At 50.9% G+C, this 114,286-nt stretch carries 101 protein-coding genes, 4 pseudogenes, 1 riboswitch and 1 other annotated feature (1 of these 107 running past the window's edge); of the genes and pseudogenes, 47 read left to right on the forward strand and 58 right to left on the reverse strand.

Features of this window, described 5'->3' with window-relative positions; all coding sequences use genetic code 11:
* The 7 genes from OGY33_RS09435 to pduF form a co-directional block, all read right to left on the reverse strand.
* Positions 1 to 470 carry the 5' portion of a cobalt-precorrin-7 (C(5))-methyltransferase gene (locus OGY33_RS09435; protein WP_103014233.1) on the reverse strand. The gene continues 136 nt to the left of window position 1, outside the view, so the window shows 470 of its 606 coding nt (coding positions 1-470); it begins with the start codon at positions 468 to 470; the stop codon falls past the left edge of the window.
* Positions 464 to 1,600, reverse strand: a complete 1,137-nt coding sequence (gene cbiD, locus OGY33_RS09440; protein WP_048216005.1) for a cobalt-precorrin-5B (C(1))-methyltransferase CbiD — start codon at positions 1,598 to 1,600, stop codon at positions 464 to 466. Before cbiD ends, OGY33_RS09435 begins: the two co-directional genes overlap by 7 nt.
* A complete protein-coding gene (locus tag OGY33_RS09445) occupies positions 1,597 to 2,229 on the reverse strand; it encodes a cobalt-precorrin-8 methylmutase (RefSeq protein WP_008785140.1) in 633 nt (210 codons plus the stop codon). The genes cbiD and OGY33_RS09445 overlap by 4 nt, the downstream gene beginning before the upstream one ends.
* A 10-nt stretch (positions 2,230 to 2,239) precedes the next feature.
* Positions 2,240 to 3,199: an adenosylcobinamide-phosphate synthase CbiB gene (gene cbiB / locus OGY33_RS09450; protein ID WP_048216004.1), complete on the reverse strand. Its 960-nt coding sequence runs from the start codon at positions 3,197 to 3,199 to the stop codon at positions 2,240 to 2,242.
* Positions 3,196 to 4,575: a cobyrinic acid a,c-diamide synthase CobB gene (locus OGY33_RS09455; protein ID WP_191238347.1), complete on the reverse strand. Its 1,380-nt coding sequence runs from the start codon at positions 4,573 to 4,575 to the stop codon at positions 3,196 to 3,198. Before OGY33_RS09455 ends, cbiB begins: the two co-directional genes overlap by 4 nt.
* Before the next feature lie 88 nt (positions 4,576 to 4,663).
* A riboswitch (cobalamin riboswitch) is annotated at positions 4,664 to 4,838 on the reverse strand.
* 332 nt (positions 4,839 to 5,170) lie between these two features.
* Entirely contained in the window at positions 5,171 to 6,082 is a 912-nt protein-coding gene (gene pocR / locus OGY33_RS09460) for a transcriptional regulator PocR (protein WP_003834122.1), read from the reverse strand.
* Positions 6,083 to 6,285: 203 nt separating this feature from the next.
* Entirely contained in the window at positions 6,286 to 7,095 is an 810-nt protein-coding gene (gene pduF / locus OGY33_RS09465) for a propanediol diffusion facilitator PduF (protein WP_003030258.1), read from the reverse strand.
* A gap of 525 nt (positions 7,096 to 7,620) precedes the next feature.
* Here pduF and pduA point away from each other — a divergent pair.
* The 21 genes from pduA (at position 7,621) to OGY33_RS09570 (ending at position 24,381) form a co-directional block, all read left to right on the forward strand.
* Positions 7,621 to 7,902 carry a propanediol utilization microcompartment protein PduA gene (gene pduA / locus OGY33_RS09470; RefSeq protein WP_003030255.1) on the forward strand — a complete coding sequence of 94 codons (282 nt, stop codon included), beginning with the start codon at positions 7,621 to 7,623 and terminating at the stop codon, positions 7,900 to 7,902.
* Positions 7,902 to 8,714: a propanediol utilization microcompartment protein PduB gene (gene pduB / locus OGY33_RS09475; protein ID WP_003834129.1), complete on the forward strand. Its 813-nt coding sequence runs from the start codon at positions 7,902 to 7,904 to the stop codon at positions 8,712 to 8,714. Before pduA ends, pduB begins: the two co-directional genes overlap by 1 nt.
* A gap of 18 nt (positions 8,715 to 8,732) precedes the next feature.
* Positions 8,733 to 10,397 (forward strand): propanediol dehydratase large subunit PduC, encoded by a 1,665-nt coding sequence (gene pduC / locus OGY33_RS09480; RefSeq protein WP_003030249.1) that lies wholly within the window; start codon positions 8,733 to 8,735, stop codon positions 10,395 to 10,397.
* A gap of 10 nt (positions 10,398 to 10,407) precedes the next feature.
* Complete coding sequence (gene pduD / locus OGY33_RS09485) at positions 10,408 to 11,082, forward strand: propanediol dehydratase medium subunit PduD (RefSeq protein WP_003834131.1); 675 nt, start codon at positions 10,408 to 10,410, stop codon at positions 11,080 to 11,082.
* A 14-nt stretch (positions 11,083 to 11,096) separates the two neighbouring features.
* Positions 11,097 to 11,615 carry a propanediol dehydratase small subunit PduE gene (gene pduE, locus OGY33_RS09490; protein WP_003030243.1) on the forward strand — a complete coding sequence of 173 codons (519 nt, stop codon included), beginning with the start codon at positions 11,097 to 11,099 and terminating at the stop codon, positions 11,613 to 11,615.
* A gap of 15 nt (positions 11,616 to 11,630) precedes the next feature.
* The gene (locus OGY33_RS09495; RefSeq protein WP_191238346.1) at positions 11,631 to 13,463 is read left to right on the forward strand and encodes a diol dehydratase reactivase subunit alpha; all 1,833 of its coding nucleotides are present in this window, start codon (positions 11,631 to 11,633) and stop codon (positions 13,461 to 13,463) included.
* The gene (locus OGY33_RS09500; protein WP_003834139.1) at positions 13,453 to 13,803 is read left to right on the forward strand and encodes a glycerol dehydratase reactivase beta/small subunit family protein; all 351 of its coding nucleotides are present in this window, start codon (positions 13,453 to 13,455) and stop codon (positions 13,801 to 13,803) included. Before OGY33_RS09495 ends, OGY33_RS09500 begins: the two co-directional genes overlap by 11 nt.
* A 19-nt stretch (positions 13,804 to 13,822) precedes the next feature.
* Positions 13,823 to 14,098 (forward strand): propanediol utilization microcompartment protein PduJ, encoded by a 276-nt coding sequence (gene pduJ / locus OGY33_RS09505; protein ID WP_001057752.1) that lies wholly within the window; start codon positions 13,823 to 13,825, stop codon positions 14,096 to 14,098.
* Between the two features lie 24 nt (positions 14,099 to 14,122).
* A complete protein-coding gene (locus OGY33_RS09510) occupies positions 14,123 to 14,587 on the forward strand; it encodes a BMC domain-containing protein (RefSeq protein ID WP_032943897.1) in 465 nt (154 codons plus the stop codon).
* Positions 14,587 to 15,219, forward strand: coding sequence for a phosphate propanoyltransferase (locus OGY33_RS09515; RefSeq protein WP_191238345.1), 633 nt, complete (start codon positions 14,587 to 14,589; stop codon positions 15,217 to 15,219). The genes OGY33_RS09510 and OGY33_RS09515 overlap by 1 nt, the downstream gene beginning before the upstream one ends.
* Entirely contained in the window at positions 15,216 to 15,707 is a 492-nt protein-coding gene (gene pduM / locus OGY33_RS09520; protein ID WP_048215998.1) for a microcompartment protein PduM, read from the forward strand. The genes OGY33_RS09515 and pduM overlap by 4 nt, the downstream gene beginning before the upstream one ends.
* 3 nt (positions 15,708 to 15,710) lie before the next feature.
* Entirely contained in the window at positions 15,711 to 15,986 is a 276-nt protein-coding gene (locus OGY33_RS09525) for a EutN/CcmL family microcompartment protein (RefSeq protein ID WP_003030211.1), read from the forward strand.
* An 8-nt stretch (positions 15,987 to 15,994) separates the two neighbouring features.
* Positions 15,995 to 17,002 carry a two-domain cob(I)yrinic acid a,c-diamide adenosyltransferase PduO gene (gene pduO, locus OGY33_RS09530; protein WP_191238344.1) on the forward strand — a complete coding sequence of 336 codons (1,008 nt, stop codon included), beginning with the start codon at positions 15,995 to 15,997 and terminating at the stop codon, positions 17,000 to 17,002.
* Complete coding sequence (pduP, locus tag OGY33_RS09535; RefSeq protein WP_191238343.1) at positions 16,999 to 18,384, forward strand: CoA-acylating propionaldehyde dehydrogenase PduP; 1,386 nt, start codon at positions 16,999 to 17,001, stop codon at positions 18,382 to 18,384. The genes pduO and pduP overlap by 4 nt, the downstream gene beginning before the upstream one ends.
* Positions 18,385 to 18,394: 10 nt before the next feature.
* The gene (locus tag OGY33_RS09540; protein ID WP_103285496.1) at positions 18,395 to 19,507 is read left to right on the forward strand and encodes a 1-propanol dehydrogenase PduQ; all 1,113 of its coding nucleotides are present in this window, start codon (positions 18,395 to 18,397) and stop codon (positions 19,505 to 19,507) included.
* Entirely contained in the window at positions 19,504 to 20,859 is a 1,356-nt protein-coding gene (gene pduS, locus OGY33_RS09545; RefSeq protein ID WP_191238342.1) for a cobalamin reductase PduS, read from the forward strand. The genes OGY33_RS09540 and pduS overlap by 4 nt, the downstream gene beginning before the upstream one ends.
* A gap of 2 nt (positions 20,860 to 20,861) precedes the next feature.
* Positions 20,862 to 21,416, forward strand: a complete 555-nt coding sequence (gene pduT / locus OGY33_RS09550; protein WP_191238341.1) for a propanediol utilization microcompartment protein PduT — start codon at positions 20,862 to 20,864, stop codon at positions 21,414 to 21,416.
* Positions 21,416 to 21,766 (forward strand): propanediol utilization microcompartment protein PduU, encoded by a 351-nt coding sequence (pduU, locus tag OGY33_RS09555; protein WP_008785151.1) that lies wholly within the window; start codon positions 21,416 to 21,418, stop codon positions 21,764 to 21,766. Before pduT ends, pduU begins: the two co-directional genes overlap by 1 nt.
* Before the next feature lie 4 nt (positions 21,767 to 21,770).
* Positions 21,771 to 22,223 carry a propanediol utilization protein PduV gene (gene pduV, locus OGY33_RS09560; RefSeq protein WP_008785152.1) on the forward strand — a complete coding sequence of 151 codons (453 nt, stop codon included), beginning with the start codon at positions 21,771 to 21,773 and terminating at the stop codon, positions 22,221 to 22,223.
* Positions 22,208 to 23,422 (forward strand): acetate/propionate family kinase, encoded by a 1,215-nt coding sequence (locus OGY33_RS09565; RefSeq protein ID WP_008785153.1) that lies wholly within the window; start codon positions 22,208 to 22,210, stop codon positions 23,420 to 23,422. Before pduV ends, OGY33_RS09565 begins: the two co-directional genes overlap by 16 nt.
* A gap of 92 nt (positions 23,423 to 23,514) precedes the next feature.
* Positions 23,515 to 24,381: a GHMP family kinase ATP-binding protein gene (locus tag OGY33_RS09570; RefSeq protein ID WP_003834174.1), complete on the forward strand. Its 867-nt coding sequence runs from the start codon at positions 23,515 to 23,517 to the stop codon at positions 24,379 to 24,381.
* Between the two features lie 40 nt (positions 24,382 to 24,421).
* Here the strand turns inward: OGY33_RS09570 and OGY33_RS09575 are convergent, their stop codons facing one another.
* From OGY33_RS09575 to phsA, 7 genes are all read right to left on the reverse strand, one after another.
* A complete protein-coding gene (locus OGY33_RS09575) occupies positions 24,422 to 24,757 on the reverse strand; it encodes a DUF496 family protein (RefSeq protein ID WP_003834176.1) in 336 nt (111 codons plus the stop codon).
* A gap of 238 nt (positions 24,758 to 24,995) precedes the next feature.
* The gene (locus OGY33_RS09580) at positions 24,996 to 26,054 is read right to left on the reverse strand and encodes an FUSC family protein (protein ID WP_191238340.1); all 1,059 of its coding nucleotides are present in this window, start codon (positions 26,052 to 26,054) and stop codon (positions 24,996 to 24,998) included.
* A gap of 107 nt (positions 26,055 to 26,161) precedes the next feature.
* Positions 26,162 to 26,629, reverse strand: a complete 468-nt coding sequence (gene sbmC / locus OGY33_RS09585; protein WP_008785156.1) for a DNA gyrase inhibitor SbmC — start codon at positions 26,627 to 26,629, stop codon at positions 26,162 to 26,164.
* Positions 26,630 to 26,752: 123 nt separating this feature from the next.
* Positions 26,753 to 27,925, reverse strand: a complete 1,173-nt coding sequence (gene dacD / locus OGY33_RS09590; RefSeq protein WP_048235085.1) for a serine-type D-Ala-D-Ala carboxypeptidase DacD — start codon at positions 27,923 to 27,925, stop codon at positions 26,753 to 26,755.
* A 139-nt stretch (positions 27,926 to 28,064) separates the two neighbouring features.
* Positions 28,065 to 28,832 (reverse strand): thiosulfate reductase cytochrome B subunit, encoded by a 768-nt coding sequence (gene phsC, locus OGY33_RS09595; protein WP_191238339.1) that lies wholly within the window; start codon positions 28,830 to 28,832, stop codon positions 28,065 to 28,067.
* Positions 28,829 to 29,407 carry a thiosulfate reductase electron transport protein PhsB gene (gene phsB, locus OGY33_RS09600; protein ID WP_048215988.1) on the reverse strand — a complete coding sequence of 193 codons (579 nt, stop codon included), beginning with the start codon at positions 29,405 to 29,407 and terminating at the stop codon, positions 28,829 to 28,831. The genes phsC and phsB overlap by 4 nt, the downstream gene beginning before the upstream one ends.
* Before the next feature lie 14 nt (positions 29,408 to 29,421).
* Positions 29,422 to 31,695, reverse strand: coding sequence for a thiosulfate reductase PhsA (phsA, locus tag OGY33_RS09605; protein ID WP_191238338.1), 2,274 nt, complete (start codon positions 31,693 to 31,695; stop codon positions 29,422 to 29,424).
* Positions 31,696 to 32,095: 400 nt separating this feature from the next.
* Here phsA and sbcB point away from each other — a divergent pair, with 400 nt between their 5' ends.
* The gene (gene sbcB / locus OGY33_RS09610; protein ID WP_191238337.1) at positions 32,096 to 33,520 is read left to right on the forward strand and encodes an exodeoxyribonuclease I; all 1,425 of its coding nucleotides are present in this window, start codon (positions 32,096 to 32,098) and stop codon (positions 33,518 to 33,520) included.
* A 59-nt stretch (positions 33,521 to 33,579) separates the two neighbouring features.
* Here sbcB and plaP read toward each other — a convergent pair whose 3' ends face one another.
* The 4 genes and pseudogenes from plaP to OGY33_RS09625 form a co-directional block, all read right to left on the reverse strand.
* The gene (gene plaP / locus OGY33_RS09615; RefSeq protein WP_003834188.1) at positions 33,580 to 34,941 is read right to left on the reverse strand and encodes a putrescine/proton symporter PlaP; all 1,362 of its coding nucleotides are present in this window, start codon (positions 34,939 to 34,941) and stop codon (positions 33,580 to 33,582) included.
* Positions 34,931 to 34,993, reverse strand: coding sequence for a membrane protein YoeI (gene yoeI, locus OGY33_RS24465; protein WP_099045591.1), 63 nt, complete (start codon positions 34,991 to 34,993; stop codon positions 34,931 to 34,933). Before yoeI ends, plaP begins: the two co-directional genes overlap by 11 nt.
* A 162-nt stretch (positions 34,994 to 35,155) precedes the next feature.
* Positions 35,156 to 36,140: pseudogene (locus tag OGY33_RS09620) on the reverse strand (LysR substrate-binding domain-containing protein).
* A 41-nt stretch (positions 36,141 to 36,181) separates the two neighbouring features.
* Positions 36,182 to 37,006: an SDR family oxidoreductase gene (locus OGY33_RS09625; protein ID WP_003834190.1), complete on the reverse strand. Its 825-nt coding sequence runs from the start codon at positions 37,004 to 37,006 to the stop codon at positions 36,182 to 36,184.
* Between the two features lie 174 nt (positions 37,007 to 37,180).
* On the opposite strand from OGY33_RS09625, the gene hisL reads away from it, so the two are divergent.
* The 9 genes from hisL to hisIE all read left to right on the forward strand — a co-directional run bounded on the left by hisL (position 37,181) and on the right by hisIE (position 44,533).
* On the forward strand, positions 37,181 to 37,228 hold the full coding sequence (gene hisL / locus OGY33_RS09630; protein ID WP_100250077.1) for a his operon leader peptide: 48 nt from the start codon (positions 37,181 to 37,183) through the stop codon (positions 37,226 to 37,228).
* Positions 37,204 to 37,326 (forward strand) — a sequence feature (His leader region). It overlaps the preceding gene by 25 nt.
* Positions 37,327 to 37,371: 45 nt before the next feature.
* Complete coding sequence (gene hisG, locus OGY33_RS09635; RefSeq protein WP_003834191.1) at positions 37,372 to 38,271, forward strand: ATP phosphoribosyltransferase; 900 nt, start codon at positions 37,372 to 37,374, stop codon at positions 38,269 to 38,271.
* Positions 38,272 to 38,398: 127 nt separating this feature from the next.
* Entirely contained in the window at positions 38,399 to 39,703 is a 1,305-nt protein-coding gene (hisD, locus tag OGY33_RS09640) for a histidinol dehydrogenase (protein ID WP_137377217.1), read from the forward strand.
* On the forward strand, positions 39,700 to 40,779 hold the full coding sequence (hisC, locus tag OGY33_RS09645) for a histidinol-phosphate transaminase (RefSeq protein ID WP_191238336.1): 1,080 nt from the start codon (positions 39,700 to 39,702) through the stop codon (positions 40,777 to 40,779). The genes hisD and hisC overlap by 4 nt, the downstream gene beginning before the upstream one ends.
* Complete coding sequence (gene hisB / locus OGY33_RS09650; RefSeq protein ID WP_000080054.1) at positions 40,776 to 41,843, forward strand: bifunctional histidinol-phosphatase/imidazoleglycerol-phosphate dehydratase HisB; 1,068 nt, start codon at positions 40,776 to 40,778, stop codon at positions 41,841 to 41,843. The genes hisC and hisB overlap by 4 nt, the downstream gene beginning before the upstream one ends.
* The gene (hisH, locus tag OGY33_RS09655) at positions 41,843 to 42,433 is read left to right on the forward strand and encodes an imidazole glycerol phosphate synthase subunit HisH (protein ID WP_008785165.1); all 591 of its coding nucleotides are present in this window, start codon (positions 41,843 to 41,845) and stop codon (positions 42,431 to 42,433) included. Before hisB ends, hisH begins: the two co-directional genes overlap by 1 nt.
* Positions 42,433 to 43,170: a 1-(5-phosphoribosyl)-5-[(5-phosphoribosylamino)methylideneamino]imidazole-4-carboxamide isomerase gene (gene hisA / locus OGY33_RS09660; RefSeq protein ID WP_191238335.1), complete on the forward strand. Its 738-nt coding sequence runs from the start codon at positions 42,433 to 42,435 to the stop codon at positions 43,168 to 43,170. Before hisH ends, hisA begins: the two co-directional genes overlap by 1 nt.
* A complete protein-coding gene (gene hisF, locus OGY33_RS09665; protein ID WP_191238334.1) occupies positions 43,152 to 43,928 on the forward strand; it encodes an imidazole glycerol phosphate synthase subunit HisF in 777 nt (258 codons plus the stop codon). The genes hisA and hisF overlap by 19 nt, the downstream gene beginning before the upstream one ends.
* Complete coding sequence (gene hisIE, locus OGY33_RS09670) at positions 43,922 to 44,533, forward strand: bifunctional phosphoribosyl-AMP cyclohydrolase/phosphoribosyl-ATP diphosphatase HisIE (RefSeq protein ID WP_000956425.1); 612 nt, start codon at positions 43,922 to 43,924, stop codon at positions 44,531 to 44,533. Before hisF ends, hisIE begins: the two co-directional genes overlap by 7 nt.
* Before the next feature lie 55 nt (positions 44,534 to 44,588).
* On the opposite strand, the gene wzzB is transcribed toward hisIE, so the two are convergent.
* On the reverse strand, positions 44,589 to 45,572 hold the full coding sequence (gene wzzB / locus OGY33_RS09675) for an LPS O-antigen chain length determinant protein WzzB (protein ID WP_191238333.1): 984 nt from the start codon (positions 45,570 to 45,572) through the stop codon (positions 44,589 to 44,591).
* 399 nt (positions 45,573 to 45,971) lie between these two features.
* Between wzzB and OGY33_RS09680 the strand changes: the two genes are divergently transcribed.
* Positions 45,972 to 46,976 carry an NAD-dependent epimerase gene (locus OGY33_RS09680; RefSeq protein WP_191238332.1) on the forward strand — a complete coding sequence of 335 codons (1,005 nt, stop codon included), beginning with the start codon at positions 45,972 to 45,974 and terminating at the stop codon, positions 46,974 to 46,976.
* A gap of 59 nt (positions 46,977 to 47,035) precedes the next feature.
* Here OGY33_RS09680 and ugd read toward each other — a convergent pair whose 3' ends face one another.
* The 31 genes and pseudogenes from ugd to OGY33_RS09835 all read right to left on the reverse strand — a co-directional run bounded on the left by ugd (position 47,036) and on the right by OGY33_RS09835 (position 82,708).
* A complete protein-coding gene (gene ugd / locus OGY33_RS09685) occupies positions 47,036 to 48,202 on the reverse strand; it encodes a UDP-glucose 6-dehydrogenase (protein WP_191238331.1) in 1,167 nt (388 codons plus the stop codon).
* Positions 48,203 to 48,400: 198 nt separating this feature from the next.
* Positions 48,401 to 49,807, reverse strand: coding sequence for an NADP-dependent phosphogluconate dehydrogenase (gene gnd / locus OGY33_RS09690; protein ID WP_003030112.1), 1,407 nt, complete (start codon positions 49,805 to 49,807; stop codon positions 48,401 to 48,403).
* Positions 49,808 to 49,928: 121 nt separating this feature from the next.
* Positions 49,929 to 50,937: pseudogene (galE, locus tag OGY33_RS09695) on the reverse strand (UDP-glucose 4-epimerase GalE).
* Between the two features lie 103 nt (positions 50,938 to 51,040).
* Positions 51,041 to 52,117: a glycosyltransferase gene (locus OGY33_RS09700; RefSeq protein ID WP_191238330.1), complete on the reverse strand. Its 1,077-nt coding sequence runs from the start codon at positions 52,115 to 52,117 to the stop codon at positions 51,041 to 51,043.
* Positions 52,095 to 53,228 carry a glycosyltransferase gene (locus OGY33_RS09705; protein ID WP_353622499.1) on the reverse strand — a complete coding sequence of 378 codons (1,134 nt, stop codon included), beginning with the start codon at positions 53,226 to 53,228 and terminating at the stop codon, positions 52,095 to 52,097. Before OGY33_RS09705 ends, OGY33_RS09700 begins: the two co-directional genes overlap by 23 nt.
* Complete coding sequence (locus tag OGY33_RS09710; protein ID WP_191238329.1) at positions 53,207 to 54,289, reverse strand: glycosyltransferase family 4 protein; 1,083 nt, start codon at positions 54,287 to 54,289, stop codon at positions 53,207 to 53,209. The genes OGY33_RS09705 and OGY33_RS09710 overlap by 22 nt, the downstream gene beginning before the upstream one ends.
* A gap of 11 nt (positions 54,290 to 54,300) precedes the next feature.
* Positions 54,301 to 55,368, reverse strand: a complete 1,068-nt coding sequence (locus OGY33_RS09715; protein WP_191238328.1) for an EpsG family protein — start codon at positions 55,366 to 55,368, stop codon at positions 54,301 to 54,303.
* Positions 55,369 to 55,480: 112 nt separating this feature from the next.
* Positions 55,481 to 56,290 (reverse strand): glycosyltransferase family 2 protein, encoded by an 810-nt coding sequence (locus OGY33_RS09720; RefSeq protein WP_191238327.1) that lies wholly within the window; start codon positions 56,288 to 56,290, stop codon positions 55,481 to 55,483.
* Positions 56,283 to 57,539, reverse strand: coding sequence for an oligosaccharide flippase family protein (locus tag OGY33_RS09725; protein ID WP_191227041.1), 1,257 nt, complete (start codon positions 57,537 to 57,539; stop codon positions 56,283 to 56,285). The genes OGY33_RS09720 and OGY33_RS09725 overlap by 8 nt, the downstream gene beginning before the upstream one ends.
* A gap of 395 nt (positions 57,540 to 57,934) precedes the next feature.
* Complete coding sequence (gene galF, locus OGY33_RS09730; RefSeq protein WP_191238326.1) at positions 57,935 to 58,828, reverse strand: UTP--glucose-1-phosphate uridylyltransferase GalF; 894 nt, start codon at positions 58,826 to 58,828, stop codon at positions 57,935 to 57,937.
* A gap of 237 nt (positions 58,829 to 59,065) precedes the next feature.
* Positions 59,066 to 60,061 (reverse strand): SDR family oxidoreductase, encoded by a 996-nt coding sequence (locus OGY33_RS09735; protein ID WP_048215967.1) that lies wholly within the window; start codon positions 60,059 to 60,061, stop codon positions 59,066 to 59,068.
* Positions 60,062 to 60,209: 148 nt separating this feature from the next.
* Positions 60,210 to 61,604, reverse strand: coding sequence for a colanic acid biosynthesis protein WcaM (wcaM, locus tag OGY33_RS09740; RefSeq protein WP_191238325.1), 1,395 nt, complete (start codon positions 61,602 to 61,604; stop codon positions 60,210 to 60,212).
* A gap of 11 nt (positions 61,605 to 61,615) precedes the next feature.
* Positions 61,616 to 62,836 (reverse strand): colanic acid biosynthesis glycosyltransferase WcaL, encoded by a 1,221-nt coding sequence (gene wcaL / locus OGY33_RS09745; RefSeq protein WP_191238324.1) that lies wholly within the window; start codon positions 62,834 to 62,836, stop codon positions 61,616 to 61,618.
* Positions 62,833 to 64,113: a colanic acid biosynthesis pyruvyl transferase WcaK gene (wcaK, locus tag OGY33_RS09750; RefSeq protein ID WP_079934505.1), complete on the reverse strand. Its 1,281-nt coding sequence runs from the start codon at positions 64,111 to 64,113 to the stop codon at positions 62,833 to 62,835. Before wcaK ends, wcaL begins: the two co-directional genes overlap by 4 nt.
* Before the next feature lie 23 nt (positions 64,114 to 64,136).
* Positions 64,137 to 65,615: a colanic acid undecaprenyl disphosphate flippase WzxC gene (gene wzxC, locus OGY33_RS09755; RefSeq protein WP_048215963.1), complete on the reverse strand. Its 1,479-nt coding sequence runs from the start codon at positions 65,613 to 65,615 to the stop codon at positions 64,137 to 64,139.
* 1 nt (position 65,616) lies between these two features.
* Entirely contained in the window at positions 65,617 to 67,011 is a 1,395-nt protein-coding gene (gene wcaJ / locus OGY33_RS09760) for an undecaprenyl-phosphate glucose phosphotransferase (RefSeq protein WP_008785190.1), read from the reverse strand.
* A 54-nt stretch (positions 67,012 to 67,065) separates the two neighbouring features.
* Positions 67,066 to 68,436 (reverse strand): colanic acid biosynthesis phosphomannomutase CpsG, encoded by a 1,371-nt coding sequence (cpsG, locus tag OGY33_RS09765; protein WP_191238323.1) that lies wholly within the window; start codon positions 68,434 to 68,436, stop codon positions 67,066 to 67,068.
* Positions 68,437 to 68,571: 135 nt separating this feature from the next.
* The gene (gene cpsB / locus OGY33_RS09770; RefSeq protein WP_008785192.1) at positions 68,572 to 70,008 is read right to left on the reverse strand and encodes a mannose-1-phosphate guanyltransferase; all 1,437 of its coding nucleotides are present in this window, start codon (positions 70,006 to 70,008) and stop codon (positions 68,572 to 68,574) included.
* Complete coding sequence (gene wcaI / locus OGY33_RS09775) at positions 70,008 to 71,234, reverse strand: colanic acid biosynthesis fucosyltransferase WcaI (protein ID WP_191238322.1); 1,227 nt, start codon at positions 71,232 to 71,234, stop codon at positions 70,008 to 70,010. Before wcaI ends, cpsB begins: the two co-directional genes overlap by 1 nt.
* Positions 71,231 to 71,710 carry a GDP-mannose mannosyl hydrolase gene (locus tag OGY33_RS09780; RefSeq protein WP_191238321.1) on the reverse strand — a complete coding sequence of 160 codons (480 nt, stop codon included), beginning with the start codon at positions 71,708 to 71,710 and terminating at the stop codon, positions 71,231 to 71,233. The genes wcaI and OGY33_RS09780 overlap by 4 nt, the downstream gene beginning before the upstream one ends.
* Positions 71,711 to 71,712: 2 nt before the next feature.
* Positions 71,713 to 72,678 (reverse strand): GDP-L-fucose synthase, encoded by a 966-nt coding sequence (fcl, locus tag OGY33_RS09785; RefSeq protein ID WP_191238320.1) that lies wholly within the window; start codon positions 72,676 to 72,678, stop codon positions 71,713 to 71,715.
* 2 nt (positions 72,679 to 72,680) lie between these two features.
* Positions 72,681 to 73,802 (reverse strand): GDP-mannose 4,6-dehydratase, encoded by a 1,122-nt coding sequence (gene gmd / locus OGY33_RS09790; RefSeq protein ID WP_136392123.1) that lies wholly within the window; start codon positions 73,800 to 73,802, stop codon positions 72,681 to 72,683.
* Positions 73,803 to 73,826: 24 nt separating this feature from the next.
* On the reverse strand, positions 73,827 to 74,381 hold the full coding sequence (gene wcaF / locus OGY33_RS09795) for a colanic acid biosynthesis acetyltransferase WcaF (RefSeq protein WP_001153539.1): 555 nt from the start codon (positions 74,379 to 74,381) through the stop codon (positions 73,827 to 73,829).
* A 9-nt stretch (positions 74,382 to 74,390) separates the two neighbouring features.
* Complete coding sequence (gene wcaE, locus OGY33_RS09800; protein ID WP_191238319.1) at positions 74,391 to 75,137, reverse strand: colanic acid biosynthesis glycosyltransferase WcaE; 747 nt, start codon at positions 75,135 to 75,137, stop codon at positions 74,391 to 74,393.
* Positions 75,138 to 75,142: 5 nt separating this feature from the next.
* Positions 75,143 to 76,360, reverse strand: coding sequence for a colanic acid polymerase WcaD (gene wcaD, locus OGY33_RS09805; RefSeq protein WP_060683572.1), 1,218 nt, complete (start codon positions 76,358 to 76,360; stop codon positions 75,143 to 75,145).
* Complete coding sequence (gene wcaC / locus OGY33_RS09810; protein WP_191238318.1) at positions 76,335 to 77,552, reverse strand: colanic acid biosynthesis glycosyltransferase WcaC; 1,218 nt, start codon at positions 77,550 to 77,552, stop codon at positions 76,335 to 76,337. Before wcaC ends, wcaD begins: the two co-directional genes overlap by 26 nt.
* A complete protein-coding gene (gene wcaB / locus OGY33_RS09815; protein ID WP_032943932.1) occupies positions 77,549 to 78,037 on the reverse strand; it encodes a colanic acid biosynthesis acetyltransferase WcaB in 489 nt (162 codons plus the stop codon). The genes wcaC and wcaB overlap by 4 nt, the downstream gene beginning before the upstream one ends.
* Before the next feature lie 2 nt (positions 78,038 to 78,039).
* Positions 78,040 to 78,882 carry a colanic acid biosynthesis glycosyltransferase WcaA gene (gene wcaA, locus OGY33_RS09820; protein ID WP_000206145.1) on the reverse strand — a complete coding sequence of 281 codons (843 nt, stop codon included), beginning with the start codon at positions 78,880 to 78,882 and terminating at the stop codon, positions 78,040 to 78,042.
* A 72-nt stretch (positions 78,883 to 78,954) separates the two neighbouring features.
* Positions 78,955 to 81,117, reverse strand: a complete 2,163-nt coding sequence (gene wzc, locus OGY33_RS09825; RefSeq protein WP_191238317.1) for a tyrosine-protein kinase Wzc — start codon at positions 81,115 to 81,117, stop codon at positions 78,955 to 78,957.
* Positions 81,114 to 81,563: a low molecular weight protein-tyrosine-phosphatase Wzb gene (wzb, locus tag OGY33_RS09830; protein WP_032949610.1), complete on the reverse strand. Its 450-nt coding sequence runs from the start codon at positions 81,561 to 81,563 to the stop codon at positions 81,114 to 81,116. The genes wzc and wzb overlap by 4 nt, the downstream gene beginning before the upstream one ends.
* Positions 81,564 to 81,568: 5 nt before the next feature.
* The gene (locus OGY33_RS09835) at positions 81,569 to 82,708 is read right to left on the reverse strand and encodes a polysaccharide export protein (RefSeq protein WP_003834266.1); all 1,140 of its coding nucleotides are present in this window, start codon (positions 82,706 to 82,708) and stop codon (positions 81,569 to 81,571) included.
* 655 nt (positions 82,709 to 83,363) lie between these two features.
* Between OGY33_RS09835 and OGY33_RS09840 the strand changes: the two genes are divergently transcribed.
* On the forward strand, positions 83,364 to 84,947 hold the full coding sequence (locus OGY33_RS09840) for a TerC family protein (RefSeq protein WP_032941964.1): 1,584 nt from the start codon (positions 83,364 to 83,366) through the stop codon (positions 84,945 to 84,947).
* A gap of 44 nt (positions 84,948 to 84,991) precedes the next feature.
* Here the strand turns inward: OGY33_RS09840 and asmA are convergent, their stop codons facing one another.
* The 3 genes from asmA to udk form a co-directional block, all read right to left on the reverse strand.
* Positions 84,992 to 86,845 (reverse strand): outer membrane assembly protein AsmA, encoded by a 1,854-nt coding sequence (asmA, locus tag OGY33_RS09845; protein ID WP_048215954.1) that lies wholly within the window; start codon positions 86,843 to 86,845, stop codon positions 84,992 to 84,994.
* 26 nt (positions 86,846 to 86,871) lie between these two features.
* On the reverse strand, positions 86,872 to 87,453 hold the full coding sequence (dcd, locus tag OGY33_RS09850; protein WP_003834269.1) for a dCTP deaminase: 582 nt from the start codon (positions 87,451 to 87,453) through the stop codon (positions 86,872 to 86,874).
* A gap of 91 nt (positions 87,454 to 87,544) precedes the next feature.
* Positions 87,545 to 88,186 carry a uridine kinase gene (gene udk / locus OGY33_RS09855; RefSeq protein ID WP_286571543.1) on the reverse strand — a complete coding sequence of 214 codons (642 nt, stop codon included), beginning with the start codon at positions 88,184 to 88,186 and terminating at the stop codon, positions 87,545 to 87,547.
* Positions 88,187 to 88,501: 315 nt separating this feature from the next.
* On the opposite strand from udk, the gene OGY33_RS09860 reads away from it, so the two are divergent.
* Positions 88,502 to 91,831, forward strand: coding sequence for a diguanylate cyclase (locus OGY33_RS09860; protein ID WP_191238316.1), 3,330 nt, complete (start codon positions 88,502 to 88,504; stop codon positions 91,829 to 91,831).
* Here the strand turns inward: OGY33_RS09860 and alkA are convergent.
* A complete protein-coding gene (gene alkA / locus OGY33_RS09865; protein ID WP_191238315.1) occupies positions 91,799 to 92,668 on the reverse strand; it encodes a DNA-3-methyladenine glycosylase 2 in 870 nt (289 codons plus the stop codon). The two genes, OGY33_RS09860 and alkA, sit on opposite strands and share 33 nt — an antisense overlap.
* Before the next feature lie 136 nt (positions 92,669 to 92,804).
* On the opposite strand from alkA, the gene yegD reads away from it, so the two are divergent.
* Positions 92,805 to 94,157 (forward strand): molecular chaperone, encoded by a 1,353-nt coding sequence (yegD, locus tag OGY33_RS09870; RefSeq protein ID WP_032943940.1) that lies wholly within the window; start codon positions 92,805 to 92,807, stop codon positions 94,155 to 94,157.
* A 99-nt stretch (positions 94,158 to 94,256) separates the two neighbouring features.
* On the opposite strand, the gene OGY33_RS09875 is transcribed toward yegD, so the two are convergent.
* The gene (locus OGY33_RS09875) at positions 94,257 to 94,316 is read right to left on the reverse strand and encodes a type I toxin-antitoxin system Ibs family toxin (protein WP_106672390.1); all 60 of its coding nucleotides are present in this window, start codon (positions 94,314 to 94,316) and stop codon (positions 94,257 to 94,259) included.
* A gap of 279 nt (positions 94,317 to 94,595) precedes the next feature.
* Between OGY33_RS09875 and OGY33_RS09880 the strand changes: the two genes are divergently transcribed.
* The 8 genes from OGY33_RS09880 (at position 94,596) to trhP (ending at position 107,566) form a co-directional block, all read left to right on the forward strand.
* Positions 94,596 to 95,843 carry an MdtA/MuxA family multidrug efflux RND transporter periplasmic adaptor subunit gene (locus OGY33_RS09880; RefSeq protein ID WP_191238314.1) on the forward strand — a complete coding sequence of 416 codons (1,248 nt, stop codon included), beginning with the start codon at positions 94,596 to 94,598 and terminating at the stop codon, positions 95,841 to 95,843.
* The gene (locus tag OGY33_RS09885) at positions 95,843 to 98,965 is read left to right on the forward strand and encodes an MdtB/MuxB family multidrug efflux RND transporter permease subunit (RefSeq protein ID WP_191238313.1); all 3,123 of its coding nucleotides are present in this window, start codon (positions 95,843 to 95,845) and stop codon (positions 98,963 to 98,965) included. Before OGY33_RS09880 ends, OGY33_RS09885 begins: the two co-directional genes overlap by 1 nt.
* On the forward strand, positions 98,966 to 102,046 hold the full coding sequence (gene mdtC / locus OGY33_RS09890) for a multidrug efflux RND transporter permease subunit MdtC (RefSeq protein ID WP_191227027.1): 3,081 nt from the start codon (positions 98,966 to 98,968) through the stop codon (positions 102,044 to 102,046). It begins immediately after the preceding gene.
* Positions 102,043 to 103,455 carry an MFS transporter gene (locus OGY33_RS09895; RefSeq protein WP_003834276.1) on the forward strand — a complete coding sequence of 471 codons (1,413 nt, stop codon included), beginning with the start codon at positions 102,043 to 102,045 and terminating at the stop codon, positions 103,453 to 103,455. Before mdtC ends, OGY33_RS09895 begins: the two co-directional genes overlap by 4 nt.
* Entirely contained in the window at positions 103,455 to 104,858 is a 1,404-nt protein-coding gene (baeS, locus tag OGY33_RS09900) for an envelope stress sensor histidine kinase BaeS (protein WP_003834277.1), read from the forward strand. Before OGY33_RS09895 ends, baeS begins: the two co-directional genes overlap by 1 nt.
* Complete coding sequence (baeR, locus tag OGY33_RS09905) at positions 104,855 to 105,577, forward strand: envelope stress response regulator BaeR (protein ID WP_032943946.1); 723 nt, start codon at positions 104,855 to 104,857, stop codon at positions 105,575 to 105,577. Before baeS ends, baeR begins: the two co-directional genes overlap by 4 nt.
* 135 nt (positions 105,578 to 105,712) lie before the next feature.
* Positions 105,713 to 106,045, forward strand: a complete 333-nt coding sequence (locus OGY33_RS09910; RefSeq protein WP_048224506.1) for a YegP family protein — start codon at positions 105,713 to 105,715, stop codon at positions 106,043 to 106,045.
* 159 nt (positions 106,046 to 106,204) lie between these two features.
* Positions 106,205 to 107,566, forward strand: a complete 1,362-nt coding sequence (gene trhP / locus OGY33_RS09915) for a prephenate-dependent tRNA uridine(34) hydroxylase TrhP (protein WP_191238312.1) — start codon at positions 106,205 to 106,207, stop codon at positions 107,564 to 107,566.
* Positions 107,567 to 107,836: 270 nt separating this feature from the next.
* Here trhP and OGY33_RS09920 read toward each other — a convergent pair whose 3' ends face one another.
* The 3 genes and pseudogenes from OGY33_RS09920 to OGY33_RS09930 all read right to left on the reverse strand — a co-directional run.
* A complete protein-coding gene (locus tag OGY33_RS09920) occupies positions 107,837 to 108,058 on the reverse strand; it encodes a DNA-binding transcriptional regulator (RefSeq protein ID WP_016153611.1) in 222 nt (73 codons plus the stop codon).
* A 75-nt stretch (positions 108,059 to 108,133) separates the two neighbouring features.
* A complete protein-coding gene (locus tag OGY33_RS09925; protein ID WP_191238311.1) occupies positions 108,134 to 109,303 on the reverse strand; it encodes a phage late control D family protein in 1,170 nt (389 codons plus the stop codon).
* Positions 109,300 to 109,464 (reverse strand): annotated as a pseudogene (locus tag OGY33_RS09930) (phage tail protein); the annotation flags it as partial. The pseudogene OGY33_RS09930 and the gene OGY33_RS09925, both read right to left, overlap by 4 nt.
* On the opposite strand from OGY33_RS09930, the pseudogene OGY33_RS09935 reads away from it, so the two are divergent.
* From OGY33_RS09935 to OGY33_RS09950, 4 genes and pseudogenes are all read left to right on the forward strand, one after another.
* Positions 109,462 to 111,066 (forward strand): annotated as a pseudogene (locus OGY33_RS09935) (terminase large subunit domain-containing protein); the annotation flags it as partial. The pseudogenes OGY33_RS09930 and OGY33_RS09935 overlap by 3 nt on opposite strands.
* A 1-nt stretch (position 111,067) precedes the next feature.
* Positions 111,068 to 112,084, forward strand: coding sequence for a phage portal protein (locus tag OGY33_RS09940; protein WP_191238310.1), 1,017 nt, complete (start codon positions 111,068 to 111,070; stop codon positions 112,082 to 112,084).
* Between the two features lie 403 nt (positions 112,085 to 112,487).
* Positions 112,488 to 113,060, forward strand: a complete 573-nt coding sequence (locus OGY33_RS09945; RefSeq protein ID WP_191238309.1) for a hypothetical protein — start codon at positions 112,488 to 112,490, stop codon at positions 113,058 to 113,060.
* 60 nt (positions 113,061 to 113,120) lie between these two features.
* Positions 113,121 to 114,268 (forward strand): IS3 family transposase gene (locus tag OGY33_RS09950; RefSeq protein WP_191238548.1). Its coding sequence is split into 2 segments (ribosomal slippage): positions 113,121 to 113,358 and positions 113,358 to 114,268, totalling 1,149 coding nucleotides; the frame shifts between segments, so codons are not numbered across the junction.
* The last annotated feature ends 18 nt before the right edge of the window (positions 114,269 to 114,286 follow it).

Consider the following 114,286-nt stretch of genomic DNA (forward strand, 5'->3'; position numbering starts at 1 on the left):
GCAATGAGCTGCTGCGCGATTTCACGCGGGCCACACAGCGCATCAGTCACCATCGCCACCTTGTTATGTCGCGCCAGCTCATCAAAACAGACGCTGCGGCCATGGCTACTGGTCAGCCACATATCGTTCATATCAATACCGGACTGCGCGCACAGGTACTGCACCGCACTAATGCCGGGAATAATCCGCACATTCTCAATACCAAAATGCGCCACCATGCGCGTCCCGATGCCGTAAAACAGGGGATCGCCAGACGCCAGTACCACAACATGCTTCTCCTGGTGCGCGCTAATCCAGCTCAGGAGTTCCGGGATATTGGCGCCAAGAGCAAACTGTTCACCGGCAAAATCCGGGAATTGCTGCAAATGCCGCTTTCCACCGACCAGAACATCCGCCGTCGCGACCGCTTCTCGTGCGGCAGGCGTCATCAAATGCAAACCGGCGGGGCCCATCCCTACAACGGTTAACATTGCATCTCCTCAGCAATTTCTGCGACCGGACGATTACTTCCAAGAACCTGATTATCAAAAGAAAACATGATGGCATCGCAGGTCGGTGGATTTTTGGTAAAGCGCAATGTTTGCAGGACACGCATACAAATGCGCTGAGCCAGATGGTCATAAATGTGCTGGAAACCGTACGCCTCGATATGTTCCATCGCCGCTTCGGTGGTATCGCACTCGCTGACCAACGTCAGCAGTTCCAGCGGTGCGCCAAGTAGCGCGAGGTGAGCCACCAGCGTTTCCATGCGGGCATCGGCAATATGGCTATGAGTGTGGAAGATCCCCGCCGCGATTTTGATGAGCTTACCGGGGTGCCCCACCAGTACGATTTGTCGGAACCCCAGACGTACGGCTTCTTCAATCATGTAACCGACAAAGTTGCTCATGGTGACCACAACCTGGGTGTCGATACCCATCTGCTCGCGCACAAAACGCTCGCCGTGGTTTCCCGGCACCAGTACAACACGCTCCAGCCCTGCCGCCCGCTTAATTTCCAGCTCAAGCGACAGTGAACGCTTCCAGCTCTCTTCTGACATCGGCGTGACAATACCCGTGGTGCCGATAATCGAAATGCCGCCAAGAATGCCAAGGCGAGAGTTGTAGGTTTTTTGCGCCCGTTCTTCGCCTTCTGGCGCGAAGATTTCAATCTGCGCCCCACGATTTGGGCCAATCGCTTCGCGGACGGCAGATTCAATGGTCTGGCGAGGTGTACGGTTAATCGCCGAACTGCCCACCGGCAGGCCAATCCCTTTGCGGGTTACCGTACCGACCCCTTCACCGCCCTGTAAGGCAATCACGCCACTATCGTCTAACGTCACACGGGCAAAAATCAGCATGCCGTGGGTGGCGTCCACATCATCTCCACCGTCTTTGCGGATGGCCGCTATTGCCTGCTGCCCTTCGATATGCGGTGACTCCACGTTCAGGCACAGCGTCACCCCGGAAGGCGTCACGATGGAAACCTGATGGATGAGGTGTTGGCGCAATACCATCAACGCGGCAACTTTTGCCGCCGCCGTGGCGCACGATCCCGTGGTATACCCTTTACGCAGCGCTTTACCGTTGTGCCACACCGGCGTATCGAAGGCCTCGCTCATCGCGCCCCCTGCATGTGATAAAGCATGGCGTTGACGATAGCGGCGGCGACATTGCTTCCCCCTTTGCGGCCTAACGCTGCAATGGCGGGCAAATTGCTTTGGGTCAGGGCATCTTTCGACTCTTCAGCACCAACGAATCCGACCGGTACACCCACCACACCGCTGACGGCAACATCATGCTCAAGCAGGCGGAACAGCGCAGTCGGCGCGTTGCCAAAGACAAACAGCTTTTCCCCCTCTTCCTTCACCGCAATGTCGACTGCCGCCATGGACCGGGTAATACCCTGCTCTTTTGCCGTACGCACAACCCGCGGGTCGCTGATGTAGCAGCGGCATTCACCGCCGAATTTTGCCAGAAGCGTTTTATTGATCCCGGAAAGCGCCATCGTGGTATCGGTATAAATCACGCTCGAACGGCTAAGCGCCGCACAAAACTGCTCCAGCACATCACTGGAAAACCACAGAATGTCCAGCCAGTCGAAATCTGCCGTCGTGTGAATAACCCGCTTGATAATGGCTTCATGTAACGGACTGGCAAACTGATAGTCCGGACGGGTTTCACGGATGATCTCGCCAATAATGTCGAAACTTTTGGCTTCAATCGCCTGGGGTTGCTGGATGTATTGCATTATGTTGTCCTCAGGCTACACCGACCCACAGCCACCGCAGCGCAATAAACAGCGCCAGTGCCAGCGTCGATGCCACCCACATCAGTCGAATCGTATGGGAAATGTCGTCTACCGAAATGTCACGTTGAGCATCACCGATCCACGGTTTCTCAACGCGCTCGCCAAAGTAGTCATTAGGACCACCCAGCCGAATGCCTAATGCCCCGGCTACGGATGCCTCTGACCATGCACAGTTTGGGCTGCTGTGGTTGTAGCGATCGCGCCAGCCAATCTGTAAAGCTCGCGAGCCGTCTTTACGACATAAAAATGCCGCCACGCCCAGCAACAGCCAGCTCAGTCTTGCAGGAATAAAGTTCGCGACATCGTCCAGACGCGCGCTGACCATACCAATAGCGCGGTATTTTTCATGTTTGTAGCCCACCATGGAGTCAAGGGTGTTTACCGCTTTGTAGGCCATCGCCAGGGGCGCACCGCCGAGGAGGAGAAAGAACAACGGCGCGATAATGCCGTCTACGGTGTTTTCAGCCACGGTTTCCACCACCGCGCGATTGATCTGCTGCGGTTGCAGCTGTGAGGTATCACGCCCCACAATCCATGACAATTTCTCCCGACTCTGAGCAAGGTCACCGGCACGTAGAGGACGTTCGACATCCTGCGCGGCCTTTGCCAGGCAGCGCCCGGCCAGCACGGTAAAGATCATCCATACCTCTACCACCCACCCCAACCAGGGATGAATAGATTCTGCCAGTGCCAGCACGCCCCAGGACACCGCCCAGGTCAGACCAACCACCACAATCCACATCACCGCGCCGCCGATGCGCAGCGCACGGTCGCTATGGCAATAACGCCGAATAACTCGCTGCACGGCAGAAATCAGATTGCCAATCCAGCGCACCGGATGCGGCCAGTTCTGCGGATCGCCGATGATAAAATCAAGCAGCCAGGCAACACACCACGCAAGGATCGTCATAGCGCACTCCTCGCAGCTGCCAGCCAATGGTTAAGCATCTGCGGACGTTGAGCAAAATGAACGTGTAGATAGCTGGCGAAGGTGTTTCCGACCTGCCAGCCGCCGGACCAGGCTTGCAGCGTTTTACCATCGCGCACTTTGCGACAGTTCATTACCGCTGGCGTTTCAGGGGTAAAATCGGAGTAGTGGAATTCATGTCCGCGCAGCACTTCGCCTTCTGCAGCTAACAATGTTTGCTGCGCGGCCTGCGCTTCGCAGTAGCCAAATCGGGTCAGACGTTTCCCCATTTTGCTGTGGCCGGGAATGATATCCGCCATCAGCCAGGTATCGCCGTTGCTGTCCTCAAGCGAACTGCCGAGATACATCAGCCCGCCGCACTCTGCATAAATCGCGACGCCACGTTGATGTGCCTCTCGCAGTTGATTCAGCATCGAGACATTGCGAGCCAGCGCCGCAGCGTGTAGCTCAGGATATCCTCCACCTAACCAGATCATCTGACAGTCCGGCAAACAGGTGTCGTGCAACGGGCTAAAACGAACAATATTTAGCCCCGTACGTTCCAGCAGCGTAATGTTATCCGGGTAGTAGAAGTTGAAGGCTTCGTCATCGGCAATGGCAACCGTTAGCCCTGCTCCGGCGTCTGCGGCAGGCAGCGCGGGCCATTCGCCAGCAGGAGGATTGGTTGACTGGCTTAGTGTCAGCAGCGCGTCGATATCAAGGGTTTGCTCCAGCATCGCGGCAAAAGCCTGCCACGGTTGCTGATTGATAACCGACTCACGTGCGGTTACTAAACCCAGATGACGTTCGGGAAGGGCAACGCCCTCCATACGGGGTACGTAGCCCAAGACGGGTACATCGCAGTAACGTTCGATTGCGACTTTCAGTAACTGGTAATGCGTTTCGCTGTTAACCCGATTAACAATAACGCCGGCGATGTTCAGGGTGGGATCAAAATGCTGAAAACCCATTACCGTTGCGGCGATTGAAGTGGAAACGGCTTTGCCATCAACCAGTAAGATGACCGGACAGCCTAACTGTTTAGCCATCGCGGCGGTGCTGCAGTAGTTTGGATCGGTACCATAGCCGTCATACAGCCCCATCACACCTTCAATAACGGCGATATCCGCATGTTGCATCTGCTCGTTGAATAGAGCGTTCAGCGTGGGGACGGGAAGCATGAAGCTATCAAGATTGCGGGAAGCGGTACCGCATACCGCTGTATGCCAGCCGGTATCAAGGTAATCAGGACCCACTTTGCAAGGTTGGACGCGCAAACCGCGTTTTTTCAACAAGCTCAACAAGCCCAGCGTCACCGTGGTTTTACCACAGCCGCTTCCGGTACCTGCAAGAACAAATGCGTGAAAATTGGCCGCCATACCCTGATCCTGTTCAGGGTGGTAGGGGTGTAGAGATACCCAGTCTCTCGACTGTATGCATCTGAACCACCCACTTCCCACCGAAGTTGTTGGTAGTCACTGACAGGCAGGTCTTCTGGCTTAGCGTCATCCTCACCCGTCCTTCCCAATCTTGCGATCAGTGGTCCATACGGGGTCGTCAGCATCACAGCAGCGGGGGCTGCGGGGGATTCTCACCCCCTTCCCTACCACAAATGTGGCAAACCTGTCAGTTCAAGAGCCTGGTTAATTAAGCTCTCTGTTATGAGGTAAATTCACGACCTCATGACAATAATTCAATTTAATATCTTTCCGAGTTCATTCAGCCAATTTTCTGGCCTTAACCCACTTATTCACACGTTCACTTTTTGAATGAAAGTATCAGCTAAGAATAAAGAAAATCATTCACACAGACACTGTATCTCATCACAAAAATAAAAACTGGTGCAGTTTATCCCTCTAATACCATTATTTTGTTGCGCTATGACAATTTATTGACTGCTGTTGTCACATTTCATTTTATAATGACTAACATAGCGCCCGATATCAAAAATCGGCAATAGCAAAATATTGCTATTTAAGCGGATTCACCGCGTGAAATGACATTTATTTGCTGGCGAAATGCCTGCGGCGTAACCTGATAGGTCTGGCGGAAAACTTTGCAAAAATAACTTGTTTGCGAAAAGCCTAAATTACGCGCAATGCTGGCTATACTCCAGTCACTGTGACAAAGCAGCTCTTTGGCACTGGCCATTCTTTGCTGGTTTACCCATGCGTTAAAACCAATACCCTGATATTTTTTGAACAATTTGCTGAAATAGTACGGGCTAAGGAAAACATGAGAGGCAACATCTTCCAGACGCAGATCGTCTGATAAATGTGCATCAATATAACGCAGGGCTTTTTTCATTTTACTGTCATGAGGGTTGGTACTACGGTTAGCGCGTACCGGCTCTGACTGCTGCGGGTTATCTTTGATAACAACAAAATTAAGTTGTTTCTTAAGGCAATTTTCGACGATGAGCTTGAGTAAATCCGCTGAAGCAATGACTCGAGAATAGTCCATTTCAGGTACATTACGGAACTCGTTGACCAGTTCGGGATCGGCTTGCCAGCGGTCATCGACGTTCAGAATATCAACGAGGCCAACATCGTTACTTAAGCGTACTTGTCCACAAAGCACAAATCCTACCAGGTGTCCCGCGATGACCAGCGGAATTGAGAAATCGGTAAGTCCGGCATGGCAGCGATAAATGCAGGGTTGATCGGATTTAGAGGCTTCCAACCCTCCACAGCGGTCGCTCATACGACAACGCGTACTATGCTGAGGATGCTGGCGCATCAACTGGCAAAAAGGAGTGAAATTAAAAAGCTCAGAAATTTCATCACCGTGAATATTGACAACCACAACAGCCAGACTGGTGGCCTGTGCAAAATCCTGTGCGATTTTATTAATGAGTTCTGAGTTCAGGGCACTCGCAGAAATCATGATAAAACCTCTCAGTTAATTTATTGTTATAAATAAAACATATTATTCACACATTCATTTTCATCTCGCGATCCAGCGCTCTGATGAAAGTCAGCATTGAACATAACAAAAGTCTCCCATTGTTGGGAGACTTTTTAAGCCGTTCAGGAAACCGGATCACGAAAACAGTTTTTACCTTTCAATAATAAACATCTTTCGTGAAGCTAGCTCTCGTTTTCCTCCAACTTACACGAATTACACGGTAAATTTTTGCCAATAAAATAACGATAAATTGCTGCGCCCGCACAGGCGCCGATGATGGGAGCCACAATCGGCACAATGAAATATGGGATATCACGCCCCCCGGTCATCGCAACATCACCCCACCCGGCCATCCAGGCAAACAATTTAGGACCAAAATCACGTGCCGGGTTCATCGCAAAACCGGTAAGTGGACCGGTTGATGCGCCGATAACAGCAACCAGAATACCAATCAGCAGTGGTGCTAACGGGCCTTTGGGAACACCGTTACCGTCATCCGTTAGCGCCATAATCATCCCCATCAGAATGGAGGTAATCACCACTTCGACCAGTGCGGCCTGCCAGACACTCAGTGCGGCGGCAGGATACGTACTAAAAATGCTGGCAAGTTGCAGGCTTTCCAGACTACCGCGTACCATTTGATGGGCTGATTCATACTCAATAAATAAGCTGCCGTACAACAAATAGGCCAGCATAGCGCCACCAAAGGCCCCCGCTATCTGAGCGACAGAATAAGGTAGTACCTTACGACCCGGAAAACAGGCAAACAACCAAAGTGCGATGGTAATAGCAGGATTGAGATGGGCCCCAGAAATCCCGGCTGTCAGGTAAACTGCAAGCGAGATCCCCAAGCCCCATATGATGCAGATCTCCCACAATCCCAAACTGGCACCCGCGACCTTCAGGGCGCTCAGGCACCCAATACCAAAAAACAAAAATAGTCCGGTACCCAAAAACTCAGCAATACATTGCGCTCTTAGTGAATCGTTCATTGTGACACCTTCTAAGCAGAGTTCGTGTCTTTACCAGCGGACTCCTTGCTGGCAGGAAGATTACTTCAAGGCTTACTATAAAAATCTGTATCGGCAAATTGTTGGCAATCTGCAAGCGACATGCCCTTAAAAATCGTGTTGTGATAGCAAATTCTTGCTATCACCTTTATTAAAGCAGGCGGTAAAACGAGGATTTACCCTATTAAAAGTACATTTTCAAAATAATAAAATATTGCGAACAGCAGAATTCCATTTTCAAACGATCATCACAATTTCATTTTTCTCGCATAGCAAATGATATTTAAACTGTCACTCGGAAAAGTGTAAATATGGAATTAACATAACCAAATAGTCACATTACCTAAACTAAAAATAACCAACAAAAACAAATTGTTATAATGATATATGGCAATTTTATCTCACCATAACCCCACTATTTTTTCACTCTTACTTTCAACTCAGCCATTCTTTTTCCTCGCTTCTTTTTATAGTCATGAAAATCGGGACAACCCAGGCGAGGTCTTTATGCAACAAGAAGCGTTAGGAATGGTAGAAACCAAAGGCTTAACTGCAGCCATAGAGGCCGCAGATGCAATGGTGAAGTCAGCCAATGTAATGCTGGTCGGCTACGAAAAAATTGGTTCGGGGCTGGTAACAGTCATTGTCCGTGGCGATGTCGGCGCAGTCAAAGCAGCAACAGATGCAGGTGCCGCCGCAGCCCGTAATGTGGGAGAAGTGAAAGCCGTACACGTCATCCCACGCCCGCATACCGATGTAGAAAAAATCTTACCGAAGGGAATTAGCTAATGAGCAGCAATGAGCTGGTTGAACAGATCATGGCGCAGGTGATTGCTCGCGTGGCAACGCCGGAACAGCAGGCTATCCCTGAAAATAATCCTCCAACACGAGAAACGGCTATGGCAGAGAAAAGCTGCAGTTTAACGGAGTTTGTCGGTACCGCGATTGGCGACACCGTCGGTCTGGTAATCGCCAACGTAGACAGCGCCCTACTGGACGCAATGAAACTTGAAAAACGGTATCGCTCCATTGGCATCCTTGGTGCCCGTACTGGCGCTGGCCCGCACATCATGGCCGCCGATGAAGCGGTAAAAGCCACCAATACTGAAGTCGTCAGTATTGAGTTACCACGTGATACCAAAGGCGGCGCAGGTCATGGCTCGCTGATTATCCTTGGTGGCAACGATGTTTCCGACGTGAAACGTGGCATTGAAGTCGCACTGAAAGAACTTGATCGCACCTTTGGCGATGTTTATGCCAACGAAGCCGGTCACATCGAAATGCAGTACACCGCACGCGCCAGCTACGCGCTGGAAAAAGCCTTTGGCGCACCGATTGGCCGTGCCTGTGGCGTTATCGTCGGCGCGCCAGCATCCGTTGGTGTCCTGATGGCCGATACGGCCCTGAAATCCGCCAACGTGGAAGTTGTGGCCTACAGCTCCCCTGCTCATGGCACCAGCTTCAGTAACGAAGCCATTCTGGTTATTTCGGGTGACTCTGGCGCTGTTCGTCAGGCCGTTATCTCCGCCCGTGAAATCGGTAAAACCGTACTCGGGACCCTCGGCTCAGAGCCGAAAAACGATCGTCCGTCCTACATCTGATATCAGTGAGGCTGATTCATGAGATCGAAAAGATTTGAAGCACTGGCGAAGCGCCCTGTGAATCAGGATGGTTTCGTTAAGGAGTGGATCGAAGAAGGCTTCATTGCGATGGAAAGCCCGAACGACCCCAAACCGTCGATTAAAATCGTCAACGGTACAGTCACTGAACTGGACGGTAAATCCGCCAGTGAATTTGACTTAATCGACCATTTCATTGCCCGCTATGGCATTAACCTGGCGCGCGCTGAAGAGGTCATGGCGATGGACTCGGTCAAACTGGCCAATATGCTTTGCGACCCTAACGTAAAGCGCAAAGACATAGTGCCGCTGACCACCGCAATGACGCCGGCAAAAATTGTCGAAGTGGTGTCCCATATGAACGTCGTTGAGATGATGATGGCGATGCAGAAAATGCGCGCTCGTCGTACACCCTCTCAACAAGCGCACGTCACAAACGTCAAAGATAACCCGGTGCAGATTGCCGCTGATGCCGCTGAAGGCGCATGGCGCGGGTTTGACGAACAGGAAACAACCGTTGCCGTTGCGCGTTATGCGCCATTTAACGCCATTGCGCTGTTAGTCGGCTCACAGGTTGGACGCCCAGGCGTATTAACCCAGTGCTCGCTGGAAGAAGCTACCGAACTTAAACTCGGCATGCTAGGCCACACCTGCTACGCGGAAACCATCTCCGTCTATGGTACTGAACCCGTCTTTACCGACGGCGATGACACGCCATGGTCGAAAGGCTTCCTCGCCTCGTCCTATGCTTCCCGTGGTCTGAAAATGCGCTTTACCTCCGGCTCTGGCTCAGAAGTTCAGATGGGTTACGCCGAAGGCAAATCGATGCTTTATCTGGAAGCCCGCTGCATTTACATCACCAAAGCTGCGGGCGTACAGGGCCTGCAAAACGGTTCAGTAAGCTGCATCGGTGTCCCTTCCGCCGTGCCGTCAGGCATTCGTGCAGTGTTGGCTGAAAACCTGATTTGTTCCTCTCTGGATCTGGAATGCGCCTCCAGCAACGACCAAACCTTTACCCACTCGGATATGCGTCGTACTGCTCGTCTGCTGATGCAGTTCCTGCCGGGTACTGACTTCATTTCTTCTGGTTATTCCGCGGTGCCGAACTACGACAACATGTTTGCGGGTTCGAACGAAGATGCTGAAGATTTTGACGACTACAACGTTCTCCAGCGTGACCTGAAAGTAGACGGTGGTCTGCGCCCGGTTCGGGAAGAAGACGTTATCGCCATTCGTAACAAAGCGGCACGTGCGCTGCAGGCCGTCTTTGCCGGGATGGGATTACCACCAATCACTGATGAAGAAGTGGAAGCTGCGACTTACGCCCACGGTTCGAAAGATATGCCGGAACGTAACATCGTTGAAGACATCAAGTTTGCACAAGAGATCATCAATAAAAACCGTAACGGTCTGGAAGTGGTGAAAGCCCTAGCTCAGGGCGGATTTACCGATGTCGCTCAGGACATGCTCAACATCCAGAAAGCCAAGTTAACCGGGGATTACCTGCATACCTCCGCCATTATCGTTGGCGACGGACAGGTGCTATCCGCTGTCAATGATGTTAACGACTATGCCGGTCCGGCAACAGGTTATCGCCTGCAAGGCGAACGCTGGGAAGAGATCAAAAACATCCCTGGCGCACTTGATCCCAACGAGCTTGGCTAAGGGGTGAAAAATGGAAATTAATGAAAAACTGCTGCGCCAGATAATTGAAGATGTGTTGTCTGAAATGCAGACCAGCGACAAACCCGTCTCTTTCCGCGCATCTACAGCGGCAAGCGCACCTCAGGCTGCGGCGACACAGGGAGACAGCTTTCTGACCGAGATTGGTGAAGCCAAACAAGGCCAGCAACAGGACGAAGTGATTATTGCCGTAGGGCCGGCGTTCGGGCTCTCGCAAACCGTCAATATCGTAGGGATCCCGCATAAGAATATCTTGCGCGAAGTGATTGCCGGTATTGAAGAAGAAGGCATTAAAGCGCGCGTTATCCGCTGCTTTAAATCCTCCGATGTGGCGTTTGTCGCCGTTGAGGGGAACCGTCTGAGCGGTTCCGGGATCTCTATCGGCATCCAGTCAAAAGGTACCACGGTTATCCACCAGCAGGGGTTACCGCCGCTTTCAAACCTGGAGCTGTTCCCTCAGGCACCGCTTCTGACGCTGGAAACCTATCGTCAGATCGGTAAAAACGCCGCGCGTTATGCCAAGCGTGAATCTCCGCAACCGGTCCCTACTTTGAATGACCAGATGGCCCGTCCTAAGTACCAGGCCAAATCAGCCATTCTGCACATTAAAGAGACCAAATACGTTGTGACAGGCAAAAACCCGCAGGAACTGCGCGTGGCGCTTTGATAAAGGATACCTCCATGAATACCGACGCAATTGAATCGATGGTTCGGGATGTGTTGAGCCGGATGAACAGCCTGCAAGGCGAGTCCGCGACTCCGCCCGCGGCGAGTTCATCAGCACATACCGCGAAAGTCACGGATTACCCTCTCGCGAATAAACATCCTGAGTGGGTAAAAACTGCGACCAACAAAACGCTGGACGACTTCACGCTTGAAAATGTTCTGAGCAACAAAGTGACCGCGCAGGACATGCGCATCACCCCTGAAACACTGCGCCTGCAGGCGGAAATTGCCAAAGATGCCGGACGTGACAGGCTGGCGATGAACTTCGAGCGCGCAGCCGAGCTAACCGCTGTTCCTGACGATCGCATTCTTGAGATCTACAACGCGCTGCGCCCGTACCGCTCAACAAAAGATGAGCTGATGGCTATCGCCGACGATCTCGAAAATCGTTATCAGGCAAAAATCTGTGCAGCTTTCGTTCGTGAAGCGGCAGCGCTGTACGTTGAGCGTAAAAAACTCAAAGGCGACGACTAACTCAGGGACAGGATCATGCGATATATAGCTGGCATTGACATAGGCAACTCATCAACGGAAGTCGCTCTGGCTACTCTGGATGAGTCTGGCGTGCTGAGCATCACCGGCAGCGCGCTGGCAGAAACCACCGGAATTAAGGGCACATTACGTAATGTGTTTGGCATTCAGGAGGCCCTTACGCTGGCGGCAAAAAACGCCGGTATCAATGTCAGCGATATTTCGCTCATCCGTATTAACGAAGCCACCCCGGTCATTGGCGACGTGGCGATGGAAACAATAACCGAAACCATCATCACTGAATCCACCATGATCGGCCATAACCCTAAAACACCGGGCGGCGTCGGGTTAGGCGTGGGCGTCACTATTACGCCGGAAGACCTTCTCAGTCGCCCGGCGGATACGCCCTATATTCTGGTGGTGTCATCGGCATTTGATTTCGCCGATGTCGCTACGATGATTAATGCCTCCGTCCGAGCTGGATACCAGTTAACTGGCGTTATTTTGCAGCAGGACGATGGCGTGTTGGTCAGCAATCGTCTGACTCACCCCCTGCCCATCGTCGATGAAGTCCTTCATATCGACCGCATCCCGTTGGGGATGCTGGCTGCCATTGAGGTCGCTGTACCAGGAAAGGTCATTGAAACCCTTTCTAACCCCTACGGCATTGCAACTGTCTTTGGCCTCAATGCCGATGAGACTAAAAACATTGTTCCGATGGCACGGGCGCTGATCGGCAACCGTTCAGCCGTGGTGGTGAAAACGCCGTCAGGTGATGTGAAAGCGCGAGCGATTCCTGCCGGAAATCTGGAGCTACAGTCTCAGGGTCGTACCGTACGGGTCGACGTTGCCGCGGGCGCCGAAGCGATTATGAAAGAGGTTGGTGAATGCCCAAAACTGGATAACGTTACCGGAGAAGCTGGCACCAATATTGGCGGCATGCTGGAGCATGTGCGCCAGACGATGGCTGAATTAACCAACAAACCCAGTCATGAAATTTTTATTCAGGATCTGCTGGCGGTCGATACCTCGGTTCCCGTCAGTGTGACGGGTGGACTTGCCGGTGAGTTCTCGCTGGAGCAGGCTGTCGGCATAGCCTCCATGGTGAAATCAGACCGCCTGCAAATGGCGATGATTGCCCAGGAGATCAAGCAAAAGTTCAACATTGACGTCCAGGTTGGCGGGGCCGAAGCCGAAGCTGCCATTCTGGGAGCCTTAACAACTCCGGGCACAACACGACCACTGGCTATTCTGGATCTCGGCGCGGGTTCAACCGACGCTTCTATCATCAATCCTAAGGGCGAAATTATTGCCACGCACCTGGCAGGCGCAGGCGATATGGTCACGATGATCATTGCCCGTGAACTGGGTCTGGATGACCGTTATCTCGCTGAAGAAATTAAAAAGTATCCGTTGGCGAAAGTTGAGAGCTTGTTCCACCTTCGCCACGAAGACGGCAGCGTTCAGTTCTTCCCTACGCCTCTCCCACCAACGGTTTTTGCGCGCGTGTGCGTAGTGAAACCCGATGAACTGGTGCCACTGCCTGGTGAACTGGCGCTGGAGAAAGTACGGGCCATTCGTCGAAGCGCCAAGGAGCGCGTTTTCGTTACTAACGCACTCAGAGCGCTACGTCAGGTCAGTCCGACCGGGAACATTCGGGATATTCCCTTTGTGGTGCTGGTTGGCGGCTCATCTCTGGATTTTGAAATTCCACAGCTGGTCACCGATGCTCTGGCGCATTATCGACTGGTTGCCGGGCGCGGCAACATTCGTGGTACCGAAGGTCCGCGCAATGCGGTTGCGACAGGACTGATTCTCTCCTGGCATAAGGCATTCGCTCATGGAAAGTAATCTCACCACACCAGCCATCGTTATCTTCACTAGTGCTGACTGTGCTGACGTCTGGAATGACGTACTGCTGGGTATTGAAGAAGAAGGGATTCCCTTTGTGATTCAGGAGAGTAGCTCAACTGACGTTATCCACAACGCATGGTTGGCCGCCTGCCAGTCTCCATTGCTGGTCGGTATTGGCTGTAGCCGCGAAAAACTGGTCGTGCACTACAAAAACTTACCCACGTCAGCACCACTTTTTACGCTGACGTATCAACAAAATAGCCACGATCGCCGCAGCATTGGTAACAACGCTGCGCGGCTGGTTAAAGGCATTCCGTTCCGGGAATGCCACTCATAACCCACAGGAGAAAAGCAGTATGAATAACGCACTGGGACTGGTTGAAACAAAAGGGCTTGTCGGCGCTATTGAAGCCGCTGATGCCATGGTGAAATCCGCAAACGTGCAGTTGGTTGGTTACGAAAAAATCGGCTCTGGCCTTATCACCGTTATGGTTCGCGGTGATGTCGGCGCGGTGAAAGCAGCCGTAGATGCTGGAAGCGCAGCCGCAAGCGCCGTTGGTGAGGTGAAATCCTGCCACGTTATCCCGCGTCCGCACAGCGACGTTGAAGCCATTTTACCTAAATCCGCATAAGTCGTTGCAACCAAGGAGCACAGCGTGAAGCAATCACTGGGATTACTTGAAGTTAGTGGTCTGGCATTAGCCATCAGTTGCGCGGACGTCATGGCGAAAGCCGCCTCCATCACGCTGGTGGGCCTCGAAAAAACCAACGGCTCAGGCTGGACGGTGATCAAGATAATCGGGGATGTGGCCTCCGTCCAGGCGGCCATTTCCACCGGTGTCAGTTTCGCTGACCAGCGAGATGGACTGGTGGCTCACAAAGTCATTTCCAGACCCGGGGACGGGATCCTGTCGCATAGCGTTGTCCTGGAGCCTGAGCCAACGCCCGAACCCATACCAGCCGTACCGCATGAAGAGATATTTGTAGACCATGATGTACCCGAAGCACCGCAAGATGCAGAGTTGATTAGCTGCAATTTGTGTCTTGATCCTGCCTGCCCTCGTCAAAAAGGCGAGCCGCGCACGCTTTGTCTTCACTCTGGCAAACGAGGTGAAGCGTAATGGATAAACAGCAACTGGAGACCACTGTCGCTAAGGTTCTGGATGAAATGCGCGAGCGCCCGATTCCGCTGGGGATCTCTAATCGTCATATTCATCTGTGCGCTGAAGATTACGGTCGCTTGTTTCCCAATCACCCCATTAGTGAGAAAAAAGGGCTGCTGCAGCCGGGACAATATGCAGCAGAGCAGACTGTCACGCTGGTGGGGTCAAAAGGTCAGTTAAAAAATGTGCGTTTACTCGGCCCGCTGCGCAGTACCAGCCAGGTCGAAATTTCTCGTACCGACGCCCGCACGTTGGGAATTGCTGCTCCGCTGCGGATGTCGGGCAATATTCAGGGCACACCCGGTATTCGTCTCGTCAGCCCATTTGCTGAACTGGACTTAGCATCTGGGGTGATCGTCGCCCAACGGCATATCCATATGTCTCCGCTCGATGCTCTGATTCTGCGGGTTTCCCATGGTGATAAAGTCTCGGTTGCCATTAATGGCGATGAACGTCGACTGATTTTCGATAACGTCGCCGTACGCGTTTCGCCGGATATGCGCCTCGAAATGCATATCGATACAGACGAAGCCAATGCTGCAGGTGCTGATAATCCCCAGGCATTCGCCACACTGGTGACCTCACGATGAACAACGAACTGCTGCAACGCATTATCGAGGAGGTTGTTTCCCGATTAAAAAAACGCGCGGAAAGCACGCTCACTCTTAGCGTCGCGCAGTTACGGGAAATCGATTCACGGACAGTATGCTGCCAGTACTCGTCGCTCCATCTCCAGCAAGTGGACCTGCCATTACTGGAGCAAATTGCCGAAGGCTGCCCAGCCAACATGTCGGTGGTAACGATTCACGACGCACTAGCATGCGGAGTCCGCGTGAAAATTTCACTACAACACCGATTGTTACCCGCAATCCCCGTGAAAAAACTCGCACGTCTGCCGCTGGAGTTCAATGACGAACGGGGACGAATCATCTTTTTGCATCCTGAGAAGCTTCTCAGCTATGCCGACGTCGCCCAATTAAGGGATGGCGTACTGGTGTTGCGCCGTCGGTGTGTCGTGACGGCTCTGGCTCAGGAAGCAGTCAGTCTGCGAAATGTCCAACTAATTAAGCAGGAGTGAGCTATGCATCTGGCCCGGGTTACAGGCGTTGTGGTTTCCACGCAAAAATCCCCATCACTGGTGGGAAAAAAACTGTTGCTGGTACGTCGGGTAAGTGCTGACGGAGAGCTTCCTGCATCCCCGGTGAGTGGAGATGAAGTCGCTGTTGATTCTGTCGGCGCAGGGACCGGCGAACTGGTATTACTCAGCAGCGGATCCAGCGCCAGACACGTTTTTTCTGGCCCTAACGAGGCCATCGATCTGGCTATCGTCGGCATTGTCGACACGCTTTCTCGTTAGGAGGAACTATGGCGATTTATACCCGCACTGGTGATGCAGGAACAACAGCCCTCTTTACCGGACAGCGCGTGAGCAAAACGCATCCACGCGTGGAAGCCTACGGTACGCTGGACGAACTGAATGCGGCGCTAAGTCTGTGCATTTGTGCAGCGAAAAACCCGCAGCACCGGCAGTTACTTGAGAATATCCAGCTGCAGCTTTTTTGGTTCAGCGCCGAACTGGCAAGCGAAAGCGAAGAACCAACGCCAGAGCAGCGCTACATCAGCTCAGAAGAAATTGCGGCACTGGAAGCGGCCATCGATACCGCAATGGGAAGAGTACCGCCCCTGCGCAGCTTTATTCTACCTGGCCGCAGCGAAGCCGCCAGCCGGCTGCACTTTGCCCGTACGCTGGCACGCCGCGCAGAGAGACGACTGGTCGAGCTCTCCACCGAGATATCCGTCAGACACGTGCTGATGCGTTATATCAATCGCCTGTCCGACTGCTTATATGCAATTGCACGGGCAGAAGATCATGACGCACATCAAAACGACATCATTCAGAAAGTGGCTGAGCGCTATCTCGCTGCCGTTCAAGCACCAGCCATAAAGGAGCCGACTATGTCTCTGTCTTTTCAGGAGCTCCACCAACTCACTCGCGCTGCGGTGACGAGAGCAGAAGAACTTCAGGTTCCGGTCGTCATAAGCATTGTTGATGCGAACGGGACCCAAATGGTGGCCTGGCGCATGCCTGACGCTTTACTCGTGAGTAGCGAACTGGCACCCAAAAAGGCCTGGACTGCCGTGGCGATGAAAACCGCCACGCATGAGCTGACATCGGCAGTGCAACCCGGCGCTGCGCTTTACGGTCTGGAAAGCCATATGCAGGGAAAAGTCGTCACCTTCGGTGGCGGGTACGCATTATGGCGTGAGGGTTTACTCCTCGGGGGTCTTGGCATCAGCGGAGGAAGCGTTGAACAGGATATGGACATTGCAGAAACGGCCATTGCGGCGATTAACGTGAGAACACATCAATGAATACTTCAGAACTTGAAACCCTTATTCGTAACATTTTGAGTGAGCAACTCGCCCCGGCAAAAGCAGAAGTTCAGGGTAACGGTATTTTTCCGTCCGTTGGCGAAGCTATCGATGCAGCGCATCAGGCTTTTCTGCGTTACCAGCAATGTCCATTGAAAACCCGCAGCGCCATCATAAACGCCCTACGCGAAGAACTGACGCCTCATCTTGCTTCATTGGCCGCTGAGAGCGCAGCTGAAACAGGAATGGGCAACAAAGAGGATAAATTCCTCAAGAATAAAGCTGCGCTGGACAACACTCCAGGAATCGAAGATCTCACTACCACGGCGTTAACCGGTGACGGCGGCATGGTGTTATTCGAGTATTCCCCATTTGGCGTGATTGGTTCTGTCGCCCCCAGTACTAACCCGACAGAGACCATTATTAACAACAGCATCAGCATGCTGGCGGCAGGGAATAGCGTTTACTTCAGTCCGCATCCGGGTGCTAAAAAGGTTTCACTCAAGCTGATTGCCATGATTGAAGATATTGCTTTCCGTTGCTGCGGAATTCGTAATCTTGTCGTTACGGTCACAGAACCCACCTTTGAGGCTACCCAGCAGATGATGGCGCACCCTAAAATCGCAGTTCTGGCGATTACCGGTGGCCCAGGCATTGTTGCTATGGGCATGAAAAGCGGGAAAAAAGTCATCGGCGCAGGCGCAGGAAATCCACCCTGCATTGTTGATGAAACGGCCGACCTGGTTAAGGCGGCGGAAGATATCATCAATGGCGCATCCTTTGATTACAACCTCCCCTGCATTGCTGAGAAGAGCCTGATTGTTGTTGATGCCGTTGCCGAACGACTGGTTCAACAGATGCAGTCTTTTGGTGCGATGCTTCTCAATAGCGAAGAGGTAGACAAACTGCGCGCTGTCTGTCTACCAGAAGGCATAGCCAATAAAAAACTGGTAGGTAAAAGCCCAGCAACCTTACTGGAAGCAGCAGGAATACCGGTTCCGGCAAAAGCACCTCGATTACTGACAGGCATCGTCAAGGCTGACGACCCGTGGGTTACCAGCGAGCAATTGATGCCAATGCTCCCCGTCGTAACGGTGAGCGATTTTGACAATGCATTAACGTTGGCCCTGAAAGTTGAAGAGGGATTGCATCACACCGCCATTATGCATTCGCAAAATGTGTCACGTTTGAACCTTGCCGCGCGCACGCTTCAGACCTCCATCTTTGTGAAAAATGGCCCCTCTTACGCCGGGATCGGCGTTGGTGGCGAAGGTTTTACAACCTTCACTATTGCGACGCCAACCGGTGAAGGAACAACATCTGCGCGCACTTTCGCACGCTCTCGTCGTTGCGTGCTGACAAACGGTTTTTCTATTCGCTAATGGGGCCGTTATGAATAGCTTTTCACTGCAAACTCGATTGTACAGCGGCCAGGGAAGTCTGGATGTGCTCAAGCGTTTCACGAATAAGCATATCTGGATTATTTGCGATGGTTTTCTCGCGCGTTCTCCCCTGATTGAAAAGCTGCGCAACGCTCTGCCAGCGGATAACCGCATCAGCATTTTCAGCGATATCACCCCCGATCCCACCATCGGTACGGTAGTACAAGGGATTGCACAAATGCAGTCCCTGCGACCGGACGTCGTGATGGGTTTTGGTGGCGGCTCAGCACTGGACGCCGCAAAAGCCATCGTCTGGTTCAGCCGACAGTTCGGTATTGAAATTGAAACCTGTGTCGCAATTCCCACCACCAGCGGCACAGGCTCCGAGGTAACCAGTGCCTGCGTGATTAGCGATCCGGATAAAGGCATTAAATATCCATTGTTTAATAATGCGCTTTACCCGGACATGGCCATCCTTGATCCAACGTTGGTCGTCAGCGTACCACCTGCCATCACCGCGAATACCGGCATGGACGTGTTAACGCATGCGCTGGAGGCTTACGTGTCCACGAAGGCCAGCGACTTCACAGACGCACTGGCTGAAAAAGCCGCTCAAATCGTCTTCCAGTACCTGCCTGTCGCCGTCAGCAAAGGCGACTGTCTGGCAACCAGGGGGAAAATGCACAATGCATCAACGCTCGCGGGAATGGCATTTAGTCAGGCTGGACTGGGGATCAATCATGCGATTGCCCATCAATTGGGTGGTCAGTTTCATCTGCCGCATGGACTTGCCAATGCGCTGCTGCTGACCCATGTCATTCATTTTAATGCCCGCGATCCGCGAGCTGCGAAGCGCTATGCCCGTTTTGCTAAAGCCTGCCACCTATGCCCGGATAACGCGAACGATACAGCGGCATTGAATGCGCTCATTCATCATATCGAGCTACTCAAAAAACAGTGTGCGTTGCCTTCTTTTGTTGACGCGCTTAAAGACGGAAAGCAAGCCTGGTCACAACGTATCCCATTGATGGTTCAGGCCGCGCTGGCTGACGTCACGCTGCAAACCAATCCTCGTGTTGCCGATGCCAGTGCCATGCAGGAACTGCTTGAGGAATTATTATGAAGACAGCCATGACGGCAGAGTCCACGCTTTATGATGCACAGACCATTCGCGAACGCGTTCGCGCAGCGGGTGTTGTCGGCGCCGGAGGCGCAGGCTTTCCTACTCACGTAAAATTACAGGCGCAGGTCGATACCTTTCTGGTCAATGCGGCTGAATGTGAGCCAATGCTGAAAGTTGACCAGCAGTTGATGGCCGTCCAGGCTGAGCGACTTATCCGCGGCGTTCAATATGCCATGACGGCGACGGGAGCCAGTGCCGGAATTATTGCGCTCAAGGAGAAATACCAAGGTGCTATCAATGCATTAACGCCCCTTCTACCTGCCGGGATCCGCTTACATATTTTGCCTGATGTCTACCCGGCTGGTGACGAGGTTCTGACCATCTGGATGGCAACAGGTCGGAGAGTTCCGCCTGCCGCGCTGCCGGTCAGCGTCGGTGTGGTGGTCAATAACGTTCAGACCGTGCTCAACATCGCCAGAGCAGTTGAGCAGCAGTACCCCGTGACGCGTCGTACCCTGACTGTTAACGGCGCAGTCGCCAGTCCCATCACACTCACTGTCCCTATCGGAATGTCTTTACGTGACGTTCTGGCGCTGGCCGGTGGCGCAACCGTTGACGATCCCGGCTTTATTAACGGTGGTCCGATGATGGGCGGCCTGATTACTTCACTGGATACCCCCGTAAGCAAGACCACCGGGGGCCTGCTGGTTTTGCCTAAGTCTCATGCGTTAATTCAGCGGCGGATGCAGGATGAACGCACCGTGCTTTCTGTAGCAAAAACCGTTTGCGAGCAGTGCCGTTTGTGTACGGATTTGTGCCCAAGGCATTTGATCGGCCATGAGTTATCCCCGCACCTGTTGGTTCGTGCGGTTAATTATCAGCAGGCGGCCACACCACAGCTGCTGCTCACCGCCCTGACCTGTTCAGAATGCAATGTGTGTGAAAGCGTAGCCTGCCCGGTTGGGATTTCACCGATGCGCATCAACCGTATGCTGAAACGCGAGCTGCGGGCGCTCAACCATCGTTATGAAGGGCCGCTAAATCCTGAGGATGAAATGGCGAAATACCGGTTGATCCCGGTTAAGCGCCTTATTACCAAACTGGGTCTTAGCGACTGGTATCACGATGCGCCACGGGCTGAGACTGATTATTCCACAGATAAAACGACGCTGTTGTTACGCCAGCATATTGGTGCCAGCGCCATCCCATGTGTAGAACAAGGCGAACGCGTTGTTCGCGGTCAATGCGTTGCCGATGTGCCGTCCGGTGCATTAGGCGCGCCTGTTCACGCCAGCATTGACGGTATTGTCAGCGAAATCACTGAGCAATCTATCACGGTAATTAGAGGTTAATCATGTCTCAGGCTATAGGGATTTTAGAACTCACCAGCATTGCCAAAGGGATGGAAGCGGGTGATGCCATGTTAAAAAGCGCGAATGTGAATTTACTGGTCAGCAAGACCATCTGCCCGGGAAAATTTCTACTCATGCTCGGTGGTGACGTAGGTGCCGTACAACAGGCGATTGCCACTGGAACATCTCTTGCTGGCGATATGCTCGTTGACAGTCTGGTACTCCCCAACATTCATGCCAGCGTACTCCCCGCAATCAGCGGACTAAACAGCGTGGATAAGCGTCAGGCTGTTGGTATTGTCGAAACATGGAGCGTTGCTGCCTGCATCTGCGCCGCCGACCGGGCGGTTAAAGCCTCCAACGTCACGCTGGTACGCGTCCATATGGCATTTGGTATTGGCGGCAAGTGCTACATGGTCGTTGCTGGCGATGTATCCGATGTGAATAACGCAGTGACGGTTGCCAGTGAAAGTGCGGGTGAAAAAGGCCTGCTGGTTTACCGCTCTGTCATACCCCGCACGCATGAAAGCATGTGGCGACAAATGGTGGAGGGATAATGGAAAGACAACCCACCACGGATCGAATGATTCAGGAATATGTACCAGGCAAACAGGTCACGCTGGCGCATCTTATTGCTAATCCAGGTAAAGATTTGTTCAAGAAGCTGGGATTACCAGATGCGGTTTCCGCAATCGGTATTCTGACCATTACCCCCAGCGAAGCCTCAATCATCGCCTGTGATATCGCCACGAAATCAGGGGCGGTAGAGATTGGTTTTCTCGACCGGTTTACCGGTGCGGTGGTACTGACGGGTGATGTTTCCGCCGTTGAGTACGCGCTGAAACAGGTAACCCGAACGCTGGGCGAAATGATGCGTTTTACCGCGTGTCCCATCACCCGGACGTAATCTCATGAAACGTATCATGCTAATTGGCCCCAGCCAGTGCGGTAAAACATCGCTCACGCAGTGCATGCGGGGAGAAGCGCTTCACTATCAGAAGACCCAGGCCATAGTCTGGTCTCCTACGACAATAGACACACCGGGTGAATATCTTGAGAACCGCTGCCTGTACAGCGCGCTGCTGGCCAGCGCCTGTGAAGCAGACATTATTGCGCTGGTACTCAATGCTGACGCGCCGTGGTCACCATTTTCTCCCGGTTTTACCGGACCAATGAACCGACCCGTTATTGGCCTCGTTACCAAAGCCGATTTAGCCAATCCGCAGCGTATTTCTCTTGTGGAGAGTTGGTTAGTTCAGGCTGGTGCGCAAAAAGTATTTGTCACCAGCGCGCTGGAGAATACTGGGGTCGATGAGATGTTCATTTTTCTGAATGCAAAGGAACCTTCATGTCTCACAAAATAATGGCCATTAATGCAGGTAGTTCCTCGCTTAAATTTCAACTACTGGCGATGCCGCAGGGTGAAATGATCTGTCAGGGGTTGATTGAACGTATCGGTTTGTCTGATGCGCAGGTCACCCTAAAAACGCCAGCGCAGAAATGGCAGGAGACTTTGCCCGTAGCCGATCACCGTGAAGCCGTAACGTTGCTCCTGGAAAAACTGCTCAACCACCACATTATCAACAGTCTGGAAGAGATCGACGGCGTGGGTCATCGCGTCGCGCACGGCGGAGAATCTTTTAAAGACTCCGCACTGGTAACTGATGAAACGCTGGCAGAAATCGAGCGACTCGCGGAACTGGCCCCTCTGCATAACCCGGTAAATGCGTTGGGGATCGCGGTATTCCGCCAGCTATTGCCCAAAACACCAGCCGTTGCGGTGTTCGACACCGCCTTTCATCAAACGCTTGATGAGCCTTCTTTCATCTATCCCCTGCCCTGGCGTTACTATGCAGAGTTGGGTATTCGTCGCTATGGTTTTCATGGTACCAGCCACAAATACGTTAGCTCACAGCTTGCTGAAAAACTGGGTGTACCACTCAGCGCCCTGCGCGTTGTTTGTTGTCATCTGGGCAACGGCAGCAGCATCTGCGCCATCAAAGGCGGACAATCGGTGAATACGTCAATGGGCTTTACGCCGCAGTCTGGCGTGATGATGGGCACGCGAAGTGGCGATATCGATCCGTCCATTTTACCGTGGATTGCCCTGCGAGAAGGCAAAACACCGCAGCAGCTCAACCAATTGCTCAACAATGAGTCCGGATTGCTCGGTGTTTCTGGCATCTCACCTGACTACCGCGACGTTGAACATGCCGCAGATACGGGCAATCACCAGGCGGCGCTGGCATTGACGCTTTTTGCTGAGCGCATTCGTGCCACCATTGGTAGCTATATTATGCAGATGGGCGGTCTGGATGCCCTGGTGTTTACCGGTGGTATTGGCGAAAACTCCGCACGGGCGCGCGCTGCGATTTGTCGTAATCTGAATTTCCTGGGGCTGGCCGTTGATGAGGAAAAAAATCAGCGTAATGCCACCTTCATTCAGACGGAAAATGCGATGGTCAAAGTGGCGGTGATTAATACCAATGAAGAGCTGATGATTGCGCAAGACGTTATGCGTTTAGCGATATCTGAAACTGTGACATTGGGCATTCCTGCATAATACTGCCGCACCGCAAATTGCGGCAAATCATGGTAATAGCGCGATCGCCATGACACTATGCGCCGAAGATTTCTGATCACATAGGTGAAGACGTGGCTGTTGCGCAATGTCCCGCATCGTGCGGAGAACTTATCCAGGGCTGGATTCTGGGCAGTGAGAAATTGGTCTCCTGCCCGGTTGAATGGTATAGCACCGTTGAGGTCACTTCAGGTTCACCGCTGACAGATGAACGTCCACTTTCGCGGGCGATGGTTGAGAGGTTATTGCTGCACTGGCAATACCCGGCACAAATGAGTCAGGATATTCGAATTGATGTCCAGTCAACCATTCCTGTCGCTAAAGGGATGGCCAGCAGCACAGCGGATATCGCCGCCACGGCAATCGCCACGGCGCAGTATCTGGGGCATCAGCTAGACGAATCCACTCTGGCGCAGCTTTGCGTTTCGCTGGAACCTACCGACAGCACCGTTTTCCGCCAGCTTACTCTGTTCGATCATAACGACGCCTCCACGCAAATTGCCTGTGAAGCCCAGCCTCAACTCGATCTGCTGGTTCTCGAAAGTCCGGAAACCTTGCTTACTGCTGATTATCACCGTACTCCACGCCAGTCAGGGTTACTGGCAGGCGCTCCAGCGCTGAAACGCGCATGGGAAAAGGTACAGGAAGCCTGTATCAGTCAAAATCCTTATCGGATGGGTGAAGCCGCCACGCTGAGCGCGATCGCCAGCCAGTTGCTGTTACCTAAACCAAATTTTGATTCACTTTTAGCGCTGGTAGAAGAATGTGATTTATACGGTGTCAACGTTGCGCACAGTGGCAGCGTAGTCGGTCTGATGCTCGACAGAAAGCGTCATGATGTGGACTACATTAAATGGATGCTGACGCAGAAAAAATTAACGGAACACTGGCCGGAACAGCATTTGTTGCGGATGGTAACTGGCGGGGTCGAACTGCAATAAGGGCCGCCGCTATGCAGCGACCCGGACAAGCATAAAATCGTTACTCGGCTTTCGCTTCGCCGTTTTTCACTTCGCCCATCGCTTTCAGCTTTTTAGAGATGTCGCGGCGCTCTTTAGAGATCTCAGCGTTTTTGATGATGTAATCATCAACACGATCTTCATAATCGCTTTTCATGCTGGCGATAATGCCCTGAATCGCTTCCACGCTCATTCCAGGCTTGATGTAGTCGCTCAGGTTGTCCAGCAGCAGAACACGTTTCTGGTTGTCACGGATCTTTTTCTCAACGTCCTGGATTTCACGTTGCAGTTTGTTTTTACGACGGAACAGACGAACAAATTCCAGCACGTCCTGGAAAGAAGGCTTGGTAGTTTCCATTTTTACACCCCTGATAATGTGAGATTCGGATTCGTTAAAACAACGGCTAAAGTGGGTCAACATTACTTTCATGCCCGCCATACTTCAAGTTGCATCTGCATCGACCATGCATGGTTGAAACCTGAATTATCGAGGGTAAAGCCATTGCAGTTACCAATGGTTTTAGCCTTTTTCAGTATCATACCTCTAATCGTTGCTGAATCGAAGCAGCAGTAGAACCAATCCCCTCATCTGCTCTTTATTTGCGCAGCGCGCGACAGATCAAATGAGAGAGCAACTCCAGCTGTCGCGCCATTTCCATATTTAGCCAAACGTAGCCGTGAATGGGCGTTTCAGCGACATTATCGCCCTTATGCTCAGCAATAAGCTGACGTAACTCCACCACGGTGTCATTGAGTTTTTCCGTATTGGCAAGCACCGGTTGTGGATTACCTTCATACAATGCGTGGGTTATCGTCAGTAGCGCCTGTTGTGTCCTGAGCTGTGTTTCACGCAAAGTATACGCATTCAACATGACAAAGTGGCTGGTACGGCTGGCCCAGAGCGCATTGATTTGCAGCTCAAGCATGCAGACCAGGTTACGATTAACCGTCTGAATAGCTTCAAAGATGGATTTTTGAATGCGGGTTTCTTTGCTGGCAGGAACGATGAGCCCACGCATTTTGACAACATCACTTAAAAGCTGTTGTAAATGCTTCTCCAGTCGCGGTTGCTCCAGCAGGTTGGGAGATAGCGCAGCCTGATACACCCGATTGTACCCCGTTACGCAATGCGCCAGCTGAATTCGCCAGTGTATAAATGCCCGCTGCGGCCAGATACCGGTAAACAGCATTGCCAGTAATGAACCCAGAATAACATCGCCACCACGCCATAACGCTGTGTTCATATCTCCAGCGGGGGCACCCACAACGACCGCAAGCGTTATACCAATCAGCAACGCCTGATACGGCTTTTTACCCAGTGCCAGCCAGCCGCAGAGAAACATCGCCACCGCGCACCATATCAGCATTAGCGGAAGTGAAAAGAGCTCCAGACGAAGAGCCACCAGCCCAAGTACCGAACCCAGAATTGTCCCGCCAATACGCTCAAACGCTCTGGGGACAACGTTCCCCCAAAAGGAAATAGGCCCCATAATTACCACCAACGTAATCAGAGGCCATGTACCTTCAGGAATGTTCAACAGGCGAACCAACAGAAAAGTAAAAAGAAACGCCAGCGCAATGCGAACACCATGCACCACACGATAATGACGATACAAACGAATTTCAAAAGGACTCAGTGACTTATCTGCACGCACTCATGCACTCCGTCAGGGAATTGCAAAGAACAGAATTGTACCTGTTTTTTGAGTGAAAACATCACCCTGATGACCAGGACATTCATCCTGATTTACACCAAAAACAGTTACTTCGACTGTACCGGCACGTACATTTCAATGTCCCAGTAGCCGTCCTCCATGCCATTGTTCATATAAACTTCAAAGCAAGGTTTAGCGGCTATCGCATACGTCGAATCCTGCAGCAGGCGCTCAAAGAACTGATACCACGGCGTCGCGAAGTCATGATTTTCAACGCGCGCAACGGCGATAGCATAGTCGCCCCCCGCCAGTTCGGTCTGGATCACCCCTTCGCTGTTTTCTGGGATCTCAAAACCTTCAGGCACAGACACCACGGTATCACAACGCAGTTTTTCCGCCGGAACAACGTCAGGATTGTCGTAATAAACAGCTATCCATTCCAGCGGTACGATCTGCTTACCGTCGACCCACATCATTAACTGCTCGAAACCCTGCTTTACCGTTTGTTCCCACGGTCCAACCATATGGAAACCGGCAATTATGCGTTTCTCAACCTGCTTTATCTCGTACTCCATATAACCTCCGTTATTACACTGTATTTATATACAGTGTAATTTTTAGGTATGACGGCCACAAGGAATCAGTGATTATTATGTGAGCAGATTCGCACTCTTGCCAGTCAGGCACATCAGGAAAAACTACGCCTTGTGGTGGAAGTAATCGCTCAAACGCGAGAAGACGCCGCCTTCGTTGACAGACTCCAGCGTAACCAGAGGCCAGTGCGCCACCAGTTTATCCCGATCGTAGAGTTCAATTTCCCCCACACGTTGATGGGCAGCAATGGGGGCAACCAGTTCTTTCTTATCAAGAACATATTTTGCCTTGATATTAGCGACTTCGGCTTTAGGCAGGGCCATCCAGAAATCCTGCTCTGTGCCAAGGCTAATTTTTTCTTTATCGCCGTACCAGATCCGTTCAATACCAACCTGCTTACCGCTACGTAATACCTGCACGGTATCGAAGTTCTGTTGTCCCCATTGCAGCAGTTTTCGCGCCTGGTCTTCACGCCCTTTCGCACTCTCCGCCCCCATCACAACTGCAATCAGGCGGCGCTGCCCATCAACGGCAGAAGCAATCAGGTTGAATCCAGCGCCGGAGGTATGTCCTGTCTTCAGACCATCGACGTTCATAGTTTTATCCCACAACAAACCGTTACGGTTTTGCTGCGTGATTCCGTTCCAGGTAAGGCTTTTTTCACTGTACATATGGTAGAAATCCGGCTCTCCATGGATGATAGCTCTCGACAGCACGGCCAGATCGTATGCTGAGCTGTGCTGACCTGGCGCATCCAGACCATGTACCGTTTCAAAATGCGTGTCCCGCAAGTTCAGCTTTTGCACATAGCTGTTCATCATCGCGACAAACTGCGGCTGCCCTCCGGCGATGTAATCCGCCAGCGCCACGCAGGCATCATTACCGGAATCAACAATTAGCCCGCGACTCAGGTCGCGCACAGAAACGCGATCACCTTCTTTCAGGAACATTAAGGATGAACCGACGAATACCGGATTATCTTTCGCCCAGGCATCGCGCCCTACGGTGACAATATCTGTCGGACTAATACGCTTGCTGTCGATTGCGCGATCGACAACATATCCGGTCATCAGCTTGGTCAGGCTGGCAGGGTTGCGCTGCTGGTGTTCATTTCCGGCTGTCAGGATTTGGCCCGTGGTGTAATCCATTAATACCCACGCACCGGCATTAATTGCCGGAGGCTGTGGAGCGAAACTGGCGACGTCGGTCGCGTACGCGGGCGAAAAACTCATCGCAAATAGTGAAGCGGCAATAAACAAACGGCGTTTCAACAGCATGTCCTCAGGAAATGGAGAAATAGCCGTTCTTTTTACGGAAGTTCTGGCGAACAAACATGGATAAATTGCAAGAAAATGTGACATAAGGCACATTTTCTTGCTGTAAGGAAAGGATTTCAGAATTCGACCGCGTCTGACGTTACCCTTTGCGCGGTGCCGTTTCTGCGTGATGGCTGCGATGACGATGATAGCCATCTATCATGCTGCGGAAAATTTGCCCCGGAGTGTCACCCAGCGTGCACAGGTAAATATGTGCACAGATGAACAGTAAGCCGACAATCGCCAACACCATATGCAGCACCAGCATCACAGGCCCTGCCCCTATTACCTGCGGGTAGAGGCATAACAACCCGGTGATGATTAGCAGCGGAACCAGCGCATACATGATGGCCAGATAAGCCAGCTGTTGTAGCGGGTTAAATTTACTCTCTGCCGTTGCGGCAAACGGGTGTGATTCACCCTTCATGATGCCATACAGATAAAAGCGCGTTTGCAACAAGCAGCGTGATATCAACCCATTAAACGTCACCCGGTAATGACAACCGTTGCCGCTGATTGCGTTGATTAGCACAAAACCAACCCAGAAGGCCAACAAGGCGAAACCGCACCAGGTATGTACCTGCACCATCAATGCCACCGGTCCGACAGAGAAGTGACCAAACAGGCCACTCAGCAAAAGCAGGATAAAAAGCAACGCATTACCCCAGTGCCAGCGGCGGACTGCCAGAGAATAGAGGTAATCCCGGTGCTCTTCTCCGGTTGCCGTCTTGGGTGCCAGCATCCGACGTAACAGCGCGTGCATAACCAAGCCCGCAATCATCAGCACAACAACAACGCCTGCATAAATGAGCCACAGCGGCCAGTAGTCCGGCGCATAGTTAAGCTCTGCTCCCCAGATAGAATTCATGCTTTACCCTCCTGATGGATCTCTTTACGCCGATAAACACTCACCGGACCGCTACGCGTATCCTGCTGGCGATAAACCTCTTTTTGATTTATCCAGTGCTGAATTTCCGGATCGTCACGACGACCAAATTTCAGCGCATCCGTCGGACAAACGGAAACGCAGGCGGGCGAGTGACCGCTCTCGAGTCGGGTATCTGCGCAGAAGTTACATTTGTCAGCAATTCCCGTTTGCGGATTGAGATAACGGACATGGAACGGACAAGCGGCAACGCAGTAGTCACAGCCAATACAGCGAGACTTATCCACTTGCACAATGCCATTTTCGTCGCGAAATGATGCACCGGTCGGACAAACGCTGACACACGGCGCATCTTCACAATGCTGACAGGAAACGCGAACAAACTGGAAGTGGGACAGCACCTCGGGTTCATGTTCGGGTGAACGGATCTGCACCTGTAGACGGCTAAATCCCTCTGGCACATCATTCAGAACTTTGCAGGCAACCGTGCATGCCTGACAGCCGATACAGCGTTTCTCGTCATGCAGCATGACATAAGGGTTTGTAGATTGATTCATGATGTTCTCCTTTCTCATGCCCGACGAAGTGTAACGCCAGCGGTGTGGACCACCGTACCGGAAACCGGACTGGTAACATGCGGAAGCAAATTACCGCAATGGATACCGTGCGTTGTCGCTGCGGTTTTGGCTCCCGCCTTGGCGCCAAATCCCATATAAACAAACAGCGTATCGGGCCGAATTCCGGCGGTGACCAGCGCTTTGCCTTTTTCCTTGCCGGTCGCATTTTCCAGCCAGATGTCATCACCGCTTTTGATGCCTTTTTCACGGGCCGTTTGCGGGTGGATCCACACCGCGTTATCCCACATCAACTCGCTAAGCAGTGGCACGTATTGCGTCGCACCGTTGGTATGAACCGCCACTTTTCCCTGGATAAAATAGAGTTCACTGTCGCCTTTAAGCGCAAAATTGCGCGCGCGCGGAATACCATAGCCAGGCAGGAGCGTTTCCAGCTCTTCGGAATAGAGTTCGATTTTTCCTGACGGAGATTTAAAGCGCAGTTGCTCGCCATAGGTACCGTCGCTGTCAACCGCCACCGCGCCCGGATAGCGTTCCACAAACTGACGCACCGCTTCAGGTTCACGCAGCAGCAACGGAACACCCCACTCCCGATACCCTTTCTGACGCAATTCAGCAGATAGCGCATGATCGCCATTAAGCTGGTATAACTGACGCGTTTGCATATCCTGCCATGGGTAGAATTGGCCAAGGCCTAACTGCACGGCCAGCTCTTTCCAGATTTGCCAGCTCGGACGCGCATCACCAATAGGTTCTACTACCTGCTGACGCAGGGCATAGGCTGGATTCAGACCCGACATGTCTGAAACTTCTTCATCGCGCTCAAGGTAAGTACATTCAGGCAAAAGGTAGTCGGCATACGCCGCGCTTTCGCTTAAATAGACATCACAACTGACCACAAGGTCGAGCTGTTCAACGGTTTTGACCAGATCTGGTCGACAGGTTACGGTTTGGAAAGGGTTGTGTCGGGACATAATCCATCCCTTCACCGGATAAGGCGTCTGGTTTAACACAGCATCAATGATGCTTTGCACCACACCACCGCCCGCCGCGATGTACTTAAACTGCGGGGCTACCAGATCGATACGCTGCGCCGTTGGCTTGGGTAATTTGACATCAGGTTTTTCCAGCACCGGAGCGACCTTCTCTCCAGCCAGCTTATTGTAAGTTGCCGCCGCTTTTTTCTGATACAAACCGCCTTCACGCTCAATATTGCCAAGCAGCACATTGAGGGTAAAAATCATGCGCCGCATATCAATTTCTTCTTGCGAAAACGTCGCGCGATGGCCCGGACTGACGATGGCATGAGGCGCGCAGGCGGCCATTTCGCGGGTGACCCGAACAATGACATCAGCAGGCACATCCGCGAGCTGCTGCGCCCATTCTGGCGTGGTCTCTTGTACCGCTTCTGCCAGTTGCTCAAACCCCGTGGTGTAGCGCGCAACAAATTCCGCGTCATACAGATTTTCATTGATCATGACGTGACACATGGCCATCAACACCGGTAAATCGCCGCCCGGCTTGAGCGCATGCCATTCATCCGCCTTGCTGGAGAATACGGACAGACGGGGATCGAAGCTGACCATCTTCGCCCCCTTCTCCTGCGCGGTCATCAGCTCATGCGTATCAGCAACCTCGATCCCTTCATAGAGGTTATGGCCAAAAGAGACCATATAACGGGTATTGGCGATATCCATGGCTAAATCGCCACCCATCATCACTTTAGCGGCGATGGCTTTACCGGCAGGACACGTTGATGCGTGAGTAAAGGTATTCGGTGACCCGAAAGCCGTCGCGAGGTGAAATAAATGGCCAGACAGCGAGCCAGATTTAGACGAGAAGACGACTCCCTGGGGACCATATTGCGTTTTTATTGCCGTCATTTTTTCGGCAATTTCTTTATACGCCTGTTCCCAGCTAATAACCTGCCAGTCACCGCTCCCGCGAGGTCCTGTGCGTTTCATGGGTTTAACAATGCGATGAGGGTCGTTGACCAGGCTAACGCCGCTGCCGCCGCGAGCGCAGACACGTGTCCCCTGTTGTGGCGCATTAGGGTTTCCCTGAATAAAAACCGTTTTATTATTAATCACCTGAGCCTGAATTGGACAGCGAAAAGAACACATCTCGCACAAACTTGGCGTCAGGGATGTTTTCCCTTTGATGCTCTCCGGAGAATTTCGCGCCAGTGCCCCAGGCGGGAAACTGCCTATCGCACAGGCTGAACAGCCTATACCCACTCCTCGCAAAAAATTACGCCGACTAATGCTCATATAACCTCCTGTTATTAGATATATCCAATAATTATATGGCGTTTGGATTATTTATTTTTTACATCAATCACATTTCATTACAATGCATGACAGCGAATTGACATAAATAAAAACCCATTGTTTATAAAAGATTTTTAAAGTTTCCAGAACACAACAAAGAAGAGGAAAATAACAATAATGGTTATCAGTTAGATTATTTACAAACCCGCAACCTCAAGATATTTTATTTCCGTAATTTATTTTTAACCGCGCGAAATTTATTAGTTAATTCCATTAATGTCTTGTTTATCTCAATTTTATTGCGTACACAATCCAGCTTCTATAATGCCATAGCTGATTATCTCGCTATTTTTTGGTATTCTTGAACCAGCGCTAAATTGATCCCGGACATAACTGAACAATGAATGACGGCAAGCAGCAACCTGGTTTTCTCTTCCACGATTACGAGACCTTTGGTACCCATCCGGCGCTGGACAGACCCGCGCAATTTGCGGCTATCCGCACAGATAATGATTTCAACATCATCGGTGAACCAGAAGTCTTTTATTGCAAACCCGCGGACGATTATCTGCCGCAGCCTGAGGCGGTGTTGATTACGGGTATCACACCGCAGGAAGCACGTGAAAAGGGAGAAAATGAAGCCGCTTTTGCTGCACGCATCCACGCCCTGTTCACCGTGCCGAAAACCTGTATCCTGGGTTATAACAACGTGCGCTTCGATGATGAGGTGACGCGCAACATCCTGTATCGCAATTTCTACGATCCCTATGCCTGGAGCTGGCAGAACGATAATTCGCGCTGGGATCTGCTGGATGTGATGCGCGCCTGCTATGCCCTGCGCCCTGAAGGCATTAACTGGCCGGAAAACGACGACGGCTTACCCAGCTTCCGACTGGAGCATTTGACCAAAGCCAACGGTATTGAGCATACCAATGCTCACGATGCGATGGCGGACGTATACGCCACAATCGCAATGGCGCAATTAGTGAAGTCGCGCCAGCCGCGTCTGTTTGATTATCTCTACAGCCATCGTAATAAGCACAAGCTGGCCGCGCTGATTGATGTCCCGCAAATGAAGCCGCTGGTCCATGTCTCTGGTATGTTCGGCGCATGGCGCGGCAACACCAGTTGGGTAGCGCCATTGGCGTGGCATCCGGAGAATCGTAACGCGGTTATTATGGTCGACTTAGCCGGTGATATTTCGCCGCTGCTCGAACTCGACAGTGACGCCCTGCGCGAGCGGCTCTACACGTCTAAAGCGGATCTGGGTGATAACCCGGCCGTACCGGTTAAACTGGTGCACATCAGCAAATGCCCGGTACTGGCACAGGCGAATACCCTGCGTCCGGAAGATGCCGCCCGTCTTGGCATTAACCGCCAGCACTGTCTGGATAATCTCAAAGTTCTGCGCGAAAATCCGCAGATACGCGACAAAGTGGTCGCGATCTTTGCCGATGCGGAACCGTTTACACCGTCAGATAACGTGGATGCTCAACTTTATAACGGCTTTTTCAGCGATGCTGACCGTGCGGCGATGAAAATCGTTCTGGAAACCGAACCACGCAATTTACCGGCGCTGGATATCTCCTTTGTCGATAAGCGCATTGAAAAACTGCTGTTTAATTACCGTGCACGTAACTTCCCCGGAACGCTGGACGAAGCTGAACAGCAGCGCTGGCTGGACCATCGTCGCCAGGTATTCACACCGGAGTTTTTGCAAAATTACGCCAATGAATTGCAGTTATTGAGCCAGCAATATGCGGATAACAAAGAAAAGTTAATGCTGCTGAAATCACTCTGGCAGTATGCCGAAGAGATTGTATAAATCCCACGTATAAAAAAACGGAGAACATGTCTCCGTTTTTTTTTAGTTAAATGCTGTTATTACGCAACATCTTCGTCGTACTGCGGTACCGGGTTGCGGAAGCTTTTGGTCACACAGGCCAGGTAAATCAGACCGATACCAGCCCAGATCAGACCCAGAACCATTGAGCTTTCTTCCAGATTCACCCACAGCGCACCAACGGTCAGCGCACCGCACATCGGCAGGAACAGATACTGGAAGTGGTCTTTCAGCGTCTTGTTACGCTTCTCACGGATCCAGAACTGGGAGATCACCGACAGGTTAACGAAGGTAAACGCCACCAGCGCACCAAAGTTAATCAGCGCCGTCGCCATCACCAGGTCGAAGTTGATTGCCAGCAAAGCAATCGCACCAACCAGAATGATGTTCATGGACGGAGTACGCCATTTCGGGTGTACATAACCGAAGAAACTTTTCGGGAACACGCCGTCACGCCCCATCACGTACATCAGACGTGCTACGCCTGCATGCGCCGCCATACCGGACGCCAGTACGGTAATGGTAGAGAAAATCAGCGCGCCAACCTGGAAGAACTTACCGGCAACGTACAGCATGATTTCCGGCTGTGAAGCGTCTGGATCTTTGAAGCGCGAGATATCCGGGAAGTACAGCTGCAACAGATATGTGGAGACGATAAAGATCAGGCCACCAATCAGCGCAGTCAGGAAAATCGCACGCGGGATCACGCGCTCAGCGTCTTTGGTTTCTTCTGACAGGTTGCTGATACCGTCAAAACCGGTGAACGAGAAGCACAGGATGGTAGCGCCCGTGATCATTGGGATCACGTGTGCATCACCTGACCAGAACGGACGGCTGCTCGCCAATGTACCAGCACCTTCCCCTTCGAACACGCCATAAACGACCATGCCGAGGATCACTGCAATCAGCACCACCTGCAACAACACGATTACGGTGTTGAAATTCGCAACGGATTTAAGGCTGCGCAGGTTAAAGGCGGTCATGAAGGCTACCAGCGCCACCACGAATATCCATGACGGTATCGACGGCACCAGGGCTTCAAAATAAATTTTTGCCAACAGAATGTTGATCATCGGAGCGAACAGGTAGTCCAGCAGTGATGACCAACCCACCATAAAGCCAACGGTCGGGCTAATGGATTTCTGGGCGTAAGTGTAGGCAGAGCCTGCAGACGGATAGCGACGCACCAGTTTACCGTAGCTCAGTGCGGTAAAGAGGATGGCTATCAGTGCAAAGGCGTAAGCTGTCGGGACGTGACCATCGGTCATTCCTGATACGATACCGAATGTATCGAACAGCGTCATCGGCTGCATATAGGCAAGGCCCATCATGACAACCGGAACCAGCGTAAGCGTTTTACGTAATTCCACGCGAGAGGTGTTTGGAGTAGCGTTATGCGACATGGTTATCCCCCATTACGGCGAAAACCGTCGCGTAAGCAAAAAATTGCCCCATTTTTTGTTAATCCTCAGCGACAACAACTGTCGATTTTTAAGTAAGTATCTATCCGGTACGAAGCCCGGCCTCTTTTATGAATGATTGGTTTGATGCAAAAAAATAACCGACGCGTATTAAAACGTCGGTTAATGTCATTTTTTGCAAGCGGCGTATTTTGCACTAATTTGGGGAGAAATAACAAGAGATTGAAGCAACTGTAAAAAAATATTTTTTCTCAACTGATTGATTTATCAGCATCCGTTTTAACATACACCCCGGCAATAGCACTATTTGCTAAAATCTCATCCCGCCACCAGGCGCTGGCAAGCCCGGCGGTCTGTTCATTCCACCCTATCCACACGGGTTCAAACAGAATTTGTCCGACCACTTTCTTCTCAATCAGCGCGCCGCTGTCCAAAAATCGCTGCGCCAGATAACGTGGAATATATCCGCATCCCAGACCACTAATTTGCAGCTCCAGCTTGGTTTTGAAGTCAAAAACGGTAATCGCTTCCTGATCGTCCAACACCTGAACGCCGGAGATGTTCGCTTGATGCGCATTATCTCCCACCACAATGGCGCGAAAACGTCGAATAGTACGCCGATGTAATGGTTCCTGTTCCTGCGCCAGGGGGTGATGCGGCGCAACAACAAACACCTGTTCCAAAGCGCCCAGCCGCGCAAAGCCAAATTCACTCCCCGCTGGCGGTTCATGCATAGCACCGACAATAATATCCGCCCGCCCCTGAGTGAGGGCATCCCAGGAGCCGCCCAGCACGCCATTGATAAACTTCAGGCGCGTCACGCTGTGGTGTTGATAGAAAGATTCGATGAGTGGGGCCAGCAGTGAAAAGGGAAACGTATCATCTACGCCAATAACCAGTTCATTCTCCCAGCCTTCGTGAAGTTTAATCGCCTGCTTTTCAAGTTCGCGGACGGTATGCAGCACCTCCCGCCCCTTTTCCAGCAGCATCTGCCCGGTGCGGGTGAACTTAGCCCGGTGTCCGCTGCGATCGAGTAGCTGAATATTAAGATCACTTTCCAGCTTATGGACGGTGTAGCTAAGCGCAGACGGCGTCTTAAACAATTTTGCCGACGCCGCCGCGAAACTGCCCTCTTTTTCTAATGCATCGAGGATGATAAGAACGTCCAGCAGTGGTTTCATACTCGCCCCCTGGCGGTATACAGCGGCACTCTGCTGGCCTGTCACTCCATTGGCATCACCAGCGGGTCGGGATACTGGTACTCAAACCCAAGCTCATTACAAATACGGTTGCCATCAATGACTTTACCTTTACCGTTATCCGTACCGCCGCGAAATTCCGGCGGCTCCATCCCCAACTGGCGGGCCATCTGCGGATAGAACACGTTACGCGCCGGATGCATAGGCGCACATATATTATAGATGTGTCCCCCTTTAGGCGCTTGCAGCAGTAACGTGATGGCAGATACTACATCGTCCAGATGCACCAGATTGACGCCATGATGTCCGTCAGGTGCCGTCTTGCCGGCAAAGAAGCGACCAGGATGTCTTCCCGGACCGACCAACCCGGCCAGACGCAAAATATCCACCGACGTGCCTGGCAAATTGTGCAACCAGTCTTCAAGTTCTTTCAGGACACGACCGCTCGCCGTGACCGGATTACGCGCCGTCCCCTCTTTCACTGTGCCCTGAACGTCACCATAGACTGACGTCGAACTGGTAAAAATAATTCGTGGGATCCGATACGCCAGCGCGCTGTCGACCAGCTCCTGCATGGCCTGCAGGTAAAATGCTTCCCCAGGACCGCTACGACGCGCAGGCAGCGTAATAACCAGCGCATCGGCGTCCATCAGTGCATCGAGATCGTCAGCCTCACAGACCAGTTCAGGTTCCAGGCGCAGCGAATAACTCTCGATACCGCTCATGCGGGCCGCTTCCACCCCATCCAATGTGGTTTTGCTGCCGGTAACCTGCCAGCCTCTCGCCGCCAGCGACATGGCTAACGGCATGCCTAACCAACCTAACCCGACAATTGCGACCTTTTTCATGCCTTCTCTCCTGACTTTTGGCCTATAACGCAAGGCTACGCCAGCCCACGGTGGCTGACAATTCATAGTATCAATATGAAATGAATTAATGATCAAAAAAAGCCCTTGCTTTCCGTAGCTAAAGTGGTTTAGGTTAAAAGACATCAAATGAATAAACATTCATCGAGAAAATTTATGACACGCGCTCAATTCAAACACCATCATCACCATCATCCTGACTAGTCTTTCAGGCGATGTGTGCTGGGAGACGTTTAAATCTTCCAGCGGTGCATGAGCGTATGAGAAAGCCCCCGGAAGATTTCTTCCGGGGGCTTTTTTTTGTGCGTGACCCAAACTGATTCAGACAGGATAACGAGGAATAAAGAATGTTAGACAACACCCGTTTACGCATAGCTATGCAGAAATCAGGCCGCTTAAGCGATGATTCACGCGAATTACTGGCCCGTTGCGGCATTAAAATTAATCTTCACACCCAGCGCCTGATTGCGATGGCGGAGAACATGCCGATCGATATTCTGCGCGTGCGTGATGACGATATCCCGGGTCTGGTGATGGACGGTGTCGTTGACCTCGGCATCATCGGGGAAAATGTTCTGGAAGAGGAACTGCTCAACCGCCGGGCACAGGGTGAAGACCCTCGCTATTTTACTCTGCGCCGTCTGGACTTCGGCGGCTGCCGTCTCTCGCTGGCTACCCCGGTTGATGAAGCCTGGGATGGCCCGGCAGCGCTGAACGGTAAACGTATCGCGACCTCTTACCCACACCTGCTCAAACGTTATCTCGATCAGAAAGGGGTTTCGTTTAAATCTTGTCTGTTAAACGGCTCAGTAGAAGTCGCTCCCCGTGCGGGTCTGGCTGATGCGATTTGCGATCTGGTGTCCACCGGCGCAACGCTTGAAGCCAACGGTCTGCGCGAAGTAGAAGTGATCTACCGCTCTAAAGCCTGTCTGATTCAGCGCGACGGCGAAATGGCCGAAGCCAAGCAACAACTGATCGACAAACTGCTAACCCGTATCCAGGGGGTTATTCAGGCCCGTGAATCCAAATACATCATGATGCACGCGCCGAGCGAGCGTCTGGACGAGGTCATCGCCCTGCTGCCCGGCGCTGAGCGCCCTACCATTCTGCCTCTGGCGGGCGACCAGCAGCGTGTTGCCATGCACATGGTCAGCAGCGAAACCCTGTTCTGGGAAACAATGGAAAAACTGAAAGCGCTCGGTGCCAGCTCAATTCTGGTGTTGCCGATTGAGAAGATGATGGAGTGATCTGATGCCTGATGGCGCTTCGCTTATCAGGTCTACAAGAATTGTCACAATTATTGATATTACGGGTCTTGTAGGCCGGATAAGGCAGCGCCGCCATCCGGCAATACCCGATAATGGAGTAACGACCATGAGCTTCAATACCCTGATTGACTGGAATAGCTGTAGCCCTGAGCAGCAGCGCGAACTGCTGATGCGCCCGGCAATTTCCGCCTCTGAAAGCATCAGCCGTACGGTGGCCGAGATCCTTGAGAACGTCAAAAATAACGGCGACCGGGCGCTGCGTGAATACAGCGCAAAGTTCGATAAAACCGAGGTTGGCGCGCTGCGCGTGACCGAGGAAGAAATCCAGCAAGCCAGCAGTCGCCTGAGCGACGAACTGAAACAAGCCATGCAGGCGGCGGTGCGTAATATTGATACTTTCCACACCGCGCAGATCCTGCCGCCGGTGGATATCGAAACCCAGCCAGGCGTGCGTTGCCAGCAGGTTACCCGCCCTATCGCTTCCGTGGGCCTGTATATTCCTGGAGGTTCGGCGCCGCTGTTTTCCACCGTATTAATGCTGGCGACCCCGGCGCGCATCGCCGGTTGCAAAAAAGTGGTACTGTGCTCACCGCCGCCGATTGCCGATGAAATCCTCTACGCCGCGCAGCTGTGTGGCGTAAAAGAGGTGTTTAATGTAGGCGGCGCGCAGGCTATTGCCGCGCTGGCGCTGGGCACCGAATCTATTCCTAAGGTCGATAAAATCTTCGGGCCGGGCAATGCATATGTGACCGAAGCCAAACGCCAGGTCAGCCAGCGTCTTGACGGCGCGGCCATCGACATGCCTGCTGGCCCGTCCGAAGTGCTGGTTATCGCCGACAGCGGCGCGACGCCGGACTTTGTTGCCTCTGACCTGCTTTCTCAGGCAGAACACGGCCCCGACTCGCAGGTTATTCTCCTGACGCCAGACGCTACGCTTGCCGAAGGCGTTGCCAAAGCCGTTGAACGCCAGCTCGCTGAGCTTTCCCGCGCTGAGACCGCACGTCAGGCACTCTCCGCCAGCCGCTTAATCGTGGCGAAAGATCTGGCGCAGTGCGTTGAAATATCTAACGCCTACGGTCCGGAACACCTGATTATTCAGACCCGCAACGCGCGTGAATTGGTTGATGAGATCACTAGCGCCGGTTCGGTGTTCCTCGGCGACTGGTCGCCGGAATCCGCAGGCGACTATGCTTCTGGCACCAACCACGTTCTTCCGACCTACGGCTATACCGCGACCTGCTCAAGCCTTGGGCTGGCTGATTTCCAGAAACGGATGACCGTACAGGAATTAACCCCACAAGGTTTCTCTGCCCTGGCCTCAACCATTGAAACACTGGCCGCTGCTGAACGACTGACTGCCCACAAAAATGCCGTCACCCTGCGCGTTAACGCCCTGAAGGAGCAAGCATGAGCACTGACAACTTTCTCAGCGTCACTGATTTAGCCCGTAAGAATGTTCGCGAGTTAACACCCTATCAGTCTGCCCGCCGTCTCGGCGGTAACGGCGATGTCTGGCTCAACGCGAATGAGTACCCAACCGCCGTTGAGTTCCTGCTCACTCAGCAAACGCTGAACCGCTACCCTGAATGCCAGCCGAAAGCAGTGATTGAGAATTACGCGCAGTATGCTGACGTCAAACCGGAGCAGGTACTGGTCAGCCGCGGCGCAGATGAAGGGATCGAACTGCTGGTGCGCGCTTTTTGCGAACCCGGTAAAGATGCCATTCTCTACTGCCCGCCGACTTACGGCATGTACAGCGTCAGCGCCGAAACGATTGGCGTTGAGTGCCGCACCGTTCCGACCCTTGATAACTGGCAACTGGATTTGCAAGGCATCGCGGACAAGCTTGATGGCGTGAAGGTGGTCTACGTATGCAGCCCTAATAACCCAACCGGCCAGCTAATTAACCCGCAGGATCTGCGTTCACTGCTCGAAATGGCGCAGGGTAAAGCTATTGTGGTCGCTGATGAGGCCTATATCGAGTTTTGCCCACAGGCCACGCTGGCAGGCTGGCTGTCTGAGTATCCGCATCTGGTGATATTACGCACGTTGTCCAAAGCGTTTGCGCTCGCCGGTTTACGCTGCGGGTTTACGCTGGCGAATGAAGAGGTTATCAATCTGCTGTTAAAGGTGATAGCCCCTTACCCACTCTCTACGCCGGTGGCAGATATCGCCGCCCAGGCGCTGACGCCGCAAGGGATTTCCGCCATGCGTAAACGCGTAGAGCAGATCCTGGAAGAGCGTCAGTATCTGGTAGATAACCTGAAAACAATTCGCTGTGTAGAGCAGGTATTCGATTCTGAAACCAACTATGTTCTGGCGCGCTTCACCGCATCAAGTAGCGTATTTAAATCTTTGTGGGATCAGGGCATTATCTTACGAGATCAGAATAAACAACCTTCGTTAAGCGGCTGCCTGCGAATTACTGTCGGAACCCGTGAAGAGAGCCAGCGCGTCATTGACGCCTTACGTGCGGAGCAAGTATGAGCCAGAAGTATCTTTTTATTGACCGTGATGGAACCCTGATTTCCGAACCGCCAAGTGACTTTCAGGTCGATCGCTTTGACAAACTCGCCTTCGAGCCGGAAGTTGTTCCCGTTTTGCTGAAACTGCAAAAAGCAGGTTTTAAGCTGGTTATGATCACTAACCAGGATGGACTCGGAACCCAGAGTTTCCCGCAGGCTGATTTTGACGGTCCGCATAACCTGATGATGCAAATTTTCACCTCTCAGGGCGTAACGTTTGATGAGGTATTGATCTGCCCGCACTTGCCAGCGGACGAGTGTGATTGCCGTAAGCCAAAAGTGAAGCTGGTTGAACAGTATCTGGTTGAACAGGCCATGGATATGGCGAACAGCTACGTCATTGGTGATCGGGCGACCGATATTCAGCTCGCTGAAAACATGGGCATTAGCGGATTGCGTTACCATCGCGATACCCTGAACTGGGCGATGATCGGCGAGCAGTTGACCAAACGTGACCGCTACGCACACGTTGAGCGTAATACTAAAGAAACGCAGATTGACGTCAAAGTCTGGCTGGACCGCGAAGGCCGCAGCAAAATCAATACCGGCGTTGGCTTCTTTGACCACATGCTGGATCAAATCGCCACTCACGGCGGTTTTCGCATGGAGATTGCCGTCAAGGGCGATCTGTATATAGACGATCACCACACCGTTGAAGATACCGGTCTGGCGCTGGGCGAAGCCTTAAAGCTGGCGTTAGGCGATAAACGCGGCATCAACCGTTTTGGTTTTGTGCTGCCGATGGATGAGTGTCTGGCACGTTGCGCGCTGGATATCTCCGGGCGTCCGCACCTGGAATACCGCGCGGAGTTTACCTACCAGCGCGTTGGCGATCTGAGCACGGAGATGATCGAACACTTCTTCCGTTCACTCTCTTACACTATGGGCGTCACCCTGCACCTGAAAACTAAAGGCAAAAATGACCACCACCGTGTGGAGAGCCTGTTTAAAGCCTTTGGCCGTACGCTGCGTCAGGCGATTCGTGTAGAAGGCGACACGCTGCCCTCTTCAAAAGGAGTGCTGTAATGAACGTGGTGATTCTGGACACCGGCTGCGCCAACCTGCATTCGGTAAAATCCGCCGTCGCACGCCACGGATACGACCCGGTTGTCAGCCGTGACCCGGACGTAGTGCTGCGCGCCGATAAACTGTTTCTGCCGGGCGTCGGCACCGCGCAGGCGGCTATGGACCAGTTGCGCGAGCGCGAACTGATCGAATTGATTAAAGCCTGTACGCAACCGGTACTGGGGATCTGTTTAGGTATGCAACTACTGGGCCGTCGCAGCGAAGAGAGTAACGGTGTCTCCCTGCTGGGCATTATTGAGCAGGACGTCCCGAAGATGACCGATTTCGGTCTGCCGCTGCCGCATATGGGCTGGAATCGCGTCTATCCGCAGGCGGGGAACCGTCTGTTCCAGGGTATTGAAGATGGTGCGTATTTCTACTTTGTACACAGCTACGCTATGCCGGTAAACCCGTGGACCATCGCCCAGTGCAATTACGGCGAACCGTTTACCGCGGCAGTACAAAAAGACAATTTCTTTGGCGTACAGTTTCACCCGGAACGTTCGGGCGCGGCTGGGGCACAGTTGCTGAAAAACTTTCTGGAGATGTAATGATTATTCCGGCATTAGATTTAATCGACGGCACGGTGGTGCGTCTTCATCAGGGCGATTACGCTAAGCAACGTGATTACGGCAACGATCCTCTCCCCCGTTTGCAGGATTATGCAGCCCAGGGTGCTGAAGTGCTGCACCTGGTTGATTTAACCGGCGCGAAAGACCCGGCACAGCGCCAGATCCCGCTGTTCAAAACGCTGGTCGCTGGCGTCAATGTTCCGGTACAAGTTGGCGGCGGCGTGCGTACGGAAGCAGACGTGGCGGCGCTTCTTGACGCAGGTGTGGCACGCGTGGTGGTGGGTTCGACGGCGGTAAAATCCCCCGAGATAGTCAAGAGCTGGTTTGCCCGTTTTGGTGCCGATGCGCTGGTACTGGCGCTGGACGTTCGTATTGACGAGCACGGGAATAAACAGGTTGCGGTCAGTGGCTGGCAGGAAGATTCAGGGGTTTCACTGGAAGAACTGGTTGAGACCTATTTACCCGTCGGCCTGAAGCACGTGCTGTGCACCGATATCTCCCGCGACGGTACGCTGGCAGGTTCAAACGTCGCACTGTATGAAGAAGTGTGCGCCAAATACCCGCAGGTGGCGTTTCAGTCATCTGGCGGCATTGGCGGAATCGAGGACGTAGCGGCCCTGCGCGGGACTGGTGTTCGTGGCGTGATCGTCGGACGCGCCCTGCTGGAAGGTAAGTTCACCGTTGAGGAGGCCATTCAATGCTGGCAAAACGCATAATTCCTTGTCTGGACGTCCGTGATGGGCAGGTGGTAAAAGGTGTCCAGTTCCGCAATCACGAGATTATTGGCGACATTGTCCCGCTGGCAAAACGCTATGCCGATGAAGGTGCAGATGAACTGGTGTTCTACGATATCACCGCTTCCAGCGATGGACGCGTAGTGGATAAAAGCTGGGTATCACGTGTGGCGGAAGTGATTGATATTCCGTTCTGCGTAGCCGGCGGCATTAAATCCATCGACGATGCGGCGCGCATTCTCTCCTTTGGGGCGGATAAAATCTCCATCAACTCCCCGGCGCTGGCCGAACCGGAACTTATCACCCGTCTGGCGGATCGCTTTGGCGTGCAGTGCATCGTGGTGGGCATTGATACCTGGTATGACGCCGACACCGGTAAATATCATGTAAATCAGTATACCGGAGATGAAAGCCGTACCCGCGTCACGCAGTGGGAAACACTGGACTGGGTGCAGGAGGTCCAAAAACGCGGCGCGGGCGAAATCGTCCTGAACATGATGAACCAGGACGGCGTACGTAACGGTTATGACCTGGAGCAACTGAAAAAAGTGCGTGATGTTTGCCACGTACCGCTGATTGCCTCCGGCGGTGCGGGCACCATGGAACACTTCCTCGAAGCCTTCCGGGATGCCGACGTTGACGGCGCGCTTGCCGCCTCCGTCTTCCACAAGCAAATTATCAATATTGGTGAATTAAAAGCGTACCTGGCAACAAAGGGCGTGGAGATCAGGATATGTTAACGAAGCAACAATGCCGCGAGCTGGACTGGGAAAAAACCGACGGACTGATGCCAGTCATCGTGCAGCATGCGGTTTCCGGTGAAGTATTGATGCTGGGGTATATGAACCCGGAGGCGCTGGATAAAACGCTCGAAAGCGGCAAAGTGACCTTTTTCTCACGGACCAAGCAGCGCCTGTGGACCAAAGGAGAAACCTCCGGTCACTTCCTGAATGTGGTGAGCATTGCGCCTGACTGCGACAACGACACCCTGCTGGTGCTGGTTAACCCGATTGGCCCAACCTGCCATAAAGGCACCTCAAGCTGCTTTGGTGACGCCAGCCACCAGTGGCTGTTCCTGTATCAGCTTGAACAACTGCTGGCCGAACGTAAAACCGCTGACCCAGCCAGCTCCTATACCGCGAAACTGTATGCCAGCGGCACCAAACGCATCGCACAGAAAGTGGGTGAAGAAGGCGTAGAAACCGCGCTGGCCGCGACGGTGAACGATCGTTTTGAGCTGACAAATGAAGCTTCTGATCTGATGTATCACCTGCTGGTGCTGCTGCAAGACCAGGACCTCGACCTGACGACGGTGATTGAGAATTTACGTAAGCGTCATCAGTAATCTGCAGACGTAAAAAAACCGGGCAGAGCCCGGTTTTTTGTTGTCAGCTTTAGACTTACTCAGCTTTGACTTTGTAACCACGCAGAGCATTTCGCCCCAGCACTATGCCTGCACCAATCATCCCACCGAGCAGAACCGCCAGCACGAGGGTAATCGCTTTTTTCGGGCTGTCACGACGAATCGGTAACGTTGGTTTCATCACATAGCGGTAGGCGTGTAACTCAGCCCCTTCAAGCTTAAGACTTTCAATATCCAAAAGCTTTTGTTTGGTCTGGAAGTAGTTATCAGACAATATCAAAGGACGTGTAGATTCGTGCTCAATCATGGATTTCAGGGCATCACTACCCAACAGGAACATACTGTCCTGCGTCACATCCTGCGTCTGCTGAATTTGCGGCTTAGTCACCCCGGCCTGCTCTGCATAACGCAGCGCTTCCTGAATTTGCTTAATTCGCAGATCTTTTTGCTCCTGCGCGACCACTTCCTGAGTTTTCAGAGAGTCTTGCAACGTGGTTGTTTGCAACTTGATATTATCAACCAGGTCAAGCTCCAGCTCTTTAGCAACCTTTTCATCTGTTTGTTGAATGTATTCAGCCAGTTGACGCTGAGCGTCTTCTGGTGAGCTACCCACATAAGAAACCGCTAGCGGCAGCGGTTGACCTTTAACAGACTGTTCAATTGACAGTTTCTGTGGTTTTTCCTGATTATCTAGCATTTCAGCCAATGCAGAGAGAGAAGTACTGAAACGACCAACCACGTTTGTCTGCAGTTCAGTAGCCTTGGGGGCGCTGACACCATACAACACATTGAGGGCGTTGTTATATGTAGCGATCTGACCTACATCCGGTTGAGTAATAATGGCTGTTGAGGTCCATTTCTCCTTAGCAACTGCCAAATAGCCCACAGCAAGTACTAAGGCAATAACAATCGCGATAACGATTGTTACTTTCCCACGCCACAACTGTACCAGTAAATCAATCAGATCAATCTGTTCCGGATCGTGACTGCGCCCGGACATGTTGTTATCACTTACAGACATAGAAACCCTAGATAAGGAAAGACTTAAACTGGGATTAGTTTAGCTATAAATTGAGGCAATGCCATAGGATTAATGATAAAAAAATCAAATTGTTTCTGGGATTTTGATTGGTATTTCAAACACTACTGAATAGCGATACGATTAAACAAAAGTGTCAATACTCAAAGAGCGTCTTCATGCGCAATAAACCATCAACAAACAGGTTTCATGCCCGCTAATCGTTATACTTTACAATTCATTTTATTGAATTCACAGCATGAATATTTACCGTCTAACCAGTAAAAATGGTAGGCGTAAATAATATAACAATTAGCTTTTTTACCATCTAAAGGTATCATTCCACTTTTTAGTAGCACATGTTGGTGCCTGGCTATTATTTAGCCAAAAAGAGGAATAAACATGAAATACCTGGTTACGGGTGCCGCTGGTTTCATCGGCTTCCACGTTAGCAAACGCCTCCTTGAGGCTGGCCATCAAGTAGTCGGTATTGATAACCTGAACGATTACTACGACGTCAGCCTTAAACAAGCTCGTCTGGAATTACTGGCGCAGCCTGGTTTCCAGTTTCATAAAATTGATTTAGCCGACCGCGAGGGTATGAGTGAACTCTTCGCATCCGAGCATTTTGAGCGTGTGATCCATCTCGCCGCACAGGCTGGTGTACGTTATTCACTCGAAAACCCGCATGCCTACGCAGACTCAAATCTCACCGGCTTTCTGAACATACTGGAAGGGTGTCGCCATCATAAAATTCAGCATTTACTCTATGCCTCATCCAGTTCAGTTTACGGCCTGAATCGCAAAATGCCTTTCTCTACGGATGATTCCGTCGATCATCCCGTGTCGCTGTATGCAGCAACCAAAAAAGCCAACGAACTGATGGCCCATACTTATTCCCATTTGTACGGATTGCCCACAACCGGGTTGCGTTTTTTCACCGTGTACGGTCCTTGGGGTCGTCCTGATATGGCGCTGTTCAAGTTCACCAAAGCGATGCTGGAAGGTAAAAGTATTGACGTATATAACTATGGCAAAATGAAGCGTGACTTTACCTATATTGATGATATCGCAGAAGCAATCATTCGCCTGCAGGATGTCATTCCACACGCAGATAGCCAGTGGACCGTTGAAACAGGTACGCCAGCAGCCAGCATTGCGCCCTATCGCGTCTACAATATCGGCAATAGTTCACCGGTTGAGCTAATGGACTATATCCAGGCTCTGGAAGATGCACTGAGTATTGAAGCAAAGAAAAATATGCTTCCGCTACAGCCAGGTGATGTACTGGAAACCAGCGCAGACACTAAAGCACTGTATGATGTTATTGGTTTTAAACCTGAAACCACGGTAAATGATGGGGTGAAGAACTTTGTTGACTGGTACCGTGATTTCTACAAAGTTTAATTACTGACCTGATTAAAATAAAAAAGGCCTTATATAAGGCCTTTTTTATGGAGACGAGATTAATCACTACCAAACAAATCGCGGGTATACACTTTATCGGCAACATCAGCTAATTCTGACGTCATGCGGTTAGAAATAATAATATCCGCTTCATTTTTGAACGCATTAAGATCACGCACAACTCGGGAATGGAAAAATTCATCCTCTTCCATGACCGGTTCATAGATAATAACGGGCACGCCCTTTGCCTTAATGCGCTTCATGATGCCCTGAATCGATGATGCCCGGAAATTATCGGAACCACTTTTCATGATCAAACGGTACACGCCGACCACCTTAGGCTTACGCGCAAGAATAGAATCTGCAATGAAGTCCTTACGCGTACGGTTCGCATCAACGATAGCGCCAATAATGTTATTCGGCACAGACGCGTAGTTCGCCAGCAACTGCTTAGTATCTTTCGGCAGACAGTAGCCACCATAGCCAAATGACGGGTTGTTGTAGTGATTACCGATACGCGGGTCCAGGCACACACCTTCAATAATCTGCCGTGAATTCAAGCCAAGACTTTCTGCATAGCTATCCAGCTCGTTAAAGTAAGCCACACGTAACGCCAGATAGGTGTTAGCAAATAACTTGATGGCTTCGGCTTCAGTCGAGTCAGTAAACAGCGTCGGAATGTCTTTTTTAACCGCACCTTCCTGCAGCAACGCGGCAAAACGCTCGGCGCGTTCAGAGCGTTCACCAATAACGATACGGGACGGATGCAGGTTGTCGTACAGCGCACGTCCTTCACGCAGGAATTCTGGCGAAAAGAATATATTGTCGATGCCAAACTGTTCTTTAATGGAGTTCGTAAAGCCAACCGGAATCGTTGATTTAATTACCATCACCGCATTTGGGTTGATTTCGACCACATCGCGGATCACTGACTCGACGCTGGAGGTGTTAAAGTAGTTAGTTTTCGGATCGTAATCAGTCGGTGTCGCGATGATAACGTAGTCCGCGTCGCGGTATGCATCATACTTATCGGTCGTTGCACGGAAATTCAGCTGTTTTGTCGCCAGATACTCTTCGATCTCTCTATCAACGATCGGCGATTTTTTCTGATTCAGCATCTCGACCTTCGTCGGAACGATATCCAGAGCGACCACTTCATGGTGCTGGGCAATCAGAATACCGTTCGACAAACCAACATAACCTGTTCCTGAGATAGTTATCTTCATTCGCTGTGTAACTTCTTCCGGTTAAACATTTGAGGGTGAACACGCTGCCAACAACGTCGCACATCGGCTCTGCATTGCACCAGTATATCGTGCTTTGCTACAACACCGGATATCGGACCTGACTGAATCCCATTTTTTGGCAATAAAAAAGCCCGGAGGAGCGCTCCGGGCCTGCATTTACAGTTAGACTAAATCAGATTAATCCAGCCATTCGGTGTGGAACACACCTTCTTTATCGGTGCGTTTATACGTATGTGCACCAAAGTAGTCGCGCTGGGCCTGGATCAGGTTAGCCGGCAGCACCGCAGAACGGTAGCTATCGTAGTAGGCTACTGCTGCAGAGAAGGTCGGTACCGGAATACCATTCTGCACGGCATAAGCCACTACATCGCGCAGCGCTTGTTGATATTCGTCAGCGATATTTTTGAAGTACGGAGCCAGCAGCAGGTTAGCAATGCCTTTGTTTTCAGCATACGCGTCAGTGATTTTCTGCAGGAACTGCGCACGAATGATGCAACCTGCGCGGAAGATCTTCGCGATTTCACCGTAGTTCAGATCCCAGTTGTATTCGTCAGACGCAGCACGCAGTTGAGAGAAGCCCTGCGCGTAAGAGACGATTTTACCCAGGTACAGCGCGCGACGAACTTTCTCAACAAACTCTGCTTTATCGCCAGCCAGTTGAGCCTGCGGGCCGGACAGTACTTTAGATGCCGCTACGCGCTGGTCTTTCAGAGAAGAGATGTAGCGCGCGAATACAGACTCGGTGATCAGCGACAGCGGTTCGCCCAGATCAAGAGAACTCTGGCTGGTCCATTTACCGGTACCTTTGTTCGCCGCTTCGTCCAGGATCACATCAACAAGATATTTACCGTCTTCGTCTTTTTTGGTGAAAATGTCTTTAGTAATGTCGATCAGGTAGCTGCTCAGCTCGCCTTCATTCCACTCGGTGAAGGTAGTTGCCAGTTCTTCGTTAGACAGGTTCAGACCGCCTTTCAGCAGAGAATAGGCTTCAGCAATCAGCTGCATATCGCCATATTCGATGCCGTTGTGAACCATCTTCACGTAATGGCCTGCGCCGTCAGCGCCAATATAGGTCACGCACGGCTCGCCATCTTCCGCAACGGCTGCGATTTTGGTCAGGATCGGCGCAACCAGTTCATAGGCTTCTTTCTGACCACCTGGCATGATGGAAGGGCCTTTCAGAGCACCCTCTTCACCGCCGGATACGCCAGTACCGATGAAGTTAAAACCTTCAGCGGACAGTTCACGGTTACGACGGATAGTGTCCTGGAAGAAGGTGTTACCACCATCAATGATGATGTCGCCTTTATCCAGATACGGCTTCAGGGAATCGATAGCAGCATCAGTTCCCGCCCCTGCTTTAACCATTAACAGGATACGACGTGGGGTTTCAAGAGACTCGACGAACTCTTTCACCGTGTAATAAGGAACCAGTTTCTTACCCGGGTTCTCGGCAACAACTTCTTCAGTTTTCTCGCGGGAGCGGTTGAAGATGGAGACGGTATAACCACGGCTTTCGATGTTGAGCGCCAGGTTGCGCCCCATCACTGCCATACCGACGACGCCGATCTGTTGCTTGGACATTACATACTCCTGTCAGGTGTGGTCACCGCGGCCAGGCGCGGCTTGAAATGTGGCTAAGATATTAACTCAGGATAAAGAAAATGAATAATTTTTAGTGTTGCCGAAAAATGCCTTTTAATTATCAGTCTCTTTTATAACCATTTGGATTCTTCATCTGCCAGGTCCAGGCGTCACGAATCATTTCGTCGAGCCCACGCTTCGCCTTCCATCCGAGTTCTTTTTGTGCTTTAGACGGATCAGACCAGCATTCCGCAATACCACCGGGGCGTCTTTCACTCAACACATAAGGAACCTTACGTGAAGTCAAACGTTCAAAGGCATTTAATATATCCAGAACTGAATAACCTGTGCCGTACCAAGATTATAGATTTTATGATTGGGCCTTCATTGATATGTTTTAATGCTGCAACATGGCCTTCCGCAAGATCCATTACATGAATATAGTCACGCACACCAGTATCATCTTTTGTAGGATAGTCGCTGCCAAATACAGAGACTTGCTTGTGTTTGCCAATAGCAACCTGACAAATATAGGGCATAAAATTATTTGGTATGCCATTAGGGTTTTCCCCCATCAATGAGCTCCCACAGGATTAAAATATCGCAAAATGGTCACTCTAAGTGCTGGATTAACATTTGTCAGATCTTTTAATATTTGTTCAACCATTAATTTTGAGGTGCCATAAGGATATGTCGTTTCCCCAACCTTTGAGCCTCCAATAATTGGAATATTTTCTGGACTTCCATAAACCGTAGCAGAAGAACTAAAAATGAAATGAGATATATTATATCTCCATCATTTTCCTAAGCAAACTTACTGTCCCTACCACGTTATTATCATAATATTTTACAGGTAACCTTACTGATTCATCGACAGATTTTAAACCTGCAAAATGCAGTACGCTTTCAATATAATGATTAGTAAATACATCCTGCATCAAGGATCCATTTCGAACGTCTCCAATGTAGAATTTTACACTTTTCCCTACCAATTTTTGTAATCTTTCAATAGACTCAAGATATGAGTTAGATAAATTATCTATTATTATCAACTCATATCCTGATTCTAATAATGATAAATCCGTATGCGATCCAATATAACCCGAGCCGCCTGTAATTAAAATAGCCATAATTTCTGTACTTCTTTTTTAAATTGATAAACATCAATTAACACTTTCACAAAAACTGGAAGGGTAATTAGGTAGAGTTGTTCGCTAAAAATAAGAACTTTATTCATTCGACACGATGTATTAAGTCCAAATATTTATCTTTATTATTCGTAATTTCAAATTGATGACTAATTTCATTAGCCACTTTATAATAATTTAAATAATCATTTAAAATGATATTAATTTTTTCCGTAAGATCTGTTACATGATTATTAAATAATAGTCCATTTGTACGCCCTTCTGAATTTCTCAATATCAACTCACAACAGCCACCAACATCACTCAGCAATAATGGCAAGTTTGCCGTAGCAGCTTCAACGGCTGACATTGGTAATCCTTCACTATCTGAAGATAAGACAAAAAGATCATATTCCTTAAAACTCTTAAAATTCTTTATCTCACCAAGAAAAAAAATATTTTTTATGCTTTCATACTTTCTTTTTAATTCTGGTAAAAGAGGTCCATCGCCAACGAAGTAGAATTGAACGAGAGGAAAACGCACTGCAACTTCAGCTAATAAGTCCGGTCGCTTAGGATGAACCATTCGCCCAACAAACAAAATCTTTTTAGATTCATTAATAAACTCTTTCTTTTCAAAAGATTTTACGCCGTTTCGAATAACAAGTGTTTTCCTCGGATTAATGCCTATTAGTTTCATTGCCTTATATTGGTCATTGTCCGAAACGCACAATATTTTATCTGTAATTATAGAAAGCATTTTCTCAATAAAACAAAAAATGGGTTTCAATCTACCGCCATTATATAAACAAGACCACCCATGAGAAACATATATATGCTTATGTCGGTATATTAATTTAGCAATACGCGAATATAATCCGGCTGATGCCGAATTAGAGATAACAACATGTGCATTAAATTTTTTAAATGCAGTTCGAATTTTAAAAATAGTATCAGGCCGCCCCATACTTGCAAGCCCTGGAATTATTATAACTCGCTCAGGTTCAAAAAAATCAGTCAACCAGCCATAATCTGATGTGACTAAGAAAACATTATATTCTGACTCTAGTATTTCTTTTAAATGAGTTACCCATGCCTGAGCACCTCCAATTTCAGACTTACTAATAACGAATACAACATTTTTTAAGACAGGATTTAAATTATTTATTTTTAACTGTTTCATAAAATTCCAACCATTTATTCGCGATATTATCTAAAGAGTACTTTTTCTCTATTCTTTCTCTGGCAGCTGATACTAAATATCTCCTTTTTAAGGTTGTCAATTCCAACGCCGAAAGAATTGTATTAGATAAAGCGTCTGGATTATTGGTTGGCACAATATATCCTGCATCGCCAATAATTTCTTTTACCCCTCCGCAATCTGTTGCCACCACTAAACCTTCACAACTCATCGCTTCACATATGACCAGAGGCATCCCTTCCCAAGAAGATGACATGATGTATAAGTCCATCGCTGACATCCATTCTTTTACATCAAATCGGATACCCAGCCAATGTACATACTTTGATACACCTATTTTTTCAGCATACGAATGTAATTCTTGTCCATCGGGACCTGTTCCAATTATTGCAAGATGTACCACTTTCTGAGCAATCACACTCCGCAATGCATTTAGCATATTTTTATAATTCTTTGCCTCAGTTAAACGTCCAACAGCCAAAAGAAGCACATCATCTTCCTTTAAATTTAACTCTTTCCTTTTATTATTTCTTGATTCCTGGGAAAATTTAAAAGTATTTGTATCAATACCATTATAGAATGCTAACATTCGTCCTTCTTTTACAGCTCCTTTATTAATAAAACTCTGAACTGCCTCGTGACTAACGTTTGTTGAAATAGTAGCCAAGAAATCGGTAATTCTATACAAGAACATCCTTAGCCTTCCCCCTTCGTTAGTATTATGTGCAGTACTAATTAGTACAGGAAAAGGATATATTAATCTTAAGAAGCGGGAAAAAATGTTAGCATGAAACATATGACTATGAACAATATCTGGCTTAAATTCTTTTAAAATAGTTCTAGCAAGAAGGAGACTTCTACAAAAGCTCAGCATATTTTTTTCTAAACATAGGGTATGTATTTTTATATCATCGCTCATAGGTTTATTGAGAATGGAATTATTCAAACATAATATAGTAACATTGTGCCCTTTTTTATAAAAACTATTTGCCAAGTCACATACTTGTTTCTCAGCCCCCCCCATACCCAAACTCGTAGCCACCAGACAAATATTTTTCATGACTTTCCTTTTTACTTCAATAATTCTTTCCATTGCGGACCAATAGCATCAATATGATAATTCTGTGAATTCTTATATGAATTCTTACGGATTTTACAAAAGGATTCATAATCCTGATCGAATAAGTTGATAACATTTATCAACTCTTCCGAAAATGCAGAATAATCCTGATCGTTTATCAACCAACCAGTATTACTATGGTCAATGAGTTCTGCTGGACCGGTCTCACAATCGAAGGATAAAATAGGCAGACCAAATTCCTGAGCCTCCAGCAGAACCATAGGAAATCCTTCATATCGTGAAGTCATTAAATATAACGATGCTTCTTTATATAATTTCTCAATATTTTTTGTTGCGGGTAAAATTTCTATATTTTTAGTACTATAGTTTTGGCATAGCTTTTTGAGTTGACTTTCATCCTCTCCATTTCCGACAATTTTCAATACCCAATCTTTATTATATGGATGTGTTTGAGCCCAAATTTTTATTAAAGAATCAAATCCTTTCTGATGAGTTAGTCTACCTACAGCCAAAGCTATGCGAGACGATGATGAGAAATCCAGTATGGCATTGTTATCAAATGGTACAGGATTATAAATCCTTTTTATATTCGCTTTACAATCTAAATTCGATTCCCAATAATTTTTATCTCGATCAGTAAGAGTAATTACTGTATCACAATAGCGAGCAGCCAAGTATCTCGATAAATCTCGTGATCTTTTATTTAAATTTATTTTATAGTTAAAGTGTTCCCAACATATAGTTTGTATATTTATGTTAGCTGTGGCGGGTACAGAATAAAGAGAAAGCATTGACTCAACAGAAACCAAGGCTCCCATATTACTTTCCTTGATAAATCGCCTTAGCCTAGAAATGATAAAAGGAAAACTGACTATCCCTCGTCGTGGAGTTTGAAATAAAGTATTCCGTTTAACTCTTAGATCTAAAGGAAAATAAGCCTCATTTGTACCATATATACTTGTTATGTAAATTTCAAAATCAAACTGTGCAAGATAATTAGCAATTAAACAAGCAACCCGTTCTGTACCACCCGACCTACTTATATCCCCAACGAAGAAACAAACTCTTTTCACAAATAATCCTTTTATAGTATTGATTTATACTCATAAACTATTTCTGATGATAATATCGAATAGAAGTAAATTATTGAGAATGTAGCAAAACTCAATTGAATAAGCATAATATTTGCAATGTTTCGTTTAACCCAATATCTCGAAATTACATTCGGTAAAATAATTATTGCTGTGAAGCATAACAATTGCATTCTCATCATTATAGGTATATTCATAAAAATAAAAGATACAATAGTTGCAAGAAACATATTTATATATAAAAGTTTATAGTCTGCACCATAGTCCGGTCTGAAAGCTACACACATGATAAATGACAGCGCAGTTGTCATAAGCATAGTTATTCCAAAGGTATTGCCAACAGCTTCATCCTGTCCAATATATCTAGTAATCTGATGAGGTAATAATCCCGTATTAATCAAACTCATAAAAAAATCAAACTTAAATAAAAGAATAGCAAAGAAAATCGCTGACACATAGAATTTTAAATTATATATAAATTTACAATTTGCACATAGCAATATAGGTATTATAATCAATATTGCATTATGCACTAAAATTCCAAATATTAAAAATAATATAGATAACGTATTTCTATTTTTTAAACGGTAATAAATTGAATTCAAAGCCATACAGCTACTAAATGAAAATCTTATCTGCGTAAAATCTCTAAACAATATGAACATTGCTATATATATTAGCAATGTAATTAGAAAAAAGTTTGTAGCACATATTCTTTTAATGAAGAAGAATAAAGAATACAACGTTAGCATTTCAAAAATAGCTCTAAAGCTAAAAAATGAAAAACCCAATGAACTGAAAAATTTCATTAGGATTAAAAAACCCGGTTCTTGACCTAAATTTGTTGAATAAATTAAAATCTCATTTAGATCATTTAATTTTATTAACTCACCATATACAGTGAAATAAACAAAACTATCTCTGTCAACGCTGATATCACGGAGGGAAACTATAGTTCCTATTATTAATAAAATTGCAGGAGCAAGAATTTTGTTAAAATTTTTATTACAACAACTTAAAACCACAATGAAGAATGGTAGCAAAATTATAAAATTATACATTTATCTATATCTTCGTGTAAGAGTTAGCTAAATCAATTTTCATGCCTTGATGTATATAATATAAAATGAATTTTGTAATTCTATATCACTGGAAATAACACAAATGTTGATTTTAATCCCTGAAAAGAAAGCTATAATATCTTGCTTGCATATATCGTATAAGGGTCTTCAATAAACCAGATGGATTTTTAAGGAAATACTTCAGCGGAATATTAGCTAGCATTGTTTTTCTTGCTAACAGATGTCCCTTATAGTGTTTCTTGAACGCACTTTTGCTAAGACGATTATGAGAATCATCATCATAAAACACCCTAACAATCTTGTTAACATAAAAGAATTTATATTTTTTCGAAATTAAACTATAGAACCATATCTCAGGTATAAATTTCATTCCTTTTTCAACAGGGTAATAATAGTCTTTTAAAATTTGCGTTTTAAAAATATCAATTCGTTCTTGGTATATTCCACTAGCAAACTCATCAAACCAAGTACAAACCCTGTCTAAATCTGAAGAGAAATTCTTATCGTTAGTTTTAGAGGAAGGAATTTTTTTCGACAAGCATCTTAAACCAATAATATCATTATCTGATGATATTATTTCTAAGTCTTTTATAACTGAATCAAGGCAATTATCGTTTAACGCGTCATCAGAATCAAGCCCAATAAAATACTGACCGCAAGCTTTCTCAACAGCAACGTTCCAGGCAGCTTGTTTTCCCGCATTATCTTGATAAACATACGTAATATTAATTTTTGCCTCATTAATAAGTTTATCAATCAGGTCTTTCGTTCCATCGGTTGAGCCATCATCTATGACCAGCCATTCAAGGGAATTAAAATTTTGATTTACAATACTGCGGTAACATCTTTCAAGGTAAATCGCTCGGTTATATGTAGGTGTAAATATTGTAAACTTAGTCATTTCCGTACTTTTTCAGCCCATTTTTAAATAAGAAAAATGTTATGATTGACATAGTCAGATAATTAATATTGAAAACCATGGTTACATTTGTTTGTGACAATAAATTGAACCAAATATAATACATCAAACAAGAAAAAAGCATCATTGCAATCCATTTTATTAGAATTGCTGTATTATTTCTATATTTATAAAACACCTGCATAAGAATAGTGTCTACCGCATAAAATAACAATGAAGGTAATAAAGAAATAGCTAACTGTCCTGCTTGAATATAGTTCTTCCCATATATAGTAGTAATAATATCCTGTAGGAACATTATGCAAAATATTTGCATTATCACAACCAATATTAGAAGAAAGAAAGTTAAGATTTTGATATTTCTTAGCATATTTGCTTTTGGCATAGACTGAAAAATATACTTTGGTGAAATAGTTTGAATAACAATAACCAACAATAAAAAAGCTTGTTCTATAAATTGAACAGCCACACCATACATAGCCAAAGTTTCATATGAAAAATATTTTTCAACAAAAAAACGATCTATCCGGAGATATATCATCATACTAATTAGAGGTACCCATAATGAACACCCACGTTTTAAAACAATAAAAAATACTTTCTTTGAAAAATTCAGTTTTATGCTACTTTTATATAGGAGCAATGACAGCATTACTGCTAAAAGAATAGATTCGCTTGCTCTTGATAAATAAACGAGGTTACTTTCAGCTATTTTATATGCTATGAAAATTAACGTGGTTCGTAATGCCAGTGATAAACAACGGGCTAATACTACTTTTTTCATGTCAATTTTCGACTGAAAATAGTTCGTGATTACGCCGAATGGTTCATTGAACAAAAGAACTAATGAAAGCGAGCTGATCATATGCTGGATTACAGGATCTTCTATAAATGCTAATGAATACAAATTCACTATAATGAATGATAGAAAAGCACCTGAGAACCTAATGATAAAGGCTGACGTAATTAGCTCTCCTGCTAATTTTTTATTTCTGCTTAAAGCCGGTACCATTACTTCACTCCCTGCAACTAATGCCACGGAAGATATGATTATTATTATATTTAAAGAATAAATCCATTTCCCATAATCATTTACACCAAGAGCACGGCTAATAATCCCCTCACCAAGGAAAATAAGGATGACAAAGTACAGTTTCTCACTTATAAGCCATGCAATATTTTTAAAAATTGCATTACCTAATAGTTTTTTCATTTTTAATTTAATGTACATAATATCTACTTGGCTAACTGAAGAAATCTCACCGCCAATTCAAATTGTATGTTTATAAAAATCTCAGTAAGTCCATAATAAAATCTGAACAGAATTATTATTAAGAGAATGCTACCGCCCCTGGCTTTACAGCTACCAGTGCACTGAGAACTTTCGTGGGTATGAGTAAGTAGATCTGCGTTCGTTTTAACTCAAAGGCTAATTGTCTTACCATTCTTGCCCAGAAACAAGAAGAAATCCTGCAAAAAACTATTTAAATGACTTACTCTAACCCATTGAAAAAATGTAATTTATAGAAAAATAAACGGCAATAAACATTACCTGCACAGATTTGATATGCTTGAATGTTTACTGCCGTTAATTGTTTTGCGTCGGTCAGCTCAACCGTAAACTACTTACTCGCTAAGTAACTTCTCAATACTTTTCCTGAACTTCGGCCCTTCTTTCAGATTCCGCAACCCATACTTAACAAACGCCTGCATGTAGCCCATCTTTTTACCACAGTCGTAGCTGTCGCCGGTCATCAACGTAGCGTCAACAGACTGTTTTTTAGCCAATTCCGCAATGGCATCCGTCAACTGAATACGTCCCCAGGCACCTGGTTGGGTATGCTCTAATTCTGCCCAAATATCAGCAGACAGCACATAGCGGCCTACGGCCATCAGATCGGAATCAAGAGTCTGCGGTTGGTCTGGTTTTTCGATGAACTCAACGATGCGGCTGACTTTACCTTCGTTGTCTAAAGGCTCTTTGGTCTGAATAACAGAGTACTCGGACAGATCGCCTTCCATGCGTTTAGCCAGTACCTGACTACGCCCGGTTTCATTGAAGCGTGCAACCATGGCAGCCAGGTTGTAACGCAGAGGGTCCGCACTCGCGGTATCAAGAACGACATCTGGTAACACGACGACGAACGGGTTATCCCCAACGATTGGGCGAGCACAGAGAATTGAATGACCCAGCCCCAGCAGCTGAGCCTGACGAACGTTCATGATAGTCACGCCAGGCGGACAGATAGACTGCACCTCGGCTAATAGCTGGCGCTTAACACGCTGCTCAAGCAACGATTCGAGTTCGTAAGAGGTGTCGAAGTGGTTCTCAACCGCGTTCTTAGACGCGTGAGTCACCAGAACGATTTCTTTGATGCCTGCAGCTACAATCTCGTCGACAATGTATTGAATCATCGGCTTGTCAACGATCGGTAGCATCTCTTTTGGGATTGCCTTTGTGGCCGGCAACATGTGCATCCCCAAGCCCGCTACCGGGATAACTGCTTTCAAATTAGTCATTCTCTCTCCTACCTCTTAACGGCTGATAAAGTATAGACTTTAGCCGTACGTTAGCCAGTATTGCTGGCTCCATCCTTAACACGAAATAACCAGGTTAAGGTAAACCGAATGCAAACTCTACACTTCACCAGCGCCAAGGTGAACTCGGATTCCTCGGAAACGAACTCATCTCGTCAGTTTTATAGCATTTCCGAAAAATCGAAGTTAACTAAGCCCCAGGCACTCTACAAACAACAATCACTCAGAGACAAACGTAATGTCATCTTTCTTATCGTGCAAAAATTCGTATTTCAAAGTGCGATCCAGCCCCTGAGACAATGTATAAGGTGCGACAAAACCGGATGAGTGGACTTTCGTTGCATCAAACTGTGTGGTGGCACAGAACTTCTTCACGCGCACAGAGCTAACAGCATATTTTTTGCCGGTCACTTTACCCAAAATATCAAAGCAATAGCCACCTAACATGCCTAAAGCGTAAGGTAAGTGTGCTGAGGGGATTTTTTTACTTAAGCTCTGTTCAACTTCGGTAACCAGTTGATTCATATTCAGATCAGGTTTATCAACGTAATTATAAACCTCATAACCAGCAGTCACATTCTTCAGTTTATACTTGATAAACTCAACAATATTACCCACATAAGCCATTGATTTATAATTCGTACCAGCCCCAACCATCATAAACTTACCGCCAGCGATCTGCTTCAGCAGATTATAAACGTTGCCGCGGTTGCGTTCGCCAAAGATAACAGTTGGACGAATGATAGTCAGCGAACGATCATCAGGCGCTTTAGCATGCCATTCACGAAGAACCTCTTCCGCTTGCCACTTGCTTTTACCGTAGTGGTTGAAGGGATCGTGAGGATGATTTTCATCAGGGTTGGTTTTGTTCAGGCCATAGACCGCAACAGAACTGGTGAAAATGATGTTCTTAACATCATTTTTCTCCATAGCGGCCAATACATTGCGCGTCCCCTGAACATTCACATCATAGTAGAGTGAAGTAGGACTGACATCATCACGGTGTTCAGCCGCTAGCAACACTACTGTGTCATAGCCTGACAGCGCCTGATCCAGAACTTGTTGGTCGCGAACATCACCGATTTGCGTGATTTGCGGATAGAAATGACTCTGCTGTTTATCCAGATTCTTGATATCAAAATCCGCAACAGCCGTCTCCAGGAGTCTGGTCCCCACGAATCCGGAGGCACCGATGAGCAAAACTTTATCGTTCATAAATCACTTTGTCTGTTCGTAACACAAGAAACGTATGATAAAGATGAGCGTCTTCCCTGAGTAGTCAATGCTGCCCAGCCCCAGCTTTAACAGTAATTGGGTGATTATAATCTTTTAGCCAATGATATCCAGTAAGAATATAGTGGGGTTACCTCCCCTGCCCCGGCAGTCGAAAATTCACCGCTTCGACATTCACCACCTGATGGTTTACCCGGTCAATGTCAACTGAACTTTGCCCGCTTTCGTTTACTGCATGTACGTTGGCCAGTGAGAGCAGTGTGTCCTGCTTAGCCATAAACTTACCGCGTACGTCCTGGCGCAGATCGAATTGCATCTTGAGCGCGGGTCCTGTTGCGGATTGCTGCATCACTCTGATGTTACGTAAAAAAAGGTGCTGCGGTTGGTTGTGCAACTCAAGCGTGGCTCGCTTCATCTCCACGTTGGTGATGGCCACGAACGACGTTGCATTACCTGATGAGATCTGAATGCCGCGTAATTTATATTCAAGTTTCGTGTTATCCAGATGGATATTATTTAACTTAAAGTTCTGCGGTATGGATAAATATCGTCCTTTAATAACACCGTAGCCAATGAGCATACCTGCGCTATTTTCCATATTGATATTATCAATCACGAAATTATCACAGCCATAAATAGCGACCGTCGCATTATCAATACCTGCTTTCTTACTAAAATCTGGGGTAATATTTCGTGCGGTGATATTACGAATGAAAAAATGTTTACCGTTCTCTACATGGACTAACTGTCGACAGTCGGTGCCGGTGATATTCGCCACCACAAAGTTTTTTACCGCCAGGTCATCGGGATAGGTATTGTCATAGGTACTGCCCGCCAGTCCGATGCCGATGCCCCAGTTCACGTTGCCATTGGTACAGTTGATACGTTCAATGACATGGTCAGAAATGAGGATGTTGCTGTCGTTGATCGCCACATTCCACTCAATGGCATCTCCCTGTAGATCGCTAAAACGGCAGTTTGTAATCTTTACGCCATCTATCCGGTTATGAAAGCCCTGACGCAGGATCCCATAGTTGGCGCGCGTGACGGTAATATCATCGATAACCAGATTGCGCATCAGCCTTGGTGTTTTGCCGCCGATATAGACTTGCGTCACTGGGCCAAAACCACTCATGGCAATCCCTTTTATCACACAGTCTGAACCGCGCACATCGAGGGTAACATTCCTCAGGCTCCCCCTCTGCTCACCCACTACCTTACATCCATCCTGCAGAACAAAGCGACCACGGCCATTGCCGCTGATTCTGCCTTGCAGGTGTAGCGTTTTGCCAGGAGGAATAACGATAGCGGTATTGAGATCCTTACATTCCAGTCCATATGGTACGACTACCGTTTGTCCTTCTTTGAACGCCTGCCTGAAAGAAGCGCCCCAATCCTTTGGGTTGTAATCCTGAATGTTAACACTGTCCGATGATTCAAGCGCCCGGACAACGGGAGAATGCAGTACGACAAGCGCAGAGCCTGCCGTCAGAAAAGTACGGCGTGAGAGTTTGTTCTCTGACATACAACCTCGATTTACATCGTTTGCAGCAGACTGGCTAACTGTTTATTGATCGCTAACTGATTAAATTCAGTTTCAATTTTTTCGCGCGCGCACTGCACAATCGGTTGTACCTGCTCACTGTCGAGTAGGCTATATGCCGCTAATCTCTCTGCCAGTGCCTGCGCATCGTTTTCCGGTGCCAGCCAGCCAGACTTGCCCGATTCGACCAGCTCCGGGATCCCGCTGTGAAAGGTAGAAATCACTGGAATACCCACCGCCATCGCCTCCATCAGCGCCACCGGGATCCCCTCCATATCGCCGTCTCTTCCGGTAATCGACGGCAGCAAAAATACATCCGCCTGTTCAAGCATCTCCTTTACCTGATGGCTGGGCTTAAAGCCGGGCATCTCAATCACGTCATCGAGTTGATATTGCTCGATCAGTGTGCGTAAACGACGCTCCCAAGGGCCTATACCCAGAATGCGATAACGAAATGAAACGCCCTGCTCTTTTAACTGACGACAAGCTTCGATGGCGACGTGCAGTCCTTTTTTCTCGGTTAACCGGGCGACAGAGATAATTTCCAGCGCTGCAGCTGGTGCTTTCAGTTGGCGAGGGGTAAAACGCGTCATGTCGATACCCATACGCGAAACCGCGATTTTATGCGGCGGGCATCCCATGTTTTTTAAACGTCCGGCCCAGAGATTGCTGATGGGTAACATCAAATCTCCACGTTGAAACAGCTGCTGATACTCAGGGGTATAGCGGGTAAGCACATCCCGATGCGAAACATCGACGCCGTGAAATACCGTGGCGATTTTTCCGCGGATCATCCCAAGCTCTCGCAGCTTGGCGGCCGTTACGCCTGCTGGCCCAAAATGAGCAATAAAGACATCCGCTTCAAACGCCCGCGGATTCCCACCGCAAATGGCCGCCAAAATCAGATTGCGCGCTTCCTCGCCATAGCGTGCAACATTAAGCGCTTTCCAGGTCGCTGCGCGGGTGAGACCGTGCAGAGCCGCCGCCGCCCTATATTTCAGCTTCGCCAGTTTGCTTTCCGGTTCATTCAGCAACCAGCGCGTTTTTTCACCCAGCCGGTAGGTATTAAATGAGGCATGCGTATTTTCAAGATCGCCCTTCTGCAAAGCGACAATCTCCACGTCGTAGCCCATATCGATAAATGCGGTTATCTGATTGAGTACAAAGGTCTCAGAAGAGAGCGGAAATTTAAGCAGGAAAAAGCCAATCTTCATTTTTCCCCCTCAATACGCGTTAAAACCGACTGCACCATGTGCACCCCGCGTTCGCGTTCGCGTGTCACAGCATCCCCAAGCCGTATGTTCAGTTCAGGTAGCTGTCCGAGGGTATCGGCGACCTTTCCTTCCAGACTGCCATCGAGCAGATGGCGAATATCGACAGCCATCTCCGGCAACCCCAACTGTTGCATGATCCCTGCCGATTTATGCTCGTAGTTAATGGCGATGGCTGGCGTCATAAAATTCATCGAGATGATGGCCGAGTGCAACCGAGTACCCACCGTCAGATCGCATGCCCCCAGAATCTTCCCCATCTCCAGATCGTTAAGTTCATCCATTACCACGTGATATCGGGCCGGGTCGTTAACATACTGGCGAAGATTTAACGCCACCATGCGGTCATCTTTGTTGTAACTATCAATACCGGTGCAGGTTGACAGTGCAATCACCTGATAACCTTCATCAAGGATGCGGTTCACCACGCCGGCAAAGGCTTGCTCATAGGCCTGCTGCGTTGTCCCCAGACGCTTATCAAAAGGAGCCAGCTCGCGCAATGTAATGGCAACGGTCTTCTGTTTAGCCGCCATGTCTAACCAGTGCTGTACCGCATAACCTGGCTCAAAATCCTCATGATGATTGTCGACAAGCCAGGCCGTATCTACGCCTGTTTCGACTTTATCCGTGGTAATTGCGCTGCGCTTCATCAGATCCAGACTGACGGATTCACGTAAAATCAATGCATTACAGTGGCCAAACACGTAGTTCGCCAGTTGATTAAACTGCTCATCCTGGAATGGCCCCACGCTATGACCAATCATGTACAGCGGTTTTTTTGCCATAAACGAACACAACGCATGTTCAAACTGCGGCACACCATACAGATCGACAAAGAACGATCCGCCGACCTGGATGATGGCGTCATAGCGCGACAACAAACGAACAAAATCGGTAAAGCCCTGGGCGATAGCGATATTGCGCAGATTACCGGAGTCGGTAACACGCGAGAGCAGTACCTGGTGCTGATAGCGACGACGCAGCACTTTCTTCACGCGCCCCATAACACCCGCTGCGTTGTTGTGTTGCTTCATCTGCGAATACAGCGGATCGCCCATCACCGGGCGGTTCAGTAACCATGAGGAGCTCACTGGGTAACGGCTCATAACATCCACTTCAGTCTCGGGACGCAACGCGTTAATGGCATCCAGCAAACCGCGCAGGATCGCGCTATCCCCTCGGTTCCCGCAGGTATGGTTGCCCAAAATTAATAGTTTCATTTTGACCTCTTAAAGCGTTGTTCTTATCCTGCACGGAGCAAGGTTTTCATTTTTTCACTGCGACAGAGCTGGCGTTTTATTTCCACCACCAGCGGATGACGCGACAGCACCATCATTAGCGCAAACGCCAGCGCCCCTGCCGCTATCTGGCTCCCCAACAACACGCCCAACGACAGCTGGTCATGCAGCATTACGCCCAGCGCATAGCCCACTACAAGGGTTGGCAAGGAGAGATACAACGGCAGCCAAAGACTGAGCATGTACTGGCGGTAGCTGGAGCCAAGAACAGGTTTAATCATCACGAAATAGCTGAGGACGGTGTTAATCACCTGGACCAGCAAAAAGCCCAGCGTCACGCCAATCGCTCCGGCCAGATGTCCACCGATGAAAATGGCGGGAATAAACAGAAAGGTTTTGAACACATTGAATTTAAAGCTGATATCGACCCGCGCCTTCGCCATCAGCAGTGAACCGATCGGGTTCCCCACCGAGCGCAGCAGCCCAACAATGCACAGCAGTTGCAGGATGGGGATAATGCCATTCCACTTCTCGCCAAATACCAGTGGCACCACGTTATTCGATATCACCATCAGTCCCAGTAGCGCCGGGAAGTTGATAATCCCAACCACCGACAGCAGCTTGTAAAAATTCACCCGTAGCTTTTCACTGTCGTCCTGGATTTTGGCAAACGCCGGAAACAGCACGCGGGTGATAATCGGGTTCAGTTTGATCGGGGGGACAACCGCCACATTCCAGGCGAGATTGAATCCACCCGCCACGCCAGCTCCCAACGTGCGGGCCAAAACCAGCGTGGAAAGGTTGGTATTGATGTAATTGATGATGCTGTCTGCCGTCAGCCACGCACCAAAACGCAGATTCGACGAAACGGATGCCAGCGAAAAATGCAGCCCCGGACGGTAAATCCGGCGACCAAAATAGCCGAACAGCAGCGTACGTAGCGTACTGTTTACCAGATACCCGAGAATGGCCGTCAGTGCGAGCGGCCAGAAATGGGCGCTGACTACGGTAAAGGTAAAACCGGCCAGTACCGAACTGGTTTCAATCATGCCAATTTTGTTGAAGGCCAGCTCTTTTTGCATCAGCGCGCGAAACTGCTGCCCGTGCGGTATCACCACAAACGCCAGCGATAACGTTTTGATGAGCGGTGCCAGTTCTGGGTTATTAAGTACGCTGGCAATCGTCTCGCTCAGTAGAAACATCGCCACGCATACCACGATACCCAACCCAACGTTGAGCCAGTACAGCGTGGTCAGTTCAAGATAGCCAATCTCTTTGCGCTGAATAATTGAGTTGGCGATACCAAAGTCAGACAACGTATCTGCCAGCGCGATAATCACCAGCGCCACGGTTAACAACCCGAACTGGTGGTTATCAATAATCCGTGCCAGTACGGTCATCTGGATAAGCCCCAGACCAATGATGATCACCGTGGCAATCGCCGACCACTTTGCGCCGTTCAGCGTTTTTTCTCGTAAGCTCATGTTAATACGCCGCTTTGTTGACAAAGCCTTTGAATACCGTCAGAAAAACAATTTTGATATCGAACCACACGCTCCACTCGCGAATGTATTCGAGGTCAAACTCCACACGTTTTTCCATTTTTTCCAGCGTATCGGTTTCACCGCGCCAGCCGTTGATTTGCGCCCAGCCAGTAATACCCGGTTTCACCTTATGGCGTAACATGTACCCCTCGATCAGCTGGCGGTACTGTTCGTTATGCGCCACCGCATGCGGGCGTGGCCCAACAATAGACATGCCCCCGGTCAGCACGTTAATAAACTGCGGCAGTTCATCGAGTGACGTTCGGCGCAGGAAATTCCCCACAGGGGTAACGCGCGGATCGTTTTGCGTCGCCTGCGTCACCACCGCGTCGTTTTCCATCACTTTCATCGAGCGAAATTTCCAGACTTTGATCGGCTTCCCATCCATGCCGTAACGGGTCTGGCGGAAAATCACCGGTCCTTTTGAGGTCAGTTTTACCAGTAGCGCTATGCCACACAGCACCGGAGAAATAAGCAGCAGGATCAGCGAAGCCAGCACGATATCTTCCGCGCGTTTCAACAGGCGATTAATCCCCGAGAGCGGCGTGTCATACAACGGCACCACCGGAACGCCATTCATCTCTTCAATCCGTGAATGCAGAATGTTGAAGGTAAAGACATCAGGAATAAGGATCACTGAACAGGTGGTATCGGCCAGCTCGCGAACCAGTTTTTTGACGCTGGCGCCATCGCTCATCGACATGGCGATATAAACGTTATGAATACGTGAGGCTTTGGCGTCATCCACCAGCTGTTGCAGATTACCGGCCCAGTCGCGGGAGTTTTTTCCAGGGATAGGATCGTGATAGACCCCTGCTACTTCAAATCCCAGCCACGGTTCATGGCGAAAGCTGTCCAATAGCATTTGTCCGGCGGGCAGGTCCCCTGCCACCGCCACCCGGCGCGTGTTATACCCGCGATTACGTAACCATCCCGCGCCGTAGCGAATAAATGACCGGCTCAACACCAGGCCAACGCTGGATAGCAGATACCACGCCAGCCAGACAGCGAGACGGTTATCAAAATCGTTATTAAAGGCGATCAGACCTGCGCAAAAAATCAGACTCAGCGTCCAGTTTTGCAGCAACAGCACCAGCTCAGTGGAAATTTTGACACCGCGCCAGGAGCGATAAAAATCCGTTATGCCACCGAGCATCTGAAAAACGACCAGCGTGATCAGCGCCACCAGCAGGTGCATGTACAGGAAAGGCAAACCGCTTAATTCGCAGATTACCCACAACCCGCCAAACATGATGGTGATATCTGAAAAGCGTTGCACCATCGAAATTAACGACGCATTGGTTTTGGCGCGCTCGCGCTTCTTTAGATGTGTCATCGTGGTTCCTGTTAGTCACCCTTTGCCCAGAATCGGGCAAAGGAAGCACCAGCATTACTGATTCAGTAACGCCAGAAGAGTGCGCGTTCGCGCTTCCATCAACGGAATATCTCCGCGCGATTCCACGTTCAGGCGCACCACCGGTTCGGTATTGGAAGAGCGTAAATTGAAGCGCCAGTCGACAAACGACATGCTGATACCGTCCGTTCTGTCCACCGACAGCGCCTCACGAGAAAAATGCTGCTCCACGCGCGCAATCGCTGCCGTCGGCTCTGCCAGCGTACTGTTTATTTCACCACTCGCCGGGTAGGCCACCATCCGGTCACGGACCAGTTCGCCCAGCGACTGTCCTTTCAGACACAGCAGTTCCGCCACCAGCAGCCACGGGATCATTCCGCTGTCGCAATAGGCAAAATCGCGGAAATAGTGGTGCGCGCTCATTTCGCCACCATAAATGGCATCTTCATGGCGCATCCGCTCTTTGATAAACGCGTGCCCGGTTTTAGACATCACCGGTTTACCGCCTGCCGCCGTCACCACATCCACGGTGTTCCAGGACAGGCGTGGGTCGTGGATAATTTTCGCCCCCGGATTCTTCTCCAGAAACGCTTCCGCCAGCAGGCCGACAATGTAGTAGCCCTCAATGAACTGACCTTTTTCATCGAACAGGAAGCAGCGGTCAAAATCACCGTCGAAGGCAATCCCCATATCCGCGCCGTGTTCAATCACTGCATTGCGCGTGTCGGCCCGGCATTCCGGCAGCAGAGGATTGGGAATACCGTTGGGGAAGTTGCCATCCGGCGTATTGTGAATTTTGATGAGCTCGACCGGCACGCCCAGCGCCTTAAAACGGGCTTCAATAGCGTCAACCACCGGACCTGCCGCGCCGTTACCGGAATTGAGCACCAGCTTCATCGGTTTCAGGTTGGCGGGATTGATGTAACCCAGCAGGTGGTCAATGTAGGCATCACGGGTAGTAATGCGCTGGTAGCGGCCACGTTTTGTCTCATCAACCGCCGGGAAGTCATTGGCTTCCGCCAGGCGCTGCACGTCGCGCAGACCGGTATCTCCGCTAATAGGCCGTGCCCCTTCCCGCACCAGCTTCATGCCGTTGTAATCCATCGGATTATGGCTGGCGGTCACTTCAATACCGCCGTCAATACCCAGGTGGAAAGTGGCAAAATAAATCTCTTCGGTGCCCGACATGCCAATATCCAGCACATCCACGCCTGCATCCTGCAGTCCTTTCGCCAGCGCCAGCTTTAGCGTCTCGCTGGTCAGGCGCACGTCACCGCCGAGGACAATCGTTTTTGGCTTCAGGAACTCGCCGTAAGCGCGGCCAATACGCCACGCGATATCTTCATTCAGCTCTTCGCCCAGCCTGCCGCGAATATCGTAGGCTTTGAAACAGGTTAATTTCGTCATGATTTACCCTTCTTCAGGCAACAGGAGGCCCTGACTCTTAATGAGCCTTTTAATGAGTGTTAAATGCATTTTCCGGCGCGCTTCGCTTATCGGCCCTACGGTGTTGTAGGCTGGATAAGCGCAGCGCATCCGGCATCAGGTACGCCCGTATCTGTCCGCAAACCGCACCACATCATCCTCATCGAGATAAGATCCGGAACGCACTTCAATCAGATCGAGCGGGATTTTCCCCGGGTTCTCCAGACAATGGGTCGCCCCCAGCGGAATATAGACAGACTCGTTTTCAGCGAGCAGTTTGATGTCGTCATTGATTGTCACCTTCGCGGTACCAGCCACCACAACCCAGTGTTCAGCCCGGTGATGATGCATCTGCACGGACAATCCCTCACCGGGTTTAACGGTAATCCGCTTCACCTGGTAACGGTCTCCGGCATCAATAGAGTCGTACTTGCCCCATGGACGGTAAACTTCACGGTGAATATGGTGCTCATGACGTCCGTCAGCTTTAATTTGCTCCACCACTTTTTTGACGTCCTGCACCGCGTTGCGATCGGCGATCAGCACCGCATCTTTGGTCTGCACCACCACCAGATCCTTCACCCCGACGGTCGTCACCAGGCCAGATTCGGCATACACGTAGCTGTTTTCCGTTTTATGGCTAATGACGTCACCATGATGCACATTACCTTCAGCGGTATGGGCGCTGATTTCCCACAGCGATGACCAGGAGCCAACATCGCTCCAGCCTGCGTTCATGGGCATCACCACCGCATCGGCCGTACGTTCCATTACCGCATAGTCCACAGACTCTTCCGGGCAGGCGAGAAACGCCTGTTCATCAACGCGGATAAAATCGAGATCGGGATCAACCGTACTCATGGCGTTTTCGCAGGCCTCAAGAATGTCGGGGCGATATTTTTTCAGTTCTTCCAGATAGCGCCCGGCCCGGAACAGAAACATGCCGCTGTTCCAGTAGTAGTCGCCGCTCGCCACGTAAGCCTGCGCGGTTTCCAGATTGGGCTTTTCAACAAACTGCGCCACCTCAAAAGCCACGGCGTCGGTATTGGTCGGCGAAACCTCGCCACGACGGATATAGCCATAGCCGGTCTCCGGCTGGTCCGGCACGATACCAAACGTCACCAGCTTACCCGCGCTGGCATACGGCATTGCATTGCGAACCGCCTCGCGAAATGCCTCCTCGTCGGCAATCATGTGATCGGCCGCCAAAACCAGCAGCAGCGGATCTTCCCCAGGACTTTGACGTTTTGCCGCCAGCGCGGCCAGCGCTATCGCCGGTGCCGTATTGCGCCCGGCGGGTTCGAGAATAATATTCTCAGTCAGCTTGTGCAGTTGTCGTAGCTGTTCCGCCACAATGAAACGGTGTTGTTCATTACAGATAACCACCGGGCTTTCACACTCCACGCCGTTCAGACGACAAATCGTTGTCTGCAGCATGGTGAGATCGCCTTTCAGGCACAGAAACTGCTTTGGATATAGTACGCGGGACAGAGGCCATAAACGGCTACCCGAGCCACCGGCCATCACCACCGGAAAGAGTTTGTTTTGACTCATCATGTACCCCGAATATCTGCAATAAATTGGCTCAGCACGTTTTCTTTATCCAACGTGCGTTCGGCATACTCACGTGCCACCGTGTTAATCTTTGGCATGGTTAACGCCTGTTGAATCCCGCCAACCAGCGCATTCACTGATTCAGGCTCGACATACACCGCGATGCCTGGGTGAGCGTCACACAGCTGACCCAACTCGGTCTCAGGTTCGGCGGTAATCACCGCGTTACCACCAACGGCGAGGATATTGGTCAGTTTGGAGGGCAATACGGCATCCGCCGCACCGCGCTTTTGTACCACCAGATGACAGTCCGCCATCTTGAGCAGCGCAGGCAGCGCGTCATAAGATTGCAGCGGAAAGAACTTCACATTGTTCAGGCCGCGTTCGCTAGACATACTCTCCAGCCGTGCTTTACCTCCGCCCTGCCCGACAATCACAAACAGCCAGGGCTGTTCGCTCAACAGGGCCGCTGCGTCAATCACACTTTCCAGCCCTTGCTTTTCACCGATATTGCCTGAGTAGAGAATGATTTTTTTATCATCAGGCAAGCCCAGTTGCTGGCGCAACGCCAGAGCATCGGCGTCGCTCACGTCACGAAAGCGCGCTACTTCTGACCAGTTCGGAAAGAAAATGACCTTCTGTGCATCAACGCCCTTCTCCTGCGCTTTATTCATCATTGAACGAGAAATGGTCGAAATATGATCCATATTCAACAGCCCACTGCGCTCAAAGGCGCTGGCCATTTTTGCCACCGCGCCACGCTTGCCTTTGCCTGCCATGCCAAGCCCCAGCATGGCATCGACTTCGTAATCCTGAATATGCAGCAGCGTGCGCGCCCCGGACAGCTTCGCCAGCAGGCGCATGCCCGGCGTACAAAACAGCGTTGGCACTACCCCAATGATGCGATCCGGCTTCCAGCGGCGCTGCGCCAGCAGCGGGAAGAAACTGCTCAGGGCAAAACTGCCTAGATGCAGCAAGCGCTTGAGCGTAGAAGGCTGCTCAGGCACATACAGCGGACAACGCCAGACGATGGCATCGCCCTCTTCACGACGATAGCGCCAGGATGAATAGCGACCGTTGACCTTCCACTGCGGATAATAAGGCGGCGCAGTGATCACCCGTACGTCATGCCCCTGTTGCGCCATCCACTCCACCATTTCACCGGTGTATTTACCGATACCGGTCAACTCCGGCGAATAGTTGATGCCATACACAAGGATCTTCATAGCCCGGGTACTCCGGCCTGACTCTTCTCACAGAAGTAAGCCCGGCTGTTGTCGTGCGCGTGGTCACTGGCCAGGATCTCTTCAATTGTCAGCCAGCGGTACGCGTCATGTTGAACGTCAGGCAGTTGCAGGTCGTTTTCCGACACCCGCAGACGAAATCCCAGCACGATGTAATGCGTTGAGAAATCTTCCCCGGAAAAGTTGTCGTCATAGAAGTGCTGCCAGACCCCGTAAAACTCTGCAGCGGACAGCGGTAAACGTAACCCCAGCTCAGCGTCAGTCAGCCGCTCAAAGGCCGCGCGCAGCGGTTCATCTTTTTGCACCCGACCGCCGGGCACGAACCAGTACCCCTGCGCCGGACGATTGAGGCGCTTGCCAAGCAGAAATTCGCCTTGGGCGTTTTCCACGATCAAATCGATGGAAATCAGCGGAGTTGAACGTACAACGGTGGCAAAATCCTCATGACGTAAAAACATGCTTACCCCCGGTAACGCTGCTGGTTTTCAAGGAACCATTGATATGTACTGGCAAGCCCCGCTTCCAGAGATATCTCGTGATACCAGCCCAACTGATGCAGACGCGTAACATCGAGCAATTTGCGCGGCGTGCCGTCCGGTTTGCTGGCGTCGAACACCACGCGCCCCTTGTAACCCACTACCTGCGCGAGGGTTTGGGCCAGTTCACGGATGGTGCAGTCCACACCGGTGCCCACGTTGATATGCGACAGCATTGGTTGGGTATATTCCTGCAACACTTCCTGAGCCAGCTCCATCACGTGGATACTGGCCGCCGCCATATCGTCAACATGCAGAAATTCACGCATTGGCGTCCCGCTTCCCCACACCACCACATCCGGCGTATTTTGCTCGCGAGCCTCATGAAAGCGGCGCAGCAGCGCCGGGATCACATGCGAATTACTCGGATGAAAGTTGTCATGCGGTCCGTACAGATTGGTCGGCATCACCGAGCGATAATCACGGCCATACTGTCGGTTATACGATTCGCACAGCTTGATACCGGCAATTTTGGCAATCGCATACGGCTCATTGGTCGGTTCAAGTGCCCCCTGCAACAGTTCACTTTCGGCGATTGGCTGGGTAGCTTGTTTGGGATAAATACAGGATGACCCGAGGAACAACAGTTTATTCACGTTATGCAGATGCGCTGCATGAATAATGTTGCTCTCAATCATCATATTTTCATAAATAAAATCAGCAGGATAAGTATTGTTCGCCACAATCCCCCCCACTTTTGCCGCCGCCAGATAAACCTGGTCAATACGTTCAGCGGCAAAGAACGCCTGCACCGCACCGGCGTCCAGCAGATTAATCTGGTCGCGGGTACGCAGCACCAGTTCTACGTTATCTCGCTGCGCCAGCTGTCTTACGATGGCGGCCCCCACCATCCCGCGATGGCCCGCCACAAAAATACGTTGTGTCTTCATCCTCAGTACTCCAGCGCGATGGCGACCTCGTAACCGTGCGACTTCAGCAGGGAGTGTTTCTTCGCTGCTTCAAGGTCGTTAGCGACCATTTCTGAGATCATCTGGCGCAGAGTAATCTCCGGTTTCCAGCCGAGTTTTTCATGTGCCCTCGCCGGGTCGCCCAGCAGCGTTTCTACTTCTGCCGGACGGAAATAGCGCGGATCGACGGCGATTATCACATCCCCAGGTTTCACACCCGGCGCATCGTGTCCGGTCACAGAAACCACGATGCCTTTCTCATTCACGCCCTCGCCTTCAAAGCGCAATTTAATCCCCAACTGAGCGGCCGCCATTTCCACGAACTGGCGCACGGAATACTGCACGCCGGTGGCAATGACGAAATCTTCCGGCTGATCCTGCTGCAGCATCATCCACTGCATCCTGACGTAATCTTTGGCATGCCCCCAGTCGCGCAGTGAATCCATGTTGCCCAGGTACAGGCAAGACTCCAGCCCCTGAGCGATGTTGGCGATCGCCCGGGTAATTTTGCGAGTGACAAAGGTTTCGCCGCGGCGCGGAGATTCGTGGTTGAACAGAATGCCGTTACAGGCATACATCCCGTAAGACTCGCGGTAGTTGACGGTGATCCAGTAGGCGTACAGCTTGGCAACAGCATACGGTGAACGCGGATAGAACGGCGTGCTCTCTTTCTGTGGGATTTCCTGTACCAGACCGTACAGTTCAGAGGTGGACGCCTGATAAAAACGGGTCTTTTTCTCCAGACCAAGGAAGCGGATCGCCTCCAGCAAACGCAAGGTGCCGATCGCATCAACGTCTGCGGTGTATTCCGGTGAATCAAACGACACCGCAACGTGGCTCATGGCGCCCAGGTTATAGACTTCATCCGGTTGGACTTCCTGTAAAATACGGGTCAGGTTGGAGGAGTCGGTCAAATCGCCATAGTGCAGATGAAATTTGGGATTGCCTGAATGCGGATCCTGGTAGATGTGGTCCACACGTTCGGTGTTGAATGATGAAGCGCGACGCTTAATACCGTGTACTTCGTACCCTTTTTCCAGCAGGAGTTCTGCCAGGTAAGAACCATCCTGCCCGGTTACGCCAGTAATGAGAGCGACTTTTGACATGTTATAACCTCTTCAGTGATCCCCTCAGGGAGTAACTTTCTCGACGCGTTCGCGCGTGACTACTGCGGGATTTCCCCGACAAACAACATTTGCTGGCAGCGATTTAAATACGCTGCTTCGTGCTCCAACGACGGTGCCATCACCAATCGTCACGCCAGGCGCGACAAAGACATCTGTCGCCAACCAGCATTTAGCGCCAACCACAATCGGCGTGGCGTTAATATCAAAATGTTGACTGGCATAATCATGACTCCCGGTGCATAAATAACTTTTTTGCGAAATAACCGCATGGGCGCCAATCGTAATATCACCTAACGTATATAAAACCGCGTCGTCACCCACCCAGGCATAATCTCCCAGGGTTAATTTCCACGGATAAGTAATTTTTACTGAAGGCCGAATGACTACGTTTTTTCCTATTTTTGCACCAAACATTCGTAATAAAAATGCACGCCAGCGATACATGACCTGCGGTGACCAGCGAAATAATGTTGCTTGCACCGCCCACCATAATTGCACTTTAATAGCACCACCGCCGCGAAAACCTCCAGGCACTTTAAATCCGCTTAAGTCCTGCATAATATGCCCTTACGTTTTTCCATATAAGTTTTTTGTTTTAGCGGTTGTGCGCAGACGTAAATATTCTGACAAACCGGTCCAAAAACCTGGCATGTGTAATATCTGGCGCTGTACTTTTTTGGCATCCCGACACAATTCCAGATTATTCGTCGTTGACACTCCGCCCATAGAAAACTCCGATACCAATCCGCTCAACTTTTTAAAAGCGTAACCGGACTTGTATAATTGGGCTGCCAACGCGTAATCAGACGATATTTTATATTGCAAATCATAATGCCAGACATTCAGTCCTGAGAGCGGAAAGAATATCGCCTGATGACTGGCGGGCAGGCTGTGATAAATATACCAACTCGGTTTTGCCCGGCGCTTAATTTTGTTGCCATTGCCGAAATCCAGCAACGCATCGCCAATGACCATGGTTTGGTCGCTCTGCATTTTTAGCTGGCGGATAAAATGTGCCGCGTCCGCATGCAAAATATCCCCGGAGTTGAGGAACAGCGCGAACCGCCCGCGCGCCATCGCGATGCCTTTGTTCATCGCATCATAGATGCCGTTATCCGGCTCGCTGACAAACCGTAACCGGTGTTCCCCACTAAGCCCTTCAAGAAACGCCGACGTACCATCCGAGGAGCCGCCATCAACAACAATCCACTCAAAACTGATATCACCCGCTTGCGCCAGATGTGCCAGCGATGCGTAAGTTTTGACGATCCCTTCCAGATTGCGAAAGGCGACGGTAATGATACTGAGCAGCATGTGAGTTACCTCGCGATATTCAGCGCCTTGCGCAATATAAACGGACACACAATTAAAAATGCGTATTCCGGACTAAATACTGAACCTGTAAAAAACAGTGACAACGGTGTAAAAAGATAAAGCTGCACCCGATAATTCTGATTATCGCCAAACGCATTGATCATCATTTTCATGACCTTCCCCATGTACCACAGGGCTAATATCACCGCGAACCATGAAAAATAAATAATCAGCAGATACAAACCATTGTCTATTGTTTTACCGACATCTGCACCGTTAAAAATTCCGAATGACGCAACGTATTCATAAAGTGAGCCAAATCTCACTACGCCATCAACGTTCAGTAACGAATAACCGACCATCACTAATGGCCCTACGATACGATAATACGATGACGAACCTTCAGTTCCTAAATCACCAAGCCGCGTTGCGATGTACGGAAAAGCAAATATCACCCCAACTAAAAACACGCTTAATGAGATTATCGCCAGCGGTAGCTTCTTTTTTATCGCATCCTTATTCAGGTACTGGAACGCCCACTCCAGGAGATAAAACAAAATAAACGTCATTACCCCTGAAAACGATCCTGATAATATTATCCCTGCCAGAATCATAGCATCGGACTTAGGTGTTTTGATACCAAACTGTTTGATGCTGAGCCAAATTGAGATTAACGCCAGAGCGAAGAATGCCGGTTCGAAATAGAGCGCAGTAGTACGTTTCCCACCAAACTTAATAAAGTTCAGAACATAGCTGTTACTGTAAATAAGATATTTCGAAATAACTTCCATTAAACTGCTGCCGCCGCTGAGAATTATCTGTGCCATTTCAACCGCAGCTAACCCCACCACCAGTCCCACAACCAGCCAGAAAAACCGCAAGATCTTAGCGTAGTTATGCGGTGAAATGGTTTTGAAGCGAATACTCCACACCATGCCAATGATCACCACGGTATAAACAAACAGCATCGCTGACGTTACGTACTTACTGGCATCCAGTGATTGACCGAACAGGTAGTTAAACGCCGTCAGCCCGCCCCCTACCCCCAGTGCGATCATTAATTTTTTGATATTGATGCGCTCGACAAACAGCAACAGCAGAACGGGTAAGAAGGTGACGATAGTTATCGGGAAGCTCTCGCCAAGCTGGGCGAGTTTGACGTTAACCAGCAGATAAAGCAGCGGTAGCACCAGATAGCTACAGATTCTGATAGAACGAGACATATTCCTCCAGCATCTGTTGCCCACTGTATGCCACCCGACTGCGTTGACTGAACGCGGTAAGGGACGTGTCAAATACCGCCTGCGCAATGTCTGATTTTTTCAGCTGCACCAGCTGCAATACGTCCGCTTCGCTGAACGTTTTGCCGCCTGATTTGGCCAGCACTTCCTGCGCGGCATCGCTGTGCGTGGCAATTACCGGTACGCCGATGGAAAGCGCTTCACACAAAATCAGCGGGTAGTTATCGACACGGGAGCTGAACACCAGTCCATCCATCTGGTTAAGCGCACTCATCAACGTGCGCTTATCGCTCTCAAAACCGTGGTTGATGACGTTATCTCCCGCAAATGGCGAAAATTTGCCGAAGGTATGCAGCTCAATTTTGTCCCCAAGCGCGCTAATCGCTCGCACCAGTTGTTGACTGGTTTTGCCGTCATAGCGCAGGTCATGAGCCACCACGGCAATTTTCGGCCGACCGCTCTCCGCAGGCATCGCGGGTAGTTCGGCAAGAATGGCTTCGGTTGCCACATCAATGCCATTATTGATAACGCGGCAGCATCCCACGCCATACAGGCTGTTGAATGCGTCGGCCACATGTTGACTGGGCGAGATAAACTGGCAGCCCAGCGCCAGCATGGCACGGAACATCTGCCGCTTACCGGGCAACCGCTGATGGGCTTTATCGACTTTTACCGGCGGATAGTTGCTGAGCGTTGGGCATTTCTGACAGCCCGTTCTCCAGCCTTCGCAGCCATCGGTAAAGGCACAGCGCCCGGTCACGCTCCAGTGATCGTGCAGGGTCCAGACGAAGGTGATATCCGGTTTATGCGCCTTCACTTTTTGGCAAAAGGTCACCACCTCTTCCAGGTTCAACCAGTAGCTGTGCAACACATGAAAATGCAGTACCAGCGGGCCGCAGGTGCGGGTAACCGTGCGATATAGCTTGTCGAGATTGCCGAACATGTCGCGATTTGCAAAACGAAACAGCGCAATGTTAGCCGCCGACGTCAGGCGCGGCGTATATTTGATAACCTGTGGGTATTTCGCATGACTGGCGCTTTTTTTACCGCCTTTGCCATAGCCATAGACAAACCGTGACGACAGCCCTTTTTCCAGCGCGCGAAGATGCAAATCTAACGCCACACCTGCCGCCCCACCTTCTGCGAGTCGCACATTAAACTGTAATATCTTCATTTTATTACCTTCACCCGTGCCTTCTCGCCCACGACCAGCGTATTGTCCGGAACGCTATCCACCACGACGCTCCCCGCGCCAATCGTCACGTTATCGCCAATAGCAACGTCGCCGAGCAGAGTGACATTGGCCCCCAACTCAACGCCGTTACCGATGACCGGACAGGATGGATCGTTGGCGCCAAGATTGCCGATAGTGACGCCGTGGCGTAGGGTAAAATCATCCCCCGCTACCACGTGTTTATTGATAACCACCCCATAGCCATGATGGATGGTGAAACGACGACCAATTGATGCAGCAGCCTGAATTTCATAGCCAAACAGGCATTCGGTGATAAGGCGATACATCACCAGCACCGGGGCAGCCCACAGGTTGTTTATGATGTTTTTTTTACGCCAGACGGAGCAAAAATGGGCAATCCGATAGGCCGCCACCATGCAACAGGGGCGCAGACTCCAGCCGTTCGCGCGTAAATCTTCCAGCATAATTAGCGTCCTCGCAGTCCGTCGGCCAGACGCTTACTGTTACGAACAGAAAGCAGCGTCAGCAGCGTGCGCCAGTTCATCCGTTTGTTGCGGATCTGATAGAGGGTAAACAGCTGATATTTCTTGCTGGCCCGGTCAAATTTGCCTTTGTGCTTGCGGTAAAACTGAAAGTAACCGGAGAATTTATTCGGCGATGAGGTAATACGCATCTCGCCGTGATTCACATGCAGGATCTGCGTCGCCTCTTTGACCTTCCACGGTTTGCCATACGCCACCACCATGCGCAGGAAGATGTCGTAATCCTGCGCCGCTTTCAGCGTGGTATCGAACAGGCATGCTTTAAACCGCCATGCCCAGGTAAATACCTGATTACCAATGATGTTGCGTTTATAAAACCTGCGGCGTGAATATACGGACTTCGGATAGAGCGGCAGACTGGTCGGCTGTGAATACACTTCGCCCTCACAGACATAGTCATTGGCATACAGAAACGCCCGTGTGACCAGTTGATGCCGATACTGCAGGAACACGCTCAGGCGGTTCGGTGTCCATTCATCATCATCATCAATCCCCGTAATGTATTGTCCGTTGGCCTGCATAATGGCCTGATTACGCACCGCGCAGGCCCCGGAGTTGGTGGAATTATGCGTATACGACACACGCGGATCGTTGAGTTCCTCAACAAACTGCTGCAACTGCTCATATGATGAAGAGCAATCATCCACAATGATCATCTCCCAGTGAGGGTAGTCCTGGCGCAACACCGATTTAATCGCCCGAATGGCCAGCTGCTGGCGGTTCCAGGTTGGCATATAAATTGAAATTAGCGGGTTTTCTGTCGTCATTTTCGTTTCCGGATAGATACGCTTTTGTAGGCCGGATAAGGCGTTTTCGCCGCATCCGGCAGGGTTGGTGATTTATTTCGCATCCGACGTATATTCGTATTCGTAGTAGCCGTAATCCTGATACCCGCTGGCTCGGCGGAATATCGAGTTGAGGATCACCCCTTTCACCTGGATGCCATTTTGCTCGAAGCGACTCAGGCTGGTTTCCACCTCTTTCAGCGTGTTGACCGCATAACGCGCCACCATCAGCGTGGTGCCGACATGACGGCCAACAATCGCCGCGTCGGTCACCGCCAGAATTGGTGGGGTGTCAATCAGCACCAGGTCATAGTGCGAGCTGGCCCAGGCAATCAGTTCGCCGAAACGCTCGCTCATCAACAGCTCGGAAGGATTGGGAGGGACTTGACCGCGAGGGATCAGATCAAAATGCGGAATCGATGTCGGTTTGGCGCTGGATGAGATATCCCCCTTACCAATCAGGATCTCAGACAGGCCGTTGACGTTATTGGTCCCCAGCAGTTCGTGGGTATAGCCTTTGCGCATGTCGCAATCGATCAACAGCACGCGTTTGTTGGTCTGGCTGATGACTGCCGCCAGGTTGGCGCAGACAAACGTTTTACCAATCGATGGGCTGACGCCGGTCAGCATCAATACGTTGTTACGCGCCTGCATCATGGCAAAGTGCAGACTGGTACGCAGGCTGCGGACCGCTTCTATGGCGAGATCCGTTGGATTCCCCACGGCCAACAGCTGGCTTTGCTTGTAGCGTTTCACACCTTTAATGGTCTGAACGTTATCACGCGCTTTTTGCCATTCAGATAGCGGAATACTGGCATACACGCTGATACCATGCTCTTCCAGCGCCTGGGGGCTTTCAATACCGCGATTAAACAGAGAACGCAGCAGTACGCCCACCACAGAAAGCATCAAACCAAGAATGATACTGCCGAGAATAATCAGCGCCGTTTTCGGCTTCAGCACGCCAGGCTGGGCAATCGCGGGATCGACAATACGCACATCGCCAACCGTACTGGCCTCGGTAATCTTCAGTTCCTGTTGCTTGTTCAGCAACTGCATATAGACCTGCTGACCGGACTCCACATCACGCGTCAGACGAACAATTTCCTGCTGCGTTTTCGGCATCGCCGTTACGCGCCCGTTCAGCTTACTTTTCTCATCTTCCAGCGCCTGGCGTTTTTCCAGCAGCGTGCGGTACGCCGGATGCGCTTTGGTGAACAGCTTGGAAATCTCCGCTTCTTTAAAGGTCAGTTCATTCAGTTGCGCATCGATATTCACCATCGAATCTAGCACCGCTTTGGCTTCCAGCGGCAAATCCACGGAGTCTTTATCCTGACGAAAGGCGTTCAGCTTGTTTTCAGCAACGTCAAGCCGGTTACGTACCTCAGGCAGTTGCTTTGCCAGAAACGCCAAACTTTTGGCGGCCTCTTCGGATTTACGTTCCACGTTTTGTTGCAGATAGTTGCGGGTAATACTGTCGAGGATCTGGCGGATTTTCTCGCGGTCTTCGCCGGTAAACGTCAGGCTCAATACGCCGGTGTCTTTGCCCGTTTCCGTCACCATCAGGTTATTTTGCAGGGTGTTTATCATGCCCAGCGTGGAGAATTTGCTGACGGTAAATTGGCTCTCCGGGCTGGCATGAATCGCCTCAACCAGCATCGTCACGCCATCATGTTCCAACACCTTGCCGACTTGCCCCCGGGCGCTAAAACCCCCGTCACTCACCAGTTGATAGCTTTTGTCATTCAGCACATTGAGCGTGAAGGTCTGTTCATTCATTGCCTTTGGCAACGTGAAGGTGGTCACATTAACCGTTTCGTTCTGGCGGCCCATCAGCCGGTCCCAGCCCGCGCCAAAAATAGGGAATGTATCTTTGGTAACGGCGATATCGAGGTTAAGATCGTCTACCGTTTTCCCTAATACCAGACGCGACTGGATGAGCTGAATTTCCGCTTCCGAGGCCGGAGGTTTGTTCGACAACGCCGAGCCAATATCCTGCACCAGTGAATTTCCGGTATTTTGCTCAATTTGCACCAGCGCGTCCGCACTGTAGATGGGTGTGGCGAACAGTGTGTAGACCGCGGCACACAATGCAAAAGCCGTGGTAATGCCTAATACCCACCAGCGGGCTTCCACCACCGTTGCAACCAGACGACCAATATCGATTTCATCATTGCCGGTTACCGGCGCAGCAGACTGTTTAACTTTTTCTGTCATTGTTTTCCCTGCTCTGCGTTCAGTGCCTGAGCCCATTGGCGGGCAGACCGTTCAAGTAATGCGTACACCGCGTCAAACGCATCACGGCTTTTACGATACGGATCGGGAATTTCGCGCTCGCTGTCCCAGTGCCCAAAAAGCATCACTTTGCCGCGCATCTCCGGCACCATTTCACACAGGGCAGAGATATGGCGCTTCTCCATGGTCAGGATCAGGTCATACTCCCGGCACATGCGTCCCGAGATCTGCCGGGCACAATGATTATCCAGTGACAGGTTGTGCGCCTGCGCCACGCTAATAGCACACGGATCCGCGCCTTTCCCCACCAGCGCCCCAAGACCGGCTGAAGAGACCGTTAACGCCGGATGAAATTGCCTTAATAAGCGCTCTGCCGTCGGGGAACGACAAATGTTCCCCACACAGACAACTAAGATTTTGTTAAACATGATGATTACCAGTTGTGAAGGTCGCTGGCCGTGTCCGTCATATAGCGAACACCGCTAATAGTCGGCAGCAACTGATTGATCAAACGGTTCCAGCGAGCAACCGGCGCGGTAGTGACGTACACCACATCGTATGGCTGGAGTCGGAATGATGTTGCCATCACCAGCGACGTCGCATCGGACATATCAAGCTGATAGATATTGGCGATCTTGCCGTTGTTCCCGCCCTCACCTTTCAATGGTCGAATAACGAAAATGCCGCTGGCATTGGAGGTGGTCAGGTCAATACCTTCGGCATTGCCCAGCGCTTCGGTAAGCGTCATGCCGCTGAAGTCCATTTTGAGGGTGCTCTGTTTTTTCACTTCCCCCATTACGAAGACTTTCAGATCGTCATTACGCGGAACAAACAGAATGTCGCCAGGATAGAGCAGACGGTTCTGGCTCAGGTCGCCATTTTGCATCAGCGCTTGCAGTGAAATGCGTTGCTCCTGCCCTTTATGAGTCAGCACAACGTTGCGCCAGTCTGCTGCCTCGGTGAGACCGCCAGCGGCGTTAATGGCATCGAGAACGGTAAGCGGCACGTTGGTGATGGCCTGCTGGCCGGATTTGTTCACCTGCCCGGAGACATAGGCCTTCTGCGAGCGGAAAGCGGCGATATTAACGTCCACCTGCGGGTCAGCAATGTACTTCGCTAAGCGCCCGGTAATATCACTACGAATCTCTGCCAACGTTTTTCCTACCACGCTGACTTTGCCGATGTAGGGGTAAAACATGGTGCCATCAGGCTGCACCCAGTTGCCGGTATCGCTTGAGCTGCGGTACTGCCCGGCTGGCGTGGTGAGTTCAGGATGGTCCCAGACGGTCACATTCAGGACATCCCCCGGGCCTACCCGGTACTGATATCCGGAAATCTCCTGGTCCAGCGACATATTAGGCTGGGCAACATTTGGTCGAGGACGTAATTGTTCGACCAGCCGTGGCGTGAGTGGATAAACATTCACCATGCGATCGATATCAAAATCAGCGTCCTGCTGTTTAATCACATCTTTGCCCATCGTAGACATATTGCTGCCCGGAAGCACGGTACAACCGTTTATCAAGATTACCGATACCAATACTGGCATCAATTTAAGTTTGGATTTCATCATTGATTATTTATCACTTTGGCAGAGTATTTATCACATGCAATCTAAATAGCGACTTCGCCTGTACGTATTTACCTTGCCGTTAATTTAAATGGAATTTAACTGGCATCAGTCCTAAAAAAAATGAATTCATCTGCGGTCTCTTGACAGAATAATTTAGGCTTGTTTCAGGCGACCAGACACGCTACCGCCCCTGGCTTCACTAGCTACCAATGCACTGATTAATTTAAATTTTTATCTTCTCCTTTATTTTCATCACATTTACAGCGTTAACGCATCGGGAATGGCGCCACTGATTGATGTGGAAATATTTATCTTTTGATTATTACCGCAAGAATTGTTGCAGCTATGCGAATATCAGGCAAGATAACAAACCGCCGATACCTGGCTTTTAAGATTAATATTAAGCGTCGGATTTATATATTTTTAGGATTTTATTGATATTGACAATGTTGATATAGAAATATTCCACCTGCGATATTTCCTAAATATATTTAGATTAATAAAATCATTTCCTGTAGTTACATTAAGGCTATTATCCTGCATCAGTTCTGATATAACCGACAGAGAAATCCCTTCTCGCCATTGCATTTTTCGCCAGTTTTACCCATGATCGAATTGTGACAATTGTCATACAACTATGGGTATAGCATTTACTATGGAATGGATTGCCGATCCGTCAATCTGGGCCGGACTGGTCACGTTAATCGTGATCGAACTTGTTCTTGGCATTGATAATCTTGTTTTTATTGCCATCCTCGCGGAGAAACTACCTCCTGCCCAGCGGGATAAGGCGCGTATTACAGGGCTACTGCTGGCAATGGTTATGCGCCTGCTGCTGCTGGCATCAATATCCTGGCTGGTAACGCTGACCACGCCGCTGTTCAGCATTCGCGATCTCAGCTTCAGCGCCCGCGATCTGATCATGCTGTTCGGTGGTTTCTTCCTACTGTTTAAAGCCACTATGGAGCTCAACGAACGGCTGGAAGGGAAAGACAGCGATAACCCCACCCAGCGTAAAGGCGCTAAGTTCTGGGGTGTGGTCGCGCAGATCGTGGTGCTGGACGCCATCTTCTCTCTGGATTCCGTCATTACCGCTGTTGGCATGGTCGATCACCTGGCGGTGATGATGGCGGCAGTCATTATTGCCATCAGCCTGATGTTGCTGGCCAGCAAGTCGCTGACGCGCTTTGTTAACAGCCATCCAACTATTGTTATTCTGTGTCTGAGCTTCCTGCTGATGATTGGTTTCAGTCTGGTGGCCGAAGGGTTTGGTTTCCATATCCCGAAAGGTTACCTGTACGCGGCCATCGGCTTCTCGGTCATGATCGAAGCATTGAACCAGTTGGCTATCTTTAACCGTCGTCGCTTCCTCTCAGCCAACCATACTCTGCGCCAGCGCACCGCCGAGGCGGTAATGCGGCTGCTGAGCGGGCAAAAAGAAGATGCCGAACTGGATGCCGAAACCGCAGCGATGCTGGCGGATCATCATGAAGGTCAGATTTTTGCGCCACAGGAGCGGCGGATGATTGAACGTGTGCTGAACTTCAATCAGCGTACCGTCAGCAGTATCATGACCTCGCGCCATGATATTGAACATATCGACCTCAATGCGCCCGAAGCAGAAATCCGCGCCTTACTGGAAAAAAACCAGCATACGCGTCTGGTGGTCACTGGCGAAGACGAGCAGGAGGAACTGCTGGGCGTGGTGCATGTCATCGATTTACTACAACAGTCTCTGCGCGGCGAACCGCTCGACCTGCGCGTCTTGATTCGCCAGCCGCTGGTGTTCCCGGAGACCTTGCCGCTGCTTCCGGCGCTTGAGCAGTTCCGTAATGCCCGCACGCACTTCGCGTTTGTAGCCGATGAATTTGGTTCCGTCGAAGGGATTGTGACGCTGAGTGATGTGATGGAAACCATCGCCGGCAATCTGCCAAACGAGGTAGAGGAAATCGACGCCCGTCATGATATTCAGAAAAACGCCGATGGTTCGTGGACCGCTAACGGACATATGCCACTGGAAGACCTGGTGCAGTACGTGCCTATCCCGTTAGACGATAAGCGTGAGTATCACACCATTGCCGGACTGTTAATGGAGTATTTGCAGCGTATCCCAAAAACCGGGGAGGAAGTTCAGGTTGGCGACTATCGGCTAAAAACCCTGCAGGTGGAAAATCATCGCGTGCAAAAGGTCCAGCTGATACCGCTACACGGTGAAGAAGAGATGGATTACGAGGTGTAAGTCACGAGCCGGATGGGGCATTAGCCACCATCCGGCAATATGAATCAGAGCTTATCCAGCAACTTTTTAACATCTTTGCCGTTGCGGGAATCTTTATTGCGATCTGCCCAGTCATTCAGACGACGTTTTGCTTCATCCTGCAGATGCTTACGCAAAAGCTGATCAACTTGCAGACTGTAGTTCAGTGATTGCCACTGGCCATAGACCCTGAGAGGAACCGGGGTGGCCTTCAGGAAACTAATTAACTTACTTTCGCCATCCCAACCGCCCAGCACGCGAATGTTAAACAGCGTGTCGCAATTCTGCTTCACCAGATCTAACGTTCCTTTGCCGGTTAGCGCCAACATCGCGGACTCGCCTGCCATGTTATCCAGCGTCACCTCTCCGTTATCCAGCGTCATATCGGTTACAAAATGATCCAACCGGGTCACGTTATCGAGGTTTTGCTGAGATTTAACATCCCCACCGCTGCGTTCTACAGCCTGTTGAATCATCTGCTGGAAGTTCATCCCTTCCATTCGCGTATCGTTCATTTCGACATGGGCCTGCCCTTGCCAGCTATGGCGAAACGCCTGGGCATCAATATCTGAGCCGGAAAAGTCTCCCGCCAGCGACAGCTTGCCGGTGAGTGCGATGGGGTAATCAAAGGCCTTCAGAATCGTGCCAATTTCCACACCTTCCAGACGCGGATGAAAGACCGCTCGCGGTTCTCCCTTTCTGGCATCCAGCGTGCCGGGCAGTGAGATCAGCCCGCCATCACTTTTTCCCTGCAACTGCGCAATGTTCAGTAAGCCGAACTGGTTGTCTATTTTTGCCGAAACATTCTCAAACGCCATTTTCCGCCACAGCACTTTGTCAGCCTGCAAAGCGATGTCTGCCGAAAAACCCTTGAGTCCCTGATACGAAACGGCATCAACCTGGGAAGCAATGACGGGGCGCGCCAGCGTTGACTGACTCTGACCTTGCTGAACGTCACCTTTTGCTGTCGCCGCTGCGTCATGTTGTACGAGCAGGTTATCCAGATTGAGCTGACCAAATTTCAGGTCGACTGCCCATTCCGGTTTTTCCAACAAGGATACGTGCGCTTGCCCGGAGAACGAAGAGTCATTGGCGGTCAAATTTATCTGGCTAAACGAAAGCTGTTTTTTCTCTTCCAGCCATTGCGCCTGAAGATGTCCCTGACCGTTGATTCCCTGCGGCGGCAGATCGGCCCCCTGCAGTTGCCAGCTTAACTGCTCAATATTCGCAGATAAGTTATGCGGATAATCGGAGGCATCGACCGTGCCGTTAAAGGATAACGCGAGATCGCGCTGATCGCGGTTCACACGCCCGGAAAAATCAAACGTGCCGCGGTGCTGGCTATCTTGTTCCATCTCCAGACGAATATCACGAACGGTAACTTGTTCGTCGTCTTCATGCTGGAATACCAGAACACTGTCGGCAACCCGCAAACGGGCGATATCAAACGACCACCCTTTGTCTTCCGCCAGATCGGGCAACATATTGTCTTTTGGGGCAACGGGCGCATCTTTACCACGCACCGCCTCAGTTTGCGGGGTCAGTTGAATCACTGCGCCTTTGAGCATCACCTGTTTCACGCTGAGCTGGTGGCTCAACAGCGGCCATAACGCAACGTCGAGACGCATATTGTCGGCACGAACCAGAGGCTCGCTGGCGCCTTCAGCTGTTAACACCACTCGCCCTGAGAGGATACTCAGTTGCGGCCATACGTGCCAACGCAGGGGGCCATCCAACTGCAGCTGATACCCGCTACGTGCGGCAACCTGCTTGACCATATACGCGCGGAAATCATTCGGATTCACCAACAGTACTAACGCAGAAAAGCCGGCCACCAGCACGACCAGAAGAATCATCAGCGTCGTCAGAAATCGTCTCATGCTATCCCCAATGGACTGATAAACACTCAGTCTTTATCGATCCGGCTGGCAACGGCGCCCTGCTGGTCGCGATACTTCGCATCCTGACGACGGTTGTATGGTCGCGCTGCCGGACCGGAAAGCGGTTCGAAACTTAACGCGCCAATCGGCATGCCCGGACGCAGAGCCAGGGGTAATTTTCCGGAGTTGTAAAACTCCAGTACGATACAGCCAGACCAGCCCGGATCGATACGGTGTGCGGTGACGTGTACCATCAGTCCCAGACGCGCCAGAGATGAACGGCCATCTAACCAACCGACGAGATCGGAAGGCAGCGTCACGGATTCGAACGTTACCGCCAGCGCAAGCTCACCCGGATGCAAGAAGAATGCCTCGCCGTCCTTGAGGACGATTTCATCACTCATTACGCGATCCAGCGCGGCGCTGACTTCATCTTTCGGTCCGCTCAAATCGATATACGCCGCCGTATGACCGCGGAACGTACGGAATTTGTTGCCAAGACGCACATCTACCGTGGCGCCATTGATTCGCTCGACAGGAGGGCGTGGAGTGATCGACAGGCGACCTTCATCCAACCAGGCTTCAATATCTCGGTCACATAAACGCATGGCACTTTCTCCTTTCGTGCTTCAAACCCTTAATGCCAGGTGCGTTAAGGGTGAACCAGGTTATCACTGAACGGTACACAATTCGCTGAACTTATTCAAAGAACTGACTGATTTTAGCCTTCAGAATATCGATAGCGATGCGGTTTTTACCCCCGCGCGGCACAATGATGTCGGCGTATTGCTTTGAAGGCTCAATAAATTGCAGGAACATTGGACGGACGGTTTTCTGGTATTGCGCCATCACCGAATCCATTGAACGACCACGTTCATTCACATCCCGCTTGATACGGCGCATCAGACAAATATCCAGCGGCGTCTCAACAAAAATAGAAAAGTTCATCTCATCGCGCAAACGCGCATCCGTCAGCAGCAAAATGCCTTCCAGGATAATGACTTTCTTCGGTTCGATATGAATAGTGTCTTGCGTACGCGTGTGCTCAACGTAGCTGTATACCGGCAGCTCAATGGCAGAGCCGCGTTTCAGCGTTTGCAGATGTTGAAACAGCAGGCTGTGGTCCATCGCGTTCGGATGGTCGTAGTTGGTTTTTACGCGTTCTTCCATCGACAGATGGCTTTGATCTTTGTAATAGCTGTCTTCGGGAATAACGCCAATATGTTCGTCACCGACTTGTTCACGCAATTCGCGATAAAGAGTACTGGCAATAAGGCTCTTGCCGGAAGCCGATGCGCCGGCAATGCCGATAATGACGCACTGATGGGACTGATCAGTCATAAATTTAGCGACCTGATTAACCTGGATGTAAGGAAGGGCGGCGTCGAAACGCCAAACGCGGCAATTATAGGGATTTCAGCGGCGCGATGCCACCCCAGGCTGCACCAATGCTGTCCCTGTCGCAAATTAAAATGGTCAGATTTAGAACAGCCGCTATATTTATTCACCTGCCTTAGGAATTAATAGCTTGGGAGTGTTAATTTATGAGCAGCTGGCGTATAAATTGTAAATTGTTTGTACTAGCATAATCCCAGATTAAATGTGATGCGTCCGGCATCTCTGCTGGGCGACAACGGCTATTTGGGTAGAGTGGTAATGAGTAAACAATCCCAACATGTTTTAGTTACCTTACCCCATCCTCTACTGCGCCTGGCCAGTTTAGGTCTGGTGGCTTTCATCTTTACGTTGTTTTCGCTGGAACTATCACGTTACGGCGCACAGCTTGCCCCTCTGTGGTTTCCAACCTCTATCATGATGGTGGCTTTTTACCGTCACGCGGGAAAGATGTGGCCTGGGATCGCGCTGGCTTGCTCATTCGGTAGCATCGGCGCCTCTTTACTTTTTTTCCCCGGACAGTCGCTTAATTTCTCCTATACGGTCATTAACATTATTGAGGCTGTTGTTGGCGCAATGTTATTGCGTAAACTGCTGCCCTGGTACAATCCCTTACAAAATTTGAATGACTGGGCGCGCCTGGCATTTGGTAGCGCGGTTGTTCCGCCACTGTTGGGCGGCATTTTGATGTGGTTGTTGCTGCCGAAGGACACGTCGTTAAATACCTTTCTCATTTGGGTACTGTCAGAATCCATTGGCGCACTGGCGTTGGTGCCGTTAGGTTTACTGTTTAAACCACATTACCTGTTGCGCCATCGCGACCCGCGATTATTGCTTGAGACCCTGATTACCCTGCTGGTGACCTTAACGCTCAGTTGGCTGTCCATGATGTACATTCCATGGCCATTTACCTGCGTTATTGTCCTGCTGATGTGGAGCGCTGTCCGTCTGCCGCGTATGGAGGCGTTTTTAATATTCCTCAGCACCGTGATGATGGTTTCGCTGATGCTGGCTGCCGACCCTTCGCTGCTTTACACCCCGAAACCGAACATGATGACGGACATCCCCTGGTTGCCGTTTTTGATGATCCTGTTGCCCGCTAATATGATGACCATGGTGATGTACGCGTTTCGAGCCGAACGCAAGCACATTTCAGAAAGCGAGTCACGCTTTCGCAACGCCATGGAATATTCCGCGATTGGCATGGCGTTAGTCGGTACCGAGGGGCAATGGCTCCAGGCCAATAAAGCCTTGTGTCAGTTTCTGGGCTATAGCCAGGAGGAGTTACGTTCACTGACCTTCCAGCAATTAACCTGGCCGGAAGATTTGAATAACGACATTGAACAACTGAACATGCTGGCACGCGGAGAGATTAATAGCTATTCCATGGAAAAACGCTATTACACCCGTTCGGGCGACGTCGTCTGGGCGTTGCTGGCCGTTTCGTTGGTGCGTCATAGCGACAATACCCCACTCTATTTTATCGCGCAGGTTGAGGACATTAACGACCTGAAGCATACCGAGTGGATTAACAAACGGTTGATGGAGCGCATTACCCTCGCCAATGAAGCAGGAGGGATTGGGATTTGGGAATGGGAACTACAGCCTGACGTGATCAGCTGGGATAAACGGATGTTCGATCTCTACGAAGTTCCTGCGCATATCAAGCCCAGTTGGCAAGTCTGGTATGAGTGCGTGGTACCCGAAGATCGTGAGTACGCCGAAAATGTGATTCGTGATTCACTGGCCGCACGGGCTCCGTTTAAGCTTGAGTTTCGTATCGCGGTAAAAGATGGCATACGCCATATCCGTTCGTTGGCCAACCGGGTACTGAATAAAGACGGTGAAGTTGAACGCTTACTTGGTATCAATATGGATATGACCGAAGTCAAGCAGCTTAACGAAGCGCTGTTTCAGGAAAAAGAGCGCCTGCACATTACGCTGGATTCAATCGGCGAAGCGGTGATTTGTATTGATGTCGATATGAACGTGACCTTTATGAATCCGGTTGCTGAGAAAATGAGCGGCTGGCAGCAGGACAGTGCCATCGGCATTCCGCTATTGACGGTACTACATATTACTTTTGGCGAGAACGGTCCGCTGATGGAAAATATCTACAGTGCTGACATGTCGCGTACGGCAATCGAACAGGAAGTGGTCCTGCATTGTCGTAACGGCAACAGTTATGACATTCAGTATAGCATCACGCCCCTCAGCACCCTTGATGGCGGCAGCATTGGCTCGGTGTTGGTTATTCAGGACGTCACAGAGTCGCGGAAGATGCTCCGCCAGCTTAGCTACAGCGCCTCGCATGATGACCTGACCCAGTTGGCAAACCGGGTCAGCTTCGAAAACCATCTAAAACAATTGCTGCATTCAGTACACGACACGCACCAGCGCCATGTGTTGGTTTTTATCGATTTGGATCGTTTTAAAGCAGTGAACGACAGCGCGGGTCATGCCGCCGGCGATGCTCTGCTGCGTGAACTCTCAGCGCTTATGCTCAGCATGTTGCGATCCAGCGATATGCTGGCGCGCCTGGGCGGCGACGAGTTTGGTCTGTTGCTACCGGATTGTAATATCGAAAGCGCCCGCTTTATCTCAGGTCGCATCATCAGCGCCATCAACGATTACCACTTTATGTGGGAGGGCCGGTTACACCGCATTGGCGCCAGTGCGGGGATTACGCTCATTGATGAGAAAAACCATGTCGCGACCGATGTGATGTCTCAGGCCGATATCGCCTGCTACGCGGCGAAAAACAGTGGCCGTGGGCGAGTCTGTGTCTATGAACCACAGCAAAGCCAGGCCCATGCCGCGCGTAGTCAACTGACATTGGATGAACAAAGACACACCATTATGCACAACCCAATGCTGATGATCGCCAGAGGTGTGGCTTCCCCGCGTATACCGGAGACGTTCAGCTTTTGGCTCCTTTCGCTTCGCTTAGGCACCGCTGAGGGTGAAGTCATTGAGGAGCAAGCCTTCCGCGCTGGGCTGGTCGATCCCGCGTTAAGCAAGGCGCTTGACCGTCGGGTATTTAGCGAGTTCTTCCAGAACTCTGCCCAAGCAGTAGCCAGTAAGGGCCTCAGTATTGCCCTGCCCCTTTCCGCCATCGGCCTGCTCAACACAGAACTTATCGATGAGCTGCTGGAGCACTTGCAACGCAGTCCACTACCGCCGCGATTGCTGCATCTGACCGTTCCGGCAAGCGTCTTCAAAACCAACCCAACGCAGGCTATATCCGCCCTGCATCGACTGCGTCAGTACGGTTGTCGAATTGTATTAAGTCAGGTTGGTCGCGATTTAGAGCTCTTTGACAACCTGAAATATCGCATTGTCGATTACCTGTTGCTCGACAGCGAGCTAAGTGCCAGCGCTCCCGGCAACCTGATCGACGAAATGTGGGTGTCCATTATTCAGGGTCATGCCCAGCGCCTGGACATAAAAACTATCGCCGGTCCGGTGCAGTTGCCACTCATCATGGATACGCTTTCTGGCATCGGTGTTGATATGATTTATGGCGATATTATTGCCGATGCCCAACCGCTGGATCTGCTACTGAATACCAGTAATTTCGCCATCAACTGACGGTTGCCAGCCATCCGTATACCAAATATGTAACAGCGCATAGGAGCGCCAGGGTTTCCAGCGCTCTGCATACCGTCGGATCTGGGCCGGTGTCATGCCGGGAAAACGCTGTTTAATCAGATAATCATCCGGCAGAAAAACGTCCTTCGCCTGCCAACCACGTAGCGCGAAATAGTTGGCGGTCCAGCGCCCTATCCCGGGAAACGTTTGTAGCTGCTTAACGCCTTGTTCGATATCGGCAGGGGCTGTTGTCGCGAGCGTTCCTTCAAGGGTTGCATGAGCCAGGTGAATCAACGCTTCAGCGCGTTTGAGCGGCATTCCTAACGCTTTCAGGCGTAGCGGATCGGCATTGGCAAGCGCTTCCGGCGTAGGAAAACACACATACTCGGGCGCATCCTCCAGCGCTTCCCCGTAAGCGTGCGCCACTTTCGCCGTCAGTTTCGCGGCCATCAATACGCTGACTAACTGCCCTAAAATCGCCCGTACCCCTTGCTCAAACGCATCGACACATCCCGGCAGGCGTAGTCCCGGACGCGCCGCACCGAGGCTGCCCAGCGCGGCGATAATTTGCTGCGGGCAACAGCCAAGATCGAACAAGCGCGTTATTTTTGCCAGACACTCGGAGGCGACCGGCTGTAACCCTGTGCTCAATGTCAGGTGTAGCACGTTGGCGTGCAGATCCGGGACAACGCGCACCAGACCACGATGCTCCCCTACGGACAGGCTTCTGACATAGCTCAGTTCCTCTACGGTTTCGACACCTTCAACCGCACGGGCGGCAAGAAATCCCAGCATCCAGGGCCAGTCATAAGGCGGTTGCCAGCTCAGCGTGAACATTTAGTTTTCCTTTTTACGCAAACCTAAAGCATAAACGGTATTCAATCAGTACGCCTTGCTTTCATATTCCAGTTGTCGGGGCGTCAACTATTCGTTAAAGTCACGCCCCTTCTTCACTGGCATGGGGATTTTTACGGTGTTTATTGGTTTTGACTACGGTACGGCAAACTGTTCAGTGGCCGTTATGCGTGATGGGCAGCCTCACCTGCTCAAAATGGAAAATAACAGCACGCTGCTACCCTCAATGCTGTGCGCACCAACGCGCGAAGCGGTTAGCGAGTGGCTGTATCGCCATCATGACATCCCAACTACGGACGATGAAACGCAGGCGCTGCTTCGCCGTGCGATGCGCTACAACCGCGAAGAAGACATCGACGTTAACGCCAACAGCGTGCAGTTCGGTCTGGCATCGCTGGGTCAGTATATTGAAGACCCGGAAGAGGTGTACTTCGTTAAATCACCAAAATCATTTTTGGGTGCCAGCGGTCTGAAGCCGCAGCAGGTTGCGCTTTTTGAAGATCTGGTCTGCGCAATGATGCTGCACATTCGCAACCAGGCGCAAAGCCAGCTGCCGGAAGCTATCACTCAGGCCGTGATTGGTCGGCCCATCAACTTCCAGGGATTAGGTGGCGATGACGCCAACACCCAGGCGCAGGGCATTCTTGAACGTGCGGCCAAACGCGCCGGTTTTCAGGATGTCGTCTTCCAGTACGAGCCGGTAGCGGCGGGACTGGATTACGAAGCGACGCTGCAGGAAGAAAAACGCGTGTTGGTGGTGGATATCGGCGGGGGTACGACTGACTGTTCACTGCTGCTGATGGGGCCGCAATGGCATCAGCGCGCCGATCGCGAAAACAGCCTGCTGGGACACAGTGGCTGCCGCGTAGGCGGGAACGATCTGGATATCGCGCTGGCGTTTAAACACCTGATGCCGCTGCTGGGTATGGGCGGTGAGACTGAAAAAGGTATCGCCTTACCGATTCTCCCCTGGTGGAACGCGGTCGCAATCAACGACGTTCCCGCGCAAAGTGATTTCTACAGCAGCGCCAACGGTAGATTGCTCAACGATCTTGTCCGCGACGCAAGAGAAGCCGATAAAGTCGCTCTGCTGCTTAAAGTCTGGCGCGAGCGTCTGAGCTATCGCCTGGTGCGCAGTGCAGAAGAGAGCAAAATCGCACTTTCCGACCAGACCATTGTAACGGCGGCGATACCGTTTATCAGCGACACGCTGGCAACCGATATCAATCAACACGGACTGGAAGCTGCGCTCAATCAGCCCCTGGCGCGTATTCTGGAGCAGGTCCAGCTGGCGCTGGACAACGCACAGGAAAAACCGGACGTGATTTATCTGACCGGCGGCAGCGCGCGTTCGCCGCTGATTAAAAAAGCCCTCGCCCAGCAGCTTCCCGGGATCCCTATCGCGGGTGGCGATGACTTCGGTTCTGTCACCGCCGGACTGGCCCGCTGGGCTGACGTTGTTTTCCGCTAAGCCGCTCGCATGCTGAAAAGTGTGCGTATTGACATCATCCTTGCTGTGGCTTATTTTCAGGAGTGAGGGTTAGGGAAGGTTTCCCCTCCCCCTGGTGTCTTAGTAAGCCGGTAAGCTAATGACTAAGAGTATCACCAGTATGATGACGTACTTCATCATAACCCTTTCCTTATTTTGGCCCCTTCCTCGGGAGGGGCTTTCCCGTTCCAGCGTCCTGCTGAAATCTCTGGCTTTCCTCCTTTTTGCCTTGTCAGCACTCTATCGCACAATTGCGTATTCGCTATCTTCACCACCGATTGTTGCGTAACGCCTCGCAAAGCCGCGTCAGCATTCAGACGAATCCCGACAGTGTTTCATAATTCCTCCATTTTTCTCCCTTGTTCACTGGCTAAACTAGTATCATTCCGCGAATCGTTTCAGGATGAGAAACTCACAACAATGAAAGGCAGTAATAAATCCCGCTGGGTGATAGCAATCGTGATCGTCGTGGCCGCCGTCGCCGCCATCTGGTTCTGGCAAAGCCGCAGCGCATCCCAGGGAACCGCACCGGGCGCGACAAAACCCGCGCAGCACACGGCGGGGTCAGGACGGCGTGGAATGCGCTCCGGACCGTTAGCTCCCGTGCAGGCTGCCACCGCCACCGAGGAAGCCGTGCCACGCTATCTGACAGGGCTGGGGACCGTTACTGCCGCAAATACCGCCACGGTGCGTAGTCGGGTGGATGGTCAACTCATTGCCTTACACTTTGAGGAAGGACAACAGGTTAAAGCCGGTGACCTGCTAGCAGAGATAGATCCCAGCCAGTTCAAAGTTGCTCTGGCTCAGGCGCAGGGACAACTGGCAAAAGATAAAGCCACGCTGGCGAATGCCCGTCGCGATCTTGCCCGCTATCAACAGTTGGTTAAAACCAATCTGGTCTCCCGCCAGGAGCTGGATGCCCAGCAGGCGCTGGTCAACGAGACGTTAGGCACAATAAAAGCGGATGAAGCCAGTGTCGCCAGCGCTCAGTTGCAGCTCGACTGGAGCCGGATAACCGCGCCTGTCGATGGTCGTGTCGGCCTGAAGCAGGTCGATGTCGGTAACCAAATTTCCAGTGGCGATACCACCGGAATCGTCGTCATTACGCAAACGCATCCCATCAACCTGATATTTACGTTGCCTGAAAACGACATTGCTACCGTGTTGCAGGCACAAAAATCGGGGAGCCCGCTGAAGGTCGAAGCCTGGGACCGAACCAATTCGCAAAAGCTGAGCGAAGGCGTTCTGCTCAGCCTCGACAATCAAATTGATGCCACCACCGGAACAATCAAAGTTAAGGCTCGTTTTAACAATCAGGATGATGCTTTATTCCCTAACCAGTTCGTTAACGCCCGCATGCTGGTCGACACACAACAAAATGCTGTTGTGATCCCAACTGCCGCCCTGCAAATGGGTAACGAAGGCCACTTTGTCTGGGTACTGAACAGCGATAACAAAGTGAGCAAACACCTGGTTAAACCGGGTATTCAGGATAGCCAAAAAGTGGTGATTGCCGCCGGGCTTTCTGCGGGCGATCGGGTCGTGACCGACGGGATTGACCGTCTGACGGAAGGCGCAAAAGTCGAAGTCGTTGAGGCGCACGACGCCTCTGTTTCCGACGAGAAAACATCACCACGCGGATACGGCAAAAAAGGAGCTAACTCCTGATGCAGGTGTTACCTCCTGACAACACAGGCGGACCATCGCGCCTGTTTATTCTGCGCCCCGTCGCCACCACGCTGCTGATGGTCGCGATTTTGCTTGCCGGAATTATCGGTTATCGCTTCCTGCCAATCGCCGCCTTACCTGAAGTGGATTACCCCACGATTCAGGTCGTTACGCTCTACCCAGGCGCCAGCCCGGACGTCATGACCTCGGCGGTCACCGCACCGCTTGAACGTCAGTTTGGACAGATGTCTGGCTTAAAACAGATGTCATCACAAAGCTCCGGTGGCGCATCGGTCGTTACGTTACAGTTTCAACTGACGCTCCCGTTGGATGTTGCCGAGCAGGAAGTTCAGGCCGCGATTAACGCCGCCACCAATTTATTACCCAGCGATCTCCCTAACCCTCCGGTCTACAGCAAGGTAAACCCGGCAGATCCACCGATCATGACGCTGGCGGTCACATCCAGCGCCATGCCGATGACGCAGGTGGAAGATATGGTCGAAACCCGCGTCGCGCAGAAAATCTCTCAGGTTTCCGGCGTGGGCCTGGTAACACTTTCCGGTGGGCAACGTCCGGCGGTCCGCGTGAAACTTAACGCTCAGGCCATTGCCGCACTCGGTCTGACCAGCGAAACCATCCGTACGGCCATTACCGGTGCAAACGTCAATTCGGCAAAAGGGAGTCTTGATGGCCCAACGCGTGCCGTTACCCTTTCAGCCAACGACCAGATGCAGTCCGCGGATGAATATCGTCAGCTCATTGTTGCCTATAAAAACGGGGCGCCGGTTCGTCTGGGCGATGTCGCCACCGTCGAACAAGGTGCCGAAAATAGCTGGCTGGGCGCATGGGCCAATAAGCAACAAGCCATTGTGATGAATGTTCAGCGCCAACCTGGCGCGAACATCATCTCCACGGCAGACAGTATCCGCCAGATGCTGCCGCAGCTCACCGAGAGCCTGCCTAAATCGGTTAAGGTCAGCGTACTTTCCGATCGTACGACCAATATCCGTGCGTCCGTAGCGGATACCCAATTTGAATTGATGCTGGCGATTGCGCTGGTAGTCATGATTATCTACCTGTTTTTACGCAATATTCCGGCAACCATTATTCCTGCGGTCGCCGTACCGTTATCGTTAATCGGCACCTTCGCGGTGATGGTATTCCTCGATTTCTCCATCAACAACCTGACCCTCATGGCGCTAACCATTGCGACAGGTTTTGTGGTGGATGACGCTATCGTGGTTATCGAGAATATTTCACGCTATATCGAAAAAGGCGAAAAACCGCTGACTGCGGCCCTGAAGGGCGCGGGCGAGATTGGTTTTACCATCATCTCTCTGACATTTTCACTGATCGCCGTACTGATCCCACTGCTGTTTATGGGTGATATCGTAGGCCGATTGTTCCGGGAGTTCGCTGTGACGCTGGCCGTGGCGATTCTGATTTCCGCTGTTGTCTCGCTCACTCTTACGCCGATGATGTGCGCGCGTATGCTGAATCAGGCCTCATTGCGTAAGCAAAACCGCTTCTCCCGTGCCTCAGAGCGAATGTTTGATCGCGTCATTGCCTGGTACGGCCACTGGCTGGCGAAAGTGCTCAACCATCCGTGGCTCACGCTGGGCGTTGCACTCGGCACGCTGGTGCTGAGCGTTATGCTATGGGTCTTTATCCCCAAAGGCTTCTTTCCGATCCAGGATAACGGCATCATCCAGGGCACGCTGCAGGCGCCGCAGTCCAGCTCATTTGCCAGCATGGCCCAGCGCCAGCGTCAGGTTTCAGATGTCATCCTGAAAGATCCGGCGGTAGAAAGCCTGACCGCTTTTGTCGGTGTGGACGGCACTAATACGGCATTGAACAGCGCGCGCTTACAAATCAACCTTAAGCCGCTGGATGAACGTGACGATCGGGTGCAGAAAGTGATTGCGCGCCTACAGGACGCGGTTGACAGAGTTCCCGGCGTTGACCTTTATCTTCAGCCCACTCAGGACCTGACGATTGATACTCAGGTCAGCCGGACGCAATATCAGTTCACGCTGCAAGCGACATCCCTTGATGCCCTCAGCACCTGGGTTCCACAGCTGATAGCAAAACTAAATCAGCTACCGCAACTGTCCGATGTCAGTAGCGACTGGCAGGACAAAGGGCTGGTAGCATATGTGAACGTCAATCGCGACAGCGCCAGCCGTTTGGGCATCAGCATGTCAGATGTCGATAACGCTCTGTACAACGCCTTCGGCCAGCGACTGATTTCAACCATCTACACCCAGGCCAATCAGTATCGCGTGGTGTTAGAACATGACACCAACAATACGCCGGGGCTTGCGGCACTGGATACAATACGTCTGACCAGTAGCGACGGTGGCATAGTACCGCTCAGCGCGATCGCCAGTGTTGAACAGCGTTTTGCCCCGCTGTCGATTAACCACCTCGATCAGTTCCCGGTCACCACCATCTCGTTCAACGTGCCAGACGAGTGGTCGCTGGGTGATGCGGTACAGGCCATTCTGGATGCCGAAAAAACGCTTAACCTGCCCGCAAATATTACCACCCAGTTCCAGGGCAGCACGCTCGCTTTCCAGGCCGCGCTGGGAAATACCATCTGGTTGATTGTGGCTGCGGTTGTCGCGATGTATATCGTACTGGGTGTGCTGTATGAGAGCTTTATTCACCCAATTACTATTCTCTCCACGCTGCCGACGGCGGGCGTCGGGGCGCTTCTGGCGTTAATGATTGCCGGGAGCGAACTGGACGTCATCGCGATTATCGGCATTATTTTGCTCATCGGTATCGTTAAGAAAAACGCCATCATGATGATCGACTTTGCCCTTGCCGCGGAGCGTGAACAGGGAATGTCACCACGCGATGCCATTTTCCAGGCCTGTCTGCTGCGTTTTCGCCCGATCCTGATGACTACGCTGGCGGCACTGCTCGGCGCGTTGCCACTGATGTTAAGTACCGGCGTGGGCGCAGAGTTACGTCGTCCATTAGGTATTGGCATGGTCGGTGGGCTGCTGGTGAGTCAGGTATTAACCCTGTTTACCACCCCGGTGATTTATCTGCTGTTTGACCGTCTGTCGTTGTACGTGAAAAGCCGCTTCCCGCGTCAGGAAGAGGAAGCGTAAATGAAATTTTTCGCGCTTTTCATTCATCGTCCGGTGGCGACCATTCTTATTTCGGTGGCCATCACCCTGTGCGGCATACTCGGATTTCGTCTGCTGCCGGTCGCTCCGCTACCGCAGGTGGATTTTCCGGTGATCATGGTCAGCGCATCGTTACCGGGTGCCTCACCCGAAACGATGGCGTCCTCGGTCGCAACTCCGCTGGAGCGCTCGCTGGGGCGCATTGCGGGCGTGAACGAAATGACTTCGAGCAGTTCACTTGGCAGTACGCGTATTATTCTCGAATTCAAATTCGACCGTGACATCAATGGCGCGGCGCGGGACGTTCAGGCCGCAATTAACGCCGCGCAAAGTCTGCTACCCAGCGGGATGCCGAGCCGACCAACGTATCGCAAAGCCAACCCTTCCGATGCGCCAATCATGATCCTGACGCTAACGTCGGACACGTACTCGCAAGGTGAATTGTACGATTTCGCATCAACACAACTGGCGCAGACCATCGCACAAATCGACGGCGTGGGCGACGTGGACGTTGGAGGCAGCTCTCTGCCTGCCGTGCGTGTAGGGCTTAATCCGCAGGCGCTGTTTAACCAGGGTGTGTCGCTGGATGACGTGCGTAGCGCAATTGACAACGCCAACGTGCGTAAGCCGCAGGGTGCTATCGAGAATGATACACACCGCTGGCAGGTTCAAACCAACGATGAGCTGAAAACCGCCGCCGAATACCAGCCGATTATCATCCACTACAATAACGGCGCGGCGGTGCGACTGGGCGATGTTGCGTCTGTAACCGACTCGGTGCAGGACGTACGCAACGCAGGGATGACCAATGCCAAACCGGCCATTCTGCTGATGATCCGCAAGCTACCGGAAGCCAATATCATTCAGACGGTAGACAGCATTCGCGCCAAATTGCCGGAGTTACAAACGCTGGTCCCGGCCGCCATCGATCTGCAAATCGCCCAGGACCGCTCGCCGACTATTCGCGCCTCGCTGGAAGAAGTCGAACAGACGCTGATTATCTCCGTGGCGCTGGTTATCCTGGTGGTCTTTATTTTCCTGCGCTCCGGGCGCGCGACGCTGATCCCTGCGGTAGCTGTTCCGGTCTCGCTGATCGGTACCTTTGCCGCCATGTATCTGTGCGGATTCAGCCTGAACAACCTGTCGTTGATGGCGCTCACCATTGCTACGGGATTTGTCGTCGATGACGCCATCGTGGTGCTGGAAAATATTGCCCGCCACCTGGAAGCAGGAATGAAGCCGCTCCAGGCGGCGTTACAGGGTACGCGCGAAGTGGGATTCACCGTGCTCTCCATGAGTCTGTCGCTGGTGGCGGTGTTCCTGCCACTGCTGTTAATGGGCGGATTGCCCGGGCGCTTGCTGCGTGAATTTGCTGTCACGCTGTCGGTTGCTATCGGTATCTCGCTGCTGGTGTCGCTGACATTAACGCCAATGATGTGCGGCTGGATGCTCAAATCCAGCACCCCGCGCGAACAGTCTCGCAAGCGGGGTTTTGGTCGTGTGCTGGTGGCGCTGCAACAGAGTTACGGCACCTCGCTTAAATGGGTGCTGCGCCATACGCGGCTGGTTGGCGTGGTGTTACTCGGTACCATCGCGCTGAATATCTGGCTTTATATTTCCATCCCCAAAACCTTCTTCCCGGAGCAGGATACGGGTGTATTGATGGGTGGGATCCAGGCCGACCAGAGCATCTCATTCCAGGCCATGCGCGGCAAACTGCAGGACTTTATGAAGATCATCCGCGACGACCCGGCGGTGAATAACGTCACCGGTTTTACCGGTGGTTCGCGGGTCAACAGCGGGATGATGTTTATTACCCTCAAGCCACGTGATGAGCGCCATGAAACGGCTCAGCAGGTGATCGACCGCCTGCGCGTCGCGCTTTCAAAAGAGCCAGGTGCGAATCTGTTTTTAATGGCGGTGCAAGATATTCGCGTTGGTGGACGCCAGGCCAACGCCAGCTATCAATACACATTGCTGTCCGACGATCTCGCGGCGCTGCGTGAGTGGGAACCGAAGATCCGTAAGGCGCTTGCCGCCCTGCCCCAACTGGCAGACGTCAACTCCGATCAGCAGGACAATGGCGCGGAGATGAATCTGATCTACGATCGCGACACCATGTCTCGTCTGGGGATCGACGTGGCAGCCGCCAACAGCCTGTTGAATAATGCTTTCGGACAACGACAGATCTCTACCATCTATCAACCGATGAACCAGTACAAAGTGGTGATGGAGGTCGATCGACGTTACACCCAGGACATCAGCGCACTGGACAAAATGTTCGTCATCAACAATGACGGTAAAGCGATCCCGTTATCGTACTTTGCTAAATGGCAGCCGGCGAATGCGCCTCTATCTGTGAACCATCAGGGCTTGTCTGCCGCCTCAACCGTGTCGTTTAACCTGCCGACAGGTTCTTCACTGTCAGAAGCGACAGAGGCCATCAACAGAACCATGACCCAGCTCGGCGTCCCTTCCACGGTTCGCGGTAGCTTTGCCGGTACCGCGCAGGTATTTCAGGACACCATGAATTCGCAGGTGATCCTGATTATCGCCGCCATCGCCACGGTCTATATCGTGCTGGGTATGCTGTATGAAAGCTATGTCCATCCGCTGACTATTCTCTCCACGCTACCTTCGGCTGGCGTCGGGGCGTTGCTGGCGCTGGAGCTGTTCAATGCCCCATTCAGCCTAATCGCCCTGATAGGGATCATGCTATTAATTGGCATTGTGAAGAAAAACGCCATCATGATGGTCGATTTTGCGCTGGAAGCGCAGAGAAATGGCAAACTACAGCCGGAAGAAGCTATTTTCCAGGCCTGCCTGTTGCGTTTTCGCCCAATAATGATGACCACGCTGGCGGCGTTGTTTGGCGCGTTGCCGTTGGTGTTATCCGCAGGAGATGGCTCTGAACTGCGTCAGCCTTTGGGGATAACTATTGTCGGTGGGCTGGTCGTGAGCCAGCTCCTGACGCTGTACACCACGCCCGTGGTCTATCTCTTTTTCGACCGTCTGCGTCTGCGTTTTTCGCGTAAAAACAGCAAACCGGTAGCAGAGTTATGACAGAACTTCCCGACAGCACCCGCTGGCAACTTTGGATTGTGGCATTTGGCTTTTTTATGCAGTCGCTGGATACCACCATCGTTAACACCGCGCTTCCTTCGATGGCGGCAAGCCTCGGGGAAAGCCCGTTACACATGCATATGGTCATTGTGTCATATGTTTTAACTGTTGCCGTGATGCTGCCCGCCAGCGGATGGCTGGCGGACAAAGTTGGTGTGCGTAATATCTTCTTCACCGCCATCATCCTGTTTACGCTTGGTTCGCTGTTTTGCGCCGGGTCCAGCACACTCAACGAGCTGGTGATGGCGCGCGTCTTACAAGGCGTTGGCGGTGCGATGATGGTGCCGGTCGGCAGGCTAACGGTGATGAAAATCGTCCCGCGTGAGCAATATATGGCGGCAATGACGTTTGTCACTTTACCCGGTCAAATCGGCCCGCTGCTGGGCCCAGCGTTAGGTGGAATTCTGGTTGAATACGCCTCCTGGCACTGGATATTTTTGATTAATATTCCGGTAGGCATTGTCGGCGCAATAGCGACGTTAATGCTGATGCCCAACTACACCATGCAAACCCGACGTTTCGACCTCTCAGGGTTCGCGATGCTGGCGGTCGGCATGGCGGTACTAACGCTTGCGCTCGATGGCAGCAAAGGAACCGGCCTCTCCAGTATCACGCTGGCGGCGTTGGTTATCTGCGGGGTGTTGGCTATTGCGCTGTATCTGAAACACGCCCATCGTAATCCGCGTGCGCTATTCAGCCTGAATCTGTTTCGCACACCAACCTTCTCGCTAGGTCTGTTCGGCAGTTTTGCCGGACGCATCGGCAGCGGCATGTTGCCGTTTATGACACCGGTGTTTTTACAGATTGGCCTCGGTTTTTCACCTTTTCATGCCGGGCTGATGATGATCCCGATGGTGCTGGGCAGTATGGGCATGAAGCGCATTGTGGTGCAGGTCGTTAACCGCTTTGGTTACCGTCGTGTGCTGATTACCACTACGCTTGGCCTGTCGCTGGTCAGTCTGTTGCTAATGACCACGGCACTGCTGGGCTGGTATTACGCCCTGCCCTTCGTGCTGTTTTTACAGGGAATGGTCAACTCAACGCGTTTTTCATCCATGAACACACTTACGTTAAAAGATTTACCTGACGATCTGGCCAGCAGCGGTAACAGCCTGCTGTCGATGATCATGCAGCTATCGATGAGTATTGGTGTGACCATCGCTGGCCTGCTGCTGGGCATGTTCGGCCAACAGCATATCGCCATCGACAGCGGTAGTACGCATACCGTCTTTATGTATACCTGGCTGTGCATCGCATTCATCATTGCGCTGCCCGCCATTATTTTTGCCCGCGTGCCGAACGACACGCAAACCAACGCGGTGATTTCACGGCGCAAAAGGAGCACCTGATGAAGTTCTGGCGGCCCGGTATCACCGGCAAACTGTTTCTGGCGATTTTCGCCACCTGCATTGTGTTGCTGATCAGCATGCACTGGGCCGTACGCATTAGCTTCGAACGTGGTTTTATTGACTATATCAAGCACGGCAACGAGCAGCGGCTGCAAATGCTCAGCGACGCATTAAGCGAGCAGTACGAGCAGCACGGCAACTGGCGATTCTTACGCAATAACGATCGTTTTGTTTTCCAGATCCTGCGCTCTTTTGAACACGACAACGACGATGATAAACCGGGACCAGGTATGCCGCCACACGGCTGGCGAACACAGTTTTGGGTTGTCGACCAAAATGCCCGTGTGCTTGTCGGCCCGCGCGGCCCAGTTCCTCGCGACGGCATGCGCCATCCCATACGCGTTAACGGTAGCGAAGTGGGCGCCGTGATCGCCTCTCCTGTAGAGCGTTTAACGCGGAATACGGATATCAATTTCGACATGCAGCAAAGACGATCCAGTTGGCTTATCGTTGCGCTCTCCACGATCCTGGCAGCGCTGGCGACGTTTACGCTGGCGCGCAGCCTGCTGGCCCCGGTTAAGCGGTTGGTGGAAGGCACCCACAAACTGGCAGCGGGCGATTTCACCACTCGCGTTACGCCAACCAGTACGGATGAGCTGGGCAAGCTGGCGCAGGACTTCAACCAGCTCGCCAGTACGTTAGAAAAAAATCAGCAAATGCGTCGTGACTTTATGGCCGATATTTCTCACGAATTGCGTACGCCGTTGGCGGTGTTGCGCGGTGAACTGGAGGCCATTCAGGATGGCGTACGCCAGTTTACCCCTGACTCCGTTGCCTCGTTGCAGGCTGAAGTCGGTACGCTCACCAAACTGGTTGACGACCTTCATCAGCTCTCCATGTCAGATGAAGGCGCGTTAGCCTACCAGAAAACATCGCTGGACCTCATCCCCCTATTGGAAGTGGCAAGCGGCGCATTTCGTGAACGCTTCGCCAGCCGTGGATTGACCATACAGCTTTCGCTCCCCGACAGCATGACGGTATTTGGTGACAGGGATCGTCTGATGCAGCTGTTCAACAACCTGCTGGAAAACAGCCTGCGCTACACCGACAGCGGTGGCGGGTTGCATATCAGCGCCGAACAACGCGAACGCATGGTGTTATTAACCTTCGCAGATTCCGCTCCCGGCGTAAGTGACGAGCAGTTACAGAAGCTGTTTGAACGATTTTATCGCACCGAAGGCTCGCGCAACCGCGCCAGCGGAGGTTCCGGGTTGGGGCTGGCGATTTGCGTCAATATCGTACAGGCGCATAATGGTCTGATTCGTGCCGCCCATTCGCCTTTTGGTGGGGTTAGCATTACAGTAGAGTTACCGCTGGAACGCGATTTACAGAGAGATGTATGACTGAGTTACCCATTGATGAAAACACACCGCGTATTCTGATCGTGGAAGATGAGCCTAAGCTGGGGCAACTGTTGATCGACTACCTGCGGGCAGCGAGCTATGCCCCTACGCTGATCAACCACGGCGACCTGGTTCTGCCTTACGTGCGCCAAACACCGCCCGATCTGATCTTGTTGGATCTGATGCTGCCCGGTACCGACGGTCTGACTCTGTGTCGGGAAATCCGCCGCTTCTCAGAAGTCCCCATCATGATGGTAACCGCTAAAATCGAAGAGATTGATCGCCTGCTGGGGCTGGAGATCGGTGCTGATGATTATATTTGTAAACCTTACAGCCCGCGCGAAGTCGTGGCTCGCGTGAAAACAATTCTACGCCGCTGCAAACCGCAGCGCGAACTGCAACAAATGGATGCAGACAGCCCGCTTATCGTCGATGAAGGCCGTTTTCAGGCCTCCTGGCGTGGGAAGATGCTCGATTTAACGCCAGCCGAATTCCGCTTACTTAAAACGTTGTCACATGAGCCGGGAAAAGTGTTCTCCCGTGAACAGTTGCTCAATCATCTCTATGACGATTACCGCGTCGTTACCGACCGCACCATCGACAGCCATATTAAGAACCTGCGACGCAAGCTGGAGTCGCTGGATGCCGAGCAGTCGTTTATCCGCGCGGTCTATGGCGTGGGGTATCGCTGGGAAGCCGACGCCTGCCGAATTGCTTAAACTCTCCTGCCCTTCAGGGCTCCGCTGCTCCGTGAGCCCTGGTAACTAGCAACTCTCCAAATATCGCTCATACTCTTTCTGACAATACTGTCGTCAATAACTGTTTGATATAAAACTTTTAATCAAGGAGTTCATATGGCTGGTTGGTTTGAATTAAGTAAGAGTAGCGATGATCAGTACCGCTTTGTTCTTAAAGCTGGGAACGGGGAAATAATCCTTACCAGTGAGCTTTACACTACAAAAGGTGCTGCAGAAAAAGGGATCGCATCTGTCCAGGCTAACAGCCCTCTGGATGAGCGTTATGAGAAAAAAACAGCGTCTAATGGCAAATTACATTTCAACCTGAAAGCTGCAAACCACCAGATTATTGGTAGCAGTCAACTGTATGCGAATGAACAGTCACGCGAGACCGGTATTGCTTCAGTTAAGACCAATGGTGTCAGTCAGACGATAAAAGATAAGACCTGATAATTACCCGCCCAGCCGGGTAACACAACGCTGTCGCCCGGCGTTTTTCTTTACCTGACTTCCTCGCAGCGCTACAATGCCCGCCCTTAATATGGGGGCACTCCCCTAACCGCCTCATTGAGTGAGGCGAGTCTGACCTGTCATCAGAACGAGATAATTATGTTTAAACCGGAACTCCTTTCCCCGGCGGGAACGCTGAAAAATATGCGTTACGCTTTCGCCTATGGCGCAGACGCAGTATATGCGGGCCAACCGCGTTACTCACTGCGCGTACGCAACAACGAATTCAACCACGAAAACCTGCAGCTCGGCATTAATGAAGCCCATGAACTGGGTAAAAAATTCTATGTGGTGGTTAACATTGCCCCACACAATGCCAAGCTGAAGACCTTCATTCGTGATCTGAAACCGGTGGTGGAAATGGGACCGGATGCACTGATCATGTCAGACCCTGGTCTGATTATGCTGGTGCGCGAAAACTTCCCTGACATGGACATTCACCTTTCAGTACAGGCTAACGCCGTAAACTGGGCGACGGTGAAATTCTGGAAGCAGATGGGGCTGACCCGCGTGATCCTCTCCCGCGAGCTGTCGCTGGAAGAAATCGAAGAGATCCGCACCCAGGTGCCGGATATGGAGCTTGAGATCTTCGTTCACGGCGCGCTGTGTATGGCCTACTCCGGCCGTTGCCTGCTTTCTGGCTATATCAACAAGCGTGACCCTAACCAGGGTACCTGCACCAATGCCTGCCGCTGGGAATACAACGTGCAGGAAGGCAAAGAAGACGTGGTGGGCAATATCGTGCATAAGTACGAGCCTATCCCGGCACAAAACGTCGAACCCACGCTGGGTATTGGCGCGCCGACAGACAAAGTCTTTATGATTGAAGAAGCCCAGCGTCCGGGTGAGTATATGACCGCGTTCGAAGACGAACATGGCACTTACATCATGAACTCAAAGGATTTGCGTGCCATTGCCCACGTTGAACGCCTGACGCAGATGGGCGTGCATTCCCTGAAGATCGAAGGCCGCACCAAGTCATACTATTACTGTGCACGTACCGCGCAGGTCTATCGTAAAGCCATTGATGATGCCGCAGCCGGTAAACCGTTCGACCCGCAACTGCTCGAAACGCTGGAAGGTCTGGCGCATCGTGGTTACACCGAAGGGTTCCTGCGCCGCCATACGCATGACGACTATCAGAACTACGAATACGGCTTCTCTGTTTCCGAGCGTCAGCAGTTTGTGGGCGAGTTTACCGGCGAACGTAAAGGTGAACTGGCAGCCGTACTGGTGAAAAACAAATTCACCGTCGGCGACAGCCTGGAGCTGATGACCCCACAAGGCAACATCAACTTTACCCTCGAGCAGATGGAAAACGCGAAAGGCGAAGCCATGCCGGTTGCGCCGGGCGATGGTTACACCGTGTGGATGCCAGTACCAGAGGATATCGATCTGAATTATGCATTGTTGATGCGTAATTTTACCGGTGAGTCCACGCGCAACCCGCATGCTAAGTAGTTAATTACGGTTATTTTTCAGCGTTCGGAAGATTCTTAGAAATCGATCACATACCGTTTCGTTCATTAAGGGTATTATCCCCTCCGCTGAAAAACATAACCCATAAATGCTAGCTGTACCAGGAACCACCTCCTTAGCCTGCGTAATCTCCCTTACGCAGGCTTATTTTTTTTCCTGTAATCTACTGAAATAAATGGATTTATTTCTTACAATGTCCACACATTGACCACATCGATAAAAAACCCCGCATTTGCGGGGTTTCCTTTTGGCTCACAGCCAGGGCATTTGATGCTGACCGGTTATCGTCGGGTGCGGTGGAGCCGGTACGACTTCCCCTGGCGAAACGATGAAACGCTCAACGGTTTCAGTCGTGACAAAAGTACAACTGCAGTTGATGTTTGTGCACTGATGATACCGCTCTTTTGTGGTGTCAGAAAAATAGCGACTCGTGCGGGCGTGAGCGGCGTAATGGCATTTTGGGCAGTGAAACATGATGAGCACCTCTGAGCATTTTCAATACAGTGATATTACTCACTTTAATCTTATAAAACAAATACATATATCAAACTACCGTGCTATTTCTTCGCTCTCATACTCCACATCAGAAACCTTAACCTCAAGCTCTAAGCCCGTCGTGAAGCCACTCCCGTTAAGGCTGTGCACCACACGGCTGATTATCCACGCCTGTTCGTCTATCACACGCTTAAAGCCTTTCACGGCCACCGGCGTTTCAGGAAATAAATCAGCCCGGCCAGTGGCAAGCGTAATCGAAAACTCCGCCACGCCTCGCTGTATCCTGTCCCACTTTGCCTGAGCCGCGCGCATGGCCTGCGCCTTTGTGGCATAGATGGTCGTGAGCTCAAGAACGTTGTCAGACTCTCCGGCCATGTACTCACCTTCCCGCGCTTCCTGCTCTTTTTTCTTCTTAGCCTTTGCCGATGTTTTAGCGGCTTTCGGGTGCTGCAGCGCGCGCAGGTGCTGCTCTTTGGGTTTACGTTTGAGCTTCACCTTTTGCTTTTGTGGTTTCGGGTCTTTGGTATGTAGCCATTTCGCCGTCACGCCGGTGTAAGCCTCCCGGTCTGCAATGGCGAACTGATGGCGGTCGCCGTCGCCACGCTCGACGGTCATTTGGGGGATCGGCTTACCACTGGCCGTCATCGCACTACCGGCTTTCAGAAATAATAACTTCCCGGCTTTCACCGACACGGATGCACCGTTACGCTCAGCAAACCGGGACAAAAACGCCGCGTCGGATTCCTGTGTCTGGTCGATATGGGGAATGGCGATAGCTTTCAGAGGCTCAGCAACACTGGCCGTCAGCTTATTACGCTGCGCGATGGTCTCCACAATCACCCCGAGCGTGGTGTCATGCCATGACTGCTCGCGCCGCGAGTTCAGCGACCCGCGAAAATCCGCGCTACGTCCCCGGATGGTCAGCGTATCAGGCGCACCCCGGTGCTCGATTTCATCAACCGTGAAACTCCCCTTGTTGACCAGTGCGGAGCCCTGCCAGCCCAGCCACAGTGTCAGTGATGCCCCGCGCGGTGGCAGTTCGACCAGCCCGTCAGTATCATCGAGCGCAATATCGAGCTGGTCAGCCTCAAATCCGCGATTGTCGGTCATGGTCAGGCCGATGAGCCGGTCGCTGAAATTCTGCGTGATATCCGCCCCGTCCAGCGTGAGCATATACGCAGGGGCAACACGCGCCCCGGCCTGAATATTCATTCCCGTTATCATCCTGCCAGCCCTCCCGCCCATTCACCGGCAGACGTGACCAGATTATCCGCCTGCGTTTTCAGGTCGCCATACATGGCCGCAAGCGACTCGTCGACGCGTTTCAGGGACAGAGTGAACTCGATTTTTCTCGCTGCGCCGTCGCTGAAAAGCTCGGTGTGGTTAACCGCGTGGAATCCACTCTCGAAGCGCGCCTGATTCAGCTTTATGCAAAACCTGACCTCACGCCGCATGACTTCAAGGTCGCTGACTTTCTGTCACGTCAGATGGAACGGCTCGCGCGCGTCAGCCGCTACGGCCAGACCGGAAACGAGGCAGATTTAAATCCCAACATTGCCAGCCGCAACAAAGGCGATCGCCGCAAGCCAAAACGTAACTTTTTCAGCGATGTGGCTATCGAAAAACTCGAAGAGATTTTCTTCAGTCAGTCATTCGAATATCAGCGCCACTGGCACAAAGCCGGTATCGAGCACCGTATTCGCCACATCCTCAAATCGCGCCAGATTGGCGCCACGTTTTACTTTGCCCGCGAGTCATTGCTGCGCGCTCTGAAAACCGGGCAAAACCAGATATTTTTGTCGGCCAGTAAGACGCAGGCTTACGTGTTCCGAAAGTACATCATCGCCTTTGCGCGTATGGTCGAGGTCGACCTGTCAGGCGACCCGATTGTCATCGGCAACAACGGCGCAGAGCTGATTTTTCTCGGGACCAATTCCAACACAGCGCAGAGTCATAATGGCGACCTGTATGTCGATGAAATCTTCTGGATCCCCAACTTTCAGAGACTTCGTAAAGTCGCCTCGGGGATGGCGTCGCAGTCCCACCTGCGCACCACCTACTTTTCAACGCCCTCGACGCTGGCACATGGCGCATATCCGTTCTGGTCAGGTGAGCTGTTTAACCGGGGACGCAGCAGCGCCGCCGAGCGTGTCGACATCGATATCAGTCATAAGGCGCTGGCCGAGGGCGTGCTGTGCCCGGATGGCCAGTGGCGGCAGATTGTCACCATCGAGGACGCGCTCGCCGGGGGATGCACGCTGTTTAATCTGGATCAGCTGAAACAGGAAAACAGCGCCGATGATTTCCGCAATCTCTTCATGTGTGAGTTTGTCGACGACAAGGCATAGGTATTCCCGTTCGAGGAGTTGCAGCGCTGCATGGTCGATGCGATGGAAGAATGGGAAGACTTCGAGCCGTTTTCTGACCGTCCGTTTAACTGGCGTCCGGTGTGGATTGGCTATGACCCGTCGCACACCGGCGACAGTGCAGGCTGCGCGGTACTGGCTCCGCCACTGGTTGCCGGTGGCAAGTTCCGCATCCTTGAGCGTCACCAGTGGAAAGGCATGGATTTTGCGACACAGGCCGAGGCCATCCGCGAGCTGACCGAAAAATACTGCGTCGAGTATATCGGCATCGATGCGACCGGCATCGGCCAGGGTGTTTACCAGCTCGTGCGCTCATTCTTTCCGGCGGCGCGCGCCATTCGCTACACGCCGGAAATGAAAACTGCGATGGTGCTGAAAGCGAAAGACACCATCAGACGCGGGTGTCTGGAATACGACGCAGGGGCAACTGACATCACACAGTCATTTATGGCTATCCGTAAAACCATGACCAGCAGCGGGCGCAGCTCCACCTATGAGGCCAGCCGCAGCGAAGAGGCCAGCCACGCGGATATCGCATGGGCCACCATGCACGCCCTGTTAAACGAGCCACTTTCCGCTGGTAGCGGCATGCATTCAACGTCAATTCTGGATATTAACTGACATGAAAGAACATCAGAAGAAACCCGCCACAACTACCGCCAGCGCACCGCAAAAAATGGAGGCGTTCACCTTTGGTGAGCCCTCCGCTGTTCTGGATCGCCGCGATATCCTCGATTATGTCGAGTGCATCAACAACGGGAAGTGGTACGAGCCGCCGGTCAACTTCTCAGGTCTGGCAAAAAGCCTGCGCGCCGCCGTGCATCACAGCTCACCGATTTACGTGAAACGAAATATTCTGACGAGCACCTATATCCCGCACCCGCTCCTGTCGCGTCAGGATTTCAGCCGCCTCGTGCTGGATTATCTGGTCTTTGCCAACGGCTATCTTGAGAAGCGCATGAGCGTTACCGGCCTGCTTTTAAAACTGGAAACATCACCGGCAAAATACACCCGCCGGGGTGTCGAGGAAGGCGTTTACTGGTACATATCGAGCTTTAACAACCCTCACCCGTTCGCGCCCGGCTCGGTATTTCACCTGCTGGAGCCTGACATCAATCAGGAGCTGTACGGCATGCCGGAATACCTGAGCGCACTCAATTCCGCATGGCTGAATGAATCCGCCACCCTGTTTCGTCGCAAGTATTACCAGAATGGCGCGCACGCAGGTTACATCATGTACGTCACCGACGCGGCACAGAGCAGCACCGACGTCGAGTCGCTGCGTTCTGCAATGCGTGATTCAAAGGGACTCGGGAATTTTAAAAACCTGTTTTTCTACGCGCCCAACGGGAAACCGGATGGCATCAAGATTGTGCCGCTAAGTGAGGTAGCCACGAAAGATGACTTTTTCAATATTAAAAAGGTGAGCGCCGCTGACCTGCTCGATGCGCACCGTGTACCGTTCCAGCTCATGGGCGGCAAGCCGGAAAATATTGGCTCAATGGGTGATGTTGAGAAGGTGGCGCGGGTGTTTGTGCGTAACGAACTGACCCCGCTGCAGGAGCGCTTTAAAGAGATTAACGACTGGCTCGGGATGGAGGTGATCCGCTTTAAAGATTACAGTCTTGAATCAGAATAACCCTGCAAAAATCGCCGCCTCCGGGCGGCCTCATCCCTGACAGCCTCAGCCCCACCACACGCAATCCAATCTCATCGCGAAACCATCGCAGACTTGCAACATGACAGCGCCGTCACGACGCGCACAGACGCATTAAATTAAATGCTGTCACCGCCTCTGGCGCGCAGTGCTATCCCCGCCTCGCCTGCCCGCTTAATAGGTCGGTTTTAATGCAGTTGCATTAACCGCCAACCCTGCATGGCACCAGCCAGAGTGGGCAAGCCCATGACAATCAAAGTTTTAAGATTGCTAATGCATATTAACGCCTATTAATGCATTTAAAGACTTATTAATATAACGGGACAACCACACCTCATGCTAGGTGAATAAAGTCATTAAATGATACTCGGGAGAGAAGGACAAAATGTCGCAACCGTATGATTTAACACAGCTTGACTCAAACTCTTTTGAACATCTAGTCAATTTTTTAGCTTTGAAGGTTTTAGGGAATGGGGTAACGGGTTTCGCATCCGGCGCCGATGGTGGTAAAGATGGCTTTCTTAGTGGCAGAGCCCCATATCCAACATCAGTGGATAATTGGGAAGGTATTTGGTACATACAATCAAAATTTCACAAGCCACATTTAACCGCTGATAGCCAAAAATGGTTAATTGGGCAAGTAAAAAAAGAAATTGAGCAGTTTAAATTGAGTTCAAAGCGGTCCATCCCAGACAACTGGATAATAGCGACGAATATAGAACCTTCAGGAGCACCTAGAACTGGGTGTTATGATCAAATTATTGAAATAGCTCATAAGCATTTCCCTGATATGAAAGTTGATATTTGGGGTGGTAGAAAAATATTAGATTACTTGACTGAGAATCCATCGGTCGCAATTGAATATGGCCATTTTTTAACTCCAGGCCATATTATTAGTGAGTTATACAAAAAACTACAATCACCTAACAATCAAATCAAAGATTTGATAGAACATTGAATCGCCACGGGTTTAACAGACACCTCGGAGTCATTTAAGATGACTTAAAGAGAGGTGCCCATGAGCGGTAAACGTTATCCCGAAGAGTTTAAAATTGAAGCAGTCAAACAGGTTATTGATCGCGGTCATTCTGTTTCCAGCGTTGCAACACGTCTCGATATCACCACCCACAGCCTTTACGCCTGGATAAAGAAGTACGGTCCGGACTCATCCACTAATAAAGAACAGTCAGATGCTCAGGCCGAGATCCGCCGACTCCAGAAGGAGTTGAAGCGGGTTACTGACGAACGGGACATATTAAAAAAAGCCGCGGCGTACTTCGCAAAGCTGTCCGACTGAGGTACGCCTTTATTCGTGACAACTCCCGTTGCTGGCCTGTTCGTCTGCTCTGCAGGGTGCTGGATGTTCATCCCAGTGGCTTTTACGCCTGGTTTAAGCAACCGTATTCTCAGCGCCACCAGGTAGATCTGAGACTGACGGGACAGATCAAACAGTTCTGGCTGGAGTCCGGTTGCGTTTATGGTTATCGCAAGATCCATCTGGACTTGCGGGATAGCGGTCAACAGTGCGGAGTGAACAGAGTCTGGCGACTGATGAATCGTGCCGGGATAAAGGCTCAGGTCGGGTACCGGAGCCCGTGGGCACGCAAAGGCGAGGCCAGTATCGTATCGCCCAACAGGCTCCAGCGACAGTTCAATCCGGATGCTCCGGATAAGCGTTGGGTAACGGACATAACCTACATCAGGACCCACGAAGGCTGGCTGTATCTTGCTGTGGTTGTTGATCTGTTCTCACGCAAAATTATCGGCTGGTCAATGCAATCCCGGATGACAAAGGACATTGTCCTGAACGCACTGCTGATGGCTGTATGGCGGCGTAATCCCCAAAAACAGGTGCTGGTTCATTCGGACCAGGGCAGTCAGTACACAAGCCATGAGTGGCAGTCGTTCCTGAAATCACACGGCCTGGAGGGGAGCATGAGCCGTCGCGGTAACTGTCACGATAATGCGGTTGCAGAAAGCTTTTTCCAGTTGCTGAAACGCGAACGGATAAAGAAAAAGATCTACGGAACGCGGGAAGAAGCCCGCAGCGATATTTTTGATTACATCGAAATGTTTTATAACAGTAAGCGTCGGCATGGTTCGAGCAATCAGATGTCACCGACAGAATATGAAAACCAGTATTATCAACGGCTCGGAAGTGTCTAGATTATCCGTGGCGATTCA

The sequence above is a fragment of the Citrobacter sp. Cpo032 genome, assembly GCF_030332975.1.
In the GTDB taxonomy this organism is placed as follows: Bacteria; Pseudomonadota; Gammaproteobacteria; order Enterobacterales; family Enterobacteriaceae; genus Citrobacter; species Citrobacter portucalensis.

Bases quoted from the DNA above. Each gene is read 5' to 3' on its own strand.
- cbiD (WP_048216005.1), bottom strand. From the start codon at position 1,600: ATGAGCGAGGCCTTCGATACGCCGGTGTGGCACAACGGTAAAGCGCTG.
- OGY33_RS09445 (WP_008785140.1), bottom strand. From the start codon at position 2,229: ATGCAATACATCCAGCAACCCCAGGCGATTGAAGCCAAAAGTTTCGAC.
- cbiB (WP_048216004.1), bottom strand. From the start codon at position 3,199: ATGACGATCCTTGCGTGGTGTGTTGCCTGGCTGCTTGATTTTATCATC.
- OGY33_RS09455 (WP_191238347.1), bottom strand. From the start codon at position 4,575: ATGGCGGCCAATTTTCACGCATTTGTTCTTGCAGGTACCGGAAGCGGC.
- pocR (WP_003834122.1), bottom strand. From the start codon at position 6,082: ATGATTTCTGCGAGTGCCCTGAACTCAGAACTCATTAATAAAATCGCA.
- pduF (WP_003030258.1), bottom strand. From the start codon at position 7,095: ATGAACGATTCACTAAGAGCGCAATGTATTGCTGAGTTTTTGGGTACC.
- pduA (WP_003030255.1), top strand. From the start codon at position 7,621: ATGCAACAAGAAGCGTTAGGAATGGTAGAAACCAAAGGCTTAACTGCA.
- pduB (WP_003834129.1), top strand. From the start codon at position 7,902: ATGAGCAGCAATGAGCTGGTTGAACAGATCATGGCGCAGGTGATTGCT.
- pduC (WP_003030249.1), top strand. From the start codon at position 8,733: ATGAGATCGAAAAGATTTGAAGCACTGGCGAAGCGCCCTGTGAATCAG.
- pduD (WP_003834131.1), top strand. From the start codon at position 10,408: ATGGAAATTAATGAAAAACTGCTGCGCCAGATAATTGAAGATGTGTTG.
- pduE (WP_003030243.1), top strand. From the start codon at position 11,097: ATGAATACCGACGCAATTGAATCGATGGTTCGGGATGTGTTGAGCCGG.
- OGY33_RS09495 (WP_191238346.1), top strand. From the start codon at position 11,631: ATGCGATATATAGCTGGCATTGACATAGGCAACTCATCAACGGAAGTC.
- OGY33_RS09500 (WP_003834139.1), top strand. From the start codon at position 13,453: ATGGAAAGTAATCTCACCACACCAGCCATCGTTATCTTCACTAGTGCT.
- pduJ (WP_001057752.1), top strand. From the start codon at position 13,823: ATGAATAACGCACTGGGACTGGTTGAAACAAAAGGGCTTGTCGGCGCT.
- OGY33_RS09515 (WP_191238345.1), top strand. From the start codon at position 14,587: ATGGATAAACAGCAACTGGAGACCACTGTCGCTAAGGTTCTGGATGAA.
- pduM (WP_048215998.1), top strand. From the start codon at position 15,216: ATGAACAACGAACTGCTGCAACGCATTATCGAGGAGGTTGTTTCCCGA.
- OGY33_RS09525 (WP_003030211.1), top strand. From the start codon at position 15,711: ATGCATCTGGCCCGGGTTACAGGCGTTGTGGTTTCCACGCAAAAATCC.
- pduO (WP_191238344.1), top strand. From the start codon at position 15,995: ATGGCGATTTATACCCGCACTGGTGATGCAGGAACAACAGCCCTCTTT.
- pduP (WP_191238343.1), top strand. From the start codon at position 16,999: ATGAATACTTCAGAACTTGAAACCCTTATTCGTAACATTTTGAGTGAG.
- OGY33_RS09540 (WP_103285496.1), top strand. From the start codon at position 18,395: ATGAATAGCTTTTCACTGCAAACTCGATTGTACAGCGGCCAGGGAAGT.
- pduS (WP_191238342.1), top strand. From the start codon at position 19,504: ATGAAGACAGCCATGACGGCAGAGTCCACGCTTTATGATGCACAGACC.
- pduT (WP_191238341.1), top strand. From the start codon at position 20,862: ATGTCTCAGGCTATAGGGATTTTAGAACTCACCAGCATTGCCAAAGGG.
- pduU (WP_008785151.1), top strand. From the start codon at position 21,416: ATGGAAAGACAACCCACCACGGATCGAATGATTCAGGAATATGTACCA.
- pduV (WP_008785152.1), top strand. From the start codon at position 21,771: ATGAAACGTATCATGCTAATTGGCCCCAGCCAGTGCGGTAAAACATCG.
- OGY33_RS09565 (WP_008785153.1), top strand. From the start codon at position 22,208: ATGTCTCACAAAATAATGGCCATTAATGCAGGTAGTTCCTCGCTTAAA.
- OGY33_RS09575 (WP_003834176.1), bottom strand. From the start codon at position 24,757: ATGGAAACTACCAAGCCTTCTTTCCAGGACGTGCTGGAATTTGTTCGT.
- sbmC (WP_008785156.1), bottom strand. From the start codon at position 26,629: ATGGAGTACGAGATAAAGCAGGTTGAGAAACGCATAATTGCCGGTTTC.
- dacD (WP_048235085.1), bottom strand. From the start codon at position 27,925: ATGCTGTTGAAACGCCGTTTGTTTATTGCCGCTTCACTATTTGCGATG.
- phsC (WP_191238339.1), bottom strand. From the start codon at position 28,832: ATGAATTCTATCTGGGGAGCAGAGCTTAACTATGCGCCGGACTACTGG.
- phsB (WP_048215988.1), bottom strand. From the start codon at position 29,407: ATGAATCAATCTACAAACCCTTATGTCATGCTGCATGACGAGAAACGC.
- phsA (WP_191238338.1), bottom strand. From the start codon at position 31,695: ATGAGCATTAGTCGGCGTAATTTTTTGCGAGGAGTGGGTATAGGCTGT.
- sbcB (WP_191238337.1), top strand. From the start codon at position 32,096: ATGAATGACGGCAAGCAGCAACCTGGTTTTCTCTTCCACGATTACGAG.
- plaP (WP_003834188.1), bottom strand. From the start codon at position 34,941: ATGTCGCATAACGCTACTCCAAACACCTCTCGCGTGGAATTACGTAAA.
- OGY33_RS09625 (WP_003834190.1), bottom strand. From the start codon at position 37,006: ATGAAAAAGGTCGCAATTGTCGGGTTAGGTTGGTTAGGCATGCCGTTA.
- hisG (WP_003834191.1), top strand. From the start codon at position 37,372: ATGTTAGACAACACCCGTTTACGCATAGCTATGCAGAAATCAGGCCGC.
- hisD (WP_137377217.1), top strand. From the start codon at position 38,399: ATGAGCTTCAATACCCTGATTGACTGGAATAGCTGTAGCCCTGAGCAG.
- hisC (WP_191238336.1), top strand. From the start codon at position 39,700: ATGAGCACTGACAACTTTCTCAGCGTCACTGATTTAGCCCGTAAGAAT.
- hisB (WP_000080054.1), top strand. From the start codon at position 40,776: ATGAGCCAGAAGTATCTTTTTATTGACCGTGATGGAACCCTGATTTCC.
- hisH (WP_008785165.1), top strand. From the start codon at position 41,843: ATGAACGTGGTGATTCTGGACACCGGCTGCGCCAACCTGCATTCGGTA.
- hisA (WP_191238335.1), top strand. From the start codon at position 42,433: ATGATTATTCCGGCATTAGATTTAATCGACGGCACGGTGGTGCGTCTT.
- hisF (WP_191238334.1), top strand. From the start codon at position 43,152: ATGCTGGCAAAACGCATAATTCCTTGTCTGGACGTCCGTGATGGGCAG.
- hisIE (WP_000956425.1), top strand. From the start codon at position 43,922: ATGTTAACGAAGCAACAATGCCGCGAGCTGGACTGGGAAAAAACCGAC.
- wzzB (WP_191238333.1), bottom strand. From the start codon at position 45,572: ATGTCTGTAAGTGATAACAACATGTCCGGGCGCAGTCACGATCCGGAA.
- OGY33_RS09680 (WP_191238332.1), top strand. From the start codon at position 45,972: ATGAAATACCTGGTTACGGGTGCCGCTGGTTTCATCGGCTTCCACGTT.
- ugd (WP_191238331.1), bottom strand. From the start codon at position 48,202: ATGAAGATAACTATCTCAGGAACAGGTTATGTTGGTTTGTCGAACGGT.
- gnd (WP_003030112.1), bottom strand. From the start codon at position 49,807: ATGTCCAAGCAACAGATCGGCGTCGTCGGTATGGCAGTGATGGGGCGC.
- OGY33_RS09700 (WP_191238330.1), bottom strand. From the start codon at position 52,117: ATGAAACAGTTAAAAATAAATAATTTAAATCCTGTCTTAAAAAATGTT.
- OGY33_RS09705 (WP_353622499.1), bottom strand. From the start codon at position 53,228: ATGGAAAGAATTATTGAAGTAAAAAGGAAAGTCATGAAAAATATTTGT.
- OGY33_RS09715 (WP_191238328.1), bottom strand. From the start codon at position 55,368: ATGTATAATTTTATAATTTTGCTACCATTCTTCATTGTGGTTTTAAGT.
- OGY33_RS09720 (WP_191238327.1), bottom strand. From the start codon at position 56,290: ATGACTAAGTTTACAATATTTACACCTACATATAACCGAGCGATTTAC.
- OGY33_RS09725 (WP_191227041.1), bottom strand. From the start codon at position 57,539: ATGTACATTAAATTAAAAATGAAAAAACTATTAGGTAATGCAATTTTT.
- galF (WP_191238326.1), bottom strand. From the start codon at position 58,828: ATGACTAATTTGAAAGCAGTTATCCCGGTAGCGGGCTTGGGGATGCAC.
- OGY33_RS09735 (WP_048215967.1), bottom strand. From the start codon at position 60,061: ATGAACGATAAAGTTTTGCTCATCGGTGCCTCCGGATTCGTGGGGACC.
- wcaM (WP_191238325.1), bottom strand. From the start codon at position 61,604: ATGTCAGAGAACAAACTCTCACGCCGTACTTTTCTGACGGCAGGCTCT.
- wcaL (WP_191238324.1), bottom strand. From the start codon at position 62,836: ATGAAGATTGGCTTTTTCCTGCTTAAATTTCCGCTCTCTTCTGAGACC.
- wcaK (WP_079934505.1), bottom strand. From the start codon at position 64,113: ATGAAACTATTAATTTTGGGCAACCATACCTGCGGGAACCGAGGGGAT.
- wzxC (WP_048215963.1), bottom strand. From the start codon at position 65,615: ATGAGCTTACGAGAAAAAACGCTGAACGGCGCAAAGTGGTCGGCGATT.
- wcaJ (WP_008785190.1), bottom strand. From the start codon at position 67,011: ATGACACATCTAAAGAAGCGCGAGCGCGCCAAAACCAATGCGTCGTTA.
- cpsG (WP_191238323.1), bottom strand. From the start codon at position 68,436: ATGACGAAATTAACCTGTTTCAAAGCCTACGATATTCGCGGCAGGCTG.
- cpsB (WP_008785192.1), bottom strand. From the start codon at position 70,008: ATGAGTCAAAACAAACTCTTTCCGGTGGTGATGGCCGGTGGCTCGGGT.
- wcaI (WP_191238322.1), bottom strand. From the start codon at position 71,234: ATGAAGATCCTTGTGTATGGCATCAACTATTCGCCGGAGTTGACCGGT.
- OGY33_RS09780 (WP_191238321.1), bottom strand. From the start codon at position 71,710: ATGTTTTTACGTCATGAGGATTTTGCCACCGTTGTACGTTCAACTCCG.
- fcl (WP_191238320.1), bottom strand. From the start codon at position 72,678: ATGAAGACACAACGTATTTTTGTGGCGGGCCATCGCGGGATGGTGGGG.
- gmd (WP_136392123.1), bottom strand. From the start codon at position 73,802: ATGTCAAAAGTCGCTCTCATTACTGGCGTAACCGGGCAGGATGGTTCT.
- wcaF (WP_001153539.1), bottom strand. From the start codon at position 74,381: ATGCAGGACTTAAGCGGATTTAAAGTGCCTGGAGGTTTTCGCGGCGGT.
- wcaE (WP_191238319.1), bottom strand. From the start codon at position 75,137: ATGCTGCTCAGTATCATTACCGTCGCCTTTCGCAATCTGGAAGGGATC.
- wcaD (WP_060683572.1), bottom strand. From the start codon at position 76,360: ATGTCTCGTTCTATCAGAATCTGTAGCTATCTGGTGCTACCGCTGCTT.
- wcaC (WP_191238318.1), bottom strand. From the start codon at position 77,552: ATGAAGATATTACAGTTTAATGTGCGACTCGCAGAAGGTGGGGCGGCA.
- wcaB (WP_032943932.1), bottom strand. From the start codon at position 78,037: ATGCTGGAAGATTTACGCGCGAACGGCTGGAGTCTGCGCCCCTGTTGC.
- wcaA (WP_000206145.1), bottom strand. From the start codon at position 78,882: ATGACGACAGAAAACCCGCTAATTTCAATTTATATGCCAACCTGGAAC.
- wzc (WP_191238317.1), bottom strand. From the start codon at position 81,117: ATGACAGAAAAAGTTAAACAGTCTGCTGCGCCGGTAACCGGCAATGAT.
- wzb (WP_032949610.1), bottom strand. From the start codon at position 81,563: ATGTTTAACAAAATCTTAGTTGTCTGTGTGGGGAACATTTGTCGTTCC.
- OGY33_RS09835 (WP_003834266.1), bottom strand. From the start codon at position 82,708: ATGATGAAATCCAAACTTAAATTGATGCCAGTATTGGTATCGGTAATC.
- OGY33_RS09840 (WP_032941964.1), top strand. From the start codon at position 83,364: ATGGAATGGATTGCCGATCCGTCAATCTGGGCCGGACTGGTCACGTTA.
- asmA (WP_048215954.1), bottom strand. From the start codon at position 86,845: ATGAGACGATTTCTGACGACGCTGATGATTCTTCTGGTCGTGCTGGTG.
- dcd (WP_003834269.1), bottom strand. From the start codon at position 87,453: ATGCGTTTATGTGACCGAGATATTGAAGCCTGGTTGGATGAAGGTCGC.
- udk (WP_286571543.1), bottom strand. From the start codon at position 88,186: ATGACTGATCAGTCCCATCAGTGCGTCATTATCGGCATTGCCGGCGCA.
- OGY33_RS09860 (WP_191238316.1), top strand. From the start codon at position 88,502: ATGAGTAAACAATCCCAACATGTTTTAGTTACCTTACCCCATCCTCTA.
- alkA (WP_191238315.1), bottom strand. From the start codon at position 92,668: ATGTTCACGCTGAGCTGGCAACCGCCTTATGACTGGCCCTGGATGCTG.
- OGY33_RS09880 (WP_191238314.1), top strand. From the start codon at position 94,596: ATGAAAGGCAGTAATAAATCCCGCTGGGTGATAGCAATCGTGATCGTC.
- OGY33_RS09885 (WP_191238313.1), top strand. From the start codon at position 95,843: ATGCAGGTGTTACCTCCTGACAACACAGGCGGACCATCGCGCCTGTTT.
- mdtC (WP_191227027.1), top strand. From the start codon at position 98,966: ATGAAATTTTTCGCGCTTTTCATTCATCGTCCGGTGGCGACCATTCTT.
- OGY33_RS09895 (WP_003834276.1), top strand. From the start codon at position 102,043: ATGACAGAACTTCCCGACAGCACCCGCTGGCAACTTTGGATTGTGGCA.
- baeS (WP_003834277.1), top strand. From the start codon at position 103,455: ATGAAGTTCTGGCGGCCCGGTATCACCGGCAAACTGTTTCTGGCGATT.
- baeR (WP_032943946.1), top strand. From the start codon at position 104,855: ATGACTGAGTTACCCATTGATGAAAACACACCGCGTATTCTGATCGTG.
- OGY33_RS09910 (WP_048224506.1), top strand. From the start codon at position 105,713: ATGGCTGGTTGGTTTGAATTAAGTAAGAGTAGCGATGATCAGTACCGC.
- trhP (WP_191238312.1), top strand. From the start codon at position 106,205: ATGTTTAAACCGGAACTCCTTTCCCCGGCGGGAACGCTGAAAAATATG.
- OGY33_RS09920 (WP_016153611.1), bottom strand. From the start codon at position 108,058: ATGTTTCACTGCCCAAAATGCCATTACGCCGCTCACGCCCGCACGAGT.
- OGY33_RS09925 (WP_191238311.1), bottom strand. From the start codon at position 109,303: ATGATAACGGGAATGAATATTCAGGCCGGGGCGCGTGTTGCCCCTGCG.
- OGY33_RS09940 (WP_191238310.1), top strand. From the start codon at position 111,068: ATGAAAGAACATCAGAAGAAACCCGCCACAACTACCGCCAGCGCACCG.
- OGY33_RS09945 (WP_191238309.1), top strand. From the start codon at position 112,488: ATGTCGCAACCGTATGATTTAACACAGCTTGACTCAAACTCTTTTGAA.